Source organism: Micromonospora sp. WMMD1274 (genome assembly GCF_049179035.1).
Classification (GTDB): Bacteria; Actinomycetota; Actinomycetes; order Mycobacteriales; family Micromonosporaceae; genus Micromonospora; species Micromonospora tulbaghiae.
The window spans coordinates 1,822,928-1,935,905 of record NZ_JBMHMG010000001.1; the positions used below are offsets into that span (position 1 = coordinate 1,822,928).

The 112,978-nt window shown below is 73.5% G+C and carries 107 protein-coding genes, 1 tRNA gene and 1 pseudogene (1 of these 109 only partly in view); 54 read left to right on the forward strand and 55 right to left on the reverse strand.

Annotated features, from left to right (window positions below):
* Window positions 1-111: 111 nt before the first annotated feature.
* The 3 genes from ACN27D_RS08200 to argS are packed head-to-tail and all read right to left on the reverse strand — an operon-like array spanning window position 112 to window position 4,470.
* Window positions 112-1,416: a homoserine dehydrogenase gene (locus tag ACN27D_RS08200; protein WP_334461900.1), complete on the reverse strand. Its 1,305-nt coding sequence runs from the start codon at window positions 1,414-1,416 to the stop codon at window positions 112-114.
* Entirely contained in the window at window positions 1,413-2,798 is a 1,386-nt protein-coding gene (lysA, locus tag ACN27D_RS08205) for a diaminopimelate decarboxylase (protein WP_120573337.1), read from the reverse strand. The genes ACN27D_RS08200 and lysA overlap by 4 nt, the downstream gene beginning before the upstream one ends.
* A gap of 4 nt (window positions 2,799-2,802) precedes the next feature.
* Window positions 2,803-4,470 (reverse strand): arginine--tRNA ligase, encoded by a 1,668-nt coding sequence (gene argS / locus ACN27D_RS08210; RefSeq protein WP_120573336.1) that lies wholly within the window; start codon window positions 4,468-4,470, stop codon window positions 2,803-2,805.
* 98 nt (window positions 4,471-4,568) lie between these two features.
* Between argS and ACN27D_RS08215 the strand changes: the two genes are divergently transcribed.
* The 8 genes from ACN27D_RS08215 (at window position 4,569) to ACN27D_RS08250 (ending at window position 11,831) form a co-directional block, all read left to right on the forward strand.
* Window positions 4,569-5,405 carry a DUF3105 domain-containing protein gene (locus ACN27D_RS08215; RefSeq protein WP_357896763.1) on the forward strand — a complete coding sequence of 279 codons (837 nt, stop codon included), beginning with the start codon at window positions 4,569-4,571 and terminating at the stop codon, window positions 5,403-5,405.
* 10 nt (window positions 5,406-5,415) lie between these two features.
* A complete protein-coding gene (locus tag ACN27D_RS08220) occupies window positions 5,416-6,090 on the forward strand; it encodes a DUF305 domain-containing protein (RefSeq protein ID WP_357896761.1) in 675 nt (224 codons plus the stop codon).
* Window positions 6,091-6,497: 407 nt separating this feature from the next.
* Window positions 6,498-7,193, forward strand: a complete 696-nt coding sequence (locus ACN27D_RS08225; protein WP_026267749.1) for a winged helix-turn-helix domain-containing protein — start codon at window positions 6,498-6,500, stop codon at window positions 7,191-7,193.
* A gap of 76 nt (window positions 7,194-7,269) precedes the next feature.
* Window positions 7,270-7,341: transfer RNA gene (locus ACN27D_RS08230), tRNA-Arg, on the forward strand.
* 131 nt (window positions 7,342-7,472) lie between these two features.
* On the forward strand, window positions 7,473-7,868 hold the full coding sequence (locus ACN27D_RS08235) for a GntR family transcriptional regulator (RefSeq protein WP_120573333.1): 396 nt from the start codon (window positions 7,473-7,475) through the stop codon (window positions 7,866-7,868).
* Window positions 7,865-8,764: an ABC transporter ATP-binding protein gene (locus tag ACN27D_RS08240; RefSeq protein ID WP_421498856.1), complete on the forward strand. Its 900-nt coding sequence runs from the start codon at window positions 7,865-7,867 to the stop codon at window positions 8,762-8,764. Before ACN27D_RS08235 ends, ACN27D_RS08240 begins: the two co-directional genes overlap by 4 nt.
* Window positions 8,761-9,738, forward strand: coding sequence for an ABC transporter permease subunit (locus ACN27D_RS08245; protein WP_120573331.1), 978 nt, complete (start codon window positions 8,761-8,763; stop codon window positions 9,736-9,738). Before ACN27D_RS08240 ends, ACN27D_RS08245 begins: the two co-directional genes overlap by 4 nt.
* 95 nt (window positions 9,739-9,833) lie before the next feature.
* Window positions 9,834-11,831, forward strand: coding sequence for a LuxR C-terminal-related transcriptional regulator (locus ACN27D_RS08250; protein WP_421498857.1), 1,998 nt, complete (start codon window positions 9,834-9,836; stop codon window positions 11,829-11,831).
* Window positions 11,832-11,877: 46 nt separating this feature from the next.
* Here ACN27D_RS08250 and ACN27D_RS08255 read toward each other — a convergent pair whose 3' ends face one another.
* Window positions 11,878-13,029, reverse strand: coding sequence for a cupin domain-containing protein (locus tag ACN27D_RS08255; protein WP_233585546.1), 1,152 nt, complete (start codon window positions 13,027-13,029; stop codon window positions 11,878-11,880).
* Window positions 13,013-13,258: a hypothetical protein gene (locus tag ACN27D_RS08260; RefSeq protein ID WP_121683833.1), complete on the reverse strand. Its 246-nt coding sequence runs from the start codon at window positions 13,256-13,258 to the stop codon at window positions 13,013-13,015. The genes ACN27D_RS08255 and ACN27D_RS08260 overlap by 17 nt, the downstream gene beginning before the upstream one ends.
* A gap of 186 nt (window positions 13,259-13,444) precedes the next feature.
* Here ACN27D_RS08260 and ACN27D_RS08265 point away from each other — a divergent pair, with 186 nt between their 5' ends.
* Window positions 13,445-14,176 carry a DUF1275 family protein gene (locus tag ACN27D_RS08265; RefSeq protein ID WP_091422508.1) on the forward strand — a complete coding sequence of 244 codons (732 nt, stop codon included), beginning with the start codon at window positions 13,445-13,447 and terminating at the stop codon, window positions 14,174-14,176.
* Window positions 14,177-14,188: 12 nt separating this feature from the next.
* On the opposite strand, the gene ligD is transcribed toward ACN27D_RS08265, so the two are convergent.
* The gene (gene ligD, locus ACN27D_RS08270; RefSeq protein ID WP_358176244.1) at window positions 14,189-15,148 is read right to left on the reverse strand and encodes a non-homologous end-joining DNA ligase; all 960 of its coding nucleotides are present in this window, start codon (window positions 15,146-15,148) and stop codon (window positions 14,189-14,191) included.
* Window positions 15,149-15,237: 89 nt separating this feature from the next.
* On the opposite strand from ligD, the gene ACN27D_RS08275 reads away from it, so the two are divergent.
* From ACN27D_RS08275 to ACN27D_RS08285, 3 genes are all read left to right on the forward strand, one after another.
* Complete coding sequence (locus tag ACN27D_RS08275) at window positions 15,238-15,639, forward strand: winged helix-turn-helix transcriptional regulator (RefSeq protein WP_421498858.1); 402 nt, start codon at window positions 15,238-15,240, stop codon at window positions 15,637-15,639.
* Between the two features lie 91 nt (window positions 15,640-15,730).
* Window positions 15,731-16,276 carry a TetR/AcrR family transcriptional regulator gene (locus tag ACN27D_RS08280; protein ID WP_013288294.1) on the forward strand — a complete coding sequence of 182 codons (546 nt, stop codon included), beginning with the start codon at window positions 15,731-15,733 and terminating at the stop codon, window positions 16,274-16,276.
* A gap of 27 nt (window positions 16,277-16,303) precedes the next feature.
* Window positions 16,304-18,484, forward strand: coding sequence for an MMPL family transporter (locus tag ACN27D_RS08285; protein ID WP_013475319.1), 2,181 nt, complete (start codon window positions 16,304-16,306; stop codon window positions 18,482-18,484).
* A gap of 35 nt (window positions 18,485-18,519) precedes the next feature.
* Here ACN27D_RS08285 and ACN27D_RS08290 read toward each other — a convergent pair whose 3' ends face one another.
* On the reverse strand, window positions 18,520-19,776 hold the full coding sequence (locus ACN27D_RS08290; RefSeq protein WP_013475318.1) for an erythromycin esterase family protein: 1,257 nt from the start codon (window positions 19,774-19,776) through the stop codon (window positions 18,520-18,522).
* 122 nt (window positions 19,777-19,898) lie between these two features.
* Between ACN27D_RS08290 and ACN27D_RS08295 the strand changes: the two genes are divergently transcribed.
* Window positions 19,899-20,096, forward strand: a complete 198-nt coding sequence (locus ACN27D_RS08295) for a DUF2795 domain-containing protein (protein ID WP_013288297.1) — start codon at window positions 19,899-19,901, stop codon at window positions 20,094-20,096.
* A 60-nt stretch (window positions 20,097-20,156) separates the two neighbouring features.
* On the opposite strand, the gene ACN27D_RS08300 is transcribed toward ACN27D_RS08295, so the two are convergent.
* A complete protein-coding gene (locus tag ACN27D_RS08300; RefSeq protein ID WP_013288298.1) occupies window positions 20,157-21,053 on the reverse strand; it encodes a Gfo/Idh/MocA family protein in 897 nt (298 codons plus the stop codon).
* Between the two features lie 131 nt (window positions 21,054-21,184).
* Here ACN27D_RS08300 and ACN27D_RS08305 point away from each other — a divergent pair, with 131 nt between their 5' ends.
* On the forward strand, window positions 21,185-21,601 hold the full coding sequence (locus ACN27D_RS08305; RefSeq protein WP_084588818.1) for a hypothetical protein: 417 nt from the start codon (window positions 21,185-21,187) through the stop codon (window positions 21,599-21,601).
* Window positions 21,594-22,069 (forward strand): annotated as a pseudogene (locus ACN27D_RS08310) (hypothetical protein). The gene ACN27D_RS08305 and the pseudogene ACN27D_RS08310 overlap by 8 nt, the downstream one beginning before the upstream one ends.
* On the opposite strand, the gene fabG reads toward ACN27D_RS08310, so the two are convergent.
* Both fabG and ACN27D_RS08320 read right to left on the reverse strand, forming a co-directional pair.
* Window positions 22,042-22,800: a 3-oxoacyl-ACP reductase FabG gene (gene fabG / locus ACN27D_RS08315; RefSeq protein ID WP_421498859.1), complete on the reverse strand. Its 759-nt coding sequence runs from the start codon at window positions 22,798-22,800 to the stop codon at window positions 22,042-22,044. The pseudogene ACN27D_RS08310 and the gene fabG overlap by 28 nt on opposite strands.
* 61 nt (window positions 22,801-22,861) lie before the next feature.
* A complete protein-coding gene (locus ACN27D_RS08320) occupies window positions 22,862-24,514 on the reverse strand; it encodes an alpha-amylase family protein (RefSeq protein WP_013475313.1) in 1,653 nt (550 codons plus the stop codon).
* A 53-nt stretch (window positions 24,515-24,567) separates the two neighbouring features.
* Here ACN27D_RS08320 and ACN27D_RS08325 point away from each other — a divergent pair, with 53 nt between their 5' ends.
* The gene (locus tag ACN27D_RS08325; protein ID WP_357141274.1) at window positions 24,568-25,161 is read left to right on the forward strand and encodes a DUF1349 domain-containing protein; all 594 of its coding nucleotides are present in this window, start codon (window positions 24,568-24,570) and stop codon (window positions 25,159-25,161) included.
* Window positions 25,162-25,231: 70 nt separating this feature from the next.
* Window positions 25,232-25,894, forward strand: a complete 663-nt coding sequence (locus ACN27D_RS08330; protein WP_421498860.1) for a DedA family protein — start codon at window positions 25,232-25,234, stop codon at window positions 25,892-25,894.
* 12 nt (window positions 25,895-25,906) lie between these two features.
* Here the strand turns inward: ACN27D_RS08330 and ACN27D_RS08335 are convergent, their stop codons facing one another.
* The 4 genes from ACN27D_RS08335 to ACN27D_RS08350 all read right to left on the reverse strand — a co-directional run bounded on the left by ACN27D_RS08335 (window position 25,907) and on the right by ACN27D_RS08350 (window position 30,272).
* Window positions 25,907-27,469, reverse strand: coding sequence for a cellulose binding domain-containing protein (locus ACN27D_RS08335; RefSeq protein WP_356956122.1), 1,563 nt, complete (start codon window positions 27,467-27,469; stop codon window positions 25,907-25,909).
* 139 nt (window positions 27,470-27,608) lie between these two features.
* Window positions 27,609-29,033, reverse strand: a complete 1,425-nt coding sequence (locus tag ACN27D_RS08340; protein ID WP_151014936.1) for a carbohydrate-binding protein — start codon at window positions 29,031-29,033, stop codon at window positions 27,609-27,611.
* 78 nt (window positions 29,034-29,111) lie between these two features.
* Window positions 29,112-29,858: a YidC/Oxa1 family membrane protein insertase gene (locus ACN27D_RS08345; protein ID WP_013288307.1), complete on the reverse strand. Its 747-nt coding sequence runs from the start codon at window positions 29,856-29,858 to the stop codon at window positions 29,112-29,114.
* Between the two features lie 138 nt (window positions 29,859-29,996).
* Complete coding sequence (locus tag ACN27D_RS08350; RefSeq protein WP_013288308.1) at window positions 29,997-30,272, reverse strand: DUF6412 domain-containing protein; 276 nt, start codon at window positions 30,270-30,272, stop codon at window positions 29,997-29,999.
* 186 nt (window positions 30,273-30,458) lie between these two features.
* Between ACN27D_RS08350 and ACN27D_RS08355 the strand changes: the two genes are divergently transcribed.
* The 4 genes from ACN27D_RS08355 to ACN27D_RS08370 all read left to right on the forward strand — a co-directional run bounded on the left by ACN27D_RS08355 (window position 30,459) and on the right by ACN27D_RS08370 (window position 35,511).
* Window positions 30,459-31,607 (forward strand): carboxylate-amine ligase, encoded by a 1,149-nt coding sequence (locus ACN27D_RS08355; RefSeq protein ID WP_356956126.1) that lies wholly within the window; start codon window positions 30,459-30,461, stop codon window positions 31,605-31,607.
* 41 nt (window positions 31,608-31,648) lie between these two features.
* Window positions 31,649-33,022, forward strand: coding sequence for an FAD-dependent oxidoreductase (locus tag ACN27D_RS08360; protein ID WP_356956128.1), 1,374 nt, complete (start codon window positions 31,649-31,651; stop codon window positions 33,020-33,022).
* A 131-nt stretch (window positions 33,023-33,153) separates the two neighbouring features.
* Window positions 33,154-34,575 (forward strand): WGR domain-containing protein, encoded by a 1,422-nt coding sequence (locus tag ACN27D_RS08365; protein ID WP_091330868.1) that lies wholly within the window; start codon window positions 33,154-33,156, stop codon window positions 34,573-34,575.
* Between the two features lie 63 nt (window positions 34,576-34,638).
* On the forward strand, window positions 34,639-35,511 hold the full coding sequence (locus tag ACN27D_RS08370; RefSeq protein WP_356956130.1) for an aminoglycoside phosphotransferase family protein: 873 nt from the start codon (window positions 34,639-34,641) through the stop codon (window positions 35,509-35,511).
* A gap of 1 nt (window position 35,512) precedes the next feature.
* Here the strand turns inward: ACN27D_RS08370 and ACN27D_RS08375 are convergent, their stop codons facing one another.
* Complete coding sequence (locus tag ACN27D_RS08375; RefSeq protein ID WP_421498861.1) at window positions 35,513-36,322, reverse strand: Fpg/Nei family DNA glycosylase; 810 nt, start codon at window positions 36,320-36,322, stop codon at window positions 35,513-35,515.
* A gap of 277 nt (window positions 36,323-36,599) precedes the next feature.
* Here ACN27D_RS08375 and ACN27D_RS08380 point away from each other — a divergent pair, with 277 nt between their 5' ends.
* The 5 genes from ACN27D_RS08380 to rocD all read left to right on the forward strand — a co-directional run bounded on the left by ACN27D_RS08380 (window position 36,600) and on the right by rocD (window position 42,154).
* A complete protein-coding gene (locus ACN27D_RS08380) occupies window positions 36,600-37,349 on the forward strand; it encodes a cellulose binding domain-containing protein (RefSeq protein WP_047892007.1) in 750 nt (249 codons plus the stop codon).
* A 5-nt stretch (window positions 37,350-37,354) separates the two neighbouring features.
* Entirely contained in the window at window positions 37,355-38,812 is a 1,458-nt protein-coding gene (locus ACN27D_RS08385) for an RICIN domain-containing protein (protein ID WP_421498862.1), read from the forward strand.
* 135 nt (window positions 38,813-38,947) lie between these two features.
* Window positions 38,948-39,838, forward strand: coding sequence for a thrombospondin (locus ACN27D_RS08390; RefSeq protein WP_358176286.1), 891 nt, complete (start codon window positions 38,948-38,950; stop codon window positions 39,836-39,838).
* 286 nt (window positions 39,839-40,124) lie between these two features.
* Complete coding sequence (ddaH, locus tag ACN27D_RS08395) at window positions 40,125-40,940, forward strand: dimethylargininase (RefSeq protein ID WP_030271835.1); 816 nt, start codon at window positions 40,125-40,127, stop codon at window positions 40,938-40,940.
* Window positions 40,940-42,154 (forward strand): ornithine--oxo-acid transaminase, encoded by a 1,215-nt coding sequence (gene rocD, locus ACN27D_RS08400; RefSeq protein WP_421501122.1) that lies wholly within the window; start codon window positions 40,940-40,942, stop codon window positions 42,152-42,154. Before ddaH ends, rocD begins: the two co-directional genes overlap by 1 nt.
* 78 nt (window positions 42,155-42,232) lie before the next feature.
* Here rocD and ACN27D_RS08405 read toward each other — a convergent pair whose 3' ends face one another.
* Window positions 42,233-43,381: an FHA domain-containing protein gene (locus tag ACN27D_RS08405; RefSeq protein WP_121683827.1), complete on the reverse strand. Its 1,149-nt coding sequence runs from the start codon at window positions 43,379-43,381 to the stop codon at window positions 42,233-42,235.
* A 120-nt stretch (window positions 43,382-43,501) separates the two neighbouring features.
* Window positions 43,502-44,554, reverse strand: a complete 1,053-nt coding sequence (locus tag ACN27D_RS08410) for a fatty acid desaturase family protein (protein ID WP_421498863.1) — start codon at window positions 44,552-44,554, stop codon at window positions 43,502-43,504.
* Between the two features lie 286 nt (window positions 44,555-44,840).
* Here ACN27D_RS08410 and ACN27D_RS08415 point away from each other — a divergent pair, with 286 nt between their 5' ends.
* Entirely contained in the window at window positions 44,841-45,620 is a 780-nt protein-coding gene (locus ACN27D_RS08415) for an SDR family NAD(P)-dependent oxidoreductase (protein WP_135241857.1), read from the forward strand.
* Window positions 45,621-45,726: 106 nt separating this feature from the next.
* Here ACN27D_RS08415 and ACN27D_RS08420 read toward each other — a convergent pair whose 3' ends face one another.
* The 5 genes from ACN27D_RS08420 to ACN27D_RS08440 all read right to left on the reverse strand — a co-directional run bounded on the left by ACN27D_RS08420 (window position 45,727) and on the right by ACN27D_RS08440 (window position 52,055).
* Window positions 45,727-46,125, reverse strand: coding sequence for an SCO4402 family protein (locus ACN27D_RS08420; RefSeq protein WP_421498864.1), 399 nt, complete (start codon window positions 46,123-46,125; stop codon window positions 45,727-45,729).
* Between the two features lie 229 nt (window positions 46,126-46,354).
* The gene (locus ACN27D_RS08425) at window positions 46,355-49,771 is read right to left on the reverse strand and encodes an SCO7613 C-terminal domain-containing membrane protein (RefSeq protein ID WP_421498865.1); all 3,417 of its coding nucleotides are present in this window, start codon (window positions 49,769-49,771) and stop codon (window positions 46,355-46,357) included.
* Between the two features lie 47 nt (window positions 49,772-49,818).
* The gene (gene cutA / locus ACN27D_RS08430) at window positions 49,819-50,139 is read right to left on the reverse strand and encodes a divalent-cation tolerance protein CutA (protein WP_104114519.1); all 321 of its coding nucleotides are present in this window, start codon (window positions 50,137-50,139) and stop codon (window positions 49,819-49,821) included.
* Window positions 50,140-50,195: 56 nt separating this feature from the next.
* Window positions 50,196-51,221 carry a 1-acyl-sn-glycerol-3-phosphate acyltransferase gene (locus ACN27D_RS08435; RefSeq protein WP_364802521.1) on the reverse strand — a complete coding sequence of 342 codons (1,026 nt, stop codon included), beginning with the start codon at window positions 51,219-51,221 and terminating at the stop codon, window positions 50,196-50,198.
* Window positions 51,222-52,055 (reverse strand): patatin-like phospholipase family protein, encoded by an 834-nt coding sequence (locus ACN27D_RS08440; RefSeq protein WP_091422409.1) that lies wholly within the window; start codon window positions 52,053-52,055, stop codon window positions 51,222-51,224.
* A gap of 178 nt (window positions 52,056-52,233) precedes the next feature.
* Here ACN27D_RS08440 and ACN27D_RS08445 point away from each other — a divergent pair, with 178 nt between their 5' ends.
* Window positions 52,234-53,769 carry a serine/threonine-protein kinase gene (locus tag ACN27D_RS08445; RefSeq protein WP_421498866.1) on the forward strand — a complete coding sequence of 512 codons (1,536 nt, stop codon included), beginning with the start codon at window positions 52,234-52,236 and terminating at the stop codon, window positions 53,767-53,769.
* Window positions 53,770-53,773: 4 nt separating this feature from the next.
* Here the strand turns inward: ACN27D_RS08445 and ACN27D_RS08450 are convergent, their stop codons facing one another.
* The 9 genes from ACN27D_RS08450 to ACN27D_RS08490 form a co-directional block, all read right to left on the reverse strand.
* Window positions 53,774-54,883: a glycosyltransferase family 4 protein gene (locus ACN27D_RS08450; protein ID WP_393158761.1), complete on the reverse strand. Its 1,110-nt coding sequence runs from the start codon at window positions 54,881-54,883 to the stop codon at window positions 53,774-53,776.
* Window positions 54,884-54,966: 83 nt separating this feature from the next.
* A complete protein-coding gene (locus ACN27D_RS08455) occupies window positions 54,967-55,638 on the reverse strand; it encodes a BON domain-containing protein (protein WP_120573303.1) in 672 nt (223 codons plus the stop codon).
* Window positions 55,639-55,773: 135 nt separating this feature from the next.
* Entirely contained in the window at window positions 55,774-57,300 is a 1,527-nt protein-coding gene (locus ACN27D_RS08460; protein WP_421498867.1) for a trypsin-like peptidase domain-containing protein, read from the reverse strand.
* 62 nt (window positions 57,301-57,362) lie between these two features.
* Complete coding sequence (locus tag ACN27D_RS08465) at window positions 57,363-58,919, reverse strand: sensor histidine kinase (protein ID WP_252454396.1); 1,557 nt, start codon at window positions 58,917-58,919, stop codon at window positions 57,363-57,365.
* A complete protein-coding gene (locus ACN27D_RS08470) occupies window positions 58,916-59,617 on the reverse strand; it encodes a response regulator transcription factor (protein ID WP_030271847.1) in 702 nt (233 codons plus the stop codon). The genes ACN27D_RS08465 and ACN27D_RS08470 overlap by 4 nt, the downstream gene beginning before the upstream one ends.
* 64 nt (window positions 59,618-59,681) lie before the next feature.
* Window positions 59,682-60,302 (reverse strand): PadR family transcriptional regulator, encoded by a 621-nt coding sequence (locus ACN27D_RS08475; protein ID WP_421498868.1) that lies wholly within the window; start codon window positions 60,300-60,302, stop codon window positions 59,682-59,684.
* Window positions 60,299-61,129 (reverse strand): DUF4097 family beta strand repeat-containing protein, encoded by an 831-nt coding sequence (locus ACN27D_RS08480; RefSeq protein WP_252454400.1) that lies wholly within the window; start codon window positions 61,127-61,129, stop codon window positions 60,299-60,301. Before ACN27D_RS08480 ends, ACN27D_RS08475 begins: the two co-directional genes overlap by 4 nt.
* A 124-nt stretch (window positions 61,130-61,253) precedes the next feature.
* On the reverse strand, window positions 61,254-62,150 hold the full coding sequence (locus ACN27D_RS08485) for a lysophospholipid acyltransferase family protein (protein ID WP_421498869.1): 897 nt from the start codon (window positions 62,148-62,150) through the stop codon (window positions 61,254-61,256).
* Window positions 62,147-62,923: a GNAT family N-acetyltransferase gene (locus tag ACN27D_RS08490; protein WP_421498870.1), complete on the reverse strand. Its 777-nt coding sequence runs from the start codon at window positions 62,921-62,923 to the stop codon at window positions 62,147-62,149. Before ACN27D_RS08490 ends, ACN27D_RS08485 begins: the two co-directional genes overlap by 4 nt.
* A 174-nt stretch (window positions 62,924-63,097) precedes the next feature.
* Here ACN27D_RS08490 and ACN27D_RS08495 point away from each other — a divergent pair, with 174 nt between their 5' ends.
* The 5 genes from ACN27D_RS08495 to ACN27D_RS08515 all read left to right on the forward strand — a co-directional run bounded on the left by ACN27D_RS08495 (window position 63,098) and on the right by ACN27D_RS08515 (window position 69,909).
* On the forward strand, window positions 63,098-63,754 hold the full coding sequence (locus ACN27D_RS08495; RefSeq protein WP_358176318.1) for a hypothetical protein: 657 nt from the start codon (window positions 63,098-63,100) through the stop codon (window positions 63,752-63,754).
* Window positions 63,755-63,892: 138 nt separating this feature from the next.
* Window positions 63,893-64,834 carry an ABC transporter ATP-binding protein gene (locus tag ACN27D_RS08500; RefSeq protein WP_421498871.1) on the forward strand — a complete coding sequence of 314 codons (942 nt, stop codon included), beginning with the start codon at window positions 63,893-63,895 and terminating at the stop codon, window positions 64,832-64,834.
* Entirely contained in the window at window positions 64,831-65,658 is an 828-nt protein-coding gene (locus tag ACN27D_RS08505; RefSeq protein ID WP_121683544.1) for an ABC transporter permease, read from the forward strand. The genes ACN27D_RS08500 and ACN27D_RS08505 overlap by 4 nt, the downstream gene beginning before the upstream one ends.
* 258 nt (window positions 65,659-65,916) lie before the next feature.
* Complete coding sequence (locus ACN27D_RS08510) at window positions 65,917-69,663, forward strand: multifunctional oxoglutarate decarboxylase/oxoglutarate dehydrogenase thiamine pyrophosphate-binding subunit/dihydrolipoyllysine-residue succinyltransferase subunit (protein WP_121683545.1); 3,747 nt, start codon at window positions 65,917-65,919, stop codon at window positions 69,661-69,663.
* A gap of 66 nt (window positions 69,664-69,729) precedes the next feature.
* Window positions 69,730-69,909 carry a DUF6104 family protein gene (locus ACN27D_RS08515; RefSeq protein WP_013288341.1) on the forward strand — a complete coding sequence of 60 codons (180 nt, stop codon included), beginning with the start codon at window positions 69,730-69,732 and terminating at the stop codon, window positions 69,907-69,909.
* A 39-nt stretch (window positions 69,910-69,948) separates the two neighbouring features.
* On the opposite strand, the gene ACN27D_RS08520 is transcribed toward ACN27D_RS08515, so the two are convergent.
* Together ACN27D_RS08520 and ACN27D_RS08525 are read right to left on the reverse strand one after the other, a co-directional pair.
* Window positions 69,949-72,258: a bifunctional polysaccharide deacetylase/glycosyltransferase family 2 protein gene (locus ACN27D_RS08520; RefSeq protein WP_421498872.1), complete on the reverse strand. Its 2,310-nt coding sequence runs from the start codon at window positions 72,256-72,258 to the stop codon at window positions 69,949-69,951.
* Entirely contained in the window at window positions 72,251-72,784 is a 534-nt protein-coding gene (locus tag ACN27D_RS08525; RefSeq protein WP_358176324.1) for a hypothetical protein, read from the reverse strand. The genes ACN27D_RS08520 and ACN27D_RS08525 overlap by 8 nt, the downstream gene beginning before the upstream one ends.
* A gap of 94 nt (window positions 72,785-72,878) precedes the next feature.
* On the opposite strand from ACN27D_RS08525, the gene pta reads away from it, so the two are divergent.
* Window positions 72,879-74,954: a phosphate acetyltransferase gene (gene pta / locus ACN27D_RS08530; RefSeq protein WP_421498873.1), complete on the forward strand. Its 2,076-nt coding sequence runs from the start codon at window positions 72,879-72,881 to the stop codon at window positions 74,952-74,954.
* Window positions 74,951-76,063, forward strand: coding sequence for an acetate/propionate family kinase (locus ACN27D_RS08535; RefSeq protein ID WP_421498874.1), 1,113 nt, complete (start codon window positions 74,951-74,953; stop codon window positions 76,061-76,063). Before pta ends, ACN27D_RS08535 begins: the two co-directional genes overlap by 4 nt.
* Before the next feature lie 45 nt (window positions 76,064-76,108).
* Here the strand turns inward: ACN27D_RS08535 and ACN27D_RS08540 are convergent, their stop codons facing one another.
* On the reverse strand, window positions 76,109-76,282 hold the full coding sequence (locus ACN27D_RS08540) for a hypothetical protein (RefSeq protein ID WP_199733245.1): 174 nt from the start codon (window positions 76,280-76,282) through the stop codon (window positions 76,109-76,111).
* 181 nt (window positions 76,283-76,463) lie between these two features.
* Here ACN27D_RS08540 and ACN27D_RS08545 point away from each other — a divergent pair, with 181 nt between their 5' ends.
* The 3 genes from ACN27D_RS08545 (at window position 76,464) to ACN27D_RS08555 (ending at window position 79,295) form a co-directional block, all read left to right on the forward strand.
* Window positions 76,464-77,600, forward strand: coding sequence for a chlorophyllase/cutinase-like alpha/beta fold protein (locus ACN27D_RS08545; RefSeq protein WP_421498875.1), 1,137 nt, complete (start codon window positions 76,464-76,466; stop codon window positions 77,598-77,600).
* 155 nt (window positions 77,601-77,755) lie between these two features.
* On the forward strand, window positions 77,756-78,289 hold the full coding sequence (locus ACN27D_RS08550) for a nucleotidyltransferase domain-containing protein (protein WP_358176332.1): 534 nt from the start codon (window positions 77,756-77,758) through the stop codon (window positions 78,287-78,289).
* Between the two features lie 40 nt (window positions 78,290-78,329).
* Window positions 78,330-79,295: an alpha/beta hydrolase family protein gene (locus tag ACN27D_RS08555; RefSeq protein ID WP_252454420.1), complete on the forward strand. Its 966-nt coding sequence runs from the start codon at window positions 78,330-78,332 to the stop codon at window positions 79,293-79,295.
* Between the two features lie 4 nt (window positions 79,296-79,299).
* On the opposite strand, the gene ACN27D_RS08560 is transcribed toward ACN27D_RS08555, so the two are convergent.
* The 3 genes from ACN27D_RS08560 to ACN27D_RS08570 all read right to left on the reverse strand — a co-directional run bounded on the left by ACN27D_RS08560 (window position 79,300) and on the right by ACN27D_RS08570 (window position 82,011).
* Window positions 79,300-80,253, reverse strand: coding sequence for a zinc-binding dehydrogenase (locus ACN27D_RS08560; RefSeq protein ID WP_121686686.1), 954 nt, complete (start codon window positions 80,251-80,253; stop codon window positions 79,300-79,302).
* Window positions 80,254-80,339: 86 nt separating this feature from the next.
* Entirely contained in the window at window positions 80,340-81,515 is a 1,176-nt protein-coding gene (locus tag ACN27D_RS08565; RefSeq protein ID WP_421498876.1) for an NAD(P)-dependent malic enzyme, read from the reverse strand.
* A 157-nt stretch (window positions 81,516-81,672) separates the two neighbouring features.
* Window positions 81,673-82,011 (reverse strand): S26 family signal peptidase, encoded by a 339-nt coding sequence (locus ACN27D_RS08570; RefSeq protein WP_357896712.1) that lies wholly within the window; start codon window positions 82,009-82,011, stop codon window positions 81,673-81,675.
* 78 nt (window positions 82,012-82,089) lie between these two features.
* Between ACN27D_RS08570 and sodN the strand changes: the two genes are divergently transcribed.
* From sodN to ACN27D_RS08585, 3 genes are read left to right on the forward strand one after another with little or no spacing between them, the layout of a single operon-like run.
* Window positions 82,090-82,494, forward strand: a complete 405-nt coding sequence (sodN, locus tag ACN27D_RS08575) for a superoxide dismutase, Ni (protein WP_013288353.1) — start codon at window positions 82,090-82,092, stop codon at window positions 82,492-82,494.
* The gene (locus ACN27D_RS08580) at window positions 82,491-83,015 is read left to right on the forward strand and encodes a GNAT family N-acetyltransferase (protein ID WP_421498877.1); all 525 of its coding nucleotides are present in this window, start codon (window positions 82,491-82,493) and stop codon (window positions 83,013-83,015) included. Before sodN ends, ACN27D_RS08580 begins: the two co-directional genes overlap by 4 nt.
* Before the next feature lie 32 nt (window positions 83,016-83,047).
* Window positions 83,048-83,455, forward strand: a complete 408-nt coding sequence (locus tag ACN27D_RS08585; RefSeq protein ID WP_047894358.1) for an ATP-binding protein — start codon at window positions 83,048-83,050, stop codon at window positions 83,453-83,455.
* Window positions 83,456-83,504: 49 nt separating this feature from the next.
* On the opposite strand, the gene ACN27D_RS08590 is transcribed toward ACN27D_RS08585, so the two are convergent.
* Window positions 83,505-83,906, reverse strand: a complete 402-nt coding sequence (locus ACN27D_RS08590) for a hypothetical protein (protein WP_120574141.1) — start codon at window positions 83,904-83,906, stop codon at window positions 83,505-83,507.
* 43 nt (window positions 83,907-83,949) lie between these two features.
* On the opposite strand from ACN27D_RS08590, the gene ACN27D_RS08595 reads away from it, so the two are divergent.
* Both ACN27D_RS08595 and ACN27D_RS08600 read left to right on the forward strand, forming a co-directional pair.
* On the forward strand, window positions 83,950-84,900 hold the full coding sequence (locus ACN27D_RS08595; protein ID WP_120573289.1) for a diacylglycerol/lipid kinase family protein: 951 nt from the start codon (window positions 83,950-83,952) through the stop codon (window positions 84,898-84,900).
* A gap of 447 nt (window positions 84,901-85,347) precedes the next feature.
* Window positions 85,348-85,605 carry a WhiB family transcriptional regulator gene (locus ACN27D_RS08600; RefSeq protein ID WP_013288358.1) on the forward strand — a complete coding sequence of 86 codons (258 nt, stop codon included), beginning with the start codon at window positions 85,348-85,350 and terminating at the stop codon, window positions 85,603-85,605.
* A gap of 63 nt (window positions 85,606-85,668) precedes the next feature.
* Here ACN27D_RS08600 and ACN27D_RS08605 read toward each other — a convergent pair whose 3' ends face one another.
* Genes ACN27D_RS08605 through ACN27D_RS08620 form a run of 4 tightly spaced genes read right to left on the reverse strand, consistent with a single transcriptional unit; the run spans window position 85,669 to window position 89,010 of the window.
* A complete protein-coding gene (locus tag ACN27D_RS08605; protein ID WP_358176341.1) occupies window positions 85,669-86,418 on the reverse strand; it encodes a sirohydrochlorin chelatase in 750 nt (249 codons plus the stop codon).
* Window positions 86,400-87,149, reverse strand: a complete 750-nt coding sequence (locus tag ACN27D_RS08610; RefSeq protein WP_120573287.1) for a phosphoadenylyl-sulfate reductase — start codon at window positions 87,147-87,149, stop codon at window positions 86,400-86,402. The genes ACN27D_RS08605 and ACN27D_RS08610 overlap by 19 nt, the downstream gene beginning before the upstream one ends.
* The gene (locus ACN27D_RS08615) at window positions 87,146-87,304 is read right to left on the reverse strand and encodes an IS1 family transposase (RefSeq protein ID WP_120573286.1); all 159 of its coding nucleotides are present in this window, start codon (window positions 87,302-87,304) and stop codon (window positions 87,146-87,148) included. The genes ACN27D_RS08610 and ACN27D_RS08615 overlap by 4 nt, the downstream gene beginning before the upstream one ends.
* Window positions 87,301-89,010 carry a nitrite/sulfite reductase gene (locus tag ACN27D_RS08620; RefSeq protein WP_121686685.1) on the reverse strand — a complete coding sequence of 570 codons (1,710 nt, stop codon included), beginning with the start codon at window positions 89,008-89,010 and terminating at the stop codon, window positions 87,301-87,303. The genes ACN27D_RS08615 and ACN27D_RS08620 overlap by 4 nt, the downstream gene beginning before the upstream one ends.
* Before the next feature lie 732 nt (window positions 89,011-89,742).
* Here ACN27D_RS08620 and ACN27D_RS08625 point away from each other — a divergent pair.
* The gene (locus tag ACN27D_RS08625; RefSeq protein ID WP_421498878.1) at window positions 89,743-91,560 is read left to right on the forward strand and encodes a glycosyltransferase family 39 protein; all 1,818 of its coding nucleotides are present in this window, start codon (window positions 89,743-89,745) and stop codon (window positions 91,558-91,560) included.
* On the opposite strand, the gene ACN27D_RS08630 is transcribed toward ACN27D_RS08625, so the two are convergent.
* Together ACN27D_RS08630 and ACN27D_RS08635 are read right to left on the reverse strand one after the other, a co-directional pair.
* Complete coding sequence (locus ACN27D_RS08630) at window positions 91,535-93,154, reverse strand: histidine kinase N-terminal domain-containing protein (protein ID WP_421498879.1); 1,620 nt, start codon at window positions 93,152-93,154, stop codon at window positions 91,535-91,537. The genes ACN27D_RS08625 and ACN27D_RS08630 overlap by 26 nt on opposite strands.
* A gap of 25 nt (window positions 93,155-93,179) precedes the next feature.
* A complete protein-coding gene (locus tag ACN27D_RS08635) occupies window positions 93,180-94,208 on the reverse strand; it encodes an SIS domain-containing protein (RefSeq protein ID WP_030275110.1) in 1,029 nt (342 codons plus the stop codon).
* A 183-nt stretch (window positions 94,209-94,391) separates the two neighbouring features.
* Between ACN27D_RS08635 and ACN27D_RS08640 the strand changes: the two genes are divergently transcribed.
* Window positions 94,392-95,993, forward strand: coding sequence for a tetratricopeptide repeat protein (locus ACN27D_RS08640; protein ID WP_358176350.1), 1,602 nt, complete (start codon window positions 94,392-94,394; stop codon window positions 95,991-95,993).
* 868 nt (window positions 95,994-96,861) lie between these two features.
* Here the strand turns inward: ACN27D_RS08640 and ACN27D_RS08645 are convergent.
* A complete protein-coding gene (locus ACN27D_RS08645; RefSeq protein ID WP_421498880.1) occupies window positions 96,862-98,454 on the reverse strand; it encodes an MDR family MFS transporter in 1,593 nt (530 codons plus the stop codon).
* Window positions 98,455-98,573: 119 nt separating this feature from the next.
* On the opposite strand from ACN27D_RS08645, the gene ACN27D_RS08650 reads away from it, so the two are divergent.
* On the forward strand, window positions 98,574-99,149 hold the full coding sequence (locus ACN27D_RS08650) for a TetR/AcrR family transcriptional regulator (RefSeq protein ID WP_120573280.1): 576 nt from the start codon (window positions 98,574-98,576) through the stop codon (window positions 99,147-99,149).
* A gap of 14 nt (window positions 99,150-99,163) precedes the next feature.
* On the opposite strand, the gene ACN27D_RS08655 is transcribed toward ACN27D_RS08650, so the two are convergent.
* Window positions 99,164-99,676, reverse strand: a complete 513-nt coding sequence (locus ACN27D_RS08655; protein WP_121686311.1) for a GNAT family N-acetyltransferase — start codon at window positions 99,674-99,676, stop codon at window positions 99,164-99,166.
* The gene (locus ACN27D_RS08660) at window positions 99,673-99,888 is read right to left on the reverse strand and encodes a biotin/lipoyl-binding carrier protein (RefSeq protein ID WP_135241895.1); all 216 of its coding nucleotides are present in this window, start codon (window positions 99,886-99,888) and stop codon (window positions 99,673-99,675) included. The genes ACN27D_RS08655 and ACN27D_RS08660 overlap by 4 nt, the downstream gene beginning before the upstream one ends.
* Before the next feature lie 236 nt (window positions 99,889-100,124).
* Between ACN27D_RS08660 and ACN27D_RS08665 the strand changes: the two genes are divergently transcribed.
* Window positions 100,125-100,199, forward strand: a complete 75-nt coding sequence (locus ACN27D_RS08665; protein ID WP_369752275.1) for a 50S ribosomal protein bL37 — start codon at window positions 100,125-100,127, stop codon at window positions 100,197-100,199.
* Window positions 100,200-100,279: 80 nt separating this feature from the next.
* Here the strand turns inward: ACN27D_RS08665 and rsrA are convergent, their stop codons facing one another.
* The 5 genes from rsrA to ACN27D_RS08690 all read right to left on the reverse strand — a co-directional run bounded on the left by rsrA (window position 100,280) and on the right by ACN27D_RS08690 (window position 103,631).
* Window positions 100,280-100,567: a mycothiol system anti-sigma-R factor gene (rsrA, locus tag ACN27D_RS08670; RefSeq protein WP_013288372.1), complete on the reverse strand. Its 288-nt coding sequence runs from the start codon at window positions 100,565-100,567 to the stop codon at window positions 100,280-100,282.
* A 2-nt stretch (window positions 100,568-100,569) separates the two neighbouring features.
* Complete coding sequence (locus ACN27D_RS08675; RefSeq protein ID WP_120573278.1) at window positions 100,570-101,379, reverse strand: sigma-70 family RNA polymerase sigma factor; 810 nt, start codon at window positions 101,377-101,379, stop codon at window positions 100,570-100,572.
* A gap of 228 nt (window positions 101,380-101,607) precedes the next feature.
* Entirely contained in the window at window positions 101,608-102,219 is a 612-nt protein-coding gene (locus tag ACN27D_RS08680; RefSeq protein WP_120573277.1) for an alpha/beta family hydrolase, read from the reverse strand.
* A 98-nt stretch (window positions 102,220-102,317) separates the two neighbouring features.
* A complete protein-coding gene (locus ACN27D_RS08685) occupies window positions 102,318-102,710 on the reverse strand; it encodes a WhiB family transcriptional regulator (RefSeq protein ID WP_013288375.1) in 393 nt (130 codons plus the stop codon).
* A 213-nt stretch (window positions 102,711-102,923) separates the two neighbouring features.
* Window positions 102,924-103,631 carry an SOS response-associated peptidase gene (locus ACN27D_RS08690; protein ID WP_252452907.1) on the reverse strand — a complete coding sequence of 236 codons (708 nt, stop codon included), beginning with the start codon at window positions 103,629-103,631 and terminating at the stop codon, window positions 102,924-102,926.
* A gap of 102 nt (window positions 103,632-103,733) precedes the next feature.
* Here ACN27D_RS08690 and aroA point away from each other — a divergent pair, with 102 nt between their 5' ends.
* From aroA to ACN27D_RS08710, 4 genes are read left to right on the forward strand one after another with little or no spacing between them, the layout of a single operon-like run.
* Window positions 103,734-105,035, forward strand: a complete 1,302-nt coding sequence (gene aroA, locus ACN27D_RS08695) for a 3-phosphoshikimate 1-carboxyvinyltransferase (protein WP_120574139.1) — start codon at window positions 103,734-103,736, stop codon at window positions 105,033-105,035.
* Entirely contained in the window at window positions 105,005-106,132 is a 1,128-nt protein-coding gene (gene rsgA / locus ACN27D_RS08700; protein WP_421498881.1) for a ribosome small subunit-dependent GTPase A, read from the forward strand. Before aroA ends, rsgA begins: the two co-directional genes overlap by 31 nt.
* A gap of 60 nt (window positions 106,133-106,192) precedes the next feature.
* Window positions 106,193-107,011, forward strand: a complete 819-nt coding sequence (gene hisN / locus ACN27D_RS08705) for a histidinol-phosphatase (RefSeq protein WP_421498882.1) — start codon at window positions 106,193-106,195, stop codon at window positions 107,009-107,011.
* A gap of 60 nt (window positions 107,012-107,071) precedes the next feature.
* Window positions 107,072-108,037, forward strand: a complete 966-nt coding sequence (locus ACN27D_RS08710; protein WP_205776165.1) for a hypothetical protein — start codon at window positions 107,072-107,074, stop codon at window positions 108,035-108,037.
* Here the strand turns inward: ACN27D_RS08710 and ACN27D_RS08715 are convergent.
* Window positions 107,920-109,188, reverse strand: a complete 1,269-nt coding sequence (locus ACN27D_RS08715) for a glycosyltransferase (RefSeq protein ID WP_421498883.1) — start codon at window positions 109,186-109,188, stop codon at window positions 107,920-107,922. The two genes, ACN27D_RS08710 and ACN27D_RS08715, sit on opposite strands and share 118 nt — an antisense overlap.
* A 191-nt stretch (window positions 109,189-109,379) precedes the next feature.
* Here ACN27D_RS08715 and ACN27D_RS08720 point away from each other — a divergent pair, with 191 nt between their 5' ends.
* The 3 genes from ACN27D_RS08720 to ACN27D_RS08730 all read left to right on the forward strand — a co-directional run bounded on the left by ACN27D_RS08720 (window position 109,380) and on the right by ACN27D_RS08730 (window position 111,759).
* Window positions 109,380-110,378: an SDR family oxidoreductase gene (locus tag ACN27D_RS08720; RefSeq protein ID WP_120573273.1), complete on the forward strand. Its 999-nt coding sequence runs from the start codon at window positions 109,380-109,382 to the stop codon at window positions 110,376-110,378.
* 56 nt (window positions 110,379-110,434) lie between these two features.
* Window positions 110,435-111,106 (forward strand): ATP-binding protein, encoded by a 672-nt coding sequence (locus ACN27D_RS08725; protein WP_421498884.1) that lies wholly within the window; start codon window positions 110,435-110,437, stop codon window positions 111,104-111,106.
* An 80-nt stretch (window positions 111,107-111,186) separates the two neighbouring features.
* The gene (locus ACN27D_RS08730) at window positions 111,187-111,759 is read left to right on the forward strand and encodes a DUF5709 domain-containing protein (RefSeq protein ID WP_421498885.1); all 573 of its coding nucleotides are present in this window, start codon (window positions 111,187-111,189) and stop codon (window positions 111,757-111,759) included.
* Between the two features lie 4 nt (window positions 111,760-111,763).
* Here the strand turns inward: ACN27D_RS08730 and ACN27D_RS08735 are convergent, their stop codons facing one another.
* On the reverse strand, window positions 111,764-112,396 hold the full coding sequence (locus ACN27D_RS08735; RefSeq protein ID WP_181726793.1) for a response regulator: 633 nt from the start codon (window positions 112,394-112,396) through the stop codon (window positions 111,764-111,766).
* Between the two features lie 11 nt (window positions 112,397-112,407).
* Window positions 112,408-112,978 carry the 3' portion of a MacS family sensor histidine kinase gene (macS, locus tag ACN27D_RS08740; protein WP_421498886.1) on the reverse strand. The gene runs 551 nt beyond the window's last position, so 571 of the gene's 1,122 nt are visible here — the last part of the coding sequence; the start codon falls outside the window, past its right edge — the gene reads right to left on this strand; the stop codon is at window positions 112,408-112,410.

The window sequence follows — 112,978 nt, forward strand, 5'->3', positions numbered from 1 at the left end:
TCGTGCTCCTCGCCTCCGTCGCCCCGCTCCGGGGCCTGTCACCAGCGTGGACCAGCCTGCCCGGCCGGCCACCGGCACACCCTGCTCTAACCATCAGGCGGGACGCGCGGGTTACGCGCCACCCTCCACCCGCAGCACACTCGTCACCGAACGGACGATGTCGAGTCCGCGCAGCTCACCGACGGTGGCCGCGAGCGCGGCATCGGGCGCGACGTGGGTGACGATGACCAGTTCGGCGTCCCCGCCGGCCGGGCCCTGCCGGACCGTGGCGATGGACACCTCGTGCCGGGCGAAGACGCCTGCCACCCCGGCCAGCACGCCCGGCCGGTCGGCCACGTCGAGGCTGATGTGGTAGCGGGTGAGCGCCTCGCCCATCGGCCGCACCGGCAGGTCCGCGTACGCCGACTCGCTCGCCGCGTGCACCCCGGCGAGGCGGTTGCGGGCCACCGCCACCACGTCGCCGAGCACCGCGCTGGCGGTGGGCGCGCCACCGGCGCCCCGGCCGTAGAACATGAGCTGCCCGGCGGCGTCGGCCTCGACGAAGACCGCGTTGAACGCGTCGCCGACGCTCGCGAGCGGGTGCGTCAGCGGGATCATCGCCGGGTGCACCCGGACGTTGACTGTCTCCCGGCCCTGCGCGTCGACGCCCCGGGCCGCGATGCAGAGCAGCTTGATCGTGCAGCCCATGGCCTTGGCGCTGGCCACGTCGGCGGCGGTCACCTCGGTGATGCCCTCACGGTGCACGTCGGCGGCGGTCACCCGGGTGTGGAACGCCAGCGAGGCGAGGATGGCGGCCTTGGCGGCGGCGTCGAAGCCCTCCACGTCGGCCGTCGGGTCCGCCTCGGCGTACCCCAGCTCGGTGGCCTCCTCCAGCGCCTCGGCGAACCCGGCGCCGGTGGAGTCCATGGCGGAGAGGATGAAGTTCGTGGTGCCGTTCACGATGCCGGTGACCCGGGTGATCCGGTCGCCGTGCAGCGACTCGCGCAGCGGGCGCAGCAGCGGGATGGCCCCGGCGACGCTGGCCTCGTAGTAGAGATCGGCGCCGCCCTCGGCGGCGGCGTCGTGCAGCGTCGCGCCGTCCTCGGCGAGCAGCGCCTTGTTGGCGGTGACCACGCTCTTGCCCGCGCGCAGCGCCTCGACCAGCCAGCCCCGGGCCGGCTCGATGCCGCCGACCACCTCGACCACCACGTCCACGTCGTCGCGCTTGATCAGCCCGAGCGCGTCGGTGGTGAACAGTGCCGGGTCGACCGGCAGGTCGCCGCGGTCACGGCCGATCCGGCGTACGGCGATCCCGGCGATCTCCAACGGGGCGCCGATCCGGGCGGCGAGGTCTTCCGACTGCTCGTGCAGCAGCCGGACCACGTCGCTGCCGACAGTGCCGCAGCCGAGCAGCGCCAAGCGAACCGGTGAGGTCATCCCACATCCAATGCCAGCAGGTCGTCTTCGGTCTCCCGGCGGACGATCAGCCGCGCCCGACCTTCGCGGACGGCGACGACCGGGGGCCGCGGGACATGGTTGTAGTTGCTCGCCATGCTCCGGCAGTAGGCCCCGGTGCCGGGCACCGCGACAAGATCTCCGGGCTGCACGTCAGCGGGCAGGAATTCATCCTTCACCACGATGTCCCCGGACTCACAATGCTTTCCCACCACGCGGGCGAGCATCGGCTGTGCGGTCGACGTGCGGTTCGCCAGCGTGGCCGAGTACGAGGCGTCGTAGAGCGCGGTACGGATGTTGTCGCTCATCCCCCCGTCCACACTGACGTACGTCCGCAGGCCGTCCACATCTTTCACGGTCCCGGCCTGATAGAGCGTGAACACGGCCGGACCGACGATCGCGCGGCCCGGCTCGACCGACAGGTGCGGCACGGCGAGGTTCTCCGCCGCGCACTCCCCGTCGACGATCTTGCGCAGGCGCTTCGCCAGGTCGTGCGGTGACGCCGGGTCGTCCTGCGTGGTGTACGCGATGCCGAAGCCGCCGCCCAGGTCCAGCTCGGGCAGCTCCACGCCCCGGGCGTCGCGGATCTGCGACTGGAGGGCGAGCACCCGGCGGGCGGACACCTCGAAGCCGCTGGCGTCGAAGATCTGCGAGCCGATGTGCGAGTGCAGGCCGCGCAGCTCCAGCACGTCCTCGTCGAGGATCTTGAAGGCGGCCGCCGCGGCGGCGCCGCCCGCGAGCGAGAAGCCGAACTTCTGGTCCTCGTGCGCGGTGGCGATGAACTCGTGGGTGTGCGCCTCCACGCCGACGGTGACCCGGACCAGCACCTTCGGGCGTACCCCACGCTCGCGGGCCAGCTCGGTGAGCCGGTCGATCTCGGTGAACGAGTCGACGATGATCCGGCCCACGCCGGCGTCCACCGCCCGGGTCAGCTCCGCCACCGACTTGTTGTTGCCGTGGAAGCCGATCCTCTCCGGCGGCATCCCGGCCGACAGCGCGGTGGCCAGCTCGCCGCCGGTGCAGACGTCGAGGAACATGCCCTCCTCGGCGATCATGCGGACCACGGCGCGGCACAGGAACGCCTTGCCGGCGTAGTAGACGTCCGCGTCCGGGAAGGCCGCCCGGAACTCGCGGCAGCGCTCGCGCAGGTCGTCCTCGTCCAGCACGTACGCCGGGGTGCCGTACTCCGCGGCCAGGTCGCGGACGTCCAGGCCCGCGACGGTGAGCGCGCCGCCGGGGCCGCGCGCCACGTTGCGCGGCCACAGTTGCGGCACCAGGGCGTTGACGTCGACCGGGGTACGGAGCCACGCGGGCCCCCGGGTGCCGATCTCGCCGTGCAGTGCGCCTGCCTCGTGAGCCCGCATGTCGCTACATCCGCTCCGGCGCGGACACCCCGAGCAGGTGCAGGCCGTTGGCGATGACCACCCGGGTGGCGTCGTTGAGCCAGAGCCGGGCCCGGTGGGTGTCGGTGATCTCCTCGTCGCCCTGCGGGGCGATCCGGCAGTTGTCGTAGAACCGGTGGTACGCCTGCGCGACGCTCTCCTCCAGGTAGCGGGCCACCCGGTGCGGCTCCCGCAGCTCGGCCGCGGTCGCCACCACCGCCGGGAACTCCGCGAGCGCCTTGAGCAGCTCGTTCTCCTTGTCGTGGCCGAGCAGCTCCGGCTGGAACGCGGCGGCGTCACCACGGGTCAGCCCGATCTCGGCCGCGTTGCGGGCCGCACCGGCGGTCCGGGCCGCGACGTACTGCACGTAGTAGACCGGGTTGTCGTTCTTGGCCCGGGTCCACAGCTCCACGTCGATGTCGATGGGCGAGTCGGCCGAGTAGCGTGCCAGCGCGTACCGGGCGGCGTCCACGCCGATCGCGTCGACCAGGTCCTCCAGCGTGACCACGGTGCCGGCCCGCTTGCTCATCCGCACCGGAGCGCCGTCGCGGACCAGGTTGACCAGCTGGCCGATGAGGATCTCCAGGTTGCGCGCCGGGTCGTCGCCGAAGCACGCGGACATCGCCTTCATCCGGCCGATGTAGCCGTGGTGGTCGGCGCCCAGCATGATCACGACCCGATCGAAGCCGCGCTCCCGCTTGTTCAGGTAGTAGGCGCAGTCGGCGGCGAAGTACGTCCACTCGCCGTTGGACTTGCGCAGCACCCGGTCCTTGTCGTCGCCGAACTCGGTGGTCCGCAGCCAGGTCGCGCCCTCGGACTCGAAGACGTGCCCCTGCTCCCGCAGCCGGTCCAGCGCCGCGTCCAGCGCGCCCCCGTCGTGCAGGTCCTTCTCGTTGAAATAGGTGTCGAACTCCACCCCGAAGTCGCGCAGCGAGGACTTGATCTCGGCGAACATCAGCTGGACGCCCTCGTTGCGGAACACCTCCTGGGCGGCGTCCTCGGTGAGGTCGAGCACGTCCGGCCGCAGCCGGACCACCTCGGCGGCGATCTCCGCGATGTACGCGCCGCCGTAGCCGTCCTCCGGCGCGGGCTCGCCCTTGGCGGCGGCCAGCAGCGAGCGGGCGAACCGGTCGATCTGCGAGCCGGCGTCGTTGAAGTAGTACTCGGTGCCCACGTCGGCGCCGGTGGCGCGGAGCAGGCGGCTGAGCGCGTCACCGACGGCCGCCCAGCGGACCCCGCCGATGTGCACCGGGCCGGTCGGGTTCGCCGAGACGAACTCCAGGTTGATCCGCTGACCGGCGAGCGTGTCGCTGCGCCCGTACGCCGGGCCGGCCTCGACGATGACCTTGGCGAGCTGGCCGGCGGCGGCCGCGTCCAGGCGGATGTTCAGGAAGCCGGGCCCGGCGATCTCCACCGACTTGATCCCCGGCGCCTTGGCCAGCTCGTCGGCCAGCGCGGTCGCCAGCTCCCGCGGCGGTACGCCCACCTTCTTGCTGAGCTGGAGCGCCAGCGTCGAGGCGTAGTCACCGTGATCGGGATTACGGGGTCGCTCGACGGTGGTCTGCGCGGGCAGCGCGGCGCGGTCCAGTCCCCGCTCGTCGAAGACGGCGTGGGCTGCGGCGAGGACGACCTCGGCGAGTTCTGCGGGAGTCACTGATCCATGTTATCGGGGGTAGACTCGGGCACCGCGGAGGCGACCCAGCATGTGAACCGGCCCCGCGCTCCCCTGACCGACCGACCTGACGAGGCACGATGAGCATCAGCACCCCGGGCGGCCCGGAGCGCCGTCCCACCGTGGTCAGCACCGGCAAGAAGCCGGCCGCCGGCCGGCCCTCGGCTGCCGACAAGCCCGCCGCGAAGGCCGGCTCGGGCAAGACCGGGGGCGGCAAGGGCACGCCACGGCAGGGCGCCGGGGGCAAGGGCCGCAAGCCGGTCGCCCCGGTGAAGGTGAGCCAGGGCCGTTCGTGGGGCCCGATCGCCCTCTTCGTCGCGGTCGGCGTCCTGGCCGTGGGCATCATCGGCGTCGGCGCCTGGGCGGTCTACCAGGGCGGCCAGCCGTGGCAGAAGCGGGCCGAGGCGATCGACGGCATCGTCGACTACCGCGCCAAGGACAAGGACCTGGTCAAGGGCGGCAACCACCAGCCCGGCGCGATCAAGTACGACATCCTGCCGCCGGTCGGCGGCCCGCACAACCAGGCGTGGCAGAACTGCATGGGTGACGTCTACGACGCCCCGATCGCCAACGAGCACGCGGTGCACAGCCTGGAGCACGGCACGGTCTGGATCACCTACCGCCCGGACCTGCCCGCCGACCAGGTGGAGAAGCTCCGCAGCAAGGTGCAGGGCAAGGAGAAGACGATGCTCAGCCCGTTCGAGGGGCTGGACAAGCCGATCTCGCTCCAGGCCTGGGGCTACCAGCTCAAGGTCGACAACGCCGACGACGGCCGGATCGACGACTTCATCAAGACCCTGCGGGTGAACGCCTCCATCGAGGGTCCGAACGCGCTCTGCGACCAGGGCGTCACCGCCACCGGCACCGCCCCGCGCGACAACCTGCAGAACAACATGCCCCAGCAGCCCACCCAGTGAGGACGCCGCGATGACCGCTCCGGTGACCACCGACAGCGAACTGGACGAGGCTCCGGCCGCCGACCAGGGCGGCCGGGGCGCGGTGCGCCGCTACGGCCTGCTGGCGGTGGCCGCCGCCCTCGTGGTCGGGCTGGTCCTCGGGTACGCGGGCGGCCTGCTCACCCCGACGCTCACCCGTCCGGGTGAGAACTCGGCGGAGGCCGGGTTCGCCCGGGACATGACCGCCCACCACAACCAGGCCGTGGCGATGGGTCTGCTGGCGTTCAGCCAGGGCCAGGACCCTGAGGTACGCCAGGTCGGAGTGGACATCGCCACCGGCCAGCAGGGCGAGATCGGCACCATGCAGACCTGGCTGCGGTCCTGGAAGCTGGACCCGACCGGCGAGCAGGCGCCGATGGCGTGGATGAAGGACGGCGGCGGGCTGATCAAGGACGGCCTGATGCCGGGCATGGCGACGCCGGAGGAGATGGCGAAGCTGCGCGCGGCGAGCGGCCGCGAGTTCGACGTGCTCTTCCTCCAGATGATGATCCGCCATCACATCGGCGGGGTGCACATGATCGACGGCATCCTCGACGAGGGGGGCGACGACGACGTGCTGGCGGTCGCGCAGACGATGAAGAACACTCAGCAGAACGACCTGACCAACCTGAGCGCCGCACTGAAGCGCCTGGGCGGAACCCCGTAACACCCGCCCACCCGATCCACCGAGGCCCGGTCCCCCACCCAGGGGCACCGGGCCTCACCATCCCCACCCTCCGCCCGCCCCGCCCCGCCCCGCCCCGCCCCGCCCCGCGCCGGCGATCTTGCAGTTACTGCCCCGGTGATGCCGGATTCGCCCCGTTATCGAGGGGCCGCAACTGCAAGATCGCGCACAGGGGGGTGCGGGGGGTCGCGGCGCGGAGATCTTGGTACGAAGGGGCCCCTGGGAGGGCCGTTTCGTACCAAGATCTTGACTGCGGAGGGCTGTGGGCTGTCCGGAATGTTCGGTATGGGGGTTTGTAACGGTTTGGGGTTAACGGGTCATTGAGGGGGTTGGAGAGTTTTCTACCCACATATCGTGACCAGTTGCGATTCGGGCTCGTTGCCCAAGACGTGGGGGTTGCACTCAGAGACGCAGGGCGGTCGGTGACCAGCTGGTGCCGACGCCACACCATCGGCGGTGACGGAGCGGTGGCAGCCGTCCGTCGCGGACTGCGGCAGGGCGAGCCGGGAACGCTCAGCCGCGAACAGGAACTCGAACTCATCGACGTGCTCCGGGGCGTCCACCCCGACGAGTTCGGCCTCGACGAGGAGCTGTGGACACGGCAGAGCCTGACCGCTCTCATCGAGCGGCGGTTCGGGCTGGCCATGGACGCCGGCACCGTCGGGGCGTACCTCCGGGCCTGGGGTCTCGGGCCGCGCGAGCCGCGCGAGCGGGCCTGCGGCCTGTGCGTCGGCGCGGTCGAGCGCTGGGTACGCAGCGAGTACCCGGCGATCACGCGGGCGGCCCAGGAGCACGCCGCGGAGGTCTACTGGATCGGCCGGGTACGTCTGCGCGGCACCATGCCCGCCGCCGACGTGGTCTCGGCGGTGTCCTCGCGGGGACGGGTGCGGTTCATGGTGACCACGCCGTCGGTGGACCCGCCGCTGCCCCGGGACTTCGTGCTGCGGCTCAGCGGCGCCGAGGAGCGCACCGTGCACCTGATCGTGGACGGCTCGTGGCCGCGCAACGAGTGGCCCCGCCGGCTGCCCCGCCGGGTCGTGCTGCACCCGCTGCCGAGCTGCGGTCGCGCCGTCGCCGCGGCCTGATCCGACGAAGATCGACTCGCGGGGGTACCGATTCGGTGATCCGGGAGGGGGTTTGCTACTCTTCTCGGGTCGCTGAGCCCCCGTAGCTCAGGGGATAGAGCACCGCCCTCCGGAGGCGGGAGCGCAGGTTCGAATCCTGCCGGGGGCACCTCACAGAAGACCTTCACGAGCCCGACAGCCACCTTGGCTGCCGGGCTCGTTCCGTTTCCGGGCGAGCCGGCCTCCTTGACCACCGGCTCACTGCTTTACTACGTTACTAGTAAAGCAGTGAGGAGCATCGTGTTCGTCTTCCGGCTCGACACCCACTCCGGCGTGCCGCCGTACCTGCAACTCGTCCAGCAGGTCCGCCAGGCGGTGCTGCTGGGCTTCCTCCAGCCCGGTGACCGCCTCCCGCTCATCCGCGAGGTGGTCGAGGACCTGGCGATCAATCCGAACACCGTCGCCAAGGCGTACCGGCAGATGGAGCAGGAGAACCTGGTCACCGGCCGGCCCGGCCAGGGCACGTTCGTCAACGAACAGCAGTCGGCCGCCATGTCGGCGTCCACGTACACGTCGCTGCGCCGCGGCCTGGAGACCTGGTTGCGCCGCGCCTACGCGGCCGGCCTCGACGAGCAGGCGGTGGACGCGCTCTTCACCTCCGTCCACCAGCAGACCAGGAAAGAGGACGTGGCGTGACAGCGACCGGGTTGGCGCTACGCACCGACGGTGTGGGCAAGCGGTACCGGAAGGGCTGGGCGCTGCGCGACTGCACCCTGGCCCTGCCTGCGGGCGGCGTGATCGCCCTGGTCGGGCCGAACGGCGCGGGCAAGACCACGCTGCTGCGCCTGGTCGTCGGGTTGCTGGCACCGAGCACCGGCACGGTGGAGGTCCTCGGCCGGGACGTCACTGCGAGCACCCCGCAGACCCTGTCCCGGGTCGGGTTCCTGGCCCAGGACCACCCGCTGTACAAGCGCTTCACCGTCGCCGAGATGCTCCGCTTCGGCCGGGCCTGCAACCTGCGGTTCGACCAGGGGCTGGCCGAGCGCCGGCTGGCGAAGCTGGGCATCCCGCTCGACCGCAGGGCCGGTTCGCTCTCCGGCGGGCAGCAGGCCCAGGTCGCGTTGGCTCTGGCCCTGGCGAAGCGGCCGGAGCTGCTCGTCCTCGACGAGCCGGTGGCCAGCCTCGACCCGCTGGCCCGGCACGAGTTCCTCCAGGTCCTCATGGGCGCGGTGGCCGAGGGCGGGGTGACAGTCCTGTTCTCCTCCCACGTCGTGCACGAGCTGGAGCGCGTCTGCGACCACCTGGTCGTGCTCAACCAAGGCCGGGTCACGCTCGCCGGTGGCATCGACACCCTCCTCGCCGAGCACCGGCTGCTCGTCGGCCCGCGCACGGCCAACGACCTCGACCGGGCCGCCGCCGTCGTGGAGGCCGTCCACAGCGACCGGCACACGACCCTGCTGGTACGCGACGGCGGCATCCCGGCCGCGCCGGGATGGCAGGCCCGGCCGGTCGCGCTGGAGGACCTGGTGCTGGCGTACCTGCGCCGGCCGTCCGAGCCGAGCGCCGGTGTCCCGTCGGGGGTGGCGGCGTGACGTGGTTGATCTGGCGTCAGCACCGGACCGAGGTCTGCGTCCTGGGCCTGCTCGTCGGCGTGTTCGGCATCGCCCTGCTCGTGCTCGGGACGCAGGCCCACGACCTGTTCCCCGGCGGTCCCGCCCGCTGTGCGGGAGAGGCAGGTGTCGGCGACGCCTGCGCGGCCTCCTTCCGCCGGCTCGACGACGAGTACGGGTACGTCGAGAACCTCCTGGCGGCCTTCTATCTGGTCCCCGTCGTCATCGGTGCGTTCCTCGGTGCGCCGCTGCTCGCGCGCGAGCTGGAGGACGGCACCTGGCAGCTCGCCTGGACCCAGGCCGTGCCGCGGATGCGCTGGCTGGCGGCCAAGCTCGTGGCGCTGGCCGGCGTCACGGTCGTGCTCACCGGGATGTTCACCGCGGTGCTCACCTGGTTCCGTCAGCCGTTCGACGCGTGGGAGGGGCGGTTCCAGTACGACGCCTTCGACCTGGAGGGGCTTGTGCCGGTGGCGTACGCGCTGTTCGCGTTCGGCGTGGCCACCGCGGCGGGGGCGATCCTGCGGCGCAGCCTGCCCGCGTTCGGCGTCGCGTTCGGTGCGTTCCTCGCCGCCCGGATGTCGGTGGCGCTGCTGGCCCGTCCCGCGTACGCCACGCCGCTCACGGCCATGGAGCCGGTCCCCGCCGGCGGCGCGACGGACCAGGCGGGGCACCGGTTCGTGCCCGGCGTCGCCGACTGGGTGATCGAACGCGGCTACGCGGACGCCACCGGGCACAGGCTGAGCAGCGTCGAGTACTACGAGCTGGAGGACGCCGCCAACCGGGCCGGCGCCAACGTCAACCAGTTCCTGCACGCGCGGGGCATCCAGCAGTTCGGGGTCTACCACCCGGCCGACCGGTTCTGGACGTTCCAGCTCATCGAGGCGGCAGTGTTCGTCGCCGTCGCGGCGATCCTGGTCGGTGTGGTGGTGTGGCGGGTCCGGCGCCGCGTGCTCTAGTGAGCCACCCTCACCTTTGTCCCCGATTCGGGGATGGGCCGGTCGTGAGCTGGCTAACCTCGCGGTGAACGGGTCGAACCACAGCACCTGCGAAGGTGAGCCAGTTGCCCGAGACGCCGCTGACCAACCGTCCCAAGATGCACACGGGCGTTCCCTCCTCACTGACCACCACGCAACGGTGGGTCCTGCGCGGCATCGCCGTCGCCGACGCCCCCTGCGGCCTGTGGTTCCTCGAAGCGGTGGCCACATGCACCGGCACCGCACCGGACGAGCCGGTCGACGCGACGGTGGAGGAGCTGATCTCGCGCGGGTTCCTCGTCGACACCGCCGCCGGGCTGCGGCTGGCCTCGATCGCGCTGCGTGACGACGTCCTGCGGGACACCCCGCCGTCGGTACGCCAGGCGTTGCGCGAGGCGGCGGCCGAGGTGCTCGCCGACGCCGGGCGCCCGGCCCAGGCGGCCCGGCAGCTCCTCCGGGTGCTCCCGGCGGTGAGCCGGTCCGCCCGGGCGCTCGCCGCGCGGCTGGCGGGCGACCCGGCGGTCGGCCCGAGCCTCGCCGCGGACCTGCTGCTGGCCACCCCCGCGCCCGGCCCGGCCGACGAGCGCCTGGCCCGGCTGGTCGACGTCGCCGACAACCTTTATCTGGCCGGCCGGGTGGACGAGACGCTGCGGATGCTGCACCGGGAGGTCGCCGCCGACCGGTACGGGCCACGGCAGCGGGCGATGCTGCTCGGGCGGCTCGGCGCCTACTACGCGACGCAGCGTCCCTCGCTGTCCCTGACGTACCTCGGGCAGGCGCTCAACCAGGAGCTGGACGCCGCCGGGCGGAGCTGGACGCTCACCATGCTGGCGTCGCTGGCGGCCCGGTTCGGGCACCCGGACGCCGCGGAGCTGGTGGCGGCGGCGGAGCGGGCCCACGAACGCAGCCCCTCCCCCGGCGGCGGTATCCGCCTGGCCCTGGCGCACGCGTCCCGGGCCACCGCGGCCGGCGACCTGCCCCGCGCCGCGCGGATCCTGCGGGAGGTGGACGCGGGCGAGCCCACCGCCCGCACCCAGGCGGTCTTCCTGCGCGTCGACCGGGTGGCGAACCAGATCGCGCTCGGCCGGTACGTCGACGCGGCGACGGCGCTCGACAGCGTCTCCGCGGAGATCGACACGCTCGGCACGGTGGGGCAGCCGCTGGTGACCGCGTTGGACTGCGTCCTGCGGCTGACCACCGGTGAGCTGGCCGAGGCCGAGGTCCGGGCCCGGCTCGCGTTGACCGAACGCGGTGGCGCCCTGCCGGCGCAGGCGCGGGTGGACCTGCTCGCCACGGTCGTCGAGGTGCTGCTGCGCCGGGGTGAGGTGGCCGCGGCCCGGGATCTGCTGGCCGACGAACGTCCCGCGGTGGGCTGGCCCGACGACATGCAGTGGTTCCGGCTCGGCTGCGCCGCCGCGGGCGATCCGGAACCGGGCCGGCACGCCGCGCTCCTGGAGGCCGCCTTCGCCATGCCGGACCGCTCGACGGCTCCCCTGCTGCTGGTGCCGCACCACGGCCCGCGACTGGTTCGCGCGGCGCTGGCGCTCGGCGACCGGCAGCGGGCCGGGATCCTCGCCGACCACCTGAAGCGGGCCGCCGGCATGACCAACAACGCGCTCTGGCGCGGGGTGGCGCACCAGGCCGACGGGCTGCTGACCGGCGATCCGGCGGCGCTGCGCGCGGCGGTACGGCTGCTCCGCACCACCTCCGCCCGGCCGGCCCTGGCCGACGCGCTGCACGACCTGGCGCGGTCGCCCGGGCTGCCGCCGGCGGAGGTGCCCGGCCTGCTCGCCGAGTGCGCCGCGATGTACACCCGGATGGGTGCCGGCGGGACACGGGAGCACGACGGCCCGGCGGGCGACGAGGTCTGCCGTCCGGCCGTGGCCGCGCTGACGCCCGCCGAGGTACGGGTGGCCGAACTGCTCGCGGTCGGCATGACGAAGCAGGAGGCGGCCCGGGACCTGTTCGTCTCGTTCCACACCGTCGACACGCACCTGCGCTCGATCTACGCGAAGCTCGGCGTCCACAACCGGGTGGAGCTGGCGCTGGTCTGGGAGTCGCGGGACGAAGGCTGAGCGCGGACGCCACGACCCTGTGGCGTCCGCGCTCAGCACCACGTCCTCAGTGCCGTTGCAGCGGGCTCTTCGTCTTCGGAAGCGCCTCGACCAGCTCGCGCGGCACGTTGATCGTGTCGGCGACCACCTCCGGCGGGATGTTCGCCAGCCACTGCGCGAGCGACACGTCCTCGAACTTCGCGGTCCGGAACAGCTCCAGGTAGACGAAGGGCTTGTCGCCGATGTTCTCGATGTAGTGGCCCATCGAGATCGGCACGTAGCCGACGTCGCCGGTCTCCATGTTGTAGGTACGGGCCGTGGCGTGGTTGGCGAAGACGCCCATCCGCCCCTTGCCCGAGATGACGTACTGCATCTCCGCGCCGTTGGGATGCCAGTGCAGTTCCCGCATCGCGCCGGGCTCGATCTCCACCAGCGCGGCGGTGGTGGTGACCGCCGCCGCGAAGTTGCTCGAGTCGGCGATCCGTACGCTGCCGCCCTCGAACTTCTCCGGCGTCTGGGCGAGCAGGCTGTGCTTGAACGTGCGGGGCACGTCGCCGGTCGGACTGAAGACCCGGTCCTCGGCCAGCGGCGGCGGCACCTGCCCCGGGAAGATGTACCGCTCGGACTCCGCCGGGAAGTTCGCCATCTGCTGCATGGTCCAGCCGAAGTTCTTGGCGATGACCTCCCGCGGCACGTGCGCGAAGAAGTCGGTCACCTGGAACGTCCCGTCCTCGGAGTAGCACCCGTCGTCGAAGACGAGCAGGAACTCGACGCCCTCCTCGAACGCCTGGATGTGGTGCGGAATGCCGGCCGGGAAATACCAGAGGTCACCCGCCTTGACGTCCTCCAGGAAGTTGCGTCCCTCCTGGTCCACGGCCGCGATCCGGCAACTGCCGGACAGGATGAAGGCCCACTCGGACTGGATGTGCCAGTGCAGTTCCCGGTAGGCGCCGGGATCGAGCTTCATGTTCACGATTGCCAGGTCGTGGGCGATCGGCAGCAGGCGGTTCGTGACCTCCCGGGTCCAGCCGCCGCTCTCCCGGCGGGTGTGCGCCAGCGAGAACGGGAACACCAGGTTCGGCATGAGGCCGTGGTCGGTCGACGGCGGGTTCACCAGGTCCGGGTGGGTGTCGTCGATCGCCGGGTTGCGCGGGACCGTACCGACCATCGCGGTGTCCTTCGGCGGATTCTTGCCGACGGGGTCAGTGGATCTGGGCATGACGGATGTCCTTCCGGGTGAGGGCCGCCGACTCGGCGGCCCGGGACGGGACGAACAACGCCCGCAGGTGTTCCGGGCTCTGAAAGGCCACCGCGAGCGGAATCGCGACACAGAGGAACAGCGACGCCGCGATGCTCCAGACCGGGGCATCAGTGGCGACTCCGGCGACGGCCAGGGCCGCGATCGAATAGAACGTGACGCGGATTCTGGCGACGGGGAGCACGAACATGCGCTCGGCCTCCTTCGGCTTCGAGTCTCGCCGTCGAGACGCAATTACGATGCTGCCGAATCGGATCCCCCCGGTGAATAACGCGATCGCGCCATTCACCGGAACGGACGGGACACCCTTTCCCGGCACTTCCGCGCATCGCACGCCGCACCGGTTTCGCGGGTGCGACCAGGGGTAGGGAGGGCGATGTCCAACAACGCGGAGGATCGCTGGCGGGTGGGGGAATACGACTTCCACGTACCGTTTCTGGCACTTGCGCTCGCCACCGGCCTCGCCGGTGTTGTCGACGCATTCTCGTTCCTCAAGTACAAGGTGTTCGTCGGTATTCAGACCGGCAATGTGGCGTTCGTCGGAATGGGTGCCGCCGATCACTTTCCGCCCTGGCCGGCCGCGGTGGCGTCGCTTGTCGCGTTCGGCCTCGGCGGCCTGCTCGGTGCCGGCATCCGCCGCCTGCGCCCGGCCGGCCCGCTCACCCCGCCGGGCATGGAACTGCTCGCCATGCTGGCGCTGCTCGTGCTCTGGGGCCTGGTGGACCGCTCCCTCGACTCGGGGCGCGACTCGCTGACCGAGCGCACGATCCTGACCGCGCTGCTGGCGTTCCCGGTCGGCATCCTCGGCGGGTTGATCGTCCGCACGTTCGGCGTGCAGACCGCCACGTCGTACCAGACCGGCACCGTGCTGCGCACCACGAAGGGCATCGCCGACTGGGTGTTCGAACCGGAGGGCCGCAGCGCGGCCGGGCGGCTCGCCGCGACCGGCCTGCTCTGCCTGGTCAGCTACGCGATCGGCGGGTTCGTCGGCGCGGCCACCGAGACCCGCCCGATCTGGACGATGATCGTCACCTGGGCCCTGGCAGTGGTGCTCATCGCGCTCACCTGGGGCAAGCGCCCGCCGGCGACGGCGACCCGGCGCCGCTGACGCGGACCGGCGTCACCCGGCCTCGCGGCGGGCCTTGGCGCGGCGTTTGCCCTCGTGCATCGCCTGGACCCGGGCCACCGGGATGGTCCGCCCCTGCTCGACCAGCTCCGCCGGCAGGCGCTGCGGCGCGGGCAGCGCCTCCGCCCACGGATCCCGGTCGCCCAGCAGCGCGGGCACGGTCCGCACGGTGAAGTCGGCCGGGCTCGCGCTCTCCAGGTCGGCCCAGCCCACCGGGTACGACACCGGGGCGCCGGGCCGGATCCGAGGGCTGTAGGCGGCCACCACAGTCGCCCCGTACGCGCGGGTGGAGTCGACGAAGACGCGGCCGCCGCGGTCGGCGACGATGAACGCGGTGGTCGCGGCCGCCGGGTCGAGCCGTTCGGTACGGGCGGCGAGCGCCCGGGTCGCCGCGGCGGCCTCCTCGGCCGTGGTGGCGGGGTCGACCGGCACGATCACGTGCAGCCCCTTCGCCCCGCTCGTCTTCACCGCGCCGGCCAGCCCGGCGTCGGCGAGCGCCTGCCGCACCAGCAGCGCGACCCGCACCACGGCGCCGAACGCGTCCCCCTCCGGCGGGTCCAGGTCGAGCACCAGGTGGGTCGGATGCTCGGGCTGCCCGGCGCGGGCGAGCGTCGGGTGGTACTCCACCGCCCGCTGATTGGCGAACCAGAGCAGCGTCCGCCGGTCGTCGCAGAGGGCGTACGAGATCCGCCGATGCGACGCCTCCGCCCAGACCTCGGTGCGGCGCACCCAGTCGGGCGTGTACTTCGGCAGGTTCTTCTGCATGAACGGCTCCTGGCCGGGCCGCACCCGCAGCACCGACAGCGGCCGGTCGCGCAGTTCCGGCAGGATCCGGTCGCTCATCGCGTCGAGGTAGTCGACCAGGTCGCGTTTGGTCGCCCCGGCGCCGTCGAACAGCGGCTGGTCGAGGTTGGTCAGCGACACTCCGGCCCGGGTCTCGTCGGCGGCACCCATCGGACCACCATCCCGGGCCGGGCCCGGCTCGGCAACCCCGACACGGTGCCCGGCGCGCCTCGCCGGCCCGCGCCTGCGACGATCGGGGCGTGGGTGAGGCAGAGGCGGACGAGTGCGGGGCCGGCGCGGCCGGGCAGGCCAGCGCGTGCACCGTGCGGGAGGCGCTGGACCGGGTCGGCGGCAAGTGGGCCATCGGCATCCTGATCGCCGCCTCGGCCGGGCCGGTCCGCTTCACCGAGCTGGAGCGCCGGGTGGAGGGGATCAGCCGCCGGATGCTCACGCTGACGTTGCGCAACCTGGAGCGCGACGGGCTGCTGGACCGGCACGTGCATCCCACGGTGCCGCCGAAGGTGGAGTACACCGCGACGCCGATGGCCCGGGAGCTGTACGAGTCGCTGGTGGCGCTGACGAGCTGGGCGGAGCGGCACCGGGAGGCGATCAGCGCGGCCCGGGCCGAGTACGACCGCACACACGGCCGCCCACCGGCCTGACCTGCGAAAACGGGTCGTTGTGGCGAACGCCACGCGTGCGATCTGACCGATCGGTCAGCACCTGACCGATCGGTCAGGCATGCTGGAGGACATGGCGCGACCCACCACCGCCACCCACGACGAGCTGCTGGCCGCGGCCGCTCGCCGGTTCGCCGTCACCGGGTACAAGGGCACCTCGCTGCAGGACATCGCCCGCGATGTCGGCTGCTCCAAGGCGACGGTGCTCTACCACTTCGCCAGCAAGGACGCCCTGCTCTGCGAGCTGATGGCCCCGGCCATCACGATGCTGGAGGAGCTGGACGTCCGCATCGCCGCGCACACCGGCGCCGAGGCCCAACGCGTCGCCGCGGACGGCTTCGTCGACCTGGCGGTCCGCTTCCGCCGGGAGATCGCGCTGCTCCGGGGAGAGTTCCCCGACCTGCTCCAGCAGCCCGCGTTCGCCCACATCCAGCAGATCTCCGAACAACTCATCGCCGCCTTCTCCGGCTTCTCCGACCGTCCGGAGGCACGCGTCGCGGCGCTCGTCGTGCTCGCCGGCATCGCCGAGACCTGCGGTGAGTTCCTGGACATCCCCGACGACCAGCTGCGACCCGCGCTGCTCGCCGTGGCGTACCGCGCGCTCGAAGTCACCACCTGATCCGAACTCCGAGGACAAGGAAGGTCCATGGCGACCCTGCTGTACCGGCTCGGCCGGGCATCCCTGCGCCGGCGGCGACTCGTCGCCGTCGTCTGGCTCGTCGTACTCGTCGGACTCGGCCTGGCCGCGGCCACGCTGAGGGGCCCGACGGCGAGCAACTTCACCATGCCGGGCACCGAGTCGCAGAAGGCGATCGACCTGCTCGCCGACCGCTTCCCGGCGGCCAGCGGCGCCACCGGCACGATCGCGATCAAGGCGCCGCAGGACGGCGCGCTGACCTCACCCGCCGGACAGGCGGTGGTCAAGCAGGTCACGCAGGAGGCGGCCACGCTCCCCGGCGTGGTCGGCGCGGTCGACCCGTACCAGGCGCAGGCGCTCACCCCGGACGGCCGGTACGCGCTGATCCAGGTGCAGTTCGCCGGCGGCGCGGACGAGGTGACCGACGAGCAGCGCGACGCGTACGAGAAGGTCGGCGCGCAGGCCGAGGCGCAGGGCTGGCAGATCGCCCCCGGCGGCGAGGTGCTCAACGGTGAGCCGGAGGTCGGCTCGACCGAGGCGATCGGCGTGCTGGTCGCGGCGATCGTTCTGGTGATCACGTTCGGCTCGCTCGTGGCGGCCGGGATGACCATGCTGAACGCGCTCATCGGCGTCGGCGTCGGCATGGCCGGTCTGTTCGCGCTCAGCGGCGCGGTCGAGCTGACCAGCACCGCGCCGATCCTGGCGCTGATGCTCGGCCTCGCGGTCGGCATCGACTACTCGCTGTTCATCACCTCCCGGCACCGGCAGAACCTGCTCGACGGGCTCTCCCCGGAGGAGGCGGTCGGCCGTGCGGTCGGCACCGCCGGCTCGGCTGTGGTCTTCGCCGGCGCGACGGTCGTGGTGGCGCTCGCCGGCCTTGCCGTGGTGGGCATCCCGTTCCTCACCGTGATGGGCCTGGCCGCCGCCGGCACCGTCACAGTGGCCGTGCTGGTGGCGATCACGCTGGCTCCGGCGCTGCTCGGCTTCGCCGGACACAAGGTGCTGCCGCGCAAGCTGCGTGACCGCAAGGCGGTCGAGGACCCGACCACCGGCTCGGAGGACCGCTCCGGCTTCGGATTCCGCTGGGCGCGGTGGGTGACCAGACTGCGCATCCCGGTGATCCTGGTCGGGCTGCTCGGCCTCGGCCTGCTCGCGATCCCGGCCCAGGACATGCGCCTGGCGCTGCCGGACGCCTCCGCCGCCGCCGAGGGCACCCCGGCCCGGGTCAGCAGCGATCTGATCCGCGAGGGCTTCGGCCCCGGCTTCACCGGCCGGCTCGCGGTCGTGGTGACGGCCGACTCGCCGCAGGCCACCCAGGCCGCCATTCCGCAGGTGACCGCGCTGGTCCAGAAGACCGACGGGGTGCTGGCGGTGGCCCCGCCGCAGGTCGACCCGTCGGGGCGTACCGCGCTGATCGGGGTGATCCCGAAGACCGGGCCGACCGAGGAGGCCACCGAGACGGTGGTGCACGACATCCGCAAGCAGGTGTCGGGCATCCAGAACGCCGACGTGCTGCTCACCGGCGTCACCGCTGTCGGCATCGACGTGTCGGAGAAGCTCTCCGACGCGCTGCCGGTCTACCTGCTGCTGGTGGTGGGCCTGTCGATCCTGCTGCTGATGCTGGTGTTCCGGTCGATCCTGGTGCCGGTCAAGGCGGCGCTGGGCTTCCTGCTCACCGTGGCGGCCACGTTCGGCATCACTGTGGCGGTGTTCCAGCAGGGCCACCTGGCCGACCTGGTCGGCCTGGACACCCCGGCCCCGCTGGTCAGCTTCCTGCCGATCCTGCTCATCGGCATCCTGTTCGGCCTGGCCATGGACTACGAGGTCTTCCTGGTCTCCCGGATGCGCGAGGACTTCGTGCACGGCGACACCGCCCAGCAGGCCACCATCAACGGCATGGGGCACGGCGCCCGGGTGGTCACCGCCGCCGCGCTCATCATGATCTCGGTGTTCGGCGGCTTCGTCTTCCTGGAGGACCCGATCATCAAGTCGATGGGCTTCGCGCTCGCGATCGGTGTCGCCATCGACGCGTTCGTGGTCCGGATGACGATCGTGCCGGCGGTGATGTCGCTGCTGAACAACGCCGCATGGTGGCTGCCGCGCTGGCTGAACAAGATCCTGCCCAACGTGGACGTCGAGGGTGAGGGCCTGCGCGCCCACCTCGCCGAGAAGCAGCACGCGAACGTGTGATCCGCACGGGTGGGGCCCCCGCGGGGCCCCACCCGTCACACACCCGCCGGATACGTCTCCATCTCACCGGGCGTGACGCACGTCGGCAGCGGGTGCAGCGCTGTGGCCTCGTCGCACCAGATGAACGCGTCGTAGCGTTCACCCAGCCGGGTCGGCACGTAGTTGCCCCAGGACTCGAAGCTCGGGTCGTACACCACCCCGATGGCCCGGTGGTCCGCCTCGCCGGTCACCCATTCCGGCTGGTCGTCGCCGCCGAAGACCAGCACCGCCCGGTCCGGCATCAGCTCGTGCAGCCGATGCTCCACCGAGCCCTCCCGCGCCGGTGGGACCACCATCGTCTCGGCCGGTGAGCCCCAGCGCGGCGCGGCCACCACGCTGCCGCGCCAGCTGCCGAAGCCGATCAGCGCCACCGCGTCCCGGCCGTGCCGTTCCCGGCCGAGCTGCCCGATGTTGACCATGCCGTCCGCCGCCATGTCGGTGGCCCGGGCATCGCCGACGTGCGTGTTGTGCGCCCACACGATGCCCCGCGAGCCCGGCCCGTACCGGTCGAGCAGCCGGTCGAGCGTGTCGGCCATGTGGACGTCACGGACGTTCCACGACTCGGGGCCGCCGCCGACCATGGCCCGGTAGTACCGCTCCGCGCCGGCCACCACCTCCGCGTTCTGCCAGGCCGAGAAGCGGTCCGGGCCGTCCGCGGCGGCCTGTTCCCGGGTACGCGCCAACAGCCGGACCACCTCCTCCTCGCACCGGGCGGAGACGAACCGGCTGGCCGTCCCGTACTCCTCGGCCCGTTTGCCGTACGGCTCGAAGCAGCGGTACGCCTCCTGGGCCGCCTCCAGCGAGGCCGGATCCTCCTCACCGAGGTAGTCGAAGATGGCCTGCATCGACTCCCAGAGGGAATACACGTCCAGCCCGTGGAAGCCGGCCCGCTCCCCCTCGGGGCGTTCCAGGTTCCACGCCCGCAGCCAGCGGCAGAAGCGGGCCACCTCGGCGTTCGCCCACATCCAGGTGGGCCAGCGTTCGAACCGTTCCAGCGCGGCGAGCGGATCGGCCGGCCCGTCCGGCGCGCCAACCACCGACCGGTGCACCCGGTCGCAGTCCGGCCAGTCCCCCTCCACCGCCACGAAGTCGAACCCCTGTTCGGCGATGAGCCGCCGGGTCAACTGCTCCCGCAGCCGGTAGTAGTCGTAGCTGCCGTGCGTCGCCTCGCCGATCATCACCACCCGGGCGTCCCGCACGCGGTCCAGCAAGGGGTCGAAGTCGCTCGGCGCGCCGAGCCGCTGTACCAGCATGTCAGCGGCTACCCGGGGCCCGCCGGGACAAACCGCCGCCGCTGGGTCCGGCGGGCGTACGGCGGACCCGGGCCGCACCCGCCGGCGGGCATGGTGCCGGGCTCAGTGGGTAGCCGGGCGGCATGACCGTCACCGGTGCGCAGTTGCGGGAGTTCCTGGCCGGGCTCGACTACCCGGTCTCGCGGGAGGACCTGGTCCGCTGGGGCCAGGAGAACGGCGCCGACACCGAGGCGCTGCAGGCGCTGCGGTCCCTGCCGGCCGAGGAGTTCCACACCCCCACCGAGCTGGGCGAGGCGCTGGTCACGCTGGCCGACGCCTGACCGGTGGGTTGTTAAGCGGGGGCCCCTCCTCTACCGGAGGCGTTAAGAAGGGGCCCTTCCTTACATCTCGACGGTGCGGCCCTGGGCGCGGGCGGTCTGCGCGGCGTCCAGCACCGCCACCACCTCGCGGCCGAACCGCACGTCGCAGCGGTGGTCGCGGGTGCCCGCGTCGACCTCCTCCAGCAGCTGGTCGAGCGCGGCGCCGAACGCCTGGAGCGCGCTGCCGTCGCCGGGCGGGACGGTCTCGGTGCCGTTCTCGCCGAAGAAGACGAAATCCCGGGTGACCGCCTCGGACGGCGCGTCCAGGGTGAGCGAGAGCGAACTGGTCGCGCCGCCGTCGTGGGTGAGCAGCAGGTGCACCAGGCCGCTCGGGCCGTCCATCGCGGCGACCCGGGTGACCCGGCCGAGCACCGGCAGGATCAGCGACAACGCGTGCGGGCCGATGTCCCAGAGCGCGCCGCGCTCCCGCCGCCAGGTCGAGTCGCCGTACGGGTTCCCGGGCTGGAAGATCGACGCGAACATGGTGGCGCGGGCGTGCTGCCAGCCGCCGGCCGCCGCGGTCGAGGCGAGGAAACCGGTGACGTTCGGGTGGAAGCGCTGGGTGAAGAAGACCACCGAGGCCACCCCGGACGCCTGCGCCGCGTCGACCACCCGGTCGGCGTCGGCGAGGTCGAGCGCCAGCGGCTTGTCCAGCAGCAGGTGCCGCCCGGCGGTGGCGGCCCGCACGGCGATGTCGGCCTGCACGTCCGGCGGGAGCGCCACGGCGACCGCGTCGCAGGCGTCGATGAGCGCGTCGACGTCGGTGAAGGCCGGTACGCCGTGCCGGGTGGCCAGTTCCTCCGCCTTCGCCGGGTTGCGCCCCCAGACGCCGGCGAGCCGGGCCCGCGGGTGCGCCTCGATGGCCGCGGCGTGCGTCTCCGCCGCCCAGTAACCCGTGCCGAACAACCCGAACCGCACCCCGGCCCCCTGCCGTCGACGTCCGCCACCGGCGTACGCCGGGACCGTGATCCACGCTAGTCCCCCGGCCCGTCCGGCGCGCCCCGACCCGGCGGGCGAGCCGCTACTACACGGATTAGTAGGCTGTGCCGGTGAACGACACCGTGTCGACGACCAGCGCGGCGGCCGCCTCCGCCTCCCCGGTGGACGGGCCGCTCGCCACGGTCGCGATCGTGATCTCGCTGGCGCTCGCCGTCTGGGCCCTGGTGGCGGCGGTACGCCACCGGCCGCCGGACCGGATCCAGTTCGCCGGCCTGGCCGTGCTGGAGGTGGCGCTGCTCGCGCTCACCGTGACGGCGCTCGTCGCGCTCGGCGGCGGCGAGCGGCCGGGTGAGCCGGGCGCGTTCTTCGGCTACCTGGCGACGCTCGTCTGCCTGCCGCCGCTGGCCTGGGTGCTGGCCCGGATGGAGCCGACCCGCTGGGGCTCGGGCATCGTCTGCGCGATCTGCCTGGTCACGCCCGTGGTGGCGGTACGGCTCCAGCAGACCTGGGAGGTCCTCGGTGGCTGACACCACGACCGCGCACGAGCAGCGCGCCACCAACCGCGGCCCGGGGCGGCTGCTGATCGCCGTCTACATCGTCTTCGCCATCGCCGCGACCTCGCGGGCCGGCTTGCAGATCGCCACGAAGTTCGACGAGGCGCCGGTGGCGTACCTGCTCTCCGCGCTCGCCGCGCTGATCTACATCGTGGCGGCGGTCGGGCTGGCCCGCGCCGGGCACACCGGCCGCCGGGTCGCGCTCGCCTGCTGCACAGTCGAACTGGTCGGCGTGCTCGGCGTGGGCGTGCTGAGCATCGCCGACAAGAAGCTGTTCCCGGACGAGACGGTGTGGTCCGACTTCGGCAGCGGCTACGGCTACGTGCCGCTGGTGCTGCCGGTGCTCGGCCTGTTCTGGCTGTGGCGCACCCGGCGCGACCCCGCCTGAGCGGGCCCGCGCCGGGTCGGGCCGGTCAGTCCTTCGGACCGCCGGCGACGTAGATGACCTGACCGGAGACGAAGGACGCGCCCTCGCTGGCCAGGAACGAGATGGTGTGCGCGACGTCCTCCGGGCGGCCGGGACGGCGTACCGGGATCTCGGCGGCGGCGTGCTTCTGGAGATCGTCGAAGTCGACCTTCATCCGCGCCGCGGTCGCCGCGGTCATGTCGGTGACGATGAAGCCCGGCGCGACCGCGTTGACGGTCACCCCGAACGGGCCCAGCTCGATCGCCAGCGTCTTGGTGAAGCCCTGGAGGCCGGCCTTGGCGGCCGAGTAGTTCGCCTGGCCCCGGTTGCCGAGCGCGGAGGTGCTGGACAGGTTGACGATCCGGCCCCACTTCGCCTCGACCATGTGCTTCTGCGCGGCCTGGCTGAACAGGAACGCCCCGCGCAGGTGCACGCCCATGACCGTGTCCCAGTCGCCCTCGGTCATCTTGAACAGCAGGTTGTCGCGCAGCACACCGGCGTTGTTGACGAGCACTGTCGGCGCGCCCAGTTCGGCGGCGATCCGTTCCACGGCGGCCTCGACCTGGGCCCGGTCGGACACGTCGGCGCCGACGCCGAGAGCCCGGCCGCCGGCCGAGCCGATGGCGTCCACCGTCTCCTTGGTGGCGGACTCGTCGATGTCGACCACGGCGACGGCCATGCCGTCGGCCGCCAGCCGGCGGGCGGCCGCCGCGCCGATGCCGCGCGCGGCTCCGGTGACGATGGCGACGCGGGGCTCCTCCGACATGCTTACCTCCCGGTAACTTGTGGCTCGATCGAAGGAGCTTAACCCGCCGGTACGCCGCCCCCTACCGCTCGTGGCCCCGGCAGAGCCGGATCCACCGGTAGCCGTACCCGCCGAGCTTGAGCCGGTCGAGCTTGCCCACGTCCTCGTAGTTGCGGTCGCTGAGCACGTCGATCGGCAGGTCCGCCTCCGGCGCCAGCGTGCTCAGGTCGACCTCGACGTCTTCGGTGCCGAGGTTGTGCAGGAAGACCATGGTCCCGGTACGACCGTCGGCGCGGTGCGCGAGCACGCCCGGCGGCATCGGCACGTCGATGTGGGTGGTGCTGCCCGAGCCGGTCTCCGGCGCCTCGCGCAGCGTCCGGATCATCCGCTCGAACCAGCCGAGCAGCGACCGCGGATCCTTGCGCTGGGCGGTGACGTTGACCTTCTGGTAGCCGTACTCGCCCTTGTCGATCACCGGGCGGACCAGCTTCTCCGGCTCGGCCGTGGAGAACCCGGCGTTGTCCGCGTACGACCACTGCATCGGGGTACGGATCGCGTCGCGCCCGTCCAGCGACAGGTTCTCCCCCATGCCGATCTCCTCGCCGTAGCGCAGCACCGGCGTGCCGCGCAGCGAGAACTGGAGCGAGTACGCCAGCTCCATGTGCCGGCGGTCGTTGCCGAGCATGGGCGCGAGACGACGGCGGATGCCCCGGCCGTAGAGCTGCATGTTCTCGTCCGGCCCGAACTTCGCCAGCACGTCGTTGCGCTGGTCGGCGGTGAGCCGGGACAGGTCGATCTCGTCGTGGTTGCGCAGGAACGTCGCCCACTGGCCGCCGGTGGGCAGCTTCGGGGTGTCGCGCAACGCCTCGATGATCACCTCCGGGTCCTCCCGGGCCAGGGCGAGCATCAGCCGGCCGTTGAGCATGAAGTCGAAGAGCATGTGGATCCGGTTGCCCGAGCCGCTGCCGTCGCCGAAGTAGACGGGCAGCTCGTCCGGCTCGACGTTCGCCTCGGCCAGCAGGACCGCGTCGCCGCGCCGCCACTGCACGTGCTGGCGCAGGTCGGTGAGGAAGTCGAAGTCCTTCGGCGAGTTCGGGTTGCCCGGCTCGGTGCGCTCGATGATGAACGGCACCGCGTCCATCCGGAAACCGGAGACGCCGAGCTGGAGCCAGAACGAGGTGATCTTCTTGATCTCCGCGCGGACCTTCGGGTTCTCGATGTTCAGGTCCGGCTGGAACTTGTAGAAGCGATGGTAGTACCACGCCTTGGCGGTCCGGTCGTAGGTCCACGTCTCGTGCTGCTCGCCGGGGAAGACCATGCCCTGGTGGCGGTCGTCCGGCTCGTGGTCGGCCCAGACGTACCAGTCCCGGTACGGCGAGTCAGGCGAGGACCGGGCGGACTGGAACCACGGGTGCTGGTCCGAGGTGTGGTTGACCACCAGGTCGATGATCACCCGGATGCCCCTGTTGCTCGCCTGGTGCAGCAGCTCGGCGAAGTCGCCGAGCGTGCCCAGGCGCGGGTCGACGTTGTAGAAGTCGGTGGCGTCGTACCCGTCGTCCTCGTTCGGCGAAGGGTGGATCGGGTTCAGCCACAGGCAGGTCACGCCGAGCCGGGCCAGGTAGTCCAGCCGGCCGATCAGCCCCTGGAAGTCACCCACCCCGTCGCCGTCGGAGTCCGCGTACGTGTCGACGTCGAGGCAGTAGACGACCGCCTCCTGATACCACCTGTCACCCATGCGAGGACTACTTCTCCGAACGCGCGCGACGGCAAACCCGGTACGGTGCCGGGATGAGTGAGGAGGCGTACGACTGGTCCGCCGGCACCTGGCTGAACCCGCCGGAGCGGGCCAAGCCGGTCGACGGCGGCCTGCTGGTCGAGCCGCACGGCGGCAGCGACTTCTGGCGGCGCACCAGCTACGGCTTCGTGCACGACGACGGCTCGGCACTGCTCGCGCCGTTCCCGGCGGGCAGCGCCGTGGAGGTGTCGTTCGTCCTCGACTACTCGGCCCAGTTCGACCAGGCCGGCGTGCTGGTCCGGGTGGACGAGCGGCGGTGGACCAAGGCCGGGGTCGAGGTGAGCGACGGTTCGCCGCAGGTGGGCGCCGTGGTCACCGACGAGTTCTCCGACTGGTCGGTGGCGCCGGTGCCGCAGTGGTCGGGCCGGGAGGTGACGGTCCGGGTGAGCCGGGCCGGCGACGCGCTCACCGTGCGGGCCCGGTGCGAGGACGAGCCGTGGCGGCTGGTCCGCGTCGCCCCGCTCGATCCGGCGGCGCAGGCGTCGGCCGGGCCGTACTGCTGCTCGCCCAGCCGGGGCGGCCTGCTGGTCCGCTTCACCGGCTGGCGGCGGGGTCCGGCGGACGCCGCGCTGCACCCGGAGGGCTGAGTCACAGGTGTGACAGCCGCCGGTCCGGGTAACACCTTCGGATCTCCGGCTCTCGCGTGGAAGGACCCCCATGGCCCTGGCCCAGGACGTCGACCCGAACCAGTTCACCGGGCTGACCGGCTGGGTGGCGAGCGTGATCGACTCGCTCGGCGCGGTCGGCGTGGCGCTGCTGGTGGCGCTGGAGAGCATCATCCCGCCGATCCCGAGCGAGATCGTGCTGGCGATGGCCGGTTACCTGTCCGCCGAGGGCCGGTTCAACGTGGTGTTCATCGTGGTCGCCGCGACTGTCGGCTCGCTGCTCGGCGCGCTGGTGCTCTACTGGCTCGGCGCGGCGCTCGGCGAGGAGCGGCTCAAGCGCTGGCTGGACCACATCCCGCTGGTCGACCTGCAGGATCTGGAGAAGGCCGACCGCTGGTTCGAGCGGCACGGCCGGTGGGCGGTGCTGATCGGCCGGGTGGTGCCGGTGGTCCGCAGCCTGGTCTCCATCCCGGCCGGCGCGAACCGGATGCCGCTCGGTGAGTTCATCCTGCTCACCACGCTCGGCAGCGGGGTGTGGAACGCCCTGATCGTCGGCGCCGGGTTCACCCTGGGCTCGCGGTGGGAGGACGTCGACAGGTACAGCCAGTGGTTCAACTACGCGATCTTCGCCGTCTTCGGTTTCATGATCGTGAGCTGGGCGGTGAAGAAGGTGCGCCGGCGGCGCGCCCGGCAGTCGGTGACCACCGGGCGCTGACCGCCGCGCGGGTCAGAAGCCCGCGGTGATGCCGGTGAACTCCCAGGTGTTCTGCGCGATGCCGGAGCAGTTGGCGACCACGCCGCCGCCGGGGCAGGGCCGGTCCCGGTTGACCGACCAGAACGTGAACCGGGCCAGGCCGCGCGCCTTCGCCCAGTCGCGGATCTGCGTCCAGGTGGCCGGCGAGGTCAGCTCCTGCTGGTCGGAGAGGCCGTTCATGCCGGACAGGCCCATGTGCGCGTACGCGGTGGCGTCCGACCAGCCGAACGCGTTGCGCAGCGCGGTCTTCAGGCCCTCGGCCGCGTTCACGGTGTTCTGGTACATGTTCGCGCCGCCGCCGAAGTCGAACGGCATGATGGTGAACACGTCGATCCCGGCGCCCTTGGCCGCCGCCTGGTTGATCAGCCGGGTGCCGTAGTACGACGGCCCGGTGGTCGAGGTGCCGAACGTGATGATCGTCTTGATCCCCGGGTTGTTCTGCTTGACGATCTTCAGGGCGTCCAGGATGCGGTCCTGCACCACCTCGTTCTCGAACTCGTCGCTGTTCTCGATGTCGATGTCGATCGCCTTCAGCCCGTACGCGTTGATGACCTGCTGGTACGCGCCGGCCAGGGCAGCGGCGGACGAGCAGTTCGGGCCGAGCTTGTTGCCGCTCCAGCCGCCGAAGGACGGGATGACGTCGCCGCCGGCCGCCTTGATCGCGGCGATGGTGGCGGCATGCGTGCCGCCGGTCAGCGGGCCGCTGCCGTCCCAGGCCGGGGTGCAGCCGCCGCCGGAGAGCACGAACGCGATGGTGAACCACTTGACGCCGGTCGCGCCCATCACGGTGGCGGGCGCGGGCGGGTCGCCCCAGCCCGGGTAGAGGTACGGCGCGGCGGCCATCGCGCCACCGCCGCCGGTGCAGCCGCTGGTGGTGGCCGCGACCGCCGCCGACTTCGCCGACTCGCCGGTGCCGTTGTACGCGGTCACGGTGTAGCTGTGCCCGCTGCACGCGGCCAGCCCGGAGACGGTGGCCGAGGTGCCGGTGACTGTGGCCTTGACCGTGCCGCCCTCGTACACCCGGTAGCCGGTGACGGTGCCGGAGACCGCGTTCCAGGCGAGCGAGACGGCGGACGCGGTGGTGCCGGTGACCCGCAGCCCGCCCGGCGTGGCCGGTGCGCCCGGGTTGCCGGGGTTGCCGCCGCCGGTGCAGGAGGCGCCGTTGACTGTGCAGTTCACCGGGTCGCCGGTGCCGCTGACGACGAAGCCGAAGCTGGTGCTGGCGCCCGGGGCGAGCGCGCCGTTCCAGGACTGGTTGACGGCGGTGACGTGCTGGCCGGAGGTGGTCAGCCGGGCGTCCCAGAACGAGCCGAGCGTGCTGCCGGACGGCAGGTCGAACTGGACGTTCCACGAGGAGATCGCGGCGGAGCTGTCGTTGGTGACTGTGAACCGGGCCTCGTACCCGCTGCTCCAGCTGGAGGTGCGGACGAACGCGGCGGTGGCGGCGGAGGCGGGTGGCGCGGCGAGCAGGGCACCGGCGACCACGGCGGTGGTCAGCGCGGCGGCGAGCGTCGCCAGGCGGGGGCGGAGTCTCACGGCGTCCTCCAGGGGACGGGCGGGGTGGAGAGGGATTCACAACCGTCGACGTGCGCCCATTATTAAGAGTGTTAACTGTTTCTGTCCAGCACCGGTGCGGCCCGAACCCCGGGGGGTTCGGGCCGCGTCCCGGCCGCGCTCAGCGGCGGAAGGTGAACCAGTTGACGTTGACGAAGTCGGACGGCTGGCCGCTGCTGAACGTCAGGTAGACCGTGTGCCGGCCGGTCACCGCGCCGACGTTGCCGGGCACCGAGCGCCAGGTCTGCCAACCGCCGGTGTTGCCTACTGCGAAACTGCCGATCGGCGGCGCGGTCGGGCTGTCCACCCGGACCTCCACCAGCCCGCTCACGCCGGACGCCGCGCCGGAGGCGACCCGGGCCACGAAGTCGCGCGGCGGCGTCGAGCCGAAATCGACGTTGTCGTAGCGGGCCCAGTCGCCGTTGGCGAGCCAGCCGATGTCCTGGCCGCCCTCGGCGCACGTCTCCACCTGCACGCCGTTCTGCGCGTTGAACGACTCGGCCTGGATCGTCGCGTACGCGTCGCGTACCCCGCCCGGCGGCGGCGTGGTCGGCGTCGGCGACGGGTTGCTCCCGCCGCCGCGGGTGTAGACGGCCACGTAGTCGACGAGCATCGACCGGCCGGGCACGGTCGACGCGGTGGGCGTCGCGGAGCCGGCCACGCCGTCCGGGAAGCCGCCGCCCATCGCCACGTTGAGCAGCAGGAAGTAGCCGGCGTGGTTGGTCATCTGACTCCAGTACGGCTCACCGATCTGGTTCTGCCCGACGGTGTGGAAGAGCTGGCCGTCGACGTACCAGCGCAGTTGCTGCGGGCTGGTCGAGGCGTCCCACTCGAACCGGTAGGTGTGGAACGCCGACTGGCAGGTGCTGCCCGGGCAGGCCCGGGAGGCGCCGATGCCGTTGAACTCCCCGCACGGGCCGCCCGGCGCGACGCCGCAGTGCAGCACGCCCCAGACCGAGTTGATCCCGTTGACGTTCTCCATCACGTCGAACTCACCGATGCCCGGCCAGTTCTGGTAGTTGCCCCGGTACGGCGAGCCGAGCGCCCAGAACGCCGGCCAGTACCCGGACGCCGCCGCGCCCGTCACGTTCGGCATCTGGATCCGGCCCTCCAGGGCCAGCACACCACCCGACGGCGGCTTGAAGTTCGCCCGTACCGTCTCGATCCGGGCCGAGGTCCAGCGGCCGGCCGAGTCCCGCAGTGGCGTGATGCGCAGGTTGCCCGAGCCGTCGTGGGCCAGGTTCGCGGTGCTGGACGTGTAGGTCTGGATCTCGCCGGTGCCCCAGTTGGCCGGGCCGCCCGGGTAGCCGGTGCCGGTGTCGATGATCCAGTTGGCGGACGAGGGCAGCGTGCCGGCGGAGCCGGTGAAGTCGTCGCTCCACACCAGGCTCCACCCGGGCGGTGTCGGGGGCACCGCGGCCTGGGCGGTCATCGAGACGCCCGCGAGCGCTGTGGTGAGCGCGAGGACACCGGCGGCCAGGGCGAGCCGGCGGCGTGTTCGGGGCACGGTGGCGGAGGCGGCCGGGGCCGCCGGGATCGGATTCATTCGGGGTGCCTCTCTGCGGGGACGGGGCCGGGAGAGCGCTCTCTGAGAGCGATTTCTACGCGCCCGCCCCCGCACTTGTCAACGCTTGTCGATGGCCGCCGCCGGCTGCGGCCGGCGCAGCACCACCTGCTCCAGCGCGGTCCACGCCGTGGTGGTGACCAGATAGAGCACCGCCGCCAGCGGCACCACGAGCGCCACCAGCACCGTGCCGTACGGCAGCAGCGGCAACACCCGCCCGAGCACCGCCGCGCCCGGACCCTCGGCCGGCGTCCCGGCCACGGTGCCGGTGGCGGCCGCCGCCCGGCGCATCCGCCGCGACGACCACCAGGCCAGCGCGAGCAGCGCGGCCAGCAGCACGCCGAACACCAGCGGCACCGGGCCGGCCAGGCCGTCGCCGAGGTGCCACCCCAGCGGTACGCCGGCGAGCCGCTCTCCCAGCAGCTCCGGCGCGCCGTCACCGGTGGCGAACAGGCGGTACATGACCAGGAAGAACGGCGCCTGCAACAGCGCCGGCAGGCAGCCCGCCACCGGGCTGGCCCCGGCGTTGCGGTAGAGCGCGAACAGCTCGCTCTGGAGGCGGGCCGGATCGTCGGCGTACCGGCGCTGGAGTTCCCGTACCTCGGGAGCGAGCGCGGTGCGACGCCGCTCCCCGCGGACCTGGGCCACTGTCAGCGGGGAGATCAGCAGCCGGACGGCGACTGTGAACAGGACGATGGCGGCCGCAGTCGCGGCGCCGCCGGTGAGCGGGGCGAGCACGTCGGCGAGCCAGGTGACGACTGTGGCCGCGGCCGAGGCCGCGGAGTGCAACGGTGCGAAGGCGAGCATGGGTGGACCCCTCGATGGCGATTCCGGGTGTCCCGGGCGGCGACGTGCCGCACGGCGGGACGGATGACGACGGAATCGGCCGCGGAAGCCGGGATGGAGGGATCTACCGGCCCGCCGACGCGGGCCGGAAGAAGGTGGCTACGCGGCCGAGGGGTGCAGGCCGGGAGCGCGGGGGCGCGGACGCCCCGGTGCGTCCGGGTCGACCTGCCGGGGCACCCCGCGACGGCGGGCGCGGGCACGCAGCGCGGCGGCGAACCGGGTGCCGGGCGGCGTGGGCAGCGCGCGGACCCGCAGCGCGAGCAGCGTGGCGAGCAGCAGCGCGGCGACGACCGCCGCACCGGCGATCAGCCCGGCCGGTCGGTCGGCGAACAGGGCGAGGGCGTACGCCCACGCTCCCGTCAGCACCGCCAGCATCCCCGTCACACGGCCACCCTAGCCCGCCGTGTCACGCCCCGCGGGCCCGTGCACGCCCACCGGCGGCACGACCCGTTCGGGCGAACCGGCGCCGACACGCCCAGCGGCACGTTTCCCCAAACGGACACGGTGGGTAACAGGTCCTCGACCACGCGGCACGGTGCCGCGAGCGGTCCGGAGGAGACGGTGGTGACGATGAGTGGCTCAGTGGCGGAGCGGGAGCGGAGCGCCGCATCGGGCGGAACCGACCTGCTGACAGTCGGCGTCGAGGAGGAGTTCCTGCTCGCCGACCCGCACACGGGGACCGCCGTACCCGCCGTCGACCTGGTCATGGAGCAGGTGCCGGCCGAGCTGCGCGGTCAGGTGGAACGCGAGTTCCAGACCAGCCAGATCGAGATCGGCAGCCCGCCCGGGCTGGACCTGTCCTCGATCCGGCACTCGCTGTCGATGCTGCGCGCCGAGCTGGCCGACGCGGCCGAGCGGGCCGGCGTACGGCTGCTCGCGATCGGCACCGGGCCGGTCGACGGGCCGGTGCCGCCGGTGGTGGACAAGCCGCGCTTCGACCGGATGATCGAACGGTTCCGGCTGCTGGTGCCCGGTCCCGGCAACAACGGCATGCACATCCACGTCGGCATCCCCGATCCGGACACCGGTGTGCAGGTGCTCAACCACGTCCGGCCCTGGCTGCCGATCCTGCACGCGGTCACCGCCAACTCCCCGTTCTCCCAGGGCGAGGACACCGGGTACGCGAGCTGGCGCTCGGTGGAGTGGGAACGCTGGCCGTCGGTCGCGCCCACCCCGTACCTGGAGTCGCACGAGCACTACGAGCGGCTGATCCGGCAGCTCATCGCCAGCGGCGTGATGCTGGACGAGGGGATGCTCTACTGGTACGCCCGGCTGTCCGCGAAGTACCCCACGGTGGAGATCCGCATCGGCGACGTCTGCCCGTCGGTGGACGACGCGGTGCTGGTGGCGGCGCTGGTCCGCGCGCTCGTCGCGACCGCGCTCACCGACATCGCCGCCGGCCGCCCGGCCGTCAACACCGACCACCACCTGCTGGTGGCGGCGCACTGGCGGGCCGCCCACGACGGGCTGGAGGGCGAGGGCGTCGACCTCACCGACGGTGAGCTGCGCCCGGCCTGGGAGCTGCTGGACCGGCTCGTCGACCGGCTTCGCCCGGAACTGGAACGGCACGGCGACCTGGACCGGGTGACCGACCTGCTGGGCGGGCTGCGGCGGCACGGCAGCGGCGCGGCACGACAGCGGGCGGTGTTCGCGCGTACCGGCAGCCTCGTCGACGTGGTCGCGGACGTGGCACGGCAGACCCGTGGCTGAGCGGCCACGCGGCCGTGGCCCGGCGTGACAGGATGGGCGACGTGGCCGAGCGCATGATCGTCATCGGCGGCGACGCCGCCGGGATGTCGGCGGCGTCGCAGGCGCGTCGCCGCCGCGACCGGTCCGAGCTGGAGATCGTCGCGTTCGAACGCGGGCACTTCACCTCCTACTCGGCCTGCGGCATCCCCTACTGGGTCAGCGGCCTGGTCGAGGAGCGGGACGAGTTGATCGCCCGCGACCCGAAGACCTTCCGCGACGACTTCGGCATCGAGGTCCGTACCCGGCACGAGGTCACCGCCATCGACCTGGACCGCCGCGAGATCCTCGCGCGTGACCTGGACGGCGGCGGCGAGGTCCGCGCCGGTTTCGACACCCTGGTGTACGCCACCGGCGCGTCCCCGGTGCAGCCGGACTGGGCACGCGACGACGTGTCAGGGGTGTTCGGCGTGCAGACGCTCGACGACGGCGCGGCGCTCATCGGCTGGCTCGAACGCGAGCCCCGGCCCCGGCGCGCGGTGGTCGTCGGCGGCGGCTACGTCGGCGTCGAGATGGCCGAGGCGCTCGTGCAGCGCGGGCTCTCCGTCCAGCTCGTGGAGCAGGCCGACCAGCCGATGTCGACAGTCGACCCGGACATGGGCGAGCTGGCGGCCGACGCGATGCGCGCGACCGGCATCGGCGTCCGCACCGGCCTCCAGGTCACCGGTCTCCAGGAGCGGGACGGCCGGATCTCCGCGGTGGTCACGAACGAGGGGCCGATCCCGGCCGACGTCGTGGTGCTGGGTCTCGGCGTACGCCCCAACACCGCGCTCGCCGAGGCCGCCGGCCTGCCGATCGGTCCCTCCGGGGCGGTCCGCACCGACCGCCGGATGCGGGTGCCGGGCGTACCCGGCGTGTGGGCGGCGGGCGACTGCGTCGAGTCGCTGCACCGGGTCAGCGGCATGCCGGTGCACATTCCGCTCGGCACGCACGCCAACAAGCAGGGCCGGATCGCGGGCATCAACATCGGCGGCGGGTACGCCACCTTCCCCGGCGTCATCGGCACCGCCGTCACCAAGGTCTGCGAGCTGGAGGTGGGCCGCACCGGGCTGCGCGAGCGGGACGCGCGGGAGGCCGGCTTCGAGTTCGTCACAGTGCTGGCCCAGTCGACGAACCGGGCCGGCTACTACCCGGGGTCGCGGCCGATGACGGTCAAGCTGATCGCCGAGCGGCCCAGCGGGCGGTTGCTCGGGGCGCAGATCGTCGGCTGGTCCGAGGCGGCCAAACGGATCGACGCGCTCGCGGTGGCGCTGTGGAACGGCATGACAGTGGACGAGATGACGGCGCTCGACCTGGGGTACGCGCCGCCGTACGCCCCGGTGTGGGATCCGGTGCTGATCGCCGCCCGCAAGGCCGTCGACGCCCTCGCCGCCGTGTAAGGAAGGGCCCCCTATTAACGCCTCCGGTAGAGGAAGGGCCCCTTCTTAACACCGACACCCGGGTTTGTCGGTGCCGGGGGTTAGCGTGTGCGCGTTGCCGGTTCGGCACTTCCCCTCGGAGGTATACCCCCATGTCCCAGGAGACGACCTACCTCGAACTGTCCGAAGTGGATGGTGGAGCGCACAAGTTCTACGAGGTGGTGGTCGACGACACCGCGATGACAGTGCGCTACGGGCGGATCGGCGACCAGGGCCAGGTGAAGACGAGCACCTACCCGGACAACACCCGCGCCCGCGCCGCCGCCGCGAAGAAGATCGGCGAGAAGGTCCGCAAGGGGTACGCCCCGGCGGTGCCCGGCGTACGCCAGAAGCGGACGGTGTCGCGCCGGCAGATCGTCAGCACCCGCTCGACCGCCCGCACCGCCCCGGTCCTCTGGCGGTACGCCTCGGGCGCGCCCGCCTTCGGCATCTTCGTCGACGACCGGCACTGCATGGTCGGCAACGAACACGGCGTGATCACCACGCTCGACCACGACGCCCGGCTGGTCAACCAGGTCCGGCTGCCCGACGGGGTGAAGTGCATCGTCGCCGACGACGCCTGGGTCTACGCCGGCTGCGACGACGGCAACGTCTACGACCTGTCCGGCAAGGTGCCCCGTGCGGCGTACGCGATCGCGCCCGAGATCGACATCTACTGGCTGGACATCCACGACGGCGTGCTGGGCGTGTCCGACCGCGACGGCGGCATCTCCGCGATCGACCACGAGGACGAGTTCCTCTGGCGCCGGCCGGGGCGGGGCCGGTCGGCGTGGATGGTGCGCTGCGACGCCGACGCGCTCTACCACGGCCACTCGCAGGGGGTCACCGGTTACGACTGGCGCACCGGGCGCGAGCTGTGGCACACCGGCACCGGGGCCGTCCTGTTCGGCTGGCAGGAGCGGGACGCCGTCTTCGCCGGCACCGGCACCCGCGAGGTGGTGCGCCTGCGCAAGGACGGCCGGGCCGAGCAGGTCTACCGCTGCGACGCCGCGGTCTTCTCCTGCGCCACCGCCGAGGGCGGCCGGTACGTGTTCGCCGGTGACAGCGCCTCCTCGATCTACTGCTTCGACCAGGCCGGCAACCGGCTGTGGAAGCTCGGCACCGGCTGCGGCTCGGCGTACTCGATGCAGTACCACGACAACCGGCTCTACGTGGTCACCACGAGCGGCTACCTGGCCTGCATCGACGCGAGCGAGGCGGCGATCCGGGCGGCCGAGGCGGGCAGCGTCCCCGACGTGGTCGACGTCAAGGCGCCGGCGCGGATGCCCGAGACGGCCGCCTGGACGTCGGTCGAGGTGACCACCGACGACCGCGACGGCGTGCTGGTGCAGTGCGTCGAGCAGGGCGGCCGACTGCGGGTGCACGTCCTCGCCGACGGTTACCGGCGGGACTGGTCGGTGCAGTTCCCCAAGGGCATCCGGGAGCCGGGCGCGCGCTACCTGGTCACCGAGGTCCGCGAGTCCGGCCGGGGCGGCTTCTACCGGGCGTACGGGGACATCCGCCGGCTGCGCTGACCGCAGACCGGCGAGCCCCGGCCCGGGACAGCGGATCGTCGCCGTACCGGTCAGGATGTCTGGATGCGGTGCGACATTCCTGACGGGCTGCGCTGGGTCGAGCAGACCGAGGCCGGCCGGGCGTGGCTCGCGGAGCTGCCCGGCCGGCTGGCCCACTGCGTCGCGCGGTGGGAGCTGACGGTCGGCCCGCCGTTCGCGTACGCGTTCGCCTCGCTGGCGCTGCCCGCGACACTCCCCGACGGCACCCGGGCGGTGCTGAAGCTCCAGTACCCGGACGACGACAGCGTCCACGAGGCAACGGCGCTGGCGCACTGGGACGGGCGCGGCGCGATCCGGCTGCTCGCCCACGACGCCGATCGGCGCGCACTGCTGGTCGAGCGGTGCGACCCCGGCACGCCGCTGCACTCGCTGGCCGCCGACGCGGCGCTCGACGTCGCGGTCGGCCTGCTACCGGGGCTCGCGGTGCCGGCCGGTGAACCGTTCACGCCGCTGGCCGAGGAGGCGGCCGGCTGGGCGGAGCGGATGCCTGGTAACTGGCGACGGGCCGGCCGCCCGTACGAGCGGCGCCTGCTCGACACCGCGCTCGGGCTGCTCGCGGAGCTGGCGCCGAGCCAGGGTGAGCAGGTGCTGGTCAACCAGGACCTGCACGCCGGCAACATCCTGGCCGCCGGGCGCGAACCGTGGCTGGTGATCGACCCGAAGCCGCTGGTCGGCGAGCGGGAGTTCGCGGTGGTGCCGCTCGTGCGCGGCGCGGAGCTGGGTCACTCCCCGGCGGCGGTCCGGCACCGGCTCGACCGGCTCAGCGCCGAGCTGGGCCTGGACCGGGAGCGGGTACGCGGCTGGGCGATCGGCCAGACGGTGGCCTGGAGCATCGGCGGCGACCAGGTCTTCCCCGGGAACGTCGAGGCGGCCCGCTGGCTGCTCGACGAGATGTGACTCAGCCCGCCTGGCAGGTGGGGCACCAGTAGAGGTTGCGCCCCGCGAGCGCGCCCCGGCTGACCGCAGTGCCGCAGACGTGGCAGGGCGCGCCGGGGCGGCGGTAGACGTACACCTCGCCGCCGTGCCTGTCGGCGCGCGGCGCACGGCCGGTCGCCTCCGGCAGGTCGGCGTCGCGCACGGTGTCGATGCGGCCCCGCTCGACCGCGCGGGTCATCAGCATCACCAGGTCCGCCCAGAGCTCGGCCCAGCCGGCCGGCGTCAGCTCCCGGCCGGGCAGCAGCGGCGGCAGGCCGGCCCGGAACAGCGCCTCGGTCACGAAGATCAGGCCGGTGCCGGCCACCACCGACTGGTCGAGCAGCAGCGCGGCCAGCGGGGTGGGGCTGCGGCGGATCCGGGCGTACGCCCGGTCCGGGTCGGCGTCGGCGCGCAGCGGGTCCGGCCCGAGCCGGTCGCGCAGCGCCGCCACCTCGGGCGGGGTCAGCAGCTCGCAGGCGGTCGGGCCGCGCAGCTCCAGCCAGTGCCGGTCGCTGTGCAGGCGCAGCCGCAGCTGCCCGACCGGGGCCGGCGGCTCCCCCGGCCCGTCGGCGAACTTGCCGTACAGACCCAGGTGTACGTGCAGCGTCAACTCGCCCGCGTAGTGGTGCAGCAGGTGCTTGCCGTACGCCTCGGTGCCGTCCAGGACGGTGCCGCTCAGGCGGGCCGCGCCCTCGGCGAAGCGCCCCTGCGGGCTGTCGGCGTGCACCTTGTCGCCCGCGAACAGCTCGGCGTGCCGGGCGGCGAGTCGGTGGATGGTGTGTCCCTCTGGCACAACGACCAAGCGTAGCCAGCGGATCGGACCGCCGGCGACGTCGGGTCCTGGGACGACATTGAATCGATGTTCGTCGACTGAAAGACTGGCGGCGGCAGCGCTCGGGAGCCAGTGCGAGCCGCTCGATCTCGCCGGAGGGACAAGCGCGGGGTGATGCGCCACCCCGGTGCCGGGCAGTCGTCTCCGGCGCTCCGCCGTGTCGTCACGGCGGCGACATCGCGGTCCACCACAACTCCGGCGCCGACCGCCCCCGGCGCCCCCAGCTCGGGAGAGACAGATGCTCCGTACGCTCGGCGCGGCACTGGCCGCCGCCCTCGCCCTCACCGGCCCGGCCGCCTCGGCCGGCGCCGACCGGTCGCCCGCCACCACGACGACGACGCTCGCCACCGCGGCGACGCCGACCCCGACGCCCACGTTCGCGTGCCCGCCGGCGTTGCCGGTCAGCGGCCAGGTGACCGGGGCCACCACGACCAGCATCACCATCACCTACTGGATGGTGCTCAGCCCGCCCTGCGGATACGACCCGCCGCTGGTCGTCAGCCTCTTCGCCAGCCGCGAGGACGCCACCGGGTGGCGCGACCCGGTGGCCGAGGCGGTCACCGGGCCGGAACGGTCGGGCACTGTCACAGTCGGCGGCCTGACCCCGGGCACCGCGTACTGGTTCCGGTTCGGCGACACCAAGGGCGTACGGGATCCGTACGTGATCGGCGGACCGGCGCGCACGCTGTCGCTCTGCTCCGCGACGGCCGCGATCGACAGCAGGTGGGGCGGTGGCTTCGTCGCCACTGTGACGGTGCGCAACGACGGCACCGATCCGGTCCCGGGCTGGCTGGTCTCGTGGCGGTGGTCCGGTGACGAGCGCATCCAGTCGGTCTGGGGCGGGGTGGCCGAGGGCTCCGGCCAGGACGCCGAGGTCCGCAACGCCTCCTGGAACGGGACGCTGGCGCCGGGTGCTTCGACGACGTTCGGCCTGCTCGTGGCGACGAGCGCGACGCCCGCCGCCATCACGCCGGTCTGCGGGCGGTGACCGGCATGCGGTGGACGGCACGGCACGGCGGCACCGGCCGCCTCCTCGCGGCGGGGCTGGCGCTCGCAGTGGCCGTCGCGGCGACGGTAGTGGGACCGGCAGCGGGTGCGCTGGCGGCGCCGGTGACAGTCACCAACGGCACCCAGTTCACCGACACGAGCGGCGCCGTGGTGCACGCCCACGGCGGCGGTGTCCTCAAGGTCGGCGACCACTACTACTGGTTCGGCGAGAACCGCAACCCGGACAACACGTTCCGGGCGGTCTCCGTCTACCGCTCCACGGACCTGCGCACCTGGGAGTTCCGCAACAACGTGCTCACCCAGTCGTCGGCCGCGGAGCTGCGGGTCGCCAACATCGAGCGGCCGAAGGTCGTCTACAACGCGGGCACCGGCCGGTTCGTGATGTGGATGCACAAGGAGAACGGCTCCGACTACAACGAGGCGCGGGCCGCCGTCGCCTCCTCGGCAACCGTGGACGGGAACTACACGTACCACGGCAGCTTCCGGCCGCTCGGGCAGCACATGTCCCGCGACATCACGCTCTACAACGACAACGGCACCGCGTACATGATCTCGGCGGCCGACGACAACTACGACCTGAACATCTACCGGCTCACCTCGGACTACCTCAACGTCGCTGCTGTGGTGGGCAACTTCTGGGACGGCGCGCACCGTGAGGCGCCGGCGATGTTCAAGCGGGGCAGCACCTACTTCCTGCTGACCTCGGGGGCGACGGGCTGGAGCCCGAACCAGGCCCGGTACGCCACCGCGCCGAGCATCTCGGGACCGTGGAGCGGCTGGACCGACGTGGGCAACGGCACCACGTTCAACTCCCAGCCGGCCTTCGTGCTGCCGATCCAGGGCACGTCCGGCACCGGCTACCTCTATCTGGGTGACCGGTGGGCGGGTGCCTGGGGCGGCCCGGCCAACGACTCCCAGTACGTGTGGCTGCCGATCAGCTTCCCGACCGCCACCAGCATGAGCCTGACCTGGTACCCGTCCGTCACAGTCGACACGGCGGCGGGCACCGTCACCGGCAACTCGCCCACGTACCACCGCGTCACGGCCCGGCACAGCGGCCGGGTGCTCGACGTGATCAACGGTTCCACTGCGAACAACGCCGAGGTCAAGCAGTGGAGCTGGAACGGCGGCGGCAACCAGCGGTGGGAGTTCCAGGACGCCGGCGGCGGCTGGTTCCGCCTCGTCAACGCCGCGAGCGGCAAGTGTCTGGACGTCGCGAACGCGTCCACCGCCGACGGCGCCAACATCATCCAGTACACCTGCGGCAGCGGCGCCAATCAGCAGTGGCAGTGGGCCGCGCTCGGCGGCTGGTTCCAGCTGCGGGCCCGGCACAGCGGGAAGTGCCTGGACGTGGTGAACGCCGGCACCGGCGACGGCGCGGACGTCCAGCAGTACACCTGCGGTACGGGCACCAACCAGCAGTGGTCACGCACCGTGTCCTGACCGGCGACGATCTCCGCACGCTCCGATGCCGGTCGTCGGAGCGTGCGGAGCGGGCCGCGGGTGTCGATTTCGGCGCACCTGGGTACTTCCTGCATGTCATGCGCGGCCTCCGCGCCTGGATCAGGAGGTGCCATCGTGAAGATCCTGTCCCGCCGGAACTCCCCGGCGACCGATACCAACGGCGACGGCGTGGTCGACGAGCGCGACCGGACCGCCGAGCAGCCGGCCGACCGGCCGGTGGTCACCGACCGCGACGAGGAGCGGACCACGTACCGCAGCGCCGCCACGGCGACCGACGACGAGCGCGCCCGGGACGCGGCGGCCGACCGGGACGCGCGCGACCCCGGCGCGGCGACCGACGGCCGGACGGCGGCCACGACGACCGGCGGCCGGAACGCGACGGCCGTGGACGAGCCGGACGCGGAGGCGCGGCGAAGGGCTGCGGACCGGGCCGCGGCGGCGCGCGCGGTCACCGGCCGGCGGGCCGACGCCGACACGCGGACCGCTCCGGTGACCGACGCCCGGACCGTCGGCGCGACGCCCGCCGCCGAGCGCACCGTCGACCTGGACCGCGACGGTCGCCCGGACCGCACCGACCTCGACCGCGACGGCCGCACCGACCTCGACCGGGACGGCCGGCCCGACGGTACGGACGCAGACCGCGACGGCCGGGTGGACCAGCCGGAGCCGTACACCACCAAGCGTCCCCGGGCCAGCCTGCTCGCCACGCTCGGCCTGATCGTCTCGGTGGTCGGGGCGCTGTTCGTGCTCTCCGGCACGCTCGCCGGGTACGGCATCGGCGTCGGCGCGGCCGGTGCCGTGCTGGCCGTGCTGGGCCTGATCGCCACCCGCCGCCGGCACGTGGCGGGCAAGACCGACGCGCTGATCGGCATCGCTGTCGGCCTGGCCGCCGTGGTGCTCGGCATCGTGGCGATGACCGGCCAGTTCGACTGGCCGACCACCGACGGCGACTGGGTGGGCCGCTTCCGCGAGTGGCTCGACTCACAGTTTGGCAACTGGTTCTGACGGGCACTGTCCCGATCGCCGGCAGGGCCGGCCAGCCCGATCAGTTCCGGTGGTTCACCGGCCGGGCAACACCTCTTTCGGGGGCGGCGGTTCGCCGCCCCCGAAGTGTGTCCGGGGTCGGCGCAGCGATCACTCGCTGCTGACCGATTCAACGCAACGATTCGCTGCTCAACGCAACTTCCCGCGGTGGATGTCGTCTACCCGGGCCGCATAACGTTGGACCACGGCGCCAGCCCGTGGGCCGACGGTGGCCGGGCGCGCCCGACTCTGGGAGCACGACATGACGATGGACGCCATCCGCCAGCGCTTTCTGATGTGCCGGCCGACGTACTTCGCCGTCGACTACGCGATCAACCCGTGGATGGACCCCACCGCCCCGGTCGACGCCGACCTGGCGATCCGGCAGTGGGAGCAGCTTCGGCGCACGTACCTGGACCTGGGCCACGAGGTCGACCTGATCGAGCCGGTCGCCGGCCTGCCGGACATGGTCTTCGCCGCGAACGGCGGCACCGTGATCGACGGCAAGGCCATGGCGGTGCAGTTCCGCGACCCGCAGCGCGCCGACGAGGCGCCCGCGTACCGGGCCTGGTTCGAGGGCGCCGGCTTCGAGATGTACGACCCGAAGCACGTCAACGAGGGCGAGGGCGACGTCCTGCTGGCCGGTGACCACCTGCTCGCCGGCACCGGGTTCCGCACCGCGCACGCCTCGCACGCGCAGCTCCAGGAGGTCTTCGGCTACCCGGTGATCACCATGCAGCTCGTGGACCCCCGCTTCTACCACCTGGACACCGCGCTGACAGTGCTCGACGAGCGCACCGTGGCGTACCTGCCGGAGGCGTTCTCCCCCGGCAGCCGGGCGGTGCTGCGCCGGTTGTTCCCGGACGCGATCCACGCCACCATGGCCGACGCCGAGGTGCTGGGCCTGAACGCGGTCAGCGACGGCCGGCACGTGGTGCTGCCCGCGCAGGCCACCGACCTGGCCGCGAAGCTGCGCGACCGGGGCTACGAGACCATCGGGATCGACCTGTCCGAGCTGCGCAAGGCCGGCGGCGGACCGAAGTGCTGCACGTTGCGACTCCGTCAGGGAAAGGCGAGCAAGTGATCATCGACGACATGCTGCGGACTCCGTCCGCGGTCCGGGACGCGGAGCGTCACACGGCGCACAACTACCACCCGCTGCCCGTGGTGATCTCGTCGGCCGAGGGCGCCTGGCTGACCGACGTGGACGGCCGCCGCTACCTGGACTGCCTGGCGGGATACTCGGCGCTGAACTTCGGCCACCGGCACCCGAAGCTGATCGAGGCCGCGCACGCGCAGCTCGACCGGCTCACGCTGACCAGCCGCGCGTTCATCCACGACCAGTTCGCCGACTTCTGCCGCGAGCTGGCCGCGCTGTGCGGCAAGGACCTCGTGCTGCCGATGAACACCGGCGCCGAGGCGGTGGAGACCGGCATCAAGGTGGCCCGCAAGTGGGGCTACCAGGTCAAGGGCGTCACGCCGGGCCAGGCCAACATCGTGGTGGCGGAGGGCAACTTCCACGGCCGTACCACCACCATCGTCAGCTTCTCCACCGACGAGGACGCGCGCGCCGACTTCGGGCCGTACACCCCGGGTTTCACAGTGGTGCCCTACGGCGACCTGGACGCGCTGACCGCGGCGATCGACGAGAACACGGTGGCCGTGCTGCTGGAGCCGATCCAGGGTGAGCAGGGCGTCGTGGTGCCGCCGGAGAGCTACCTGCCGGGTGTGCGCCGGGTCTGCACCGAGCGCAACGTGCTGTTCGTCGCCGACGAGATCCAGTCGGGTCTGGGGCGTACCGGCGCGACGTTCGCCTGCGAGCACGAGGGCGTCGAGCCGGACATGTATCTGCTGGGCAAGGCGCTCGGCGGCGGCATCGTGCCGGTGTCGGCGGTGGCGGCGAACCACGACGTGCTGGGTGTGCTCCAGCCGGGCCAGCACGGCTCGACGTTCGGCGGCAACCCGCTGGCCTGCGCGGTCGCGACCGAGGTGGTCCGGCTGCTCGCCACCGGCGAGTTCCAGCGCCGCTCGGCCGAGCTGGGCGAGCGGCTGCACGCCGGGCTGCGCGGCCTGATCGGCAAGGGCCTGGTGGCGGTACGCGGGCGCGGGCTGTGGGCCGGGCTGGACATCGACCCGGAGCTGATGACCGGCCGGCAGGCGTGCGAGCGGCTGATGGAGCGGGGCGTGCTGGCCAAGGACACGCACGGCTCGACCATCCGGCTCGCCCCGCCGCTGGTGATCACCGCCGACGAGATCGACCACGCGGTGGCGCAGCTCGCCGCCGTCCTGGCCGGCTGAGACCGTACGCGACGAGGCTCACTCCGTACGCGAGAAGGCGCCGGGACCGCGACGGTCCCGGCGCCTTCGCACGTGCGGTCAGGGACGCGGCAGCCGCATCGCCATGGTCGGCGCCTCGGCCATCACCGAGTTCGGGGCGTACTTCGCGTCGCTGCTCATGTCGTCGGCGCGGCCCACCTGCACGCCCGGGTACAGCTCGATCAGGTCCCCCTCGGCGAGCACCCGGGACTGCTGCGGCGCCAGCGCGAGCCGCTCCTGTTCGGCCATCGAGCCACCCGGGCGCACGCCGGAGCCGTTGGTGCTGGTGTCGGTGACCACCACCTCGCCCACCCGCAACTCCAGGCGGATGTGGCTGCGGCTGATCCAGCGCCGGGCCTCGTCGTTGAGCCACTGGCCCAGCGTCACCCCGCCCGGTCCGTCCGGCGCCCGGCCGACCGCCACCGGCTCGGTCTCGGTGAGCGCGAACCGCTTGCGGACCAGCCCGCCGATGCGCACGGCGAGCACAGCGGTACGCGGGCGCGGGCCGGCGTCGGAGAGCCGCGCGCCGTGCCGGGGGCAGGTCGGCGCGCCGGTACGCAACGTGGGCGGCGGCTGCTCGGCCGGCACCCGGTCCACGGCGGCCAGGTCGGCGAACGCTCCGCCGCCCCCGCCGCCGCCGAACAGCGCGCAGCCCGGCTCGGGGCAGCGCCACTTCCGGGAGAGCACCTTGACCCCGGCCGGCGATCGGCTGCCGGTGGCCGGGTCCTGGCCGCCGCCGACGTGCGCGATGAAGACCGGCCCGCCGGCGCCGGGCACCGGGGCGAGCACCCGGCCCGCCTGCCCGATCCACGGGTACCGCCCGACGAGCCCGTCCAGCCGCGCCCGGGTGAGCACCGGAAGGCCGAGCAGGTCGGCCACCTCCAGCATCCGGTCACCGGGCTGGTCGAGCACCTCCACCAGGCCGTCGTCGGCCCACCGGCGCACCACCATCCGCTCGTTGGAGGTCAGGTCGGCGTCGGACAGCAGCGCCCGGTGCACGATCGCGTAGACCGGGACGCTGTCCTCGCCGATCTGCCGGGACAGCGCGTCGATCACCATGCCGAGCCGCAGCAGGCTCGCCGGACGGCCGCCGTCCAGGTTCTGCCAGCGGATGACCTCGGCCAGGTCGACCACGGCCCGGGCCAGCGACGGGTCGGTGCAGACCCGACCCTCGATGGCGTCGAGCACCTTGCTGATCTCGAATCTCATGCCGCAGCTCCGCACGATGTCGTCCCGTGACGCGGCCGGGGCCGGTCGGCCCGCCGCGCCGCGCGCCACCACCGTGGCGCGCCCTCCACCATGCGACGACCCTACCGGCAGCCGCCCGGCTTAGGCCGCGCGCAGCGGCCGGCCCACGTCGTGCAGGTGCGCCAGAGCCTGCCGGTACGACTCGAACAGCCCGGTCTCCGCGTACGGGACGCCCTGCTCGGCGCAGTACGCCATGACGAGCGGCCGGGCCCGGCGCAGGTTGGCGCGCGGCATGTTCGGGAACAGGTGGTGCTCGATCTGGTAGTTGAGCCCGCCCAGCGCCAGGTCGACGAACCGGCCGCCGCGGACGTTGCGCGAGGTCAGCACCTGCTTGCGCAGGTAGTCCAGCTCGTCGTCGGCGGTGGGCATCGGCATGCCCTTGTGGTTCGGGGCGAACGAGCAGCCCATGTAGAGCCCCCAGAGCCCCTGGTGCACGGCGACGAACAACAGCGCCTTGGCCGGGGACATGACCGCGAACAGCAGACCGAGGTAGCCGGCGGCGTGCGCGGCGAGCAGCAGCGCCTCCACCGCCCGGTGCCGCATCGGCACCCGCCACCGCCCGTCCGGCTCCCGGCCGACCAGTGCCTGCACGCTCGCCACGTGCAGCGCCAGCCCTTCCAGCAGGAGCAGCGGGAAGAACAGCCACGCCTGGCGCCGGGCCATCCACCGGCTCAGGCCGCGCGTCGCCGTGGCCTGCTCGTACGTCCAGACCAGCGCGCCCGCGCCGACGTCCGGATCCTCGTCGGTGTGGTTCGGGTTGGCGTGGTGCCGGTTGTGCTTGTCCACCCACCAGCCGTAGCTGAGCCCGACCGCCAGGTTGCCGGCGACCAGTCCGGCCGCCTCGCTCGGCCCGCGCCGCCGGAACATCTGCCGGTGCCCGGCGTCGTGGCCGAGGAACGCCACCTGCGTGGTCGCCACCGCCATCACCACCGCCAGCGGCACCTGCCACCAGGAGTCGCCGACGAGCGCCACCACGACCCAGCCGGCCACGAACGCGCCGAGCGTGAGCGCGATCCGCAGCGCGTAGCGGCCGGGCCGCCGCTCGAGCAGTCCCGCCTCGGCGATCCGGCGGGACAGCCGCGCGTAGTCGCTGCCCCGCCGTGCCGCGGGTTCCGTCGACGTGGAAGTAGTCATGTCGCCCCCGATGCCGCGAGCCACGCTCCGTACGCGACTCTCCGTCACCGATTCTGGCGATGATCGTCGCCGTGGGTAATCCCGCAGACCCCCGGCTACGGGGTGGTGCTGTCCCTACCCCTGCGGGCCGGAGCGGCGCAAACGATCTTCGTCACACTGCAGCAAGCCCTCTTGCCGGTGGGCGCACCCCCTCTGACCAGCTAATCTGTACGTAAAGATGAGGGCCATTCATCCGAACGGTCAGCCGTGCCGGACGCACGGACATCGACAGACGGGAGACAGCGCGGTGCGTGGATTGACGGACAAGGTGGTGTTGGTGACGGGCGGCGGCTTCAGCCCGGACCAGGTTGGCTCCGGACTCGGCATGTCCATGTGCGTCGAACTGGCCGCCGAGGGCGCGAAGGTGGTCGTCTCCGACCTCTCCCTGGAGCGCGCCGAGGCGACGGTCACGCGCGTCAGGGAGGCCGGCGGCGACGCGGTGGCGGTGGCGGCCGACGTCACCGACGAGGACTCGGTACGCGCCATGGTGAGCGCCGCCCTCGACGCGTACGGGCGCATCGACGTGCTGGTGAACAACGCCGGCGTGTTCGGCGCGTACGTGCCGCTGCTGGAGATCGAGAACAGCCAGTGGGACCGCGTCATGGAGGTCGACCTGAAGGGCGTCTTCCTCGCCACGAAGGCCACGCTGCCGCACATGCTGGAGCGCGGCAAGGGTGTCGTGATCAACGTGTCGTCGGCGTCCGGCGTGGTCGCCAGCGAGGTCGGCGCGGAGTACACCACCGCCAAGCACGGCGTCATCGGGCTCACCAAGCAGATCGCCTACGACTACGGCCACCAGGGCATCCGCGCGGTCGGCATCGGTCCCGGCGTGATCAAGACCGCCGCCTTCGAGGGCGCGGAGATCACCAGCGACTTCCCGTTCTACGACCTGACCATGCAGGCGCCCGCCGGCCGGTACGGCGAGCCGCACGAGATCGCCCGGGCGGTCTGCTTCCTCGCCAGCGACGACGCGTCCTTCATCCACGGCCACACCATCCCGGTCGACGGTGGTTCGCCGATCAGGTGAGGCGCATCGGTGCCATCCGAGCCCGGTTCCCGGTCGCGGAAGCCGGGTGGCGTCTCGTTCAGACGCCACCCGGCCCGCGAGCCACCGCGAACTCTCCTGCTACGCGCTATCCGTCGAAGCTGGACAACGCCCTGTTCGCGGCCTCCACGACCGCCGGCCAGCCAGGTGCCCGCAGATAGGCCTCGTCAGGAAGCTCGGTGCCACACTCGTCGAAGAGCGAATCGAGCGCCTGGGCCAATCCCCGCAGTGCGTCAGCTTCCTCCTGAGATCTGAGGTATATGCCGATCGCTGCGTCCGGATCCTCCAGAACCTGCGTGTCGTCGTAAAGGATGTGGATGCGATGGGTGAACTCGTCGTATCCGCCGGGCGGCAGTTCCCTTCGAACCCATGCCGACCACTGATAAGCCGGGTCTGCCAGGGCTTTGACGGCCCGAACCATCTCGTTCCTCAAGTCGGGGAACCGGACCTCACTCATGGCCTGCTCCAGGAAGACCAGCCTCGCCACTCGCTGAGAGGGTTATGGGCGTTCGTCGGATCTTGATCAATGGCACCCAACGCCCTTCTCTGTTCGCCCTGCCGGCACCCACGCCGGCCCCGCTACGCGTTGAGCTCTCGGGACCGTTTTCCTTGCCCCCTTCGCGGCGTCGATGCAGCGGAGCAATAATTGCCGCTGATCAATTTTGGCGCAACGAAGCCCTCTCACCACAGTGGGTGAGAGGGCTTCGCCGCCCCGCTCAGCCGAGCCGGGCGACGGCCTCGCGCAGCCGGACCACGTCGCGCCGGCGCCGCTCGTAGGTGGCGGCCAGCCCGATCAGCAGCAGCCCGCCGAGGCCCAGGAAGATCCAGCGCGGCAGCAGGTCCCAGCCCCGGGCCAGCTCGTGCAGCGCCAGCGGCACCAGCGTGGCCGCACCCAGCACCACCGGCGCCTGCCAGCGCCGGGCCGCCCCGGCGAACACCACTGCCACTGCCGCCGCGCCGAGCGCCAGCCGCCGCCACGGCTGCGGCTCACCGAGGACCAGCACCGACACCAGGCTCGGCAGCAACGCCGCGCCGAGCCCGGGGCCGAGCGCCAGCCAGCTGGTCAGCCCGGGCCGGTGCCGCAGCGCCAGCACCCCGGCGCCCAGGGCGAGCGCCGCCGCCGGCAGCGTGTACGCCTCCAGCACGACCACCCCGCGCGCGGCGAGCACCAGCCAGCCGCCGACCAGCTCGCTGCCCGCGGCCACCGCCGCCAGCGCGCGACGCCCGGCCGGCGACTCGCCCCGGCGCAGCACCCGGACCGCGACGGCCACGCCCCACAGCACGCAGACCGCCGCCGCGTGCCGCAACGAGCCGCCCGTGAGCAGCAGCGCGAGCAGCGCCACGGCCTGCGCCGACGCCTCCAGCGCCCACGCGCCGGCCCGCCCTGCGCCGGCGCCGTCGGGGCCGCCCGACCGGACCAGCCGCAGCAGTGGCGCCGCGTGCAGCGTCACGGCCGCGACGGCCAGGACCGCGAAGGCTCCGGTACGCAGCGGCTGCCCGGCCGTGAGCGACGCGACGACAGCGAACCCGGTCGCCGCCGTGACGGCGCCCAGCCACCCCACGATCCGGACCACCGCCGGCCGTCCGGCCACCCCGGTCACCGCACCGGCCACCACCAGCACACCGAGCGCGGCGAGCGTCGCGGCGCGGGTGGCGAGCAGGCCGCCGAACCCGGGAACGGCCAGCACCACGCCCAGCGGCACGAGCACCGCCCGGTGCGCACCGGTGAGCGCGGCGGCCAGCAGCGCGGCCAGCCCGATCCCGAACGCCACAGCCGGCACCACCGGCCACGGCGCCCCGGCCGCCTCCGCCAGCACGGGCAGCGCCACCGCGCCGAACGGCGACGCGGCGAGCCACCACGCGACGCGGCGATCCGTCGCGGCGTACGCCCCGGCGGCGGCACCCAGGAGCAGCAGCACCAGCCCGGCGCGGGCGGTCTCGGCGGACGCCGTCGCGGCGGCGGGCACCCCCGCCCCGGGCCGCACCGGCAGGTTCGCGAGCACCAGCAGCGCGGTCCACGCGCCGGCCAGCAGAGCCAGTCCGGCAAGCGCGGCACCCACCGCGCGCGGCGCGACCGCCGGCCGGGAGCCGGCACCGGCGGCGAGCGCCAGCAGCACCCCCACCGCGGCGTACAGCGCCACCGGTTCCCCGCCCGGCGCGACGAGCGGCCCGAGGCCGACCCCGGCGAGCGCCACGGCGAGCCCCGTCGAGGCGTACCCGCTCAGGTCGGTCCACAGGCGACGGACGGCGAGGACGACGACCACCGGCACCACGACGGCGGCGGTCGCACCGCGCAGCTGCCACCAGGCCGGCGCGCCGAGGCCGAGCAGCGCGACCGCCACGCCCGCCGGTACGGCGAGCAGCGCCACCGCGAGCGCGACGCCGCCGACGACCGGCTGCGCGTCCTGTCCGCGCCGGCCCAGCGTGGCGAGCGCCGCGCCGAGCACCACCGTGACGGCGAGCACGGCGACGGCACCGGCCGGGGCGGCGCAGCCGACCAGCAGCGCGTGCCCGAGCAGCACCGCCCCGGCCGACGCGGCGGCCGGCACGACGACCCGTCCCCCGCGCGGCCGGACCACCGCCGCCAGCAGCAGCGCGGTGGCCGCCGCAAGGTCCACAATCAGCACCAGCGGCCACGGCGTCGCCGTCACGGCCGGCACCGCGAGGGCGACCAACCCGGCGGCCGCCACGCCGGCGAGCGGCCGGACGGCCCGGGGCGTCAGCAGCGCGACCGCCCCGGCGGTCAGCAGCAGGGCCACCGGAAGCTGCCAGCCCCAGGACGGCACCGGCACGTCCCGGCCGCCCTGCCAGGCCGGGAAGCCGGCACTCGCGGTGGCCGCGCCGACCACGCCGGTGAGCACGACCGCGACCTGGCCCAGCGCGGCGGCCACCGCGAGCGCGCCCACGAGCGGGCCGGTCCGGACCGGCGCCGGCAGCGCCCGGACCGCACCGGCGAGCACCGCCACCACCAGGCCGGCGGCGAGCAGCAGCAGACCGGGACGCAGCTCGCCGACCGGCCGGACCAACGCGACCGCGAGCACCGGCACCAGCAGCCCGGTGGCAGTCGCGCGCCAGAGGCGGCCACCGGCGGCGAGCGCGCCGGCGACCACTGCCAGCGCCACCACCAGCAGCGGACCGCCGGCCAGCAGTGGGGTGCCCGCCGCGCGGCCGAGCGCCAGCGGCACCAGCGCGCAGCCGGCCGCCAGGACCAGCGCCACGCCGTGCCCGGTCCAGCCCAGCACCCGCCCGGCCACCTGCGCCGCGCGCGTGCCGGAGGTACGGCGGCGCAGCGCGACCACCACCGCGAGGTCGCCGAGCGCCACGGCGGTCAGCACCAGCGCCCAGCCGGCGGCAGTCGGCCGGAACGCCGCAGCGGCCAGCGGCAGCACCGGCTGCGCGAGCAGCCACGCCGCGAACCAGGGCGCGGTGAGGCGGCTGACCAGGGCGTACCCGGCCGCCACCGCCGCACCGACGGCCGTCACCAGCGCCGCGTACCGGCTGCCGGGCAGGCCGGTCACCCCGAACAGGTCCACCGACCAGGCGGCGTACCCGTCCAGGACCACCAGGAGCAGCGCCACCGAGGCGAGCGTCTCGGCGGTGCCGCGCAGCCCGCGCGCCCGGGCGACGAGCGGCGCGACCAGGGCGAGCGCGGTGACGGCCAGCAGGATCAGCGCCCGGCCGGCCACCCCGAACGTGGCCCACGCGACGGCGGTGAACACCACGGCGGCGGTGCCGAGCAGCAGTCCACCGAGGACGAACAGCAGGCCCTGGACCGCGCGGGTGGAGGTCTCCGCACCGCCGGGGCGTACCGCGGGGGTGGGTGGAACCGGAACCGGACGCGGCGGCGTCGGCGCCGGCAGCGGCGCGGGACCGGCGGCGCGCGGCGCGGGGATCTCCTGGCGGATCCGGGCGGCCAGCGCCGCCCGCCGCTGCCGGGCCGTGACCAGCCGGCCGGACAGATCCTGGTACGCGAGCCGGGCCGCCTCGACGCGCGGCGCCAGCTCGGTGATCTCCCGGTCCAGCCGGACCACCTCGGCGGCGGGCGGGTAGGGCGGACGGCCGCAGGTGCGGCATCCGGCGACGAGGTCGGCCGGGGCGCCGCAACCGGGGCAGGGGTAGCCGGTGTTCTCCACCCCGCCAGCTTCGTCAGCGGCGGGGCGGACGGACAGAGTAGGAGTACCTAGGGCCGGGTCTGCTCGTGTACCCAGGTCGTGTACGCGGGGTTGCCGCTGTCCTCCCGGCTGACCAGGATCTCCGGCACCTCGTACGGGTGGTTGGCCCGGAGCTGGTCGACCAGGGCGTCGACCCGGTCCGGTGCGGTCTTGAACCGTACCTGCCACTCGGCGGTGGTCTGGATCGCCGACTGCCACCAGTAGGTGCTGTCCACCGGGCCGCCGACCTGGGCGCAGGCCGCGAGCCGGCCGGCGACGGCCGCGGCCGCCAGCACGTCCGCCACCCCGCGGGCGTCCACCACAGTCGTCACCACGCAGATCTGGTCCACCAGCGCACCCTACGCGGCGGACCTGGCACCGCGCTGAACACGCGCGGCGATTCCGCTCAGGCGTCGTCGGCCGCGCCGTTGCGGTTGGCCGCGATCCAGGTGTCGATGCGGGCCCACCAGTCGAACAGCCAGTCGATGCGTTCCTGCTCGCCGGCCGGGACCTCCTCCGGCGGCACCGACCAGAACCGCATCACGATCCGCTTGTCCATCGGCAGCTCGCGCCACACGTCCGCGACGGTGAGCATCTGGTCCAGGCCGGTGTGCGCCACGAAGATCACCCCGGCGTCCGGCGCGGCGTCGAGCGCGGCGAGCAGCCCGCCCGGCTGCGGGGCGAGCACGTGCTGCATCCGCTCGGCCCGCCGCGCCATCCGTTCCAGGCCGAGCGACCGCAGCCGGTCGATCGCGCGCAGCCGCCGCGACGGGGTGAAGTTGCCGCCCTCCGGGAAGATCACGAAGGCGTCGTCGTCGTCCAGGCCGGTGGCCAGGTGCGCGATCTGCCGCACCACCGACCCCCGCCCGTCCGGCCCGGCCGCGATGAACCGGTTGGGCAACCGGTTGAGCAGCACGTCGATGGCCGGATCCCACTGGAGCGTCTCCTTGAGCACGATCCGGGGTTCCCGCTTGAACCAGTTCACCAGCGCGTGGATCAGGATGAACGAGTCGCCCGGCCCGGCGTGCCGGCAGACCACCAGTTCGGGGCGGCCCGGCAGGGCGGTGTCCGGGTCGGTGCCGACCACGTCGATGCTCAGCCGCAGCGTCCACCGGGCCTGCCAGAACATGATCCGCAGGAACCAGCCGGCCAGCACGTAGTGGGCCCGTTGGAAGGCCGGCGCGCGCTTGTACGCGCCGAAGCCCGAGGCGAGCCAGAGCAGGAACAGGGCGAGCAGCGCGGCGGCGTCCCAGACCAGGTAGACGGTGCCGATCCAGAGCAGCCGCAGCGGGCGCAGCCGTCCCGGCACCAGCGGGGACGCGGCGAGCGCCAGCAGCGCCCAGCCGGGCAGCGTGGTCACCACGAAGACGGCCAGCAGCACCACTCCAGGAGCGAGCACCAGCCGGCGTAGCCAGCGGGGTGGCAGCGGCATTCAGCGCTCCAGCGCGGTGTCCAGGTATCGGCGGGAGGCAGTGTACGCCCGGCTGATCCGCCGTCCCACCGCCGCCGTGTCCCGGTACGCCCACGGGCTGTCGTCGCGCGGCTCCAGCCCGCCGGTGGGCAGCACGTGCACCTCGACGTCCTCGGGCAGTGCCGCCATCTCCCGCGCGAACCGGTGCCGGCGGGCGATCTCGAACGCCACCTGGGCGATCTCCCAGGGGCGGCGCGGCGGGCTCAGCTCGCGTTCGATCCGGCCCACCTGGAGTACGAAGATCTGCTTCGCGCCGAGCAGGACCGCCTCGCCGACCGGGATCGAGTTGACCACCCCGCCGTCGATGTAGTGCTGGCCGTCGATCTGGGTCGGGGGCAGCAGGCCGGGCACCGAGGCGGACGCGAGCACCGCCGGCACCAGCGGTCCGGTGTGGAACCAGTGCTCGGCCGCACGCTCGATGTTCGCGGCGCAGCAGCGGAACGGCACGGCCAGGTCGGCGAAGGTGGTCTCCTCGCCCAGCGTGCTCTCCAGCAGGCGGTACAGCGGGCGGGGCGAGTGCAGGTGGGTACGGGCGGCGAACCGGCGCAGCTGCCGGGCGACCGAGTCGCCGTACACCTCGCTTGCCTCGGGTGACGCCCAGAGCCGGACCAGCCGGTCGGTGACCGCCTCGGTCGGGTCGGCGGCGACCAGGGCGCCGTTGACCGCGCCGATCGACGTGCCCAGCACCAGGTCGGGTTTGATCCGCGCGCGGAACAGAGCACGCAGCATCCCCACCTCGACCGCGCCGAGCACTCCCCCGCCGCCGAGCACGAACGCCACCGGACCCGCTGCCATGCGTTCATCCTGGCACGCGGCCCACAACCGGCCGGGCGGGCCGTCCCCGCTGGTCCCGGCCGTCACCGCGAGCCATCGCCGACGCGCACCGCGCAATCGGCTCCGTGGGGACTGTTGACAGGTAAGACACATTCACGCAACCTGATAGCGCTCCCGAGCCCAGGCAGGTGCGAGCTAGATGGCGACACTCCAAGCCGGCCGTCTGCTGGCCCGGCGGTACCGGCTCATCGACCGGATCGGCGCCGGTGGCATGTCGGTGATCTGGCGTGCCCGCGACGAGGTGCTCGACCGGGTGGTGGCGGTGAAGGTGCTCGCCCCCTCGCTCGCCGCCGACGCGCGGTTCCGCGACATGGTGCGCGAGGAGGCCCGCTCGGCCGCCCAGCTCGACCATCCGCACGTCACAGCCGTGCACGACTACGGCGAGACGGTGGCCCCGGACGGCTCGATCACCTCGTTCGTGGTGATGGAGCTGCTCAGCGGCGAGGAGCTGGAACACCTGCTGACCCAGGGGCCGCTGCCCTGGCCGGCGGCGGTGGAGACCGGCGCACAGGTGGCCGAGGCGCTGGCCGCGGCACACCGGCTCGGCATCGTGCACCGCGACGTGACCCCGGCCAATGTGATGATGACCGCCACCGGCGCGAAGGTGCTCGACTTCGGCATCGCCACCCGGATCGGCACGCCGGACGACGACGAGGACGGCGGCACGTTCGGCACCCCGGCGTACGTGGCCCCGGAACGGCTCGACGGCGCGCCCGCCCAGCCCGCCACCGACGTGTACTCGCTCGGCGTGCTGCTGTTCGAGACGCTGACCGGGCAGCCGCCGTACCCGGCGGAGACCTGGGAGCAACTGAGCGCGGCGCTGGCGGACAGCCCGGAGCCCACACTGGACGACGTACCGGGACTGCCCGGCCCGGTCGCGGAGATCTGCCTGCGCTGCCTGGCCCGCGACCCGCGTCGCCGGCCCACCGCGCGCCGGGTCGCCGCCGTGCTGCGCGACCAGATGCTGCCCGCGGACCCGCAGGCGGCCACCATGCTGGCGCCGACCATGACGCTGCCCGCGCTGACCTCCCCGCCGCCGGCCGGCCCGGCCGCGCCGCCGGCCCCGGACCAGGTTCCCGCCACGCCGCCGGTCCCGGAATCGGGGCAGGTTCCCGCCGCGCCGCCGGTTCCGGAGCCGGGACAGGTCCCCGACGCGCCGCCGGTCCCGGCTGCCGCGCCGGGCCGGCGCCGGACCCTCACGCTGGCGGCCGTCGGCGTCGCAGTGGTCGCCGCGGCGGTGCTGCTGGCATCCGCTCTGACACCGGACCGGCCCGCCGACCCCCGGGTGCTGCCGACCGCCGGGCCGGTACAGCCGTCGACGACCGAACCGCCGGTGACCGAGGCGCCGGCCACCACGCCGCCGCCCGCGCCGACTACTCCGCCGTCGACGGGCGGCGCCCGCCCGCCGGCCGCCGGTCAGGCCGACGCCGCCGAACGGGTGGACGGGCTGATCGAGGCCGGGCTGACCGAGGGCCAGATCCGCGAGGACGTCGGGGTGGACCTGCGGAACCTGCTGCGCAACGCGGTCGCCGCGAACGGCGGGACCGAGGTGACCGCCGCCGTGGACCGGCTCCGCAGCAAGATCGACGAGCGTCGCCGCGAGGGCAGCATCAGCCCCGGGTACGCGCGGCGACTCGACGCCGCAGCGGCGGAACTCGTGGCCGGGCAGACCTGACGGGTCAGCCGACGGCCGGCGCGACCGTCCGGGGTGCCCGTGCGGGCTCCCGCGCGGCCAGGAAGCCCCGGTAGACCGCCTCGTAGTCGGCGGCCATCCGCTCCACCGAGAAGTTCTCCGCCACGTGCGCCACGCAGTCCGCCGGGTCCAGGTCCGCCGCCGCCCGCAACGCCGCCGGCAGCTCGCCCGGGTCGTCGCAGACGAAACCGGTGACCCCGTCACGGACCAGCTCCGGCACCGCGCCCCGGCCCAGCGCCACCACGGGCGTACCGGTCGCCATCGCCTCCACCATCACCATGCCGAACGGCTCCGCCCACTGGATCGGCATGATCAGGCAGCGGGCGTCCAGCAGCATCCGCAGCGCGGTCGCCCGGTCGGCGTTCACCACGGGCGTCACATCGTCGCCGAGCAGCGGCCGGACCACCTGCTCCAGGTAGCGGCGCTCGGCCGGCTCGTTGCACTTGCCCGCGAGCGTGAGCGGCAGCCCGGCCGCCCGGCAGGCCGCGATCGCCACGTCCGGGCCCTTGTCCGGACTGAACCGGGCCAACCAGAGCACCGGGCCCGCGCCCGGGCTGCGCTTGCGCGGGATGTCCCGCAGCGGCATCGCGTTGTGCACGGTGCCGGCCCAGGGCAGCCCCGGGTTCGCCCGGCGCTGGGTGTGCGAGATCGCGACCAGCCCCACCCCGTTGTCGGTGTTGCCGAGCACCGTGCCGTACTCGCCGACCGGGTTGCCGTGCACGGTGGCCACGGTGGGCACCCGGCGACGGCCGGCCACCATCGGGCCGATCGTGGTGTGGTCGTGGATCAGGTCGAAGCCGGCCGGGTCGACCAGGCGGTCCACATGGGCCAGGTGCGCCAGTTCGGGCAGCGACTCGCCCATCCGCTCGTACTGGAGGTCGTCGCAGGTGGAGACGAAGTCGGCGGCGGTTCCGTGCTCGGTGCCGGCGCCGAACAGCGTGACGCGGTGCCCCCGGTCGACGAGCGCGTCGACGAGACCCGCCACCACCGTCTCCAGCCCGCCGTAGCCGGGCGGCGGCACGGACAGCCACGGCGGCACCACCATGGCGATCCGCAAGGGACCGGCCCACGCGCGCTCCGAGGACTGCTGGTTCACGGCCACGAGTCCTCCCCGTCGGTCCCCGGCGTACCCCCGCTGGGCGCGGGTTCCCGACCCGGCCCGCGGTAAACGACAGCCGGTCAACCGGCCACCACGATCCCGACGTGCACCTCCCGTACGCCGGGCAGCGCCCAGGCGGCCCGTTCCGCGTCCTCCCGCTGCCACCAGGCGCTCACCACGCCGTCGAGCACCACCGTGTCGCCGTCGACCCGGGCGTCGATCCGCTCGGTTCCGGTGCGCCGCAGCAGCAGGCTGCGCAGGTCGAGCCGCTTCTGCTCGTCGCTCGGCGGGGTCGGTGGACGCACCTCGACCAGGTTCGTCACGCCGCGTACGCCGCGCAGCCGGCGCAGCTCCCGTTCGGCGGTACGGCGCTGGAAGCCGAACTCGACCTCGCCGCGCAGCATCACCCAGCCGTCGGCCACCGTCACGTCCAGCCGCTCGGCGGGCACGAAGCTGTCCCACTCCAGCGCCCGGCTCGCCGCGATCGCGATGTCGGCGTCGGTACGCAGGTCCGTGGCGGGCAGGTCGACCGCCAGGTCACTGGCGACCGCCCGTACGCCGCGTACCCGGTGCGCGCAGCGCTCGACGGCCCACCGCCGGGCGTAGCTGTCCACCTGCCCGGTGAGCGTGACGACGCCCCGCGACACGGTCACGCCGACCTCGGTGGCCCGGGTCTGCGCGTCCCAGTCCAGTTCAGCGAGGACGTCGCGCTGGATCTCCTGGTCGGTACGCACGGCGGACGTGGTGGTCATGCCCCGACCCTGCCGCCGGTACGGGTGAGGCGTGCTCACCCGTACCGGGTGAGAAACGAGGAGGGGCGGCGGGTGACGGAGCCAACCCCCTTGGCTCCGTCACCCGCCGCCCGGGAGGGAGGCAGGTCTTCGGGACTATGACGTCTCGGCGAGCGTCACGGTTGCGTTCTCGGTGGATCCGTTCCGCTTGTACTGCACCTCGACCCGGTCACCGACCTTGCCGGCCTGCACGGCGCCGACCAGGTCGTTCGAGTCGTTGATCACCTTGTCGCCGAACTTGGTGATCACGTCGCCGCGCTGGAGGCCGGCCTTCTCGGCGGGGCTGCCGGGCGTGACGGCGGCGACCAGCGCCCCGCCGTCCTCGGCGCCGTTCACGCTCACCCCGAGCGAGGGGTGGCTGATCTTCTCGCCGCGCTGGAGCTTCTCGGCCACGTCCTTGGCCTTGTTGCTCGGGATGGCGAAGCCGACGCCGATGTTTCCGGTGCTGCCCTGCCCGGCGGTGGCGATGGCGGTGTTGATGCCGATCACCTCGCCCCGGGTGTTGACGAGCGCGCCGCCGGAGTTGCCCGGGTTGATCGGGGCGTCGGTCTGGAGCAGGCCGGAGATCGAGCTGGCGCCCTGCTGCGGGTTCTGCTGGCCGCCCTCCCCCGCCTGGATGGTGCGGTCGCGGGCGCTGAGGATGCCGGCGGTGACCGAGCCCTGGAGGCCGAGCGGGCTGCCCAGGGCGAGCACCTGGTCACCGACCTGCATGGCGTCGCTGTCGCCGAACTTGGCCGCCTTCAGGTCGCTCACGCCGCTGGCCTGGACCACCGCGAGGTCGGTCTTCGGGTCGGTGCCGACGATCTTCGCGGAGGCGCTCTTGCCGTCGGCGAAGACCACCCGCACGGTGTCGCCACCGGCGCCGGCGACGACGTGGTTGTTGGTGAGCACGAACCCGTCGGCGCTGAGGATCACCCCGGAGCCCTCACCGCTGTTCGTCATGATCGTGACGATGCTGTCCTGGACGGAGGCCGCGATCTTGGGCAGGTCGGCGCTGTTGATCACCGGGGCGGCGGAGTAGGTGCGGGTGGGTCCGCCCTCGTCGAGCGCGAGGGCGAGCGCGCCGCCGGCCGCGCCGGAGCCGAGCATCAGGACCAGTGCCAGCGCGCCCGCGCCGACGAACTTCCCGGCCCGGCTGGGGCGGGCCGGCTGCTGCGGGCCCCACTGCGGCATCGGCTGGCCGGGCTGGTACGACTGGTAGCCCTGCTGCGTCTGGTACGGCTGCGCCTGGTACGAGGGCACCGGCCCACCGTGCTGCGTGGCCGGGTAGCCGGTGGCGGCCTGCTGGTTCCAGCCGCCCTGCTGGTGCTGCTGCTGCCCGTACCAGGGGTGGGGCTGCTGCGGCTGCCCCGAGGCCGGGTACGGCGGCGCGGACGGCGTCGCCGGCTGCGGCGGGTACGGCCCGGCGGGCGCGTTGTTCCCGGCGCTCTCCGCCGGGTTCGTGTGCCCGGCGGGCGTGCTGGTTCCGGCGGCCGGGGAGTCGGCCGGAACCGACGCCGCGGCCGGGGTGGTGGAGGAGTCCGACGTCCCGCTCTCGACGCGGGGCAGCTCGGCGGTGTGGTGCGACGGCTCGGCGTCGGCGGGGGCCGGCGACCGCTGCGGATCGGTCTCGTGCTCGGTCATGCCACCAGCTTTCCCCGTTGCACTGTCACCAGCCTGGAATCAGCCTGGAAGTTTTCTGAATGTCACTCGCCCGGCTCGGGCGCCTCGGGCAGCAGCGGCAGCTTCACCCGGAACGTCGCCCCGCCACCGGGCGTCTCCGCCACCTCGACGGTTCCGTGGTGCGCGGCGACGAGCGCGGCCACGATGGCCAGGCCGAGGCCGGTGCTGATCGGTCCGCCGGCCCGGCGGGTCCGCGCGGCGTCCACCCGGTAGAACCGCTCGAAGACCCGCTCGGCCTGCTCCGGGGTGAGCCCGGGACCGGTGTCCGCCACCTCCACCACGGCGAGGTTGCCCGCCTCCGACCGCAGCCGCAGCGTCACCGAGGCGTCCGGCGGGGTGTGGGTGAGCGCGTTCGTCATCAGGTTGCCGATCACCTGGCGCAGCCGCGCGTCGTCGCCGAGCACCACCAGCGGGCCGGCGCCCGGCTCCCGCTCCAGCTCGATCCGCCGGTCCGGGTCGACCACCCGGGCCGCCTCCACCGCGTCGGACGCCAGCACCGGCAGCTCGACCGGGCTCAACGCGATCGGCCGTTCCCGGTCCATCCGGGCCAGCAGCAGCAGGTCCTCCACCAGCAGACCCATTCGGGACGCCTCGTCCTCGATGCGGCGCAGCAGGTCGGCGGTCTGCTCCGGCGCCCGGGCCGCGCCCTGCCGGTACAGCTCGGCGAAGCCCCGGATGGTGGTCAGTGGCGTGCGCAGCTCGTGCGAGGCGTCGGCGATGAACTGCCGCATCCGCTCCTCGGACCGGCGGGCCCGCGCCTCCGACGCCTGTGCGTACGCGGCGGCGTCCCGCGCGCCCATCTCGGCGCTGCGCGCCGCCGCCTCGGAGGCGGCCCGCGCGGTGAACGCGGCCTCGATCTGCGCCAGCATGGCGTTCAGTGCCCGGGACAGGCGGCCCAGCTCGGAGGTCGGGCACGACCGCCCCTCCTCCGGGTCGGGCACGCGCCGGGTCAGGTCGCCACCGGCGATGGCCGCCGCCGTCCGCTCTATCTCCACCAGCGGCTTCAGGCTGGTACGGACGATGCCGGCGCCGACGGACGCCAGCGAGATCAGCACCGCGCCCCCGACCAGGAGGTCTATCCACACCAGCCGCCCGACCGCGGAGTCGACGCCGGTGAGGTGCTGCCCGAACGCGATGATCCGCCCGTCGGGCAGGTCTGCGTAGAGCATCCGCCACCGGCTCCGGCCGTCCTCGGAGCGCACGGTGAACGGGTCACCCACCCGCTCCCGGTATCCGGCGTAGTCGGCTGGGAACCGCGGCAGTTCCTCGTCGCGCAGGCCCTCGTAGCGGTACGGCCCCTCCGGTAGCGACCTCGGCGCAATCAGGGACGCCACGTAGTCCGACGGAATGGTGATCTTGATCTGGTCGCCTTGGGGCTTGTCGAGCGTGTTGGCCACCGTGTACGCGCCGCCGCGAAGCTGGTCGTCCGCCTGCCCGATCAGGTAGTTGCGCAGCAGGAACGCCGTCAGGCCGCTGATCACGACGAGCGCCACGGCCACGAGCGCGAGGACGGCGGCGACGAGCTTCAGCCGGAGCGGGACGCTGCGCAGCCTGCCCTTCGCGTCGTCGACGACGTTCACGCCGCCGGCTTGCGGAGCACGTAACCCACTCCCCTGAGCGTGTGGATCAGCCGGGGCTGGGTGTTGTCGACCTTGCGCCGCAGGTAGGAGATGTAGGACTCGACGATGTTGTCGTCACCGCGGAAGTCGTAGTTCCAGACGTGGTCGAGGATCTGCGCCTTGCTGAGCACCCGGTTGGCGTTGAGCATCAGGTACCGCAGCAGCTTGAACTCGGTCGGCGACAGCTGCACCCGCTGGCCGGCCCGGTGCACCTCGTGCGTCTCCTCGTCCAGCTCCAGGTCGGCGAAGGTGAGGCGGGACGGCGCCTGCTCGCCGGTCGCGGTACGCCGCAGCACGGCCCGGATCCGCGCGGTCAGCTCCTCCAGGCTGAACGGCTTGGTGACGTAGTCGTCGCCGCCCAGGGTCAGCCCGCGGATCTTGTCGTCGGTGGCGTCGCGCGCGGTCAGGAAGACCACCGGGGTACGGGTGCCGCCCTCGCGCAGCATCCGGATGACCTCGAAGCCGTCCAGGTCGGGCAGCATCACGTCGAGCACCACCAGATCGGGCCGGTGGTCCTTGGCGGCGTTCAGGGCGGCGCTGCCGCTGGTCGCGGTGGCCACGTCGAAGCCCGCGAAGCGCAGGCTCGCGGAGAGCAGTTCGAGGATGTTGGGATCGTCCTCGACGACGAGAAGCCGGGCCTCGGTCTGGGTAGCCGCCATGGCACCCATCATCCGCGCTCCGGCTGCGGTCGCGCTGGGTGCCGGCTGGAAACAACCTGTGAGATCAGCGGAGCAGCCGCCGCAGCCCTTCCAGCGCGCCGTCGAGCAGCCGGATCGCGGTACGGAGCTGGTTGTCGCTGAGCCGCCGGGCCCGGACCAGCGCCCCGACCTCGACGGTGAACGCGGCCAGCCGCTGGTCGAAGTCGGCGAGCAGCGGCGAGTCGTCCGGGCGGGGCGATCCCCCGTCGCCCGCCGGCCGGGCGTCGGCGGACGCCGTCCAGCCGCCCTGCCGGGTCTGCCGGGCCACCTCTCGCAGTTCCCGCTTCAGGTCCCGCACCGAGCCGCGTACCTCGGTGCGGATCTCCCCGGCCAGCGCGGAGAGATCCTCGACGGCGGCGCCGATGTCGCTCTCCAGCGTCGACAGCTCGTCGGCGCGCTGCCGCAGTTCGGCGCGGCCCGCCTCGGTGATGTCGTAGACCTTGCGCCCGCCCGCGGCGGTGTGCGTGACGAGCCCTTCCGCCTCCAGCCGTTGCAGCCGCGGGTAGATGGTGCCGGCGCTGGGCGCGTACAGGCCGAGGAAGCGCTCCTCCAGCAGACGGATCAGCTCGTAGCCGTGCTTCGGGCCGTCGTCGAGCAGCTTCAGCAGGTAGAGGCGGAGCCGGCCGTGGCTGAACACGGCGGTCACGGCACGTCCTCCACATGATCGGCGGGCGCGACCGGGCGGGCGAGCAGCGCGATGCTGCCGGAGGTCGCGGAGGCCCAGAGCCTACCCGCACCCCCACCGAGCACGCCGTGGCTGTCCTTGATCGAGCCGAGGCCGCGCCCACCGCTGTCCACCTGCGGAAAGCCGCTGGTGATCTTGCCGGAGGTGGTGTGCAGGTGCACGGTGAGGTCACTGTCCTCGCGGACCCGCACGGTGATGCTGCCGGAGATGGCGCTGAGCCGGATCTCGCTGCCGCGCGGGTTGTCCAGGTCGCAGGTGATCGAGCCGGAGACGGCGTGGGCGCGGACCCGCTCGGGCGCGCTGTCGGCCAGGATCAGCTCACCGGAGACCGTCTCCAGGTCCAGGTCGCCGCCGATGCCGAGCGCCTCGACCGGCCCGGAGATGACCTTGGCGCTGGTGCGCCCCCGCAGCCCGCGCAGTGTGACCTGCCCGGAGGTGACGTCGACCCGGGTCTCCCGGCGCAGCCCGGAGGCGACGAGCGCGCCGCTGACCACCGACAGGGTGGCGAGCACGTCCGGCGGAACGGCTACCGACACCTCGGCCCGGATCCGGTTGCCGAACCAGGAGAAGATGCCGAGCAGGCCGGGCTTGCGCTTGTGCCGGATCGTCAGCCGCCCGTCGCGTACCTCGACGAGGAGCGGACGGCTGCTGATCCGGGTCACGTCGACCCGGGCCGGCCCGTCGGCGCCGACCACGTTCAGCCGGCCGCTGATCAGCTCGGCGTCGAGCCGGGTGATCGGCTCGTCCAGCGTGATTCGCTGCGGGTTGTCGACCGTCCAACTGGCCATGACGCGCTCCCCTCGTCGGCGTGCCGATCCACGGCGCGCCAGGTGTTGCGAGGAGCATAACGCGATACATCGCGACTGAACAAGACACTATCGCGACTGTGTCGCGTCCCTGACGTCCCGCAGGTCAAGCCGCCAGGTCGAGCTGTGTCGCGAGCGGCGGTCGAGGGGACGGATGGATCGCGGCCTCCGCGATCCGGGCCAGCGACCTGCGGTCCGCGCCTTCGCCCGGGTGCAGCGCGGCACTCAGCGTCACCGACACGGTCAGGCCCCGGGCGGCGAGCACCCGGCGTACCGATGCCCAGAGCGTCTCCTCGCCGAGGAAGGCGGGCAGCGTGCTCGGATCGCCCGCGTACCGGTAGCCGATGCGCAACGGCACCACCGGCGCGCCCGCCGCCACGGCGGCCTCGAACATCGCCGGGCGGAAGCCGCCGCTCGGGCGGCAGTCCGTGGCGGCGCCGCACCAGGTCGTACCCTCCGGGAACACCGCCACCGACCGCCCGGATCGCAGTGCGCCGGCCACCTGAGCGACGGTGGCCGGCAGGTCACGCGGCCGGGACCGGTCCACGAAGACGGTGCCCGCCGCGGCGGCCAGGGCGCCCACCAGCGGCCAGCGCCGGACCTCGCGTTTCGCCAGCATCCGGGCCGGCGACACGGCGAGCACCGCCAGGACGTCCAGCCAGGAGACGTGGTTGGCGACCAGCAGCGCGCGCCCGCGCGGCGCCCGCCCGCGGACCAGCAGCCGGACCCCGAGGGTACGCAGCGTCCACAGCGCCCAGCCGCGCAACGCGGCCCGGCCCCGGGTGGCGGGCAGCAGCGGCAGCAGGACCGCCAGACCCGTCCCGGCCACCAGCATGCCGAGTACGCCGAGCAGCCGTCCCGCCCGGCGCAGCCGCGACACGTCCGGGGCGGCGGGCGGCGGCAGGCAGTCCGGCCCGCAGCCCGAGGCGGGCCGCCACAGACCCGCCCCGTCGACACCGGCGCCCAGGCCCGCGCCGACCCCGGGAACGGCGACGGCGGTCACGACCCGGCCTCGCCGAGGAAGTGCCGCAGGTAGCGCGGGTTCATCCGGTCCAGCGAGAACAACACGTAGAAGTCGGCGCAGCCGAAGTCCCTGTCGTACGCGGGCTCGCCGGCCACCCAGGCGCCGAGCCGCAGGTAGCCGCGCAGCAGCGGCGGCACGAGCGCCCGGCGTTGCGCCGGGGTGAGCGCGGCGAGGTCGGCGGCCGGCGCCTCGGCGAACCAGGGCCGGCGCGGGGTGACCCGCAGCAGCGGCGGGGCGAGGTGCCGGGCGGTGACCTCGGCCCACACCTGCGCGGCGGCGGTCCCGCCGTCCGCGACCGGCACCGAGGCGCAGCCACCGAGCCAGCGGACACCGCGCAGGTGCAGGTAGCGGCAGATCCCGGCCCACATGAGGTTGATCACGGCGCCGGTGCGGTGGTCCGGGTGGACGCAGGAGCGGCCCGCCTCGACCAGGTCGTCGCGGAGCGGGGCCAGCGGGCCCAGGTCGAACTCGGCGTCGGCGTAACGGCAGTCGGTGCGGCCGGGCGGCAGCAGCCGGTACGTGCCGACGACCTCGCCGGTGCCCTCGCGCAGCACCACCAGGTGGTCGCAGTACGCGTCGAACTCGTCGGTGTCGAGTCCGGTCGCGGCGGTCGGCACGGTGGCGCCGAGTTCGCCGGCGAACACCTCGTGGCGCAGGCGTTGCGCGGCCGCGACCAGTGCCGGGTCGTCGGCGATCAGCAGGGTGTAACCGCTGGTCGTGAGCGGTGCGCCAGCGGCGTGCAGGACAGCCATGACTCCTGTGTAGGTGCCCCGGGTTGCCACCGGACGGGACGAGGGGTGTCGATCCGGTGAACGACGGCCGGCGGTGGTGTGCGAACCGGGACGGCCGGGGCGGGATCGGCGTGTGCGAGGCTGCCGGGCGGACCGCCCGCGACGGCGCCGGCGGCGGTGGACCCGGAGGTGCACATGCTGGTCGAGGCCCGCTTCCAGGGACCGGACGGCTCCGGCAACGGCGGCTGGAGCGCCGGGATCTTCGCCGCGCTGATCGACGACCGGGGCCCGGTGGAGGTCACGTTGCGCCGGCCGCCGCCGCTGGACACCCCGCTGACCGCAGCCGACGGCGAGGTACACGACCCGGACGGCCGCCTGGTCGCCCAGGTACGCCGGGTCGAGCCGGTCGACGCGGTGGTGCCGCCGGTGGACCCGGCGACGGCGGCCGAGGCCGCGCGGGCGTACCCCGGTCTGGTCGATCACCCGTTCCCCCGCTGCTACGTCTGCGGACCCGCGAACCCGGACGGGCTGCGGATCTTCCCGGGGCGGCTGCCGGACGGGCGGACCGCCGCGCCGTTCCGCGCGCCGGCCGCTGTGGTGCCCGCGACGGTGTGGGCGGCGCTGGACTGCCCGGGCGGCTGGGCGGTGCTGGCGCCCGGCCGGCCGTACGTGCTGGGGCGGATCGCCGCGCAGGTCACGGCGCTGCCACGGCCCGGCGACGAGTGCGTGGTGACCGGCCTCGCCGTCGGCGGCGAGGGACGCAAGGCCGAGGTGCACACCAGCCTGTACGGTTCGGACGGCGCGCTGCTCGGCCGCGCCCGGGCCACCTGGGTGGCGCTGCCGACGGCCTGATCTCCTCCCTGAGGAGGACGGCGCGTACGCGTCCCGCCTGATTGACCCCCTTGCGCCGGGTTGGAAGGCTGTTGCGGGGCGCCCCCGCAACGGCGCCCCCACCGGCGCGCGTCGAGCCCGCCGGGGCAGGAGAGGAGAATGATGTCCGACGGGCAGCCACGCCCCAGTGCCGGGACCGGCCAGATCATCGTGTCCGGCCTGACCAAGCAATACAAGACCGTCCGCGCGGTGGACAACCTGTCGTTCACGGTCGAGCCGGGCCGGGTCACCGGCTTCCTCGGCCCCAACGGCGCCGGTAAGACGACCACGCTGCGCATGCTGCTGAACCTGGTGACGCCGAGCGCCGGCACGGCCACCATCGGCGGCAGCCGGTACGCCGACCTGACCGACCCGCTGCGTACTGTCGGCGCGGTGCTGGAGGCGTCCAGCGCGCACAAGGGCCGCACCGGCATCAACCACCTGCGGGTGATCTGCGCGGCGGCGGGCCTGCCGAAGGAGCGCGCCGACGAGGCGCTCGCCCTGGTCGGGCTCTCGCCCGCGGCGAAGCGCAAGTTCAAGGGCTACTCGCTCGGCATGAAGCAGCGGCTCGGCATCGCGGCCGCGATGCTCGGCAACCCGCAGGTGCTGATCCTGGACGAGCCGGCCAACGGCCTGGACCCGGAGGGCATCCGCTGGATGCGCGGCTTCCTCAAGGGGCTGGCCGCCGAGGGGCGTACGGTGCTGGTCTCCAGCCACCTGCTCTCCGAGATGCAGCTGCTCGCCGACGACGTGGTGATCATCGCGGCCGGCAAGCTGGTCCGGCAGGGTCCGGTCGACCAGGTGATGGCTTCGATGACGCACGACGTGCAGGTGCGGGTGCGTACCCCGCAGGCCGACGAACTGGCCGCGGCGCTGCGCGAGCAGTCGGCCACCGTCGACGCCGACCCGCACGGCGCGCTGCTGGTGACCGGCGTGGACGCGCCGACCGTGGGCCGGGTCGCGCTGGCCGCCAAGGTCGAGCTGCACGAGCTGACCACCGAGCGCCCCGACCTCGAAGGGGTCTTCCTGGAGCTGACGGCCGGAAAGGCGGAGATCCGATGACGCTGGTCCGATCCGAACTGCTCAAGATCCGTACCACCAGCACCTGGTGGATCTTCGGGCTGATCAGCCTGGCGCTGTGGGCGCTCACGCTGTTCTTCAACTGGTTGCAGACCGAGGCGCTGGCCGGCGGGGACTTCGGCGAGGTGCCGGCCGACCAGTCCGACCAGTTGCAGGCCATCTCGGCCGCCGACAACCTGGCCGCCAACCTCTACACCAACGGCCAGTTCTTCGGGCTGCTCATCGTGCTGCTGCTGGGCATCGTGGTGGTGACCAGCGAGTTCTTCCACCAGACGGTGACCACCACGTTCCTCACGGCGCCGCACCGCACCGCGGTGATGCTGGCCAAGCTGGCCGCGGCCGGCGTGCTGGCGCTGCTGTTCTGGCTCGTCACCACCGTGCTGAACCTGATCATCTCGCCGCTGATCCTCAACTCGGTGGACGTCGGCTCGCAGCTCGGCAGCGGCGCCGTCTGGCGGGCGATCGCGCTCAACGGCCTGGCCTACCTGCTCTGGTCGGTGCTCGGCGTCGGGCTCGGCGTGCTGATCCGCAGCCAGATCGGCGCCACGGTGACCGGCATCCTGTTCTACCTGGGCGGCGCGATCGGCGCGGTCATCGTCCTCAGCCTCCTCGCGGCGCGGTACGGCGACTGGATCAACAAGCTCCAGCTGCTGGTCCCGTCGCTGGCCTCCGGGCTCATGGTGGGCGGCGACACGGACATCCCGGGCAACCCGCCGCAGTGGGCCGGCGCCCTCGTGCTGATCGGATACGCGGTGGTGGCCGGCGCGATCGGCGTGGCCACGATCCGCAAGCGCGACATCTCCTGACCTCGCGGTCGGGGCGGACCCCGGTCGATGACGGACGTCGTCGGCCGGGGTCCTGCTCGTCTAGCAGGAGTCGGCGGATCACGCAGCGTTTGCCGAACTTCTGGCATCTTCTGTGAAACGGACCACCAGCCGGAGGCGAGAATGCCTGCGCGCAGCGCACGGCGTAGCCTTGGCATCGGTTTACCCAGCGTCGGCAACCGGGGGTCACCGGGGGCCACCGTGACATTCACAACCGCGTGAAAGAGGCGATTAGCGGCCGTGTCGACCCAGCAGACTTCGCAGGAGAACCCACTGGCGGGTTTCGGCCCGAACGAGTGGATCGTCGAGGAGATGTACCAGCGCTACCTCGCCGACCCCTCGAGCGTCGATTCGGCCTGGCACGACTTCTTCGCCGACTACCGGCCGGCCCCGGGCGCCGCCACGCCGCGCCCGGACGGGCAGGCCAAGCCGGCCGCGAAGCCGGAGCCGGCCGAGCAGCAGGAAGCAGTGGCCACCGTCAAGGAGCAGCCCGCCGCCAAGGCGGAGCCGAAGGCCGCCCCCAAGGCCGCGCCCGCCCCGGCCAAGCCCGCCGCCAAGCCGGCGGCGAAGGCCCCTGAGCCGGCCAAGAAGTCCGCCCCGGCCAAGCCGGCCGCCAAGGCGCCGACCGCGAGCGCCGCGGGCACCACGCCGCTGCGCGGCGTCGCCGCCAAGATCGTGCAGAACATGGACGCGTCGCTGTCGGTCCCGACCGCCACCAGCGTGCGCGCCGTCCCGGCCAAGCTGCTGGTCGACAACCGCATCGTGATCAACAACCACCTGACCCGCGGTCGCGGTGGCAAGGTCAGCTTCACCCACCTGATCGGGTACGCGCTCGTCCGTGCGGTCGTCGAGCACCCGGAGATGAACAACTCCTTCGCCGAGGTCGACGGCAAGCCGGCGATGGTCCGCCCGGAGCACGTCAACCTGGGCATCGCGATCGACCTGGTCAAGCCGGACGGCTCGCGCAACCTGGTGGTGCCGTCCATCAAGGGCTGCGAGCAGATGGACTTCCGGCAGTTCTGGCAGGCGTACGAGGACGTGGTCCGGCGCGCCCGCCGCAACGAGCTGACCATGGAGGACTACTCCGGCACCACGATCTCGCTGACCAACCCGGGCGGCATCGGCACCGTGCACTCCATCCCGCGCCTGATGCAGGGGCAGAGCGCCATCATCGGCGTCGGCGCGATGGAATACCCGGCCCCCTACCAGGGCATGAGCGAGGCCACGCTGGCCGAGAACGCGGTCAGCAAGGTCATCACGCTGACCAGCACGTACGACCACCGGATCATCCAGGGCGCGCAGTCCGGCGAGTTCCTGAAGGTCATGCACGAGCTGCTGCTCGGCGAGCGCGGCTTCTACGACGGCATCTTCACCTCGCTGCGGATCCCGTACGAGCCGGTGCGCTGGATGCGCGACGTGGCCGTCGACAGCGAGGGCCAGATCAACAAGACCGCGCGGGTGCACGAGCTGATCCACGCGTACCGGGTCCGCGGCCACCTGATGGCCGACACCGACCCGCTGGAGTTCAAGATCCGCAAGCACCCGGACCTGGACGTGCTCCAGCACGGGCTCACGCTGTGGGACCTCGACCGCGTCTTCCCGGTCAACGGCTTCGCCGGTCAGCAGCGGATGAAGCTGCGCTCGATCCTCGGCGTGCTGCGCGACTCGTACTGCCGCCGGGTCGGCATCGAGTACATGCACATCCAGGACCCGGAGGAGCGGCGCTGGATCCAGGAGCGGGTCGAGCGCAAGTACGAGAAGCCCAGCTCCGACGAGCAGAAGCACGTGCTGAACCGGCTCAACGCCGCCGAGGCGTTCGAGACGTTCCTGCAGACCAAGTACGTCGGCCAGAAGCGCTTCTCGCTGGAGGGCGGCGAGTCGCTGATCCCGCTGCTCGGCGAGGTGCTGGAGTGCTCGGCCGAGGCCGGGCTGGACGAGGTCGTCATCGGCATGGCGCACCGCGGCCGGCTCAACGTGCTGGCGAACATCGTCGGCAAGCCGTACGAGAAGATCTTCTCCGAGTTCGAGGGGCACCTCGACCCGCGGTCCACGCAGGGCTCGGGCGACGTGAAGTACCACCTCGGCCAGAACGGCAAGTTCACCACCCCGGACGGCGAGCACGCGGTCAAGGTGTCGGTGGTGGCGAACCCGTCGCACCTGGAGGCCGTCGACCCGGTGCTGGAGGGGATAGTCCGGGCCAAGCAGGACCGGATCGACCTCAAGCTGGAGGGCTACACCGTGCTGCCGCTGGCGGTGCACGGTGACGCCGCCTTCGCCGGCCAGGGCGTGGTCGCCGAGACGCTCAACCTCTCCCAGCTGCGCGGCTACCGCACCGGCGGCACCGTGCACGTGGTCGTCAACAACCAGGTCGGCTTCACCACCGCCCCGGAGTACAGCCGGTCCAGCCTCTACAGCACCGACGTGGCCCGGATGATCCAGGCGCCGATCTTCCACGTGAACGGCGACGACCCGGAGGCCGTGGTCCGGGTGGCCCGGCTCGCGTTCGAGTACCGGCAGGCGTTCAACAAGGACGTCGTGATCGACATGGTCTGCTACCGCCGGCGCGGGCACAACGAGGGCGACGACCCGTCGATGTCCAACCCGCAGATGTACAAGATCATCGACTCGAAGCGGTCGGTCCGGAAGCTCTACACCGAGGAGCTGATCGGGCGCGGCGACATCACCGTGGAGGACGCGGAGGAGCTGCTGCGCGACTACCAGTCGCAGCTGGAGCGGGTCTTCAAGGCCACCCGGGACGCCGCGACCACCCCGCGTCAGCTCAGCCGCCCGGCGCGGGAGGACGAGCCGGAGCCGCAGGTCGACACCGCCACCGACGCCGCCGTGGTCAAGGCGATCGGCGAGGCGCACGTCAACCTGCCGGAGGGCTTCACCCCGCACAAGCGGATCCAGCAGCTGCTGGAGCGGCGTCGCAAGATGTCCGTCGAGGGCGGCATCGACTGGGGCTTCGCCGAGATCATCGCGTTCGGCACGCTGCTGCACGACGGCGTCACCGTCCGGCTCGCCGGGCAGGACTCGCGTCGCGGCACGTTCGTCCAGCGGCACGCCTCGGTGGTCGACGCCAAGACCGGCGAGGACTACCTGCCGCTGAAGTCGCTCACCGCCGACGGCGAGCGGTCGCGCTTCTTCGTCCACGACTCGCTGCTCTCCGAGTACGCGGCCATGGGCTTCGAGTACGGCTACTCGGTGGAGAACATCAACGCGCTGGTGGCCTGGGAGGCCCAGTTCGGTGACTTCGTCAACGGCGCCCAGTCGGTGATCGACGAGTTCATCTCCTCCGGCGAGGTGAAGTGGGGTCAGCGCTCCGCGGTGACCCTGCTGCTGCCGCACGGCCACGAGGGCCAGGGCCCGGACCACACCTCCGGCCGCCCGGAGCGGTTCCTCCAGCTCTGCGCCGAGGACAACATGCGGGTGGCCATCCCGACCACCCCGGCGAACTACTTCCACCTGCTGCGCCGCCAGGCCCTGTCGCCCAAGCGCAAGCCGCTGGTGGTGTTCACGCCGAAGTCGCTGCTGCGGCACAAGCTCTGCGTGTCGCCGGTGGAGGACTTCACCACCGGGACGTTCCAGCCTGTGCTGGCCGACACCGCGGCTCCGGCGCCGGAGCAGGTCAAGCGGGTGCTGCTCTGCTCGGGCAAGGTCTACTACGACCTGTTCCAGGCCCGGCAGGAGCGGGGCGTCACCGACACCGCGATCCTCCGGATGGAGCAGCTCTACCCGCTGCCCGTCGAGGAGGTCCGGGCCGCGCTGGCGCAGTACCCGAACGCCGAGGACTTCGCCTGGGTCCAGGAGGAGCCGGCCAACCAGGGCGCCTGGTCGTTCGTCGCGCTCAACCTGCTGGAGCACCTGCCCGAGGTGCGGCTGCGCCGCATCTCCCGCCCCGCCGCCGCCGCTCCGGCGGTCGGCTCGGCGAAGATGCACGAGGTCGAGCAGAACGCGCTGATCGAGGCGGCTCTCCCCCGCCCGTGACACCACCGGCAGCGGCCCGTCCCGACCCGGGGCGGGCCGCTGCCGTACGACGACGAGAGGAACACCGTGTACTTCACCGACCGTGGCATCGAGGAGCTGGTCGAGCGCCGTGGCGACGAGCAGGTCAGCATGGAGTGGCTGGGCGAGCGGCTGCGTGACTTCATCGACCTGAACCCGGAGTTCGAGACCCCGATCGAGCGGTTCGCCACGTGGCTGGCCCGCCTCGACGACCCGGACGACGACTGACGCCCGGGGCGGCGTGACCGGCCGCCGCGCGGCCGGGCCTCAGCCGGTCGCGCCCCGCCCGAGCACCTGGAGATCTCCGGTACGCCGCAGCTTCTGCCAGCCCAGCCGGCCGCCGGTCAGCGCGGTGCCGACCGCCTGGAGCAGCACCAGGTACATCACCTGGCGGTAGACGAACTGCTGCAACGGCAGCACCCAGAGCACGCCGAGCTTCTCCCGGTCCAGCCGGAAGGCCAGCACCGCGGTGAGGATCTGGAGCGCGAGCATCGCCAGCCAGGCCACCACCGTGTCGCTGCGGTCCAGGAAGATCAGCCCGTAGATCGCGAGCAGGTCGATCACCGGTGCGGCCAGCGGCAGCAGCACGCCGAACAGCGTCAGGAACGACAGGCACCGCCGCCCGAACCGGCCCGACGGACCGCTGTCGATCACCGAGCGCCGGTGCTTCCACATCGCCTGCATGGTGCCGTAGCTCCACCGGTACCGCTGCTTCCACAACTGGCCGATGGTGGTCGGCGCCTCGGTCCAGGCGCGTGCGCTCTCCTCGTACACGATGTGCCAGCCGGCGCGGCCGATGGCGATTGTGACGTCGGTGTCCTCGGCCAGCGTGTCGTCGGTCAGGCCGCCCACCTGCTCCAGCGCCTGGCGCCGGAACGCGCCGATGGCGCCCGGGACGGTGGGCATGCAGCGCAGCGTCTCGTAGAGGCGGCGGTCGAGGTTGAAGCCGATCACGTACTCGATGTGCTGCCACTTGGCGATCAGGCCGCGGCGGTTGCCGACCTTGACGTTGCCGGCGACCACGCCGACCCGGGGGTCCGCGAACGGCTGGACCAGCCGGCGGACCGAGTCCGGCTCGAAGATCGTGTCGCCGTCGACCATGACGACCAGGTCGTGCCGGGCCAGCGCCACGCCCGTGTTGAGCGCGCTCGGCTTGCCGCCGTTGGGCTTGCGCACGACCCGGACGTTCGGCAGCCCCAGCGCCGCCACGATGTCGGCGGTGCCGTCGGTCGAACCGTCGTCGACCACCACCACCTCGATGCCGCCGGGGTGGTCGCCCAGGGCCAGCGAGCGGACCGCCGCGGCGATGCCCTCCCGCTCGTTGTACGCGGGCACGATCACCGAGACCGGTTCGGTGACCGGCGGGCCCCAGGACCAGTCGCGGTGCCGGCGGCGGCGCGCGTGCCGTGGGGCCAGGACGAACAGCAGCAGGGTCCGGCCGATCGTGAGCACGCCGACGAGCACGAAGAAGACGCCGAGCACCCCGAACATGCCGTCGGCGACGCGTACCGCGCCGACCAGGACGTGGCCCCGCAACCGCTCGTCGAGCGAGGCCGCCGTGTGCCCGCCCACCGGGCCGGACACGCCCGCGGCCGCGAACGTCTGGTTGAGCCCTTCGCTGACGGTGGTGAAGCGGTACCCGCGTTCCAGCATCGCCGGGATGTACCGGTCCAGCGCGGCCACGGTGCCGGACCGGTCACCGCCCGCGTCGTGCCAGAGCGCGATCGTGCCGGCCGTCCCGTCCGGCGTGGCGTTCGCGACCATCGCCTCGACCGACGGCAGCTCCCAGTCCCGGCTGTCGACGTCGTTGACGACGGTGAGGTAGCCCAGCTCGCCCGCCTGCCGCAGCATCGGCCAGTCCCGGTCGGTGTACGCGTCGGCGCGGGACGAGTACGGGAAGCGCAGCAGCGACGGCCGGACGCCAGTGGTGCTGGCGATGGCGAGCTGCGTCTGCGCGTACTCCAGCTCCCGCCGCCACTCCGGCAGCGCGGCGAGGTCGGGGTGGGTGAACGTGTGCACGCCCAGCTCGTGGCCCTCGGCCACCAGCCGGCGGGTCACCTCCGGGTTGCGGACGACCTGTGAGCCGATGACGAAGAAGGTGCCCTTGACCTGGTACTTGTCCAGGACGCGCAGCACCTCCGGCGTCCACCGCGGGTCGGGCCCGTCGTCGAAGGTGAGCGCGACGGTACGCTCCGGCAGGCGGTGCGACTGGGTGCGGCCCTCCGCGCCGACGTTGACGATCGGGCCGCCCCCGATCACCGAGCTGGGGACCTCCCGCTGGCTGCCGGGCGCCACCCGGTTGTCGGGCACGAACGCGGCGTTGGTGTACGCCTCGACGATCAGCAGACCGGCCAGGACGACCACGACCATGGAGACCAGGGCCCAGCTCGGCCTGGGCAGGAGACGCCGGCCGCGGGACCGGCGCGCGCCGGGGATCTGCCGGACGTCCAGGACGACGGTGGCGTCGTCCGGCTGCCGCCCGGCCCGGTGCCGCCGGAGGGCGTGCACGCGGCGGGGGTCCAGCGGGACGGTGGGCTGGTCGCGGTTCGACGGTCGGGCGGGTGCCTCGTCACTCATCGGCGGGCGCGGCCGGCGCGGCGGGGTCGGCGGGCGGGTCGACGACGGACGGCGGGTCGACAGCGGGCGGCGGCACCGCGTCGGTGGGGGCGGTGGGCGGCGCGGTGGGGGCCGGCGCCTGGGTGGTCCGGGGCGCGGTCGGGGCGGGCCGGGTCGGGCGTTGATACCGAGGGCTGGGCGGGACCGCGCTGCCGGGCGTGGCGGAGGTGGCCGGTGCCCGCGTCCCGGCGGTGCTGACGTCGGTGGGCGTGCCCGGCGTGGCACGGGTGGCCGCGGGGGCCGGGGACGCGGGCGGGTTCGGCGAGGGCAGCCGCCGCTCGGGGGTCGGCTCGACGAACGGGATGACGGTGTCCGGGGTGATCGGACCGCCGGCGAAGCTGGCTCCGACCATGACCGTGTAGATCACACCGGCCGCGCCGGCGCAGTAGGCGAGACGGCGAAGCCGCCGACGTCGCCGCCCGCTCGGGTCGACGAAGACGGGGGGCGATTCCGGTACGACGGGAATCAGTGCTGTCGGGCCTTCCACGCGGCCCAGCATAGATGCGAAAATTCCCCGCCTTCTCCCCCGGCTAGCCGGTGTGACCAGGCACAACGGGCAGCAGCGACCTCGATCTTGTAGGTTGGGTGCCGTGGCGCGCAGCGTGTACCTGACCGGCGTTGGTTCGGGCGGCGGAAAGTCGACGGTGGCGCTCGGGCTGGCCGAGCTGTTGTCCCGGCAGGTGGAACGGATAGGCGCGTTCCGGCCGCTCGTCGCCGGTGACGGCACCGACCCCATCCTGGCCCTGCTCACCGAGCGCTACCGGATGGACCTGCCGGTCGACGAGCTGTACGGCGCCACGTACGCCGAGGCGAGCGCGCTCGTCGCGGACGGCCGCCGGGAGGAGCTGATCTCCCGGATCGTCACCCGCTACCGGGAGGTCGAGCGCCGCTGCCCGGCGATAGTGGTGGTCGGCAGCGACTTCGCCTACGGCGACGGCACCGGCCCCCGTGAACTGGCCTTCAACGCCCGGCTGGCGACCGAGTTCGGCAGCGTCGTGGTGCCGGTGGTGGACGGGTTCGGGCAGCAGCCCGACGCGATCGCGGCGGCGCTGCGCGGCGCGTACCACGATCTGGTGGACCTCGGCGCGACAGTGATCGCGGCGCTGGCCAACCGCGTGCCGGAGCCGATGACGCTGCCCGAGCTGCCGGTGCCCGCGTACGCGATCCCGGAGGTGCCGACCGTGTCGGCGCCGACCGTGGCCGAGGTGGCGGCGGCGCTGCGCGGCACCGTGCTCACCGGTGACGAGACCGCGCTCGACCGCGACGTGCTCGACTACGTGGTGGGCGCGGCGCACGTGCCGACGCTGCTGGACCACCTCACCGACGGGGCGCTGGTGATCACCCCGGGCGACCGGGCCGACCTGCTGGTCGCGGCCGGCGCCGCACACGTGGCCGGGCAGGTGTCGCTGGCCGGGCTGGTGCTCACGCTCGGCGAGCAGCCCGACCCGCGCGCGATGCGCCTGGTCGAGCGGCTGAACACCGGGCTCCCAGTGCTGTCGGTACCGAGCGACAGCTACGACACGGTGGCCGCGTCCAGCCGGATCGAGGGCCGCCCCAGCACCGCGAACCCGCGCAAGGTCGAGGCCGCGCTCGGCGCGTTCGAGCGCTGCGTGGACACCGACGACCTGGCCCGTCGGCTGCGGGTCAGCCGGTCCGCGCGGGTGACCCCGCTGATGTTCGAGAACGACCTGATCGACCGGGCCCGCGCCCGGCGCCGCCGGCTGGTGCTGCCCGAGGGCGCGGACGAGCGCATCCTGCGCGCGACCGAGGTGCTGCTGCGCCGGGGCGTCGCCGAGATCACCCTGCTCGGCCGCCCGGACGAGATCGCCCGGCGGACCCGGGAACTGGGCGTCGACCTCGGTGACGCCCAGGTCGTCGACCCGGTGACCAGCCCGTGGCGGGACGAGTTCGCGCAGGCGTACGCGCAGTTGCGCGCCCACCGCGGCGTCACCGTCGAGCTGGCGCACGACATCGTGGCGCAGCCCAACTACTTCGGCACGATGATGGTGCAGACCGGCCACGCCGACGGCATGGTCTCCGGCGCCACCCACACCACAGCCGCCACCATCCGGCCCGCGTTCGAGATCATCCGGACCGTGCCGGGCGTCTCGGTCGCCTCCAGCGTCTTCTTCATGCTGCTCGCCGACCGGGTGCTGGTGTACGGCGACTGCGCCGTCAACCCCGACCCGGACGCCGACCAGCTCGCCGACATCGCCATCTCGTCGGCCGACACGGCGGCCCGGTTCGGCATCGAGCCTCGGGTGGCGATGCTGTCGTACTCCACCGGCAGCTCCGGCGCCGGCGCCGACGTGGAGAAGGTCGCGGCGGCCACCAAGCTGGTCCGGGAACGCCGGCCCGACCTGCTCGTCGAGGGCCCGATCCAGTACGACGCGGCGATCGACCCGCAGGTGGCGGCCACCAAGCTGCCGGACAGCCCGGTCGCCGGGCGGGCGACCGTCTTCATCTTCCCGGACCTGAACACGGGCAACAACACGTACAAGGCGGTGCAGCGCTCGGCCGGGGCGGTGGCGGTCGGGCCGGTCATGCAGGGCCTGAACCGGCCGGTGAACGACCTGTCCCGGGGCGCTACCGTGGCGGACATCGTCAACACGGTGGCGATCACCGCCATCCAGGCCGCCGCGGAGGCGTCGGAATGAGCCGCATCCTGGTCCTCAACAGCGGATCCTCGTCGGTCAAGTACCGGCTGTACGACGGCGACGACGTCCTGGACAAGGGCACCGTCGAGCGGATCGGCGAGCCCGGCGGCGGGCCGGCCGACCACGAGAGCGCGGTCCGGGAGATCATCGGCCGGCTCGACCTGAGCGGCCTCGCCGGAGTCGGCCACCGGGTGGTGCACGGCGGGCGGAAGTTCAGCGCGCCGGTACGCATCGACGACGCGGTCGTCGCCGCGATCGAGGATCTGGTGCCGCTGGCGCCGCTGCACAACCCGGCCAACCTGGCCGGCATCCGGGTGGCCCGGGAGGCGCTGCCGGACACGCCGCAGGTGGCGGTCTTCGACACCGCGTTCCACCACACGCTGCCCGAGGCCGGCGCGACGTACGCGATCGACAAGGCCACCGCCGAGCGCTACGGCGTCCGCCGCTACGGCTTCCACGGCACCTCGCACGCGTACGTCTCGCGTCGCGTCGCCGACCTGCTCGACCGCCCGTACGACGAGCTCAACACGATCACCCTGCACCTGGGCAACGGGGCGAGCGCGTGTGCCGTCCAGGGCGGGCGCAGCGTGGCCACCTCGATGGGCATGTCCCCGCTGGAGGGCCTGGTGATGGGCACCCGCAGCGGCGACCTCGACCCGACAGTCATCTTCCACCTGCGCCGCGAGGGCGGCATGGTAGTGGACGACATCGACGACCTGCTCAACCACCGCAGCGGCCTGCTCGGACTGACCGGGGTCAACGACATGCGGGAGGTGCTGGCCCGCCGCGACGCCGGTGACCCGGACGCGACGCTGGCGTTCGACGTCTACTGCCGGCGGATCACCGGCTACGTGGGCGCGTACTACGCGCTGCTCGGCCGGGTCGACGCGATCGCGTTCACCGCCGGGGTCGGCGAGCACGCCGCTCCGGTGCGGGCGGCGTCGCTGGCCGGGCTGGAGCGGCTGGGCGTCACTGTCGACCCGGCGCGCAACGACGGCCACGGCGACCGGGTCGTCTCCCCGGACGGCGCGGAGGTGGCGGTGCTGGTGGTCGGCACCGACGAGGAGCGGGAGATCGCCCGCGAGACCCGCGAGGTGCTGGGCGTCTGACCGTCCGACCCTTCGCGCGGCTGATCCGGACCGGGTCAGCCCGGCTCAGCCCAGGGCGATCCAGGCGACCAGGGCGACCACCACCACGGCGGCGACTGCGACGCCGGCGATCAGCGGCACGCGCGACGGCGCCGGCGCCGACGCGGCCGGCTCGGGAGAATCGACGAATGCGCGGAACTGCGCGGTGTTGCCACTCGGGTCGGTGTAGTTCTCAGCCATGCGGCTGACCCTAGCGAAGCCGCCCGGACCGGAACGTCCCGCCGGGCCGCCACCTGCGGATCCGGATGGTGGGATCGGGCAAACCCGGCCACCCGGTGGAGGCGGGAGCCGCCCGGGTGGCGGCACCGACCGGCCCGGACGGCGGGCGCGGGCCGACCGCTCGGCTGCCTACCGTGCAGGTGTGAGGGGGCAGCGGCTGGTCGCCGCGCTGATGACGGCGCTGCTGGCCGGTTGCGGCCCGGCCGTGGCCACGTCCGACCCGGTGCCGGCCGCCGTCGGGCCCGCGCCGACGCACCAGTACGCGGTAGGGATGCGGCAGTTCACGCTCGACCCGGACGGCAGGCGGCCGCTGCCGGTCACCGTCTGGTACCCGGCGCAACCACCGTCTCCCGCACGGCCGCACACGGCCGGCCCCGGCCCGACTGGTTCCGGCTCGGCCGGTCCTGGCTCGGCCGGTCCTGGCTCGGCCGGTCCTCCTTCGGCCGGCCCTGGCTCGGCAGGTGCCGATCAGGCGCCGGTCCTGCCGGGCCCGCGCGGGCCGCGCGCTTCGGCCCTGCCGTCCGTCGTCGCGGCTCCCTCCGGACGCGCCACACCGGCGAGCCCCGGACCGCGTGTGCGGCCGGGAGCGCCGTTCGCCGCCGGACGGTTCCCGGTGGTGCTCTACAGCCACGGGCTGCGCAGCCTGCCCGCCCTGCACGCGGCGCTGACCAGCCGCTGGGCCGCCGCCGGCTTCGTGGTGGTCGCGCCCACCTATCCGCGTACGAACCAGCGCGCCCGCGCCTTCACCCGCGAGGACGTCCGCAACCAGCCGGCCGACGCCTGGCGACTGATCCGTCACCTGGTCCGGCTGGGCGCCCGCCCCGGGGATCCGCTCGGCGCGCACATGGCAGTGGACCGGTTCGCCGCCGCCGGTCACTCGGCCGGCGGTCACACCACGCTCGGCATGTTCGCCTCCGGGCAGCCGTTCCCGGTACGGGCCGGAATCGTGATCGCCGGTGGCCGGATGGTCGCCGGGCTCTCCCGGCCGCTCGCGCCGATGCTGTTCGTGCACGGGAGCGCGGACCGGATCGTGCCCGAGTCGATCGGCCGGGCCGCGTACGCCCGCTGCCTCGGGCCGGCCGCCTTCCTGAGCCTCACCGGTCAGGGCCACGGGGAGTACCTGACGCCCGGACGACCCGGCTTCGCCCAGGTGCTCGCCACCACCACCGACTTCCTGCGCTGGACGCTCTACGCCGACCGTGCCGCCCTGCGCCGCCTCCCCGCCGACGCCGCAGCGCCGGCCACCACCACCTTCACCACCCGCTCCCTCCCCACCTGACGCACCGCGCTCCCGCCTCCCGCCCCCGCCCGCCCCCGTTGTCCCGTCGATCATGAAGTTGACGGCGTTCGCTGTCCGGTTTGTCGCCGTCAACTTCATGATCGACCGGGGCTGGGCGGGCGGCGAGGGCTGGGCGGGGTGGGTAGGGTGCCGGGGTGGACGGGCTGGAGGGGCGGCATCTGGGGGCGATCCGCGAGGTCGTCGACGTGTGCGACGCCTGCGGGGTGGACGTGTGGCTGCGCGGGGGGTGGGCGATGGACTTCCACCTCGGTGAAGTGACCCGCCCGCACGTCGACGTCGACTGGTACTGCTGGCGGCGCGACGCCGACACGCTGGCCGACCGGCTCGGCGCGCTCGGCTGGCGCCCCGACCCCCGGATGCCCGCCACGACGCAGCTCGACCTGCTGCGCGACGACGTCGAGCTGAGCTTCGCGTACCTCGACCGGGACGCGGACGGCCGGGTCGTCGTCGGCGCCGGACCGTGGGCGGGCACGCTCCTGCCGGACGGCATGCTCGCCGGGCCGCCCGGCCGGATCGGCACGCTCGCGGCGCCGGTGATCAGCGTCGCCGCGCAGATCGAGTTCAAGGAGATGTTCCCGGTCTGGATGCCGGAGCGCCCCCGCCGGGCCAAGGACGCGGCCGACCTGGCTCGTCTCCGGGCGTCAGCGGGTGGTCACCCGGCGCGCTGACCCGGCCTGGCGGCCGGAATCGCGAGGCACAATCGAGTTCATGCGCCGTCGTCCCGCCGCCCTGCTCACCGCCGCCGTGCTCGGCGCCGCCCTCACCGGCTGCTCGGAGCAGCCCACCGCCCCGGCCGGGCGGCCCGCACCCGACGTCCCACCGACCACCACCACACCCGCTCCGCGCGTACCGGCGGGCAAGGCCCCCACGGAGAGCTTCGCGGTCGGCGTACGCCAGGTGAAGCTGAACCGCGACGGCGAGCGGCCGTTGCCGGTGACGCTCTGGTACCCGGCGGCGGGCTCGGCCGGTGGCGCGGTCGAGCGTTCCGCCGCGGCGGCCGACGGGCGGTTCCCGGTGGTGCTGTTCAGCCACGGCCTGAGCGCGCGGCCGGAGGACTACCAGGCGCTGCTGACCCGCTGGGCGGCGGCCGGTTTCGTGGTCGCCGCGCCGCGTTTCCCGCACACCTCCCGGGGCACCGACGGCAACCCGCTGGACGTGCTCAACCAGCCGGCCGACGTGTCGTACGTGCTGACGCAGGTGCTCGCGCTGGGCGAGAAGGCGGGCGATCCGCTGCGCGGCCGGCTGGACCCGGAGCGGGTGGCCGCGACCGGGCACAGCGCCGGCGGTGTGACCACGATCGGGTTGTTCACCGCCGGCCGGGACGAGCGGCTGGACGCGGGCATCGTCTTCGCCGGCACCGCGCTCGGTGTGGGCACCGCGTTCGCCGGCGCCGCCGCGCCGCAGTTGTTCGTGCACGGCGAGGCCGACGAGGTGGTGTCGTACGCCGCCGGCAAGGCCGTGTACGACGCGGTGCCGTGGCCGAAGGCGATGCTCAGCCTGCCCAAGGGCGACCACGGCCGGGCGCTGCTCGGCGACGGCAAGGCGCTGGGCGTGGTCGCCGACACCACTGTCGAGTTCCTCCGCTGGACGCTCTACGGCGACCCGGCGGCGAAGAAGCGCCTCCCGGCCGACGCCGCCCGGGGCGGCCTGGCCACCCTGGACGACCGGCTCTGAGACGTCAGGCGGTGTGGTCGACGACCACCTTGCCGAAGACCTCACCGGAGTGCAGCCGGGCGAACGCCTCGGAGATCTCGCTGAACGGCACCACCCGGTCGACCACCGGGCGCACCTCGTGCTCGGCGCAGAACGCGAGCAGCTCGGTCAGCTCGTCCGGGGTGCCCATCGAGGTGCCGAGGATCTCCAGCTGCATGGCGAAGACCCGCCGCAGGTTGACCTTGGGCTCGTGCCCGGCGGTGGCGCCGGAGACCACGATCCGGGCCAGCGGGGCGGCCGACTTCAGCGAGTGGTCGAAGGTGGCCGCGCCGACCGTCTCGATCACCACGTCGACCCGCTCCGGCAGCCGCGCGCCGGGCTCCAGCGCGGTCGCGCCCAGCTCGGCGATCCGCTCCCGCTTGGCGGCGTCGCGGCTGGTCGCGTACACCCGCTTGCCGAGCGCGACGCCGAGCGCGACGGCCGCGGTGGCCACGCCGCCGCCGGCGCCCTGGACCAGCACCGACTCGCCGTCGGCGACCCGGCCCTTGGTGGTCAGCATCCGCCAGGCGGTGAGCCAGGCCGTGGGCAGGCACGCCGCGTCGGTGGCCGACAGGCCGTCGGGCAGCGGCAGCAGGTTCATCCGGGGTACGGCGACAAGCTCGGCGAACGTGCCCTGGTAGTGCTCGGAGAGGATGGAGACCCCGCGCGGGTCGCCGGGGGTGGGCACCACCGGGTAGATGACCACCTCGTTGCCGTCCGGGTCGGTGCCGACCGCGTCGCAGCCCAGGATCATCGGGAGCTGGTCGGCGGTCAGGCCCACGCCGCGCAGCGACCAGAGGTCGTGGTGGTTGAGCGAGCTGGCCCGGACCCGCACGGTGACCCAGTCGTCCTGCGGGTGGGTCGGCTCGGGACGGTCGCCGACGGCGAGCGCGGCGAGCGGGTTGTCGGCGTCGAAGGCCGAGGCGAAGGCAGCACGCATGATCGGCACGGTAACAAGCTGAGCAGCGGTTAAGAAGGGGCCCGTCCTATGCGAAACGCGACAGGACGGGCCCCTTGCCGTACACGTCAGCGGCGGGCGACCCCGTCGCGGCGGGCGGCCTCCGCGACCGCCTCGGCCACCGCCGGTGCGACTCGCGGGTCCAGCGGCGACGGCACGATCGCGTCGGCGGTGAGCGACTCGGCCACCACGCCCGCGATGGCGTCGGCGGCGGCCACCTTCATCGAGTCGGTGATCCGGGTGGCCCCGGCGTCCAGCGCGCCCCGGAACACACCCGGGAACGCGAGCACGTTGTTGATCTGGTTCGGGTAGTCGCTGCGCCCGGTGGCGACCACCGCCACGTGTCGGGCGGCCACCTCGGGGTGCACCTCCGGGGTGGGGTTGGCCAGCGCGAACACGATGCCGCCGGGGGCCATGCCGGCCACCGCCGCCTCCGGGATCTGGCCGCCGGAGACGCCCACGAGCACGTCCGCGTCGCGCAGCGCCTCGGTGATGTCGCCCTGGCGGCCCTCGGCGTTGGTGAGCTCGGCCAGTTCGGCCTTGGTGCCGGTCAGCTCGCGGTGCCGGCCGATGATGCCGCGCGAGTCGCACACCACCACCCGGTCCGGGTCGACGCCGCCGGCAATCAGCATCTTGGTGACCGCCACCCCGGCCGCGCCCGCGCCGCTGACCGCCACCCGCAGGTCACCGAGCTTGCGGTTGAGCAGCGTCGCGGCGTTGCGCAGCGCGGCGAGCACCACGATCGCGGTGCCGTGCTGGTCGTCGTGGAAGACCGGGATGTCCAGCGCCTCGTCGAGCCGGCGCTCCACCTCGAAGCAGCGCGGGGCGCTGATGTCCTCCAGGTTGATCCCGCCGAACGAGGGCGCGAGCGCCTTGACCGTCGCGACGATCTCGTCCACGTCCTGCGTGTCCAGGCAGACCGGCACCGCGTCCACGCCGGCGAACTGCTTGAACAGCACCGCCTTGCCCTCCATCACGGGCAGCGCGGCGCGCGGGCCGATGTTGCCGAGACCGAGTACGGCGGAACCGTCGGTGACCACGGCGACGGTGTGCGACACCCAGGTGTAGGTGTCGGCCAGCGCGGGGTCGGCGGCGATCGCCTCACACACCCGGGCCACACCCGGGGTGTACGCGAGGGAGAGGTCCTCGCGGCTGGTCAGCGGCACTGTGGAGGCGACTGCCATCTTGCCGCCGACGTGCAGGCGGAAGACGGGATCGGCGGGGTCCGGGGTGGACGAAGACATGGTGACTCCAGGATCTGTCGAGCAGACGGACCGGCCGGCGTGGTCAGCGGTGGTCAGCGACCGGCGGCGCGGCGGTGCGGGGGTCACCCGGGCACTTTTCGAGCATAGTCACGCTTCGGCACCCAGTATGTGAGCGGGGTCATATCCGCTCCGGTCGTTACCTGCTCCTGACCCGTCCCGGACGCGGCCACCAGCGGGCCACCACCCGGCCCCGGACGTCGGCCACCCCGTACGCGCGGGAGTCGTCGGCGACGAACTCGTTGTCGCCGCGCAACCACCATCCGCCGTCGCGCGGTTCCACCGCCCGCTTGACGACGAGCAGGTCCGGACGGCTGCGGAACACCGCGACGACCACGTCCCCGGGGCGTACCGGCCGGCCTCCGGTGCGGACCAGCACCGCGTCGCCGTGACGCAGCGTCGGGGACATGGACGGGCCGGTCACCAGCACCGGCACCAGCGGGCCGCGCAGAGCCGGGGGTTCACCGGTGGGCGCCATGTCACCTCCCAGCCCCCGAGGGCGTCTCCAGGAGTAATGTCGTCTTGGATCATCGCAAACAACCCATGGAGGACCCTGATGCGCCTTCCCCGCATCCTCACGCCCCGGGTGACGGCCAGCGCTCACTGCGACCTGCCCTGCGGCGTATACGACCCGGCCCAGGCCCGGATCGAGGCCGAGTCGGTCAAAATGATCTGCGAGAAGTACCAGGCCAACACCGACCCGGAGTTCCGCACCCGCGCCATCCTGATCAAGGAGCAGCGGGCCGAGCTGGTCAAGCACCACCTGTGGGTGCTCTGGACCGACTACTTCAAGGCTCCGCACTTCGAGAAGTACCCGCACCTGCACCAGCTGTTCAACGAGGCCACCAAGCTGGCCGGCGCGGCCGGCGCCAAGGGCGGCACCGACCCGGCCAAGGCCGACGAGCTGCTGGCGAAGATCGACGAGATCTCGAAGATCTTCTGGGAGACCAAGCAGGCGTGACGTCGCCCGACGGCACTCCGACGATCCGGCCGGTACGTCCCGAGGACGTACCGGCCGTCGTCGCCATGGTGCACGAACTCGCCGAGTACGAGCGCGCGCCGGAGCAGTGCCACCTCACCACGGCACAGCTCGACGCGGCCCTGTTCGGCCCGTCCCCGGCGCTGTACGGCCACGTCGCGGTCGACCCGTCGGACCGGCCGGTCGGCTTCGCGCTCTGGTTCCTCAACTTCTCCACCTGGGCCGGCGTGCACGGCATCTACCTGGAGGATCTCTACGTCCGCCCGGACGCCCGGGGCACCGGCGCGGGCCGGATGCTGCTCGCCACGCTCGCCGCGATCTGCGTGGAGCGCGGCTACCAGCGGCTGGAGTGGTGGATGATCAACTGGAACCCGGCGGCCCGCTTCTACGCCGCGATCGGCGCCACGCCGATGGACGAGTGGACCCCGTACCGGCTGGCCGGGCCCGCGTTGCGCGAGCTCGCCACGCACGCGACGGCCGCGCCCACGCGGCCCGCCCTCTGACCGGGTAGAGTCCCGCACCGGGGGGAGGAGCCGTGACTCAACTGACCGGGCACCCGACGACCGACGACGACGTCGTCCACCTCACCGTGCCCGCCGACGGTGGTTACCTCGGCGTGCTCCGCACCGCCACGGCCGGGCTCGCGGCCCGGCTCCAGTTCGCCCTCGACGAGATCGAGGATCTGCGCATCGCCGTCGACGAGGCGTGCGCCATGCTGCTCGCCATCGCCACCCGCGACGCCGAGTTGGAGTGCCGCTTCGCGGTCACCGAGGACGCGCTCACCGTCGAGGTGACGGTGCCGACGGTCCGGGGCGCCACGCTCCCGTCCGAGTCGTCGTTCGCGTGGAAGGTGCTCACCGCGCTGACCACCGGGGCGAACGCCCACGCGTCCGGCGGCCGGGCCACCATCTCGCTGCTGACCCGCCGCGCCGGCGGATTCTGACCGGCCCCTCTCCGGCACCGGCCCGGCGGCGTCCGGGCCGGGTCTGCGCTCAGCGGGCCGGCTCGCCGAAGCCCAGCGCGCGGTTGGTCGGACCGCTCACCAGCAACGCGACCATGCCGATCCCGAGCACCATCAGCGGCACGCCGAGCCAGCCCATGCCGCCCTCGATCATGAACCAGCCGACCGGCAGCAGCATGAGCTGAAGCACGATGGCCGGCGCGCGGGCCCCGGCACGGCGGCGGGACAGCGCGCCGCCGAGCGCCCAGAGCGCCACCGCGCCGCCGACGGCGAAGACGGTCACCAGCAGTGCCGAGGTCAGATCCGTCGTGTCGGCGGTGAGGTCGGACCAGATGAGCCACACCGCGATCAGCCCCAGCGCCACCGCCTGGGCTCGTAGCAGGAGCACCGCGGCGCGCAGCGTGCCGGGGAGCGGGTCGGAGTCGATCGTCACGGGCGCCACGATACCGGTGGGTAGTCGCGGTACAGTGCCGCCCATGCGGGCCGTCCTGGTGGTCAATCCGAAGGCCACCACCACCAGCGAGCGCAGCCGGGACGTGCTGGTCCGGGCGTTGCGCAGTGAAGTCGACCTGTCGGTGCGGTACACCCGCCGACGGGGCCACGCCATGGACCTGGCCCGGGAGGCCGCCCAGGAGGGCGTCGACCTGGTCGTCACGCTCGGCGGCGACGGCACCGTCAACGAGGTGGTGAACGGCCTGATGGCGGCGGAGCCGCCGACGTTCCGCACCGGACAGACCTCGGCCGAGCGGCTGCCCGCGCTGGCCACCGTGCCGGGCGGTTCGACGAACGTGTTCGCCCGCGCGCTCGGGCTGCCCCGGGAGTGGCCGGACGGCACCAGCATGATCCTGGAAGGGCTGCGGCTGGGCCGGTCCCGCACGATCGGGCTGGGCCGGGCCGACGACCGCTACTTCACGTTCTGCGCGGGGTTCGGGCTGGACGCGGCGGTGATCCGCCGGGTCGAACAGGCCCGTAAGAAGGGGCGCGTCTCCACCCCGGCGCTCTACTTCCGCTCCACCGCGAGTCAGTACTTCGTCGGCTCGGACCGCCGCCACCCGTCGATCACGCTGGAGCGCCCGGGTGAGGCGCCCGCGACGGAACTGGCCACCGCCATCATCCAGAACACCGCGCCGTGGACGTACCTGGGCGACCGGGAGATCAACCCGAACCCGGAGGCGTCGTTCGACCTCGGGCTCGACGTGCTCGCGCTGCGGCGGCTGCGGGTGGCCAGCACGGCCCGGACGGCGGTGCAGTTCTTCTCCCGGCAGCCGGATCCGCACGGCAAGCAGGTGCTGCGGCTGCACGACGTGGCGGAGTTCACCCTGGTCTCGGACCGGCCGCTGCCGTTCCAGCTGGACGGGGACTACCTCGGCGAGCGGGAGAAAGTCCGATTCACATCCGTTCCGGCCGCACTGAGAGTAATCTGCTAGGTCTCGGGTACCCCAGTCGGTTGACGCGGACCCCCCGCCGCGCGGGTGCGGTGGCCGCCACGCCGAGGAAGGGTGCCGGAAATGTCAGCAACGTCACGCAGACCGTACTACATTGATTATCGACTGTGGCACGCCGGGTAACCAGAGCCCTGGTAAACCCGGACAAATGGGTGGTGAGCCCGCTCACTGTTCGGAGTTTTTCCGAGCGTCACCCTTGACATCGCTGTAGTTCGTGAAAGTATTCACAAGCGAACTCGTGTTGCCGGGACATTGCCTGGATATGCTCGTTAGGTTGAGCTGTTCCAGCAGGTCCGGGCACCCCACAGCCTGCTCACGCTGCGCCGAATTGATGGATGCTGACCGTCACCATTCGGCAATGCGGACGCAAATAGAAATAGCAACGAAGCGTTATCTGGCCACCCACTAAGAATGAGGAGTGTTGCCGCCATGGACTGGCGCCACGATTCGGTCTGCCGCGACGAGGACCCGGAGCTGTTCTTCCCGATCGGGACGTCCGGCCCGGCCCTCCTGCAGGTGGAGCAGGCGAAGGCCGTCTGCCGGCGCTGCCCCGTGACCGACCAGTGCCTGCAGTGGGCGCTGGAGTCCGGTCAGGACGCCGGCGTCTGGGGTGGGATGAGCGAGGAGGAGCGTCGCGCGGTGAAGCGCCGCGGCGGCCTCCGGGTGCTGCGCGCTCACTCCGCCTGACCCGTACACGCTGATCGCCCCGGCCGGGATTCCGGCCGGGGCGTTCTGCTGTCCCGGACCGGGTCAGCCCGTCACCGCCTCCACCCGCCGCCGGACCAGGTCCGCCAGCTCCGGCAGGTCGGTCAGGGGATCCGCCACCGCCACCGCGCCGGCCGACCGGGCCGACGCGCGTACCCCGTCGTGGAACCGGCCCGGGGCCAGGAAGTAGGCGGCCACCGCGACCCGGCGGGCGCCCGCCGCGCGCAGTCGCGTCACCGCGCCGCCGACCTCCGGGGGCGCCGCCGAGGCGTACGAGACGCGGCAGGGCATGCCCAGCCCGGCGCCGAACGCGGCGGCGACCCGCCCCACCGAGGCGCGCGCCGCCGGATCCCGGGTGCCCGCCGCCGCCAGCACCACCGCGTCCAGCCCGCCCGGCCCGTCGCCGGTCGCCTCCGTCAGGCGGCGGCGCAGCCCGTCCAGCAGCCCGCCGTCCACCCCGCCGCCGGTCGGCCCCAGCACGTCGGTCACCCGTACCTCGATGTCCGCGCCGGCCGCCGCGACCGCCGCCGGGATGTCCACCTTCCGGTGGTACGCGGCGGTCAGCAGCAGCGGCACCAGGACCGCCCGGGAGTGACCGGCGGCGGCCAGCCCGCGCAGCACCTCGGCCGGCCCGGGATCGGTGTGGTCGAGCCAGCTCGGCAGCACCGGACGACCGGGGCAGGTGTCCGCCACGGCCCGGGCCAGCGCCCGGGTCGCCTCCGCCGCACGCGGGTCACGGCTGCCGTGGGCCACCAGCACCACCGGTGGCCCGGCGCTCAGGTGTGCAGGCCGCACTCGGTCTTCTCGAACATCGCCCAGCGGCCGGACCGGGGGTCCTCCCCCGCCTTCGTCCGCCGGGTGCACGGCCAGCAGCCGATCGAGCCGTAGCCGCGGGCGAACAACTCGTTCACCGGGATGTCGTACCGGGCCACGTAGGCGTCCACCTCCCGCTGCGTCCACGCCGCGATCGGGTTCACCTTGACCTTGCCGCGCCGCGCGTCGAAGCCCACCACCGGCGTGTTCGCCCGGGTCGGCGACTCGTCCCGGCGCAGCCCGGCGGCCCAGGCGTCGTACCCGGACAGCGCCCGCTCCAACGGCTCCACCTTGCGCAGCTGGCAGCAGTCGTCCGGGGACCTGTTGAACAGGCGCGGACCGTACTGGCCGTCCTGCTGGCCCACCGTCATCCGGGGCCGGATCGAGCGCACCCGCACCGGCATCCGCCGGGCCACCTCGTCGCGGACCTTCAACGTCTCCGGGAAGTGCAGCCCGGTGTCCAGGAACACCACGTCGACGCCGGGCGCGACCCGGGAGACCAGGTGCGCCAGCACGCCGTCGGCCATCGAACTGGTCACGCAGAACCGCTCGCCGAACGTCTCCACCGCCCACCGCGCGATCTCCAGCGCGGGCGCGTCCGCCAGTTCCCGGCCGGCCTCCTCGGCCAGCGCGCGCAGCTCCTCCGGGTCGCGGCGGGCCGGCTCGGCCGCGCCGATCAGCCCGAGGCCGGCGGCGGAGACCAGGCCGGTCACCGGTTCACCGCCCGGCTCAGCAGGCCGGTGAACTTCACCGTGAAGACCCGCGCGCAGGCGTGGCACTCCCAGGCGCCGTGCCCGGCCTCGTGCGGTCGCAGGTCCTCCTCCCCGCAGTACGGGCAGTAGAGAGGCGCAGACCGAGCGTCGCTCATCGCAACTCCTCCTCGTCGACTCTGATCACCCAGTTGGCGAACGTCTCACCCTCGGTCCGGCCGGCCAGGTAGCGGCGGGCGAGGCGTTCCACGTACTCCGGAAGCTCCTCGGCGGTGGTCTTCAGACCGCGCAGCTTGCGGCCGAAGCCGGCGGTCTGCCCCTGCGCCATGCCGAGGCCGCCGCCGAGGTGCACCTGGAAGCCCTCGACCTGCCGGCCGTCCGGGCCGACCACGAGCTGGCCCTTGAGCCCGATGTCAGCGACCTGGGTGCGGGCGCAGGCGTTCGGGCAGCCGTTGAGGTGGATGGAGATGTCCGCGTCGAAGTCGCGCAGCCGCTCCTCCAGGCGCGCGACCAGTTCCTCGCCGCGCCGCTTGGTCTCCACGATCGCGAGCTTGCAGAACTCGATGCCGGTGCAGGCCATCGTGCCGCGCCGCCACGCCGACGGCCGGGCCTCCAGGCCGATCCCGCGCAGCGCCGCGACCAGCTCCTCGGTCCGCTCCGGCGCCACGTCCAGCACGAGCAGCTTCTGGTACGGGGTGAGCCGCACCCGGCCGCTGCCGTGCGCCTCGACCACGTCGGCGAGCTGCGCGAGCTGGGTGCCGGAGACCCGGCCCACCACCGGGGCCGCGCCCACGTAGTTCGCGCCGTCGCGCTGCGGGTGCACGCCGATGTGGTCGACCGGCTTCGCCGGCAGGTCCGCGGCCGGACCGTCGAGCAGCGTCCGGCCCAGGTATTCCTTCTCCAGCACCTCGCGGAAGCGCTCCACGCCCCAGTCGGCGACCAGGAACTTCAGCCGGGCCCGGTTGCGCAGCCGGCGGTAGCCGTAGTCGCGGAAGATACCGACCACGCCGGCCCACACGTCCGGCACCTCGTTCAGCGGCACCCAGACGCCGAGCCGCTTGGCGAGCATCGGGTTGGTGGAGAGCCCGCCGCCGACCCACACGTCGAACCCGGGCCCGTGCTCCGGGTGCTCCACGCCGAGGAACGCGATGTCGTTCGCCTCGTACGGCGTGTCGACCAGCCAGGAGATCGAGGTCTTGAACTTGCGCGGCAGGTTGGAGTACGCCTTGTCGCCGACGTACCGGCGGACGATCTCGTCGATCGCCGGGGTCGGGTCGAGCACCTCGTCCCGGGCCACCCCGGCGACCGGGCTGCCCAGCACGATCCGGGGGCAGTCGCCGCACGCCTCGGTGGTCTGCAGGCCGACCGCCTCCAGCCGGCGCCAGATCTCCGGCATGTCCTCGACCCGGATCCAGTGGTACTGGATGTTCTGCCGGTCGGTGATGTCGGCGGTGTCCCGGGCGAACTCCCGGGAGATGTCCGCGATCACGCGGAGCTGGGCCAGGTTGAGCTGGCCGCCGTCCACCCGCACCCGGAGCATGAAGAACTCGTCCTCCAGCTCGTGCGGCTCCAGCACAGCCGTACGCCCGCCGTCGATGCCGGCCTTGCGCTGGGTGTAGAGGCCCCACCAGCGGAACCGGCCGCGCAGGTCCTGCGGGTCGATCGAGGCGAAACCGCGGTGGGCGTAGATGTTCTCGATCCGGTCCCGCACGTTCAGCGGGTCGTCGTCCTTCTTGATCCGCTCGTTGGGGTTGAGTGGCTCACGGTGCCCGAGCGCCCACTGCCCCTCGCCGCGTGGCCGGCGGGGCGCACGGGCGGCAGGCGCCGGGGTGTCGGGACGGGTCGGGGTGCTGCTGACCGCCATCGCGGCGTCCTCCATGGGTCTGCTGCGGTGCCTGGAGCGCGGACGCGGCGGCCGGCCCTGGGAAGGGCCGTGGACGGCGATGTCGATGACGGCCGGCGCGAGTACGCGCCCGAGACGGAAGGGTCGGGCGTCGTCAGTGGGCCGGACAGATCGCGCTGCGCACGCGGCCGTAATCGACGTGGCGACGAGCCACGAAGCGGCGGACGACAGCGGCGGTCATGTGCCTCATGCTGCCACACCCCGCCCCGCCCGACCACAGCTCCGCCCTGTGATCCCACATCACGGGCCCCCACCCGAGATCGACCCCCATCCACCCCCACCGGTCGCCCTCCCCCCGCCCTCCCTCCCCCTCCCGCCCTCTCCCGCCCTCTCCCTCCCTCTCCCTCCCTCTCCCGCCCTCTCCCGCCCTCTCCCGCGGTGATCAAGGAGTTAACGTCCCCCAACCCGCCACCCCAGACCGCAATCTCCTTGGTCAACAAGCTCAACCCCACCCACCCGCCCCGTCGATCATGAAGTTGGCTGGGACAAAAGGGACGGTGAGCGCCGTCAACTTCATGATCGACCGGCCCGGAGGCGGAGGGCCCGGGGCGGGAGAGGGGGCGGGGCCGGGTGGGGGCGGGGCCGGGTGGGTGGGAATTGGTGGAGCGGGCGGGGTGACGGCGACCGGCGTGTGACGCTGCGGGGGTGAGGAGGTTCGTGCCCGCGTCTGCCTGTGGCCGTTCGGGTCCGGTCGTGTGGGTGGTTCCGGGACTGCTCACGCTCGTGGTGACGCTGGCCGGCATCGGGCACGCCCAGCCGTGGCGGGACGAGCTGGCCACCTGGAGCGCCGCCACCCGGCCGGTACCGGACCTGGCCCGGATGACCCGCACCATCGACGCCGCGACCGGGCCGTACTACCTGCTCATGCACGGCTGGACGGCGCTGGCCGGCACGTCGCCGACGGCGCTGCGGCTGCCCTCGGCACTGGCCATGGCCGTGGCCGCCGCGCTCACCGCCCGCCTCGGCGCGGTGCTGGTCGGCCGCCGCGCCGGGCTGCTGGCCGGGCTGCTGTTCGCGGTGCTGCCGGTCACCTCGCGGTACGGTCAGGAGGCCCGCCCGTACGCGCTCGCGACGCTGCTCGCCGTGCTGGCCACGCTGCTGCTGGTCGGGGCGCTGCGCCGGCCGACCTGGCGACGCTGGGCCGGGTACGCCCTCGCCGTCGCCGCGCTCGCCCTGCTCCACCTGATCGCGCTCACCCTGCTCGCCGCCCACGCCGTGGTGGTGCTGCTGACCGCCGCACGTGGCCCCGCGGCGGTCGTCGATCCGCCCGGCCGGTCCCGAGCCGAGATGCCCGACGCGAGCCGGCCATGCCGCAGACACCCGTGGCGTTCCACCCAGCCACGAGATCGAGCGCCGGTGGAACGCCACGGGTGTCACGGCGCCCCGCAGACACCCGCGGCGCTCCACCCAGCCACGAGATCGAGCGCCGGTGGAACGCCACGGGTGTCTCCCGGGAGCAGGGAGCACGGCACGGACGCGCCGGAAGCGGAACGGCAGGACGTGACCGGCGAGGCTCGGGAGGGGGCGGCGCCCGGCCGACGGGTGCTGGCCGGGTGGCTGCTGGCGCTGGTGCCGGTCGTCGTGCTCGTCACCCCCCTGGCGCTCGTGGCCCGGGGACAGCGTGGACGGCAACTCGACTGGGTGGACCCGGCGCGCCTGCCCGACCTGGCGGCGCTGCCGGGCGCGCTGGCGCAGAGCGGTGTCGTCGGCGGGTTCGTGCTCGCGCTCACGGCGCTCGGCGCGGCCCGGCTGGGTCGCCGGGCGCTGCTGCCGGTCGCCGCCGTGCTGCTGCCGGTGGTGCTGGTCTTCGCCGCCGGAACGATGGTGCCGCTCTGGGTGACCCGCTACCTGGTCTTCACCGTGCCGTTCGCCTGCGTACCGGCCGGCGCCGCCCTGGCTGCCGCGCGGGTCACTCCCGCACCGACCCGGACGCCGGGCACAGCAACGCTCGCCGAACCAGAGCGCACGGCGACACCCGCCGCAGCCGGCCGCACTGCCGCGCCCGCGGAAGCAGAGCAAGGACCGACGTCGCCGCGCGGACGGATGGCGGCGGGAATCGCGGTGGTGGTGCTGGCGGGTCTGCTCGGGCTGCCCGATCAGGCGGCGCTGCGCCGCACCCACGAGTGGCCGCGCAGCGCACCGGTCGACTACGCGGGCGCGGCCGGGATCATCGGCGCCGAGCAGCGGCCCGGCGACGCGATCGTCTACTCGCCCCGGGACGGGTGGCTGTTCCCGGATCTCGGCATGGCGTACCACCTGGAGTCGAGGCTGCCGCGCGACGTGCTCGTGGTGCGCGACCAGCGTCAGGACGCGAGCCTCTGGGCCGTGGAGTGCGACGACCCGGCGCGGTGCCTGGCCGGGGTGGACCGGGTCTGGCTGGTGGTCACCGGCCGGCGCGCGGACCCGCCGGCGGCGGTGCCGGGCGCGAAGGGTGACGCGCTGCGGGCGGGCTACACGGTGCGGCAGGTGTGGCCGCGGCCGGGTATCACGGTGGCCCTGCTCGTCCGGTGAGGCGGTCGGTGGTGCCGCGGGCCAGCGGTACGACGATTGCGGCCTCGGTGCCGCCGTCGGCGCAATTACGCAGCTCGATGGTGCCGCGCAGCTCGCCGGTGACGAGTGCCCGGACGATCTGGAGGCCGAGGTTGCCGCCGCGTTCGGCGTCGAACTGCTCGGGCAGCCCTCGGCCGTTGTCGGTGACCGAGACGTGCAGCTGTTTGCGGGCCCGGTGCGCGGTGACCACCACCTCGGGCCGGGGCGCGTTGACCTCCGCCTCGGGCCGGGGCGCGGTGACCTCGGCCTCGGGCCGGAGCGCGTCCGCGGGCGCGGGGGCAGCGGCGTCCTCGTCGGCGGGCGGGAAGCCGTGTTCCACGGCGTTGAGCAGCAGCTCGTTGAGCACCATCACCAGCGAGGTGGCGATCTCGGCGGGCAGGATGCCGAAGGTGCCGCGGCGGCGCATGCCCACGCTCACCTCGGTGGCGGCGACCTCGGTGGCGGCGCTGGCGACGCGGTCCACGATGCCGTCGAACTCGACCGCCTCGTCGCTGGACATGGAGAGCGTCTCGTGCACGAGCGCGATCGAGGCGACCCGGCGTACCGATTCTTCGAGCGCCACCCGCGCCTCGGGCATGGTGACGCGCCGGGCCTGGAGGCGCAGCAGCGCGGCGACGGTCTGGAGGTTGTTCTTCACCCGGTGGTGGATCTCCCGGATGGTGGCGTCCTTGGTGATCAGGGCGCGGTCGCGACGGCGTACCTCGGTGATGTCGCGGACCAGCACCAGCGCGCCGATCGGCACTCCGGCGGGCATCAGCGGCAGCGCCCGGGTGAGCATGGTGGCGCCACGGGCGTCGATCTCCCGGCGGGGTGGCGCCTCGCCGCGCAGCGCGGCGAGCACGGCGTTGCCCGCGTCGGTGCCTTCGAGGGGGTCGCCGGCGAGCCGGCGGTGCAGCTTGGCCAGATCCTCGCCGACGAGGTGGGAGGCGTAGCCGAGGCGGCGGTACGCGGACTGCGCATTCGGGCTCGCGTAGGTGACCTTGCCGTTGGCGTCGAGCCGCACCAGACCGTCGCCGACCCGGGGCGCCGACGTGGTCTCGCCGGGGTGCCGGGGCGGCGGGAACGTGCCGTCGGCGATCATCTGGGCGAGGTCGTCGGCGGTCGTGAGGTAGTTCAGTTCGAGCTGGCTGGGCGTGCGCGCGGTGGACAGATTGGTGTCCCGGCCCACCACGGCGATCACCTCGCCGGCTTCACCGTCGCCGGTGCGCAGCCGGACCGGGATCGCCTCGTGGCGGGCCGGGACGTCGCCGTACCAGACCGGGTCGCCCTCGCGCCAGATCCGTCCCTGCCGGTGGGCCACCTCCAGGTGGGCCACCTCGGCCCCGCCGACGATGCGCCCCACCTGGTCGTCCAGGTAGGCGGTCGGCGCGGTGGTGGGACGGACCTGGGCCACGCAGAGGAACGTGCCGTCACCGTCCACCGGCACCCAGAGCAGCAGGTCGGCGAAGGACAGGTCGGACAGCAGCTGCCAGTCGCCGGCGATCCGGTGCAGGTGGTCGATGTCGGCCGGTCGGAGCGCGGTGTGCTCCTCGGCGAGGTCACGGAGGGTGGACACGCCCCACAGCGTGCCACGCCGGACCTCACATCGTCGCCGTGACCTTCTTCAAGCCGCGCGGCGCGTCCGGGTCCTCGCCCCGGGCCAGCGCCAGGGACAGCGCGAGCCGTTGCAGCGGCAGGATGTCGAGCAGCGGCGCGTACCGCTCGTCGACCTCGGGCACCGCCATCCGGGTCTCGCCGACCTCGGCGGAGCCGACAACCACCACGTCGGCGCGGCGCTCGCCGAGGCGGGGCAGCACCTCGCGCATGGACGTGCCGCCAGGGCCGGAGCCGACCACGGCGAGCACCGGGACGTCCGGGTCGGTCATGGCGAGCGGGCCGTGCAGCAGGTCGGCGCCGGAGAAGGCGAGCGCCGGGAGGTACGAGGTCTCCATCAGCTTCAGCGCCGCCTCCCGCGCGGTCGGGTACGCGTACCCCCGGCCGGTGGTGACGAGCTGGGCGGCGAACCGGTAACGCGGGGCCAGCCGGGCCGGGGTGTCGTCGGCGAGCGTCTGCGCGGCCAGCTCGGGCAGACGGCTCAGGGCGGCGTGCTCCTCGGCGGGCAGCACGCCGTCGCCGGCGCGTACGCCCTCGATGAGCATGAGCAGCGCGAGCAGCTCGGCGGTGTAGGTCTTGGTGGCGGCGACCGCGCGCTCGTGGCCGGCGGCGATGTCGACGCTCAGCTCGGCGGTCTCCACCAGCGGCGAGCCGGGGTTGTTGGTGACGGCGAGGGTGAGCGCGCCGGAGGCGCGGGCGACCCGCAGCACCTCGGCCAGGTCGGGCGAGCCGCCGCTCTGGCTGACGCCGACGACGAGCGCGTCGGAGAGGTCGGGCCGGGCGCCGAAGACGGTGATCGCGCTGGGTGAGGCCAGCCCGGCGGGCAGCCCGAGGCGGATCTCGGTCAGGTAGGCCGCGTAGAGCGCGGCGTGGTCGGAGGTGCCCCGGGCGGTGAAGACCACGTGCCGGGGGCGGCGTTCGGCGACGACGGCCGCCACCTCGGCGATGGCCGCCGCGTGCTCGGTGGAGAGCAGACGCTCGTAACCGGCCGGCTGCTCGTCGATGTCGGCGGCCATACCGGCCCCTGGACGCGTCACTCCAGAACCTCCTTCTGCGCGTTTCCCGCGCGTTCGATGCTCAGTCTTGCACGTTTGAGCGGCTCTAATCAACGCAACGAGCAGGAGTGCGCAGTGGATCACTAATCGACGGAAGATCCCCTAGGCTTGCCCGGCTGACCGACCCCCTGGCGAGAGGACGACGTGCCCGAGGACGACGCCGCGCTCTCCGCGGAGGAGGAACTCGCGCTGGCCCGGCTGGCACTGGGCGAGGGCGACCTGCGGCACGCCGCCGACCACGTGGCCGCGGCGCTGGTCCGCTCCCCCACGCTGCCCGAGGCGCACGAGACGCTCGCCCGGCTGAACGCGGCGAGCGGCGGCGACCTGGACCTCTTCCCGCTCGGTCAGCAGGCGTTCGTCGGCGCCGTGGTGGCCCGCGCGCACCTGCTCGCCGCCGCCGGCCGCCCCGCCGAGGGACTCGACCTGCTCGCCGCCGCCACCGGCTACGCGCCCGCCGCGCCCTGGGCCGCCGTACCCTGGGTGACCGCCGCCGACCTGCCGGAACGCCTCGATGCCGAGCGCACCGCCCGGATCCTCATGCAGGTCTGCGCGGCGGCGCCGGACCCCGCGCCGCGCCGGCTGCGCGAGCCGCTCGCGCCGTACCTCACGCTGGCCCGCAACGCGATCACCGTCCATCCGGCCCATCCGCTGCTGCTGGGCGCGGCGTCCGCGCTGGCCCGGCGCCTCGGCGAGGTCACCCTCGCCGTCACCTGGGCCACCCGGGGGGTACGCGCACAGCCCACCAAACTCGGCGAGGTGTGGCTCGGGTACGCGTACCGCAGCGCCGGCCGGACCGCCGAGGCGCTCGCCGCACTGGAACGCGCTGTCGCGCTCGACCCCGACGACCTCGCTGTCTACGCGGACATCGCCGGCACGCTGGCCGACCACGGCCGGCTCGACGCGGCGCTGGGCTGGATCGACCGGGCGCTGGCGAAGGACCCCGCGTTCGACTGCGCCGTGCACACCGCGCACCGGCTGCGCTACCTGCGCGACGGCGACGTGGACCACCTGGTGGCGCTCGCCGATTTCGTCCGCGACCACCCGGACGACACACACGAGCACGGCGACCTCGCCGAGTGCTGCCGAGGGCGCCCCTGGCTCGGTCAGGTGACCCCGGCGGGCGACGACGCCCCGGCCCCGGACGGTCCCGCCCCCTCGACCGAGGCGGTACGGCGGCTCCAGCAGCTCGCGCACCCCGCCTGGGCGCACCCGCCGGCCGCGTACGACGCCGCCGTCGGGCTGGCCACACTGGACCTCGCCGACCTGCTGGCCCTGCTGGCACACCCGCCGGAGGCGCCGGAGACCGCGCTGGGCCGGGTGCTCGGCGGACAGGATCCGGCACTGTGGACGCGCTGTGCGCAGGTCTGGGCCTGCCTCGGCCTGCTGCACCACCGCACCGACGAGCCGTGGGAGCGGTCGACCCGGCGGCGGGTGCTGGGGGAACTGGCCGCCGGCGATCTCGGCCCGGCCGCCGAGGCGGCACTGTTCGCCCTGGTCACCGCCGCCTGGGTGCACCCCGACACCCGCGCCGACGTGGCCGCGCTGGTGGCCGGGCGGGTCGCCGAGGTGGCGTCCGGGCCGATCCGGCGTACCCCGGTGGCGGTGTCGCTGGCGTACCTGGCGCGGGCCACCCCGGCCCTCGACCCGGCCGCCCGCGCCACCGCCGACTCGCTCATCGCCGGTGCAAGCGGCGGTCCGCTGCGCCGTCTCTGGCGCCGCCTCATCGCCTTGTTCCGCAGAGGCTGAGCCCCGAATCCGTCCCGTGGGAACCCCTGCTTTCCCCGCGGGCCGTCCCTGCCAGGCTCCCCCACTGGCCCCGAGGTTGCCCGCCCCGGTCCGCACCAGCCCGCCGAGCGCCACCACTTCGCCGAGGCGGCGCGATCAGTCCGTGCCCGACCCCGCCACTCCCCCGAACTGGCGGGCACGCCCGCCCGGAGCGGCCACGCCGAGGACTCGAACACCCGCAGGCCCGCCACTTCGCCGAAGTAGCGCGATCAACTCCCCTCCAACCCCGCCACCTCCCCGGACTGGCGGACACGCCCGCCCGGAGCGGCCACGCCGAGGACTCGAACACCCGCAGGCCCGCCACCTCGCCGAAGGGGCGCGATCAACTCCCCTCCAACCCCGCCACCTCCCCGAACTGGCGAGCACCGCGCGGCGACCACGGCTCATCCCCACCCGGACACGGGCTCCCAGGGCGTGAGCCCCGCCACCTCCCCGACATGGCGCGATCAACCCGCCCTGGACCCCACCACTCACCCGAACTGGGGGCGACGGGCACCGGGCGGTGGGCACCGCAACACCTCGCCGAGCACCCGGACACGCACTGGCCCACCACGTCGCCGAAGTGGCGCGATCAACTCGCCCTGGACCGCACCACTTCCCCGAGCTGCCGGCGCCCACGGCCCCAGGCCCTCCCCGCGCACCGGCTCCCGGGCCCGGCGCCTCGCCACCTCCGCGAGATGGCGCGATCAACCTGCCCCGGACCCCGCCATCTCCCCGAACTGGCGAGCAGCGGGGCACAAGGACACCTGGGCACCTGGGCACCCTCATGGGAACGGATACGCGGCGGCCCCGCGTACCCCTGGGTGGGGCGCGGGGCCGCGACGGTGCGTCAGGCGACGGGGGCCTTGCCGAGCGCGGCCTCGGCCTGGTCCTCCGGTGTGGCGCCGGCCGGCGGCACGTCGTTGGTCGCGCGCAGCGGCACCTCCTTGATGAACCAGGCGAGCACCGGTACGGCCACTGTGAACAGGACGGCCCAGAAGAAGACGTACGAGATGGCGTCGGACAGGCCGCCGAGCACCGCCTCGCGCATCGGGCCGGTGAGCTTCTTGAGGGCCTCCAGGTTCATCGCGCCGCCCTCGCCGCCGCCCGAGCCCGCGAACGCGGGACCGGCCGCCGAGTCGGCGAGACGGTTGGCGAAGATCGCGCCGAAGAGGGAGACGCCGAACGAGCCGCCGATGGACCGGAAGAAGGTGGCCGCGCCGCTGGCCGCGCCGAGGTCCTTCTGTTCCACGCTGTTCTGCGCGATCAGCATCGAGGTCTGCATGAGGAAGCCCATGCCGACGCCGAGCACGATCATGTAGAGCGAGGACTGCGTCTTGCTGGTGTCGACGTCCAGCAGGCTGAGCAGGCCCATCCCGGCGGCCATCACCACGCCGCCGATGATCGGGAAGGCCCGGTAGCGGCCGGTCTTGGTGATGGTGCGGCCGACCACGAGCGACACCACGAGCATGCCGAACATCAGCGGGAGCAGCAGCAGTCCGCTGTTGGTGGCCGACGCGCCCTGGACGGTCTGCTGGTAGAGCGGCAGGAAGTTCATCGCGCCGAACATGGCGAAGCCGAGCAGGAAACCGATCACCGAGATCAGCGCGAAGTTGCGGTTGGTGAACAGGCTCAGCGGCAGGATGGGCTCCGGCGCGCGGCGCTCGACCAGCGCGAACGCGGCGAGCGCGAGCACCGCCAGCACGGCCAGGCCGAGGATCTGCGGCGAGACCCAGTCGTACTCGTTGCCGCCCCACGTGGTCACCAGCACGATCGCGGTGATGCCGACGGACAGCAGGGCCGCGCCCAGCCAGTCGATCTTGTGCTCGGTGCGGTACTTCGGCAGGTGCATGGTGGTGGCGAGGATCAGCAGCGCCGCGCCGCCCAGCGGCAGGTTGACGTAGAACGCCCAGCGCCAGGAGAGGTGGTCGGTGATGAAGCCGCCGACGAGCGGCCCGGCGACCATGGCGATGGCCATGATGCCGGCGATCATGCCCTGGTAGCGACCCCGCTCCCGCGGCGGGACCAGGTCACCGATGATCGCCATGACGCCGACCATCAGGCCACCCGCGCCGAGGCCCTGGACGGCCCGGAACGCGATCAGCTCGGTCATGCCGGTGTCGGCGCCGCCGAAGACGCCGGAGCCGGACATGCCGCAGAGCGCGGAGCCGACCAGGAACACGACCACAGCCGTGAGGAAGACCGTCTTGCGGCCGTAGAGGTCGCCGAGCTTGCCCCAGATCGGCGTGGAGACGGTCGTACCGAGCACGTACGCGGTGACCACCCAGGTGAAGTGGTCGGCGCCGCCGAACTCGAAGACGATCCGCGGCAGCGCGGTGCTGACGATCATGTTGTCGAGCATCGCGAGCATCATCGCGATCATCAGACCGAACAGGACGACCCGGACATTGGGTCTGGTGGTCACCTGGGCTGGTTGACTCATCGGTAGGCTCCCCCGCAGATCGGATGATCGACTTACTTGCCGCCCGGCTAGTTTGCTTACTAGCCGGACGGTAAGCTGATGGCGGGCGCACGTCAAGCGGATTGGAAGGATGTCGGCCGGTGAGGGAGACCACAGGTGGCACGCGGGAGCGGATCCAGGCCGTCGCCTTGGAACTCTTCACCGAGCAGGGCTACGAGAAGACGTCGCTGCGGGAGATCGCCGAGCGGCTGGGCGTGACCAAGGCGGCGCTCTACTACCACTTCAAGAGCAAGGACGAGATCGTCACCAGCCTGGTCGACGACCGGCTGCGCCGGATGGACGAGCTGATCGCCTGGGCCGCCGACCAGCCGCCCACGCTGGCGACCCGGCGCGCCCTGATCGGCCGGTACGCCGACAGCATGTTCGCCGGCGACCTGCCCCAGGTGATGCGCTTCTTCGAGCAGAACCAGACGGTGCTCAAGAGCCTGGTCGCCGGCCAGCAGATGCGGGACCGCATGATGCGGCTGGCCCACGAGCTGTGCCGGGGCGACGACTCACCCGCCGCCCAGCTCCGTGCCGCGCTCACGCTGTTCGCGGTGCACAGCAGCTGGTTCGCGGTGCGCGCGCCGGGCATCACCGACGACGAGCGCAAGCGGATCGCGCTCCAGGTGGCCGACGAGCTGCTCGCCAAGATCGGCGAGACCGGCCAGGGCTGAGCCGCGGGCCGGATTCAGCCTGCCGAGGGCAGGTCCAGCCGCAGGCCGCGCAGATCGATCCCGGGCAGCGGCGTCCAGTCCTTCTCCGGGTACCTGACGAAACCGAGCCGCTCGTAGAGGCGGTGGGCGCTCGCCGCCATCCCGGCGCGTACGCAGATCACCACAGCCGTGCAGCCCAGGTCCGTCGCGCGCGCCACGCACGCGGCCGCGAGCGCGGCGCCGGCGCCCCGGCCCTGGGCGGCCGGGTCCACCGCGAGCATCCGGAACTCGGCCTCGCCCGGGCCGGCCAGTTCGGCGTACGGGGTGCCGGGCAGCACGAACGTCACCGCGCCGAGCACCTGGCCGGTGGCGTCGTCGACGGCCACCAGCACCTCGCCGGTCTCGGCGCGCGTGGCCACGTCGGCGAGCACCGGCGCGTACCCGCTCTCGTCCTTGAGCTGGCCGTCCGCCTCGTACGCGGCGACGGTCAGCCGGGCCACGGCCGGGAAGTCCGCCGGCTCGGCGCGGCGCACCCGCAGGCCGGTCAACCGATCTCCGCGATCAGGTCGCCGTCCTGCACCACGTCACCCTCGTTGACCGCCAGCTTCTGCACCACGCCGTCGGACTCGGCGACCACCGGGATCTCCATCTTCATCGACTCCAGGATGACGAGGGTGTCGCCCTCCGACACCGTGTCGCCGGCCGCCACGACGACCTTCCAGACGTTCGCCACCATCTCGGCGCGGATCTCCTCGGCCATCTCCGGCCCTCCCTCTCCCCGACAGCTCCCCGACAATCCTGCGAACGGTATCCAATCATGACGCCGGTCACGCCGGACCGCGCACCACCGCCGCGCGATCCGCCCCGCCGCGCCCCGGCGGGCGGTGACGGCACTAGCATCGTGCGGGTCGGCCACCGGCGAGCCGGGGAGCCACACCGCGACCTCCGCCGCGCCCAGCCGCGGACGGAACCGTGACCAGCACAAGGAGGCAGAGCATGGCGAAGAAGGCCCGCAAGAAGAAGGCCCGTAAGAAGAGCAGCGCCAACCACGGCAAGCGCCCCAACTCCTGATCATCCGATCAGCGCGGCGCAGGAGCCGGACAGCGGAACGGCCCGGGTCCGTCATCGGACCCGGGCCGTTCCGTCGCTTGTCAGTCGGCCAGTTCGCGCGACTCGGTGCTCTCGAAGACCACCAGTTCGGTCAGCCGCAGGCGCAGCCGCTCCCGCAGCTTCTCCGGGGCCGCCTCGTTGCCGCAGCACCGGGCCACGAGCGCCTTGACCTCCTGCTCGATGCCGTACTCGCGCAGGCACGGCCCGCACTCGTCCAGGTGGTGCCGGATCAGCACCCGGCGCTCCTCGGCGCACTCCAGGTCGAGGTATAGGTAGACCTCGGCGAGCACCTCGCGGCAGTCCGTCTCGTGCGGTTGTCCACAGCTCACGGTCACACCTCCCGGCCGGCGGCGGCGGTCGAACCCTTCTTCGACGAGGCGGCGCTGAAACCCCGCTCCGCCGCGTACTGCTCGAGCAGCTTCCGCAGATTACGTCGGCCACGGTGCAGACGGGACATCACGGTGCCGATCGGCGTGCCCATGATGTCGGCGACCTCCTTGTAGGAGAAGCCCTCGACGTCGGTCAGGTAGACGGCCAGGCGGAACTCCTCCGGCAACTGCTGGAGGGCCTCCTTGACGTCGCTGTCCGGCAGCCGGTCGAGCGCCTCCGTCTCGGCCGAGCGCAGGCCGCTGGACGTGTGCGACTCCGCCTCGGCGAGCTGCCAGTCGGTGATCTCCTCGGTCGGCGCCTGGATGGGCTGGCGCTGCCGCTTGCGGTAGGTGTTGATGTAGGTGTTGGTCAGGATCCGGTACAGCCAGGCCTTCAGGTTCGTGCCCTGCTCGAACTGGTGGAAGGCGGCGTACGCCTTCAGGTACGTCTCCTGAACCAGGTCCTCCGCGTCGGCCGGGTTGCGGGTCATCCGCAGTCCGGCAGCGTAGAGCTGGTCGACGAAGGGCATCGCGTCCCGCTCGAAGCGGGCCCTGCGCTCGTCCGTCTTCTCGGTGGTCAACCGCACATCCCCTCGCGTCGGATGCTTTCCCGCCGAGGATACGCGTACCCACTTGCCGGCAGATTCACTTCCGGAGTGTGTGCCGGTGCTCACGACCGACGCCGCCGCGGGCCACTCCGGCGCGTCGAGCAGCCGCCGGAGCTGGCGCTCGTCCCGTTCGTCCCGTTCCCGGCTCCGTGTCTCGATCGGCACCGGTCACCCCCCTCGCGCTGGCTCTGTCGTCGTCCAAGGGAGGTAACGCGAGTTGTGGGGCGTGGCATTCCTCCGGCCCCACCCGATCCTGGTCCCGGCCTCGGCCGCGACCGACGCTGGGACCAGGAAGGGCCTGGGAGGGTGGCCCCGGCGCGCCCGAACCGGGCGGCCGGCACCAACCGGTGCAACGACCCGCCGCGCCGGACGGTCACGGCGCGCGGCGCCCGGTCAGGACGACCACCCGTGTACGCGCAGCCAGTCCCGCACCACGGCGGCCGTGCCGGCCGGATCGCGGCGCAGGTCGTGGCGCTCCCCCGGCCGGACCACCACCTCGATGCCGGGGCCGGGCTCGGGCACGCCGAACGGGTCCCGGTCGCCGTTGACGACGAGCGTGGGCAGCCCGGTGAGCAGTTCGCCGGCCCGGGATCGCTCCGGTCGTCCCGGCGGGTGCAGCGGGAACGCCAGCGCGACGACTCCGGCCGCCCCGACGGCGGCGGCGGTACGGCAGGCCACCCGCGCGCCACTGGACCGGCCCCCGACCACCCAGTGGGGCACCCGCGGGGCGCGCCGGCGCAGCTCGGCCAGCACCGCCGTCCACGCCTCGTCGAGGTGCCCGGCGGGAGCGGGCGCGCGCCGCCCGGCGACCCGGTAGGGCTGGGTCACCAGGGCCACCCCGGCCCCGGCGGCGAGCACCGCGCCCCGCACGGCGGTCAGGTCGGGCGCGTCCACGTCACCGCCGGCGCCGTGCCCTAGCACCAGCACCGCCGCGCCGTCTGCGGGTGGGTCGAACCGGAGCCGGGCGGGCCCCCGTGGTGTGTCGATGTCGTCGTCGTGCCGCACCGGCCCATTCTGCGCGGGCCGGCCGGCCCGCCGGTGCTCGGGCGCGGAAACGGACGTCGCCCGCGACCTGCCGGAGCGGGCCACGGGCGACGTCGGGATCAGCTCAGCGGGACCAGCGTGAGCAGCCGGTCGCGCACCGGCGGACCGGCGTCGTCGAGCGCGTCCGGATCCGGCTGCACCTCGCTGCGCCAGGCCACCAGCATGGCGCGCCGCTCACGCGGCGTGGTGCCGCCCCAGACGCCGTGGCAGTCGCCCACCTCCAGTGCCCATGCCAGGCAGGAGCCCTGGACGTCGCAGGTGCGGCAGAGCGCCACCGCCGCGTCGGCCGGTTCGTTCGGTGCCGGAAAGAACGTCTCCGGATCGACGTTCTGACAGGTGCCCCTGGTGCGCCAGGCGTCGTCCTGGCGTCGTTCGCTCAGCGCCCGCAGCAGTCGCGGATCGCGCCGCGCGGCGGCTACCTCGTGCGGACGCGGCATACGTGCCCGTGTCAATACACCCACCTCCCCCGTGGGAACCGGCGTAGATCTCTACAAGATCGATGAGTGTCATCCGCCCCGTGCGAACAGACGCCCATCACCGGCGCTGTGTTCTATCGCATTCGCGTACGTAAGGACAAGAGTCTTCAATGAAACTGACTGAACGTCCGGGCGACTTTTCCGGCCCAACCCCGGCAAAGGGGTACACGCAAATGTGGCGGAGCGTGATCAGAACAGCGTCGGTCCGGCGGCCGTCTCGGCACCCGCCGGAGCCACCGCGGCGATCAGCTCCGGGCCGTCGTTGCGGACGTCCCCCACGGCCCGGGAGACGGGCCGGATCTCCAGCCCGGCGAGCAGGCCGGCGTCCGGCGGCGTGAGCAGCTCCGCCGGCTCCTCGGCCGGGCCGAGCCAGCCCGCCCAGCGCTCCGGCGACAGCAGCAGCGGCATCCGGTCGTGCACCTCGGCCAGCTCGCCGACCGCAGCGGTGGTGAGCACGCTGAACGTGAGCCGGGCCGTGCCGGCCGACTCCCACACCGACCAGATGCCGGCGAAGGCCAGGACCGAGCCGTCCCGCGGGGTCATGAAGTAGGGCTGGCGCCCGCCGTCGGCGAGGCGGACCCACTCGTACCACCCGTCGGCGGGGACCAGGCAGCGGCGGCGGGCGAAGGACGGCGCGTACGCCCGGCTGGTGGCGACCGTCTCGGCCCGCGCGTTGATCATGCGGGCGGCCCCGGCGGCGCTGCGCGACCACTGCGGGAGCAGGCCCCAGCGGCCGAGGGAGAGCAGCCGGTGCCCCTCCGGGGCGAGCCGGACCAGCGGCACCGGGTCGGTCGGCGCGACGTTGTAGTCCGGCGTCACCCCACCGGTCTCGTCGGCCGACTCGAACAGCCCGCTCAGGTCGGCGGCGCTCCGGGTCGTGGCGTACCTCCCGCACATGGCGCCCACGCTAGCCGCATCCGGACGTTCCGGCTGTCCCGCCCAACGGGAGCAGCGGCGACGAACGGTTCCACCGGCCCGCGAGCTTGGCAGAATGTGACCGTGAGCAATCCGACCGCGACGCGTCCACCGCAGCCGTGGACCGCGCCGACCGCGAGCGACCCGGTCGCCGCGACGCTGCGCCTGCCCGGCTCCAAGTCGATGACCGCCCGGGCCCTGGTGCTCGGCGCGCTCGCCGGCGGGCCGTCGACACTCGCCCGTCCGCTGCGCGCCCGGGACACCGAACTGATGGCCGGTGGCCTGCGCGCCCTCGGTGCCCACATGTCCGTCTCGGACGACGACCGCTGGCTGGTCCGTCCCTATCCGCTGGCCGGCCCGGCGCACATCGACGTCGGCCTGGCCGGCACCGTGATGCGCTTCCTGCCTCCGGTGGCCGGGCTGGCCGCCGGACGGGTCACGTTCGACGGCGACCCGCATGCCCGGACCCGCCCGCTCGGGCCGCTGATCGGCGCGCTGCGCACGCTCGGCGTCCGCATCGACGCGCCAGCGGCCGGAAGCCTGCCTCTCGTCGTGCTCGGCGCGGGCCGGGTGGCCGGCGGCGACGTGGTGATCGACGCCTCCGCGTCCAGCCAGCTCGTCTCCGGGCTGCTGCTCGCCGCACCCCGCTTCGACCGGGGCGTCGTGGTCCGGCACGAGGGGCCGCCGGTGCCGTCCGCGCCGCACCTGCGGATGACGGTGCAGATGCTCCGCGCGGCCGGCGCGGCCGTCGACGACACCACGCCGGACGTGTGGACGGTCGAGCCGGGCCCGCTGTCCGGGCGCGGCTGGGAGATCGAGCCGGACCTGTCCGGTGCCGCGCCGTTCTTCGCCGCCGCCCTGGTCACCGGCGGTGAGGTGACGTTGCAGGGCTGGCCGCGCAGCAGCCTCCAGCCGGTCGAGCGGCTCCGGGAGCTGCTGCACCGGATGGGCGGCGAGGTGAGCCTCGGCACCGACGGCCTGACCGTGCGGGGCACGGGCACCGTGCGCGGGCTCGACGCCGACCTCTCCGACGTCGGCGAGCTGACCCCGGTGCTGACCGCGCTCACGCTGCTCGCCGACGGGCCGTCCCGGCTCACCGGCATCGGCCACATCCGCGGCCACGAGACCGACCGGGTCACCGCGCTCGCCAAGGAGTTCACCGCGCTCGGCGCGGACATCACGGAGACCCGTGACGGGCTGGACATCCGGCCCCGCCCGCTGCGCGGCGGGACGTTCCGCACGTACGCCGACCACCGGATGGCGCACGCGGCGGCGGTGGCCGGGCTGGCCGTCCCCGGCATCGAGGTCGACGACGTGGCGTGCACCTCCAAGACCATGCCGGAGTTCCCGGCACTATGGTCGGGGATGGTGACCGGCAAGAACTGAGAGCGGGGGACGTCCTGGCGACGAAGCGGCGCGAGTACGACGAGGACGACGTCCGGGTCCGGCCGGGCCGGTCGTCGCGCCCACGAACGCGCACCCGGCCCCGGCACGACGACGCCGTCGAGGGCTTCGTCATCGCCGTCGACCGGGGCCGCTACACCTGTGTGATCCCCGGCGCCGGGCCGGACGCGCCGCTCGTGACCGCCATGCGCGCCCGCGAGCTGGGACGCAAGTCGGTGGTGGTGGGCGACCGGGTCGGGCTGGTCGGGGACACCTCCGGTGCGCCGGGCGCGCTGGCCCGCATCGTGCGCATCGCCGAGCGGACCTCGGTGCTGCGGCGTACCGCCGACGACGACGAGACCACCGCCGAGGGGCGGCTGGAACGGGTCGTGGTGGCGAACGCCGACCAACTGGTGATCGTCAGCGCGCTCGCCGACCCGCCGCCGCGTACCGGGTTCATCGACCGCTGCCTGGTGGCCGCGTACGACGCCGACATCGAGCCGCTGCTCTGCCTCACCAAGGCGGACCTGGCCGGCCCGGAGGCGGTGCTCGGCTACTACACCGAGCTGGAGCTGCCGTACGTGCTGATCCGCCCGGACTCCGACCTGGCCGCGCTGCGGGCGCTGCTCGCGGGCCGGGTCTCGGTGATGGTGGGTCACTCCGGGGTGGGCAAGTCGACGCTGGTCAACCGCCTCGTCCCGGACGCCGAACGGGCGGTGGGCACGGTCAGCGCGATCGGCCGGGGCCGGCACACCTCGACCAGCGCGGTGGCGCTGCGGCTGCCCGCCGAGCCCGGTGCCGACGGCGACACCGGCTGGATCGTCGACACTCCGGGGGTACGCAGCTTCGGGCTGGCGCACGTGTCCGCCGAGAGCCTGCTGCACGGCTTCCCCGACCTGGTCGAGGCGACGGTCGACTGCCCGGCCAACTGCCCACACACCACCGACGAGGCGGACTGCGCGCTCGACGCCTGGGTGGCCGCCGGGAAGGCCGACGCGCGCCGGCTCGCCTCGTACCGCCGGCTGCTGGCCTCGCGCAGCGGCGAGGGCGACCCGCGCGAGCCGGAGCGCAACCCCGGCGACCCGCTCGCCGGTTCCTGACCGGCGGACCGGCGGCGACCCGCCGTCGAAGGCCCGACCGCCGCCACTAGCGTGTCCGTCATGACCGGGTACGCCGACGACCTCGCCCTCGCCCACCTGCTCGCCGACGCCGCGGACGCCGTCTCCTCGGCCCGGTTCCGCGCGCTCGACCTGCGCGTCGAGTCGAAGCCGGACCTGACCCCGGTCTCCGACGCGGACACCGCGGTGGAGCGGGAGATTCGCGCGCTGCTGGCCGCCCACCGTCCCGGCGACGGCCTGCTCGGCGAGGAGTACGGCGAGCAGCCGCCCGCCGGCCCGGACGGGCGGCGCTGGGTGATCGACCCGATCGACGGCACGAAGAACTTCGTCCGGGGCGTACCGGTCTGGGCCACGCTGATCGCGCTGCTGGAGCACGACCGGCCGGTGCTCGGCCTGGTCTCCGCCCCGGCGCTGGGCCGCCGCTGGTGGGGCGCGCTCGGCGCGGGCGCGTTCGCCGGCACCGGCCCGGCGGACGGCACGCCGATCCGGGTCTCCGGTGTGACGGCGCTCGGCGACGCGAGCTTCTGCTACTCGTCGCTGACCGGATGGGAACAGGCCGGCCGGCTGGACGCGGTGCTCCAGCTCATGCGCGACACCTGGCGCAGCCGCGCGTACGGCGACTTCTACGGCTACATGCTGCTGGCCGAGGGGGCACTGGACGTGATGGTGGAGCCGGAGCTGTCGCTGTGGGACATCGCCGCGCTGGTCCCGATCGTCACCGAGGCGGGGGGCCGGATCACCGACCTGGCCGGGCGGCCCGCCCCGGGCGGCGCCGGCTCCGCCGACATCAGCGCCGTGGCCAGCAACGGGGCGTTGCACGACGACATCCTGGCCCGGCTCGGCCGTCCAGCCGAGCGCTGACCCGGGCGGAGCCTCTATCCTCGCCAGGTGGTTTCCTCCGGTTGGTGCTTCCTGGCGGCGATGATCATCGCGTACGGCTTCGCCAACCTCCTCCAGTCGGTCGCGGCCGCGCGGACCACCGTGCACCACACGTTCGATCCCGGGCTGCTGCTGCGCCTCGCCGGGCACCGGACGTACCTGATCGGCCTGACCTGCCAGGTCGTCGGCTTCGTGCTGGCCTTCCTGGCCCGCCGCGACCTGCCGTTGTTCCTGGTCCAGGCCAGCGTGGCGGCCGGGCTCGGGGTGACCGCAGTGCTCGGCGTGCTGGTGCTCAAGTGGCGGCTGCCGGCCGCCGAGGTGGCCCTGCTGGTGTTGCTGTTCGCCGGCATCACCGCGCTCGTGCTCTCCGCCCAGCCGGCGCCGTCGCGGCAACTCGGCACCGCCGGGCTGGTCGGCCTGGCGGTGGCGGTGGTCGCGATCGCCGTTTCCGGCTTCTTCGCCGCCCGGCTGCACGGCGCGCTCGGGTCGGTGGTGCTCGGCTCACTGGCCGGGATGGCGTTCTCCGCCGCGGCGGTGGCGGCCCGGCCGCTCGCCTCGGCCGGGTCGGTGGAGGCGTTCGTCCGCGACCCGCTGCTCTACCTGTTGATCGTCCACTCGGTGATCGGTCAGCTGCTGCTCGGGCTGGCCATGCAGCGCGGGTCGACCACGGCGGCGGTGGCCGCGATGGACGCCGCCGGCGCGGTCCCCGCGGCGATCGTCGGCCTGCTGCTGCTCAACGACAAGATCTGGCCCGGCCGGGAGTGGCTGGCCGGGCTCGGCTTCCTGGTGACGCTCGCGGCTGTGGTCGGCCTGACCCGGTACGCCGAACCGCAGCACCACCATGCCGGCGCCCGCCAGAAGGCGATCGTGGGCGCCGGGATGGTGCCGGTTCAGGCCGCCTCGACCGGCCCCCGTTCGGAGACGACCACCTCGACCGGCGGTGTCACCTCGACCGGCGTCGGCTCGATCGGGGTGGCCGGGCGGCGCCGCCCGATCACCCGCTCGTAGAGGCGCTCCAGCGCGGCGGCGGTACGTTCCCAGGTGTAGCTGCACCGGACCCGGTCCACCGCGGCGTGGCCGTACGCGAACCGCCCGGCGTTGTCCGACAGCAGCCGGCGCAGCGTGACCCCGAGCGTGCGCACGTCGCCCGGCGGCACCAGCTTGCCGGTCACCTCGTCCACCACCGCGTCGGCGATGCCGCCCATGGCGTAGCCGACCACCGGCACGCCGCAGGCCATCGCCTCCAGCGACACCCGCCCGGCCGATGCGTAGTGCGGCGTGCAGGCCACCACGTCGGCGGAGCGGTACCAGGTGGCCATCTGGTCGTGCGGCACCGCGCCGACCAGCTTCACCTGCTCCGCCACGCCCGCGCGTTCGGCCAGCTCGCGCAGTCGGCGCGCCTCGGCGTGCCAGTCCAGCCGCTCGACCGGCGGGCCGCCGGCGATCACCAGCTCCGCGTCACCGACCAGCCGCATCGCCCGGATCAGGTCGTCCTGGCCGTGGCCGGGCGCGAGCCCGCCGACGGAGAGGATCCGCGGCCGCTGGTCCCGGGGCGCCGCCTCGCCGTCCGGGTGGAACTGGCCGGTGTCCACCCCGGTCGGCACCATCGCCACCGAGGTGCGTTGCAGGCCCATCCGGGTCAGCTCGTCGACCTCGTCGTTGGACTGGGCCACCGCGACGTCCACGGCCCGGGTCAGTGCCCGCTCCAGCGGGATGCGCTCCCCCGGCCCGCCGTACTCACGGCCGAGGTGACGCAACTGCTCCACGCCGAGCGAGTGGAACGTCTGCACCACCGGGATGTCGGTGGCGCGTACCGCGTGGGCGGCGGCCAGGCCGCCGACCCAGTAGTGCCCGTGCACCACGTCGGGGGTCCAGTCCCCGGCCCACTGCCCGGCCAGCCAGCGGCCGTACTCGGCGACGAACGGGACCAGCTCGGCGGTGGAGAGCATGTCGGGCGGGCCGACCGGGACACGTTCCACCCGGTAGCCGTCGAGTTCGGTCAGGGCGGGCTGGGCGGAAGCGGCACGGCGCTCGTAGACGCGGACGTCATGGCCCCGGGCGGCGAGTTCCGCCGCCACGCGCGCAATGTGCTCCTGGGTCCCGACGGTGGGACCGTCGGTGGACGAGCCGGCGTGCGCGCATACAAGGCCGACGCGCATGGTGCACCTCCATGCGTTCTAGCGAGCGGGGTCTCCGGTCAGAGCGTCCCATTAACCCAGCTCCGGTGCGCCCAAACCTGACAGATCGGGGTCACCCGGCCAGGGCGTCCCGTGGACGCGACAGCCGACCGAACCCGATCACCGTCGAAAACGGTCGGCATGACGACCCGGACCGGGGGTACCGACGGGGAATGCCGCTGACCCGCAGCCTCTCCGACGCCACAGTCGTCATCACCGGCGCCTCCAGCGGGATCGGTGCGGCCACCGCGTACGCGCTGGCCCGCCGGGGTGCCGACGTGGTGCTGGCCGCCCGTACCGAGTCCGCGCTGCGCCGCGTCGCGGCGTTCTGCCGGGAGCTGGGCGGGCGGGCCCTTGTGGTGCCCACCGACGTGACCGACCCGGAGGCGGTGGAGCGGCTGGCCGGGCGGGCGGTGGCCGAGTTCGGCCGGATCGACGCCTGGATCAACAACGCGGCAGTGGGCACCGTGGGGCTGTTCGACGAGATCCCGGTGTCCGAGTTCCGCCGGGTGGTGGACGTGAACCTGCTCGGCGCCGTGTACGGCACGCGCGCCGCGCTGCCCTGGCTGGGCGCGGCCGGCGGCGGGGTGCTGGTCAACAACGCCTCGGTGCTGGCCGAGGTGGCGATGCCGTACCAGTCGGCGTACAACGCGACCAAGCACGCGATCCGCGGGCTGGCCGACACGGTGCGGCAGGAGCTGCGGGTGACCGGCCGGGGGAACATCTCGATCTGCACCGTGCTGCCCGCCACCATCGACACGCCGTTCTTCCGGCACGCGGCCAACCACTCCGGCCGGGAACTGACCCCGCCGCCGCCGGTGTACCCGCCGGAGATGGTCGCCGAGACGATCGTCAAGCTGCTGCGCCGGCCCCGGCGGGAGGCGTACGCGGGCGGCGCGGCCCGGCTGATCGGGCTCCAGTGGCGGCTCGCCCCGGCGCTGGCCGAGCGCGTGCTGGGCTGGTACACCGCGCGCACCCAGTTCGGCCCCGGCGTACGCGCCGACTCCACCGGCGCCGTCTTCACGCCGGACTCGGCGGCGGAGCGGACCGACGGGTGGTCCGGCCGGCGCGGTCAGGTGCTGCGGCTGACGGCGGCGGTCGGGCTGGCCGCCGGCACCGCTGTCGGCACGGTGGCGGCGATCAGCCGCCGGTCCCGAGGTGACCGGCCGTGAGTCCCGTCGACCGGACCGGTGCGCGGGCACGGACCGACGTGCACAATGGGACGATCATGCCGACGGATGCGCGTTGCCTGGTGGAGGCCGACGATTCCTCCCCGACGGTCCGGCTGACCGGGGTGCTCGACCGCTTCGAGGTGGAGGCCGTACGGGACGCGCTGCTCGCCCGGCTGTGGCAGCGCCCGGGGTTGCTGCTGGTGGACCTGTCCGGGGTGCGGATCCCCGACCCGCTGGCACGTGAGGCGCTGGACGAGGTCTGCCGGGCGGTCGCCGACTGGCCCGCCGCCGAACTGCTGCTCGATCCGGACGGGTCGCCACCGGAGGCGCCGCCCGAGCCGCTCGACGCCGAACTGTCCCCGGTGGTCGAGGCGGCCCGCGAGGCACGGGTGCTGGTCGCCGCCGGGTGCGCCAGGTGGGGGCTGCCGGAGCTGACCGAGCCGGCCTGCATCGCGGTCACCGAGATGGTCAACAACGTGGTGGCGCACGCCGTCACGCCGATGACGCTCCGGCTGGCCCCGCGCGGCGGCGCGCTGCACCTGGCCGTCCGGGATCACTCGGCCGGGCGGCCCGCGTACGGCGGTCCGGTGCCGGCGGACTCGGTGGGCGGGCGAGGGCTGCTGCTCATCGACACGGTGGCCCGGCGCTGGGGCAGCACGGCACTGCCCGACGGCAAGGTGGTGTGGTGCGTGCTGTACGCCGAGGACGAGGCGGCGTTCCACAACTGAGGTACCCTTTCGCCCCGTTGCTCCCGATCCACCCGGCCGGTCGCGGTTAGGGCGGGGAGCGCAGTGGGTAGTTCCCGAGCATGCGCGACGACGAGTACCCCACCCCCGTGTCCGATCCCGAGGCGGAGGGTCTGCCCGACACCGCCGACGACGACTCCACCGCCAACGACGACGTGCTGACCGGGCGCGAGGCGGACGGCCCCGAGCCGGCCCAGCTCCCCGGTGACCGCACGCCGGTCGCCGTGGACCAGTTCGGCACCACGGCGGAGGAGCAGCTCGACGGCGAGTCGCTGGACTACAAGCTCCAGCGCGAGCAGTACGAGCGTCCCGCCGACGACCCGCTCGCCGGTCCGGTCGACCCGGACATCGCCGCCGAGGCGGACAGCGAGGAGGCCGCCGCGCAGGCCCAGCTCGACGCCGACGTGATCGACCCGGGCCCGGTCTCGGACCCGGACTCCCCGGTGTCGGTGTACGACCACGGCCAGCTCGGCACCGTCGCCGACCACCAGGTGGGCCGGCTGGTCGAGCCGAACGAGGGCGCGCACACCGACCAGGAGACCGACAACGTCGCCTACGACGCCGGCGCGGCCGGCGGCGGGGCCAGCGCGGAGGAACTGGCGGTGCACGAGACCCGGCCGCCGGACGCGCGCTGACCGCTCAGTCGTCCAGGCCCCGCTCGATGGCGTACCGGGTCAGCTCGACCCGGTTGTGCAACTGGAGCTTGCCCAGGGTGTTCTGCACGTGGTTCTGCACGGTCCGGTGGGACAGGCCCAGCCGGTCGGCGATCTGCTTGTAGGACAGCCCCTTGGCGACCAGACGCAGCACCTCGGTCTCCCGTTCGGTGAGCCGGGGTGCTTCGTCGTGCGGGGCGGGCGGCGTCGCGGCCAGCCGCCGGTACTCCCCCAGCACCAGCCCGGCCAGGCCGGGCGTGAACACCGGCTCGCCGGCCGCCGTGCGGCGCACCGCGTCCAGGAACTCCGCCGGTGCGGCCGACTTGGTCAGGTAGCCGGTGGCGCCGGCCTTGACCGCGTCGAGCACGCCCTGCGGCTCGCCGCTGGCCGAGAGCATGAGCACCCGCACGTCGGGCAGCGCGGCGCGCAGCCCGCGGATCACCTCGACGCCGGAGATGTCCGGCAGCTGGAGGTCGAGCACGACCAGGTCGGGGCGGGCCGCCGCGGCCACCCGTACCGCCTGCCGTCCCTCCCCGCTGGTCGCCACCACCTGGTGACCGGCCTCGGTGAGGTCGCGGGCCACACCCTCGCGCCACATCGGGTGGTCGTCGACCACCATCACCCGGATGCTCACCCGCGGCTCCTCGGCACGACCAGCTCGATCTCGGTGCCGGTGCCGGGCGCGGAGACGATCCGCACCTCGCCGCCCAGGTCCGCCACCCGGCCCCGGATGGACTGCGCCACCCCGAGCCGCCCCTGCGCGGCGGCCTCCGCCAGCCGCCCCTCGGGGATGCCCGGTCCCTCGTCGCGTACCGAGACGGTCACCGTCTCCTCCTCGTCCTCGATCAGCACCCAGGCCCGCCCGCCGGCGTGCCGGGCCACGTTGTCGAGCGCCGCGCCGACCGCCGCGCCCAGCTCACCGGCGGCCCGCGCCGGCAGCGGCACCGGTGTGGCGGGCGCGGACACCACGACCGTGGCCGAGGCGTACCTGTCGATCAGGTCGCGCAGGTCCTGCTCGTCCCCGCCCGGGTCCGGCGGCGCGCCCGCCCGGCCGATCAGCGCCCGCAGCGCCGCCTCCTGCTCGCCGGCCAGCCGGGCCAGCTCGGCCGCCTCGCCGTCCAGGTCCGCGCCGCGCCGCCGGACCAGCGCGAGCACCTGGAGCACCGAGTCGTGGATGTCGCGGGCCAGACGCTCCCGTTCC

Bases quoted from the DNA above. Each gene is read 5' to 3' on its own strand.
- ACN27D_RS08660 (WP_135241895.1), bottom strand. From the start codon at position 99,888: ATGGCCGAGGAGATCCGCGCCGAGATGGTGGCGAACGTCTGGAAGGTC.
- ACN27D_RS08255 (WP_233585546.1), bottom strand. From the start codon at position 13,029: ATGCCCAGATCCACTGACCCCGTCGGCAAGAATCCGCCGAAGGACACC.
- ACN27D_RS08735 (WP_181726793.1), bottom strand. From the start codon at position 112,396: ATGGTGGTCGACGACCACCCGATGTGGCGCGAGGGTGTGGCCCGCGAC.
- ACN27D_RS08565 (WP_421498876.1), bottom strand. From the start codon at position 81,515: ATGTCTTCGTCCACCCCGGACCCCGCCGATCCCGTCTTCCGCCTGCAC.
- lysA (WP_120573337.1), bottom strand. From the start codon at position 2,798: ATGCGGGCTCACGAGGCAGGCGCACTGCACGGCGAGATCGGCACCCGG.
- ACN27D_RS08215 (WP_357896763.1), top strand. From the start codon at position 4,569: ATGAGCATCAGCACCCCGGGCGGCCCGGAGCGCCGTCCCACCGTGGTC.
- ACN27D_RS08455 (WP_120573303.1), bottom strand. From the start codon at position 55,638: ATGACCACCACGTCCGCCGTGCGTACCGACCAGGAGATCCAGCGCGAC.
- ACN27D_RS08710 (WP_205776165.1), top strand. From the start codon at position 107,072: ATGATCATCGCGTACGGCTTCGCCAACCTCCTCCAGTCGGTCGCGGCC.
- ACN27D_RS08470 (WP_030271847.1), bottom strand. From the start codon at position 59,617: ATGGCGGCTACCCAGACCGAGGCCCGGCTTCTCGTCGTCGAGGACGAT.
- ACN27D_RS08725 (WP_421498884.1), top strand. From the start codon at position 110,435: ATGCCGACGGATGCGCGTTGCCTGGTGGAGGCCGACGATTCCTCCCCG.
- ACN27D_RS08560 (WP_121686686.1), bottom strand. From the start codon at position 80,253: ATGCGTGCTGCCTTCGCCTCGGCCTTCGACGCCGACAACCCGCTCGCC.
- ACN27D_RS08325 (WP_357141274.1), top strand. From the start codon at position 24,568: ATGAGTGAGGAGGCGTACGACTGGTCCGCCGGCACCTGGCTGAACCCG.
- rsgA (WP_421498881.1), top strand. From the start codon at position 105,005: ATGGTCGGGGATGGTGACCGGCAAGAACTGAGAGCGGGGGACGTCCTG.
- ACN27D_RS08350 (WP_013288308.1), bottom strand. From the start codon at position 30,272: ATGCTGGCGGTGCTGACGGGAGCGTGGGCGTACGCCCTCGCCCTGTTC.
- ACN27D_RS08615 (WP_120573286.1), bottom strand. From the start codon at position 87,304: ATGAGCGACGCTCGGTCTGCGCCTCTCTACTGCCCGTACTGCGGGGAG.
- ACN27D_RS08635 (WP_030275110.1), bottom strand. From the start codon at position 94,208: ATGGCCGCCGACATCGACGAGCAGCCGGCCGGTTACGAGCGTCTGCTC.
- ACN27D_RS08620 (WP_121686685.1), bottom strand. From the start codon at position 89,010: ATGGCGGTCAGCAGCACCCCGACCCGTCCCGACACCCCGGCGCCTGCC.
- ACN27D_RS08380 (WP_047892007.1), top strand. From the start codon at position 36,600: ATGCTCCGTACGCTCGGCGCGGCACTGGCCGCCGCCCTCGCCCTCACC.
- hisN (WP_421498882.1), top strand. From the start codon at position 106,193: ATGACCGGGTACGCCGACGACCTCGCCCTCGCCCACCTGCTCGCCGAC.
- ACN27D_RS08370 (WP_356956130.1), top strand. From the start codon at position 34,639: ATGCGGTGCGACATTCCTGACGGGCTGCGCTGGGTCGAGCAGACCGAG.
- ACN27D_RS08730 (WP_421498885.1), top strand. From the start codon at position 111,187: ATGCGCGACGACGAGTACCCCACCCCCGTGTCCGATCCCGAGGCGGAG.
- ACN27D_RS08260 (WP_121683833.1), bottom strand. From the start codon at position 13,258: ATGTTCGTGCTCCCCGTCGCCAGAATCCGCGTCACGTTCTATTCGATC.
- ACN27D_RS08365 (WP_091330868.1), top strand. From the start codon at position 33,154: ATGTCCCAGGAGACGACCTACCTCGAACTGTCCGAAGTGGATGGTGGA.
- ACN27D_RS08385 (WP_421498862.1), top strand. From the start codon at position 37,355: ATGCGGTGGACGGCACGGCACGGCGGCACCGGCCGCCTCCTCGCGGCG.
- sodN (WP_013288353.1), top strand. From the start codon at position 82,090: ATGCGCCTTCCCCGCATCCTCACGCCCCGGGTGACGGCCAGCGCTCAC.
- ACN27D_RS08410 (WP_421498863.1), bottom strand. From the start codon at position 44,554: ATGACTACTTCCACGTCGACGGAACCCGCGGCACGGCGGGGCAGCGAC.
- ACN27D_RS08290 (WP_013475318.1), bottom strand. From the start codon at position 19,776: ATGCTGGTACAGCGGCTCGGCGCGCCGAGCGACTTCGACCCCTTGCTG.
- ACN27D_RS08295 (WP_013288297.1), top strand. From the start codon at position 19,899: ATGACCGTCACCGGTGCGCAGTTGCGGGAGTTCCTGGCCGGGCTCGAC.
- ACN27D_RS08500 (WP_421498871.1), top strand. From the start codon at position 63,893: ATGATGTCCGACGGGCAGCCACGCCCCAGTGCCGGGACCGGCCAGATC.
- ACN27D_RS08435 (WP_364802521.1), bottom strand. From the start codon at position 51,221: ATGCCGCTGCCACCCCGCTGGCTACGCCGGCTGGTGCTCGCTCCTGGA.
- ACN27D_RS08495 (WP_358176318.1), top strand. From the start codon at position 63,098: ATGCTGGTCGAGGCCCGCTTCCAGGGACCGGACGGCTCCGGCAACGGC.
- ddaH (WP_030271835.1), top strand. From the start codon at position 40,125: ATGGACGCCATCCGCCAGCGCTTTCTGATGTGCCGGCCGACGTACTTC.
- ACN27D_RS08280 (WP_013288294.1), top strand. From the start codon at position 15,731: ATGGCGCGACCCACCACCGCCACCCACGACGAGCTGCTGGCCGCGGCC.
- ACN27D_RS08330 (WP_421498860.1), top strand. From the start codon at position 25,232: ATGGCCCTGGCCCAGGACGTCGACCCGAACCAGTTCACCGGGCTGACC.
- ACN27D_RS08265 (WP_091422508.1), top strand. From the start codon at position 13,445: ATGTCCAACAACGCGGAGGATCGCTGGCGGGTGGGGGAATACGACTTC.
- ACN27D_RS08200 (WP_334461900.1), bottom strand. From the start codon at position 1,416: ATGACCTCACCGGTTCGCTTGGCGCTGCTCGGCTGCGGCACTGTCGGC.
- ACN27D_RS08505 (WP_121683544.1), top strand. From the start codon at position 64,831: ATGACGCTGGTCCGATCCGAACTGCTCAAGATCCGTACCACCAGCACC.
- ACN27D_RS08285 (WP_013475319.1), top strand. From the start codon at position 16,304: ATGGCGACCCTGCTGTACCGGCTCGGCCGGGCATCCCTGCGCCGGCGG.
- ACN27D_RS08540 (WP_199733245.1), bottom strand. From the start codon at position 76,282: ATGGCTGAGAACTACACCGACCCGAGTGGCAACACCGCGCAGTTCCGC.
- ACN27D_RS08535 (WP_421498874.1), top strand. From the start codon at position 74,951: ATGAGCCGCATCCTGGTCCTCAACAGCGGATCCTCGTCGGTCAAGTAC.
- ACN27D_RS08345 (WP_013288307.1), bottom strand. From the start codon at position 29,858: ATGCTCGCCTTCGCACCGTTGCACTCCGCGGCCTCGGCCGCGGCCACA.
- ACN27D_RS08645 (WP_421498880.1), bottom strand. From the start codon at position 98,454: ATGAGTCAACCAGCCCAGGTGACCACCAGACCCAATGTCCGGGTCGTC.
- ACN27D_RS08480 (WP_252454400.1), bottom strand. From the start codon at position 61,129: ATGGCCAGTTGGACGGTCGACAACCCGCAGCGAATCACGCTGGACGAG.
- ACN27D_RS08440 (WP_091422409.1), bottom strand. From the start codon at position 52,055: ATGGCAGCGGGTCCGGTGGCGTTCGTGCTCGGCGGCGGGGGAGTGCTC.
- ACN27D_RS08715 (WP_421498883.1), bottom strand. From the start codon at position 109,188: ATGCGCGTCGGCCTTGTATGCGCGCACGCCGGCTCGTCCACCGACGGT.
- ACN27D_RS08340 (WP_151014936.1), bottom strand. From the start codon at position 29,033: ATGAATCCGATCCCGGCGGCCCCGGCCGCCTCCGCCACCGTGCCCCGA.
- ACN27D_RS08405 (WP_121683827.1), bottom strand. From the start codon at position 43,381: ATGAGATTCGAGATCAGCAAGGTGCTCGACGCCATCGAGGGTCGGGTC.
- ligD (WP_358176244.1), bottom strand. From the start codon at position 15,148: ATGGGTGCCGCCGACGAGACCCGGGCCGGAGTGTCGCTGACCAACCTC.
- ACN27D_RS08490 (WP_421498870.1), bottom strand. From the start codon at position 62,923: ATGGCTGTCCTGCACGCCGCTGGCGCACCGCTCACGACCAGCGGTTAC.
- ACN27D_RS08690 (WP_252452907.1), bottom strand. From the start codon at position 103,631: ATGTGCGGGAGGTACGCCACGACCCGGAGCGCCGCCGACCTGAGCGGG.
- ACN27D_RS08555 (WP_252454420.1), top strand. From the start codon at position 78,330: ATGCGCCGTCGTCCCGCCGCCCTGCTCACCGCCGCCGTGCTCGGCGCC.
- ACN27D_RS08220 (WP_357896761.1), top strand. From the start codon at position 5,416: ATGACCGCTCCGGTGACCACCGACAGCGAACTGGACGAGGCTCCGGCC.
- ACN27D_RS08570 (WP_357896712.1), bottom strand. From the start codon at position 82,011: ATGGCGCCCACCGGTGAACCCCCGGCTCTGCGCGGCCCGCTGGTGCCG.
- fabG (WP_421498859.1), bottom strand. From the start codon at position 22,800: ATGTCGGAGGAGCCCCGCGTCGCCATCGTCACCGGAGCCGCGCGCGGC.
- ACN27D_RS08520 (WP_421498872.1), bottom strand. From the start codon at position 72,258: ATGAGTGACGAGGCACCCGCCCGACCGTCGAACCGCGACCAGCCCACC.
- ACN27D_RS08445 (WP_421498866.1), top strand. From the start codon at position 52,234: ATGGCGACACTCCAAGCCGGCCGTCTGCTGGCCCGGCGGTACCGGCTC.
- ACN27D_RS08595 (WP_120573289.1), top strand. From the start codon at position 83,950: ATGCGGGCCGTCCTGGTGGTCAATCCGAAGGCCACCACCACCAGCGAG.
- ACN27D_RS08320 (WP_013475313.1), bottom strand. From the start codon at position 24,514: ATGGGTGACAGGTGGTATCAGGAGGCGGTCGTCTACTGCCTCGACGTC.
- ACN27D_RS08460 (WP_421498867.1), bottom strand. From the start codon at position 57,300: ATGACCGAGCACGAGACCGATCCGCAGCGGTCGCCGGCCCCCGCCGAC.
- ACN27D_RS08600 (WP_013288358.1), top strand. From the start codon at position 85,348: ATGGACTGGCGCCACGATTCGGTCTGCCGCGACGAGGACCCGGAGCTG.
- ACN27D_RS08720 (WP_120573273.1), top strand. From the start codon at position 109,380: ATGCCGCTGACCCGCAGCCTCTCCGACGCCACAGTCGTCATCACCGGC.